Below are 109,371 nucleotides of genomic sequence, written 5' to 3'. Positions count from 1 at the left end.
AGGTTCGGAAACATCTCGTCGCCGAGGTTTTCCAGAATGAGCGCCTTGCGCCCGTCGCACACGATCAGCCAGTCACCCTTGTCTATTCTCATCTTGTCCATTGCACAGCTCCAGGCAATCTCGCGAGCCTGCTCTTCGAATTCCTCGAAGCGCTGGCTACGGCAAGACTAGGGATGAAGTCGTGCCGGCGAATTGCGCAGGATCAAAGATGAACGCAATGTCCTGCCAGGCAGCGCCAGTGCAAGCGCAGCATTGGTCACGCGCGCGAACCTGGGATAATCTTGCGGAGCGAAAGGTCAGGTCTGCGGCGAGCTTTGCTGAAGATTTGTTCATCAGCATTACATTTCGGTTCCGCCACAATTTGATCAGAACAACTTCGATATCCTGTTTTGCGTAAGCAGAGGAAGACATCATGAATCTCAAGACTGGCCTCGTCGCCGCATCCCTGTTCGGTGCCATCATGGCATCGCCGGCGGCGTCCGCCATGCCCATCGCGCCCGCACCTGCGACGCCGCAGGTCTCCGACGTCGAGCAGGTCCGCATGGTCTGCGACGCCTGGGGACGCTGTTTCTGGCGCCCGAACTATGATGGGTATTACGGCCCGCGGCCGTATTACGGGCCCCGATATTATGGGTATGGGCCACGCGCCTATGGGCCTCGCTATTACGGACCACGCTATCGCCGCTGGTGATCTCCAAAGGGGCCCTCTCGGGCCCCTTCGCTTTTGCGAGATCGCGCCTTGCGTCCATTCGCGTGCGCGCGGCTTGCGTGGAGCGATTCCAAAACTGATCTAGATCAAAGATGAAATTCGATGTGCCGTCATTCTGCGTCGATGGCGGATTTCATTGTTTTCCGATGCCCCCAGACGGGCATGAATGTGCAGACGCATCTCGAGAGGCAGCCAAGGCCTGACGAGCGGAGCCTTGACGAGCGGAGGCTTGAGGGGCGGAGGCTCGAGGGGCGGCGGCTCGAGGGGCGGAGCTTCGAGTCCTTCGCCTGTCCCGCCTGCACGCGTCTCCATTTCATCGACCTCGCCTCAGGCCAACCGATGAACCGGGACCGTTGACGGTGACATCGACCCGCCGCGCCGCGTGGCATGATGTCCGCAATACTACGGCCTGGAATCCGGTTTACTGAATCATCCTGTTTCGCCATTGATTGCGATGTATTGATTTTCATTTAATTGTCACATTGCAGCATCCGGCCAGAAGCATGTTCTTCGACGCTCTCGCCCCCTCCTCCGCCCTCCAGTTGATCCGGTTTGCCGATGTCGACGCGTTTCGACCGGCCGAGTCGATGGAAGACGCCCGCAGCATTCCGCTCGACGTCGCCAACTTCGCTGCGGCGCGTGCGATCGTGAACCTGCCGGGGTGCCGGATCATCGTGGCGAGGTCGTTTGCGCGGATTCTCGATACCGCCTATCGCGCACCGGGCGGCATGGTGATCCTGCCGATGACCGACGATCTGCGGGCCAGCTCGAGCGGGATCGAGCTCGACTCGCGCGTTTTCATCGCCTTGCGCGGCAATCATCATTGTCATTTCGTCGAGCATCAGACCAATTACCACGCGCTGATCATGTTCTCCCCCGGGCTCAGAGATCGCGGCTGGTTCGATCGCGCCGATGCATTGTGGGTTCGCATCGCGGACCCCGTGGCGCATCTCTACGCGCGTCAGCTTGTTCTCGACATCCTGCGGACCGCGTCCGTAGAGCCGCACATGTTCGAAACCACCGAGGTCGCCGCGCATCTCCAGGAGGGCCTCCTGCTCGCCTTCGACGATTTGTTTCAAATCGACCCGTCGTCTGATCGCACCGCCCCGAATGCCGGCGCGCGATCGGCCAGGCTCGTGCAGCAGATCGACGATTACGTCTCGGCCTATCCGACCGCTCCGATCTATACGGCCAATCTCGCCGGTGAGTTGGGCGTTTCGGTCCGAACGCTCGGCGGCGCGGTGAGCAAGGTGCGCGGCATGAGCCTGCATCAATACATCCGCCTGAAGCGGCTGTGGGCCACACGCTCGCGGCTGCTCAAGGGCGGCGGCGCGACGGTCGCCACATGCGCACGCGCCCAGGGATTTCATCACCTCGGCGAGTTTGCCGCGGCCTACCGCGCGACCTTCCACGAGGCGCCCTCCGACACGCTGGCACGGGCCCGCCACACCTGCCGTTCCGCAAGCTGACATCACAGGCGCGACGCCGATGGCTTGCCTTGACCACGCGTCGGGGTGCTATGGAACAGGTTCCCTCGAACGAGGTTGTCAGGTCCGAGCAGTGCGCCGCCAGCCAGCCCCGGGGGCGCGCTGAGAAACCCCGCGCGCCTACGCGCGGGGTTTTTCTCGCCGTCAATCAAGTGGTTCAGGGAAGAGAATGTCTATCAACCGCAACGTCCTGTTTCTGATCATCGGCGCTCTGGTCGTCACGGCAGCCGTGCTCGGCTACAACCTCTACCAGGCGAAGAAACAGCCCGACGGCCTGCAGATCAATGTCGGCCCCAATGGGCTGAAGATCCAGGGCAAGTAAGGGGACCCGCGGATTGAGCCGGCCGAGCCTCGAGGCTCCGGCCTGACAAGTGGCGCGCTCGGAAGGATTCGAACCTCCGACCCTCGGAATCGAAATCCTAAATTTATATAGCAATATCAATAACTTAATTGCAAACTGAACCCCTTTCGGGGTATTGATTTTGCTCAACTATTCGGCAGCCTGCAAACCAACAACTATAGATTGCAAATATATGACTTTGCATTAAGTCTGCAAACCAATTGCAAACCGCAAAAACCGGTCTGGCGCAAATGAGGTCTAAGTTGTTGATTGTGTTGGCGCGCTCGGAAGGATTCGAACCTCCGACCCTCGGAATCGAAATCCGATGCTCTATCCAGCTGAGCTACGAGCGCCCCGGCCCGGGTATGGGGCCGCAACCGAGAAGCGCCGGACCGCTGCTGGCAAGCCAGCGCACCGGACGGCGTTCGGATCGGTTCGAATTAGCAGAGAGATTGACCAATAAAAAGCCCTCCCCGTCTCGATTCGAGACGGGTCGGAGGCACCCTTACCAGGTCGTGTTGAAGAGACCGAAATGGGGCTGCTGCGCGAACAGCATCGGCCGGCCCTGTTGCGGCGCCGGGTGCGCCCTGGCGACCTTGCGCTTGGGCTGAGCCTGGATCTGAGGCGTCTGCCCCTGAGGAAGCTGAGCCTGCGCCTGAACTTGCGGCTTGGCCTCCGCCTTCCTGGCCGCAGTGGCGTTGGCCTTCGGGGCCGGCGTAAACTGGGCGAAGGTCTCGCGCACCCGCGCCTTGGCCGACATCTCGGCCAGCTCCGGCGAAGCAGCCTCCTGCGCCGGCGGCTGAGGCGCAACGACCGCGGCGGTCTTCACTGCGGGTGCGGCAATGGTCGGCTGGCTGGTGTCGAGCACGACGCGCTCAGGCAAATGGCGATCCGACCGGATCCGGATCAGCGGCTGATCGTTGCTTGCGGTGACGATAGCCCGTGCGACCGGTTGCGACGGCAGAACGTAATCCGCCACGAACAACAGTGCGAGCAAGGCTCCACCGACGAAAACGAAGTACCTGAAAATGGGCATCGGCCACGCTCCGCCCCCCGCATCCCCGCGTGGGCTCTTCGCCTTAAACCGGCGATACTTTAATTGGTTCCTGCACCCGGCCCTTGGTTCAAATGGCAACGCCAAGTTTTTCGGCCAAGGCCTGCGGACAGTAACTTTTCCGCTACCGGGAACTGCCGGGCGTTACGCGCGCCGTGCTGCAACCAGCGAACACTTCGCCTGATCGGCGTTAACGTTGATGAAGCCGACAGGGATACGCGCAAAGGTCTTGCGGCTCTTCATCGTTACCGTGTCGGCAAGCACGCGGCTGCGGTCGGTGAGATGACTGCCATCGCGCCGCGTGAACGCGCAGACGATCTCCAGATCCTTAACGGCATAGTCATTGTCGTTTCGCAGCGTGAACGTCACCAGCGCCTTCGAGCCGAGCCCGCCACGGCGCCAGGTTTGCGATGAGATTTTGAGGCGATCGAGTTCTGCCGCAGCTGGCGCCTGAGCTTCGACAATCGGCGAGACCGCCGCCGTACTGCCCGGAGGTGCCGGTTCGACCGTTGCCACGTCAGACTTCACCGGCTCGGTGCTGTTGCCCCTGGAGAGCGGCAGCAGCATCCACACCCCGCAGCCGACGATGATCGCCGCCAGTAGCCAGAGCAGGCTTCGCCCGAACGAGACGCTCGCGATCGTCACGGCTCGCGCCAGGCGCTCGCCGCTCCCGGCGAAACGTCCCCACCCGATCCGGTCAAACCTGGCGTTCATGGCTGTATCACCAACCGCGGCCGGAGTTCGTTCGATGACGGACTCGGCCACTGTTTACCTTAATCCGGGAGACGAACTAAGGTTCCCGCGCTCGTGGCGAGTCGGCAAGGACGGTGGCGATCACCAGCCGGGGCCGCTAACATGCGCTGCAACATCGAAGACCCCGTTGGGAGAACATGAAATGCCAGTCGTCGTCACTTGGGATCACGTCCATCTGCGCAGTCCCGATCCGGAGGCCACAGCGGCCTGGCTGCGGGACATCCTCGGCGGCGAGATCGTGCGCGCACCGGGACGGATCGACGTGAATCTCGGCGGCGCAAAAATCTTCATCGCATCGCTCGAGGGCGACAACGCCGTCAACCCGCCGCCGCCGCACCCGCATCAGGGCCTCGACCATCTCGGTCTCACCGTGAAGGACATCGACGCCGTCGCGGCCGAGATCAAGGCCAAGGGGGTCACCTTCACGCGCGAGCCGACCACGATCCGGCCCGGCGTGCGCATCTGCTTCATCCGCGGCCCGGAAGGCATCTCCATCGAGCTGCTCGAGCGCGACAAGAAATACACCTAACGCGGCGCCGCATCTGAGGTCGACGAGAGGCCGGGCGTGCTGTCGCCCGGCTAGCTCATGCTGCCGGGCATAAAGCAGCGGATGGCGACGCCCATGTAGCCGTAGATCGGCCACACCATGGTGCGCCCGACCCGGTTCGGCTCCGAGATGACGGCCTCTTCGGGCACATCAACCCAGACGAGCTCCTGCTGCTGGCCGTCGAGCACGTGGCCCAGGCGCGGGATGCGGACACGATAATGTCCGTCCTTGCTCTCCCAGTCAGTGTCCGAGAGCGCCGAGCCGTCGGCATCGGAACAGCAAGGCCCCTTGCCGCTGCGCAGGCCGTCGAACCACGCCTTCAATTCGGCATTGGTGTTGACGAACTGGCCGCGGTCGCGCGCATGCCCCGAGGGGGCTGCGAGCGCGATCAGAGCCAAGGCGCAAGTGAGGCTCACCATGCTTCGCCAGCGTGGCGCGCCGCCAGTCGGCCGTTGTGTTTCGCAAATCGTGGGACGCACACTGTACAGACGCGGCTCATCGCCGCCGGAATCGATCCAGTTGCTCACGTTTGTCTTGCTCCAGCACCCCGCGGCCAGTGCAACAATGGTTATGCATTTCGCGGGCCAACTTGATTCGCAACGACTGGCCTCGCGTCATGATCAGACCGTCATGGCGGTGTCATAGACAAGCCGGGACAACTACGGCTGGCGGCGGCAAGATCACACCGCCGCCCGGCAAACTGCCGCGTTGCGCGCGGGAACGCGCTTTGGCATAAAAGCTCTACCGGTTACGCCGTTGGGCGATGGCGGCCGGCCTGTGGGACGTGATGAAGAACGGCCTCTATTCGATTCACGTGAACCTGCTCGATGGTCGAGTCGGCAAGGGCAGCGGCGTGATTCTTTTTCGCGACGGCAAGATCCTTGGCGGCGATGCGTACCTCTATTACACCGGCAGCTACGTCGTGAAGGACGACCACACCTTCAAGGGCGAGGTGCTGGTGCAACGGCACACCTCGCCGCGGGGCGATGACAATCCGCTGTTCGGCGGCCCTGCCCCGGTCGGCATCGGCGTCAGCGGGACCTACACGGACACCCGCGCGGAGATGACGGGCACAGCGCTCGTCGGCAAGGCCAGCCTGATTTTCGGCGCCACGCTGCACAAGCTCGCGGAAGCTGATTAGGCGCGGAACTATTCCGCAGCCTGCTCGAGCGGCGCGGTACGCGGCAGGATGATCTGGATGCGCGTGCCCTCGCCCGGCTCGGAATCGAGATCGAGCCGCCCGCCGAGGCGGTTCGTCACGATGCTGTAGACGATGTGCAGTCCGAGGCCGGTGCCGCCCTGGTCGCGCCGCGTCGTGAAGAACGGATCGAAGGCGCGGCGGCGGACGTCGAGCGACATGCCGCAGCCATTGTCCGAGAAGATGATCTCGACATTGTCCTTGCCGGACTCGCGCACCTGGATGTCGATGATCCCCGGCCGGCCGTCCGGGAAGGCGTGCGCCACCGAATTGAGAAACAGATTGGTCAGCACCTGGCCATACGGGCCGGGATAGCTGTTCATGGTCAGGCTCGGCTGGCACTCGACGTTGAGCGTCAGATTGTGTTTGCGCAAGCCCGGCCGCAGGCTCATCACCACCTGCTCGGTGAGGTCGCCGAGATCGAAGCTGCGCTGGTCCGAGTAGTTGCGGTCGGCCGCAACCTGCTTGAACGACTGGATCAGCTCGGCCGCGCGGTTCAGGTTGGAGACGAGCTGCGAGGACGCATCGCGGCTGGTGTTGAGGAAGTCGTTGAGCGTGGAGCGACGGAGCTCGCCGCGCTCGACTTCGGAGGTGAACATCGCGGTCTTGCGCTCCAGCGCGGATGCGACCGTGAGGCTGATACCGACGGGATTGTTGACCTCGTGGGCGACGCCGGCGACGAGCCGTCCGAGCGCGGCGAGCTTCTCCGCCTCGATCAGCGAGGCCTGGGTCTCGCGCAGGTTTCGCAACGCGGTCTCAGCCGATTCCTTGGCTTTGCGCATCTCCTGCTCGCCGCGCTTGCGCTCGCCGATGTCGAGCGCCACGGTGACGATCCGCTCGATCTCGCCGTCGGCATCGAGCAGCGGCAGCTTGTTGACCAGCCATTGCCGCATATTGCCGGAGGCATCCTTGTACTCCTCCTCGTAGAAGCCGAGACCTTTTCGAAGCCTGAGCACCCGCTTGTCGTTCTCGTCGGTCTTGGCTGCGCCGTAGCGCGACATCAGATCCGCGGTGGTGCGGCCGAGCGCATCGGCGGGCTCGATGCCGAAGATGCCGGCCATATAGCGGTTCATCAGCACGTAGCGCAGCTCGCGGTCCTTGACGTTGATGACCGCGGGCACGGTGTCGATGACCTGCTGGAGCAGGCGCCGTCCTTCGGCGATGGCGTCTTCCGCCCGCTTCTGGTCGGTGATGTCGCGCAGCGTGCCCTCGTAGCGGACGATGTTGCCCGCCTCGTCCCGCACGCCCGTGGCGCTGTCGGAAAGCCACAGGATGTTGCCGCTGCGCTGGCGCACCTGGTACTCGAACTCGCGGACGATGCCGTCGCGCGCCATCAGCCGCTGGTATTCGGCGCGCGCCTCGGGGTGGACGTAGATGGTGTGGGCGATGTCGTTGATGCTGTCGATGAGCTGCTGCGGGCTGTCATAGCCCATCATCCGCGCCAGCGCCGGATTGGCGTTGAGGAGATCGCCGGCCGGCGTCGTGACGTAGATGCCGTCGACCGAGCCCTCGAACAGTTTGCGGTAGCTCTCTTCGGCAAGGCGCTGCTCGGTGAGCGCCCGCACCGCCGCCTCGCGCGCCGTGTCGGCCTCCTCCAGCGCGCGGCGGAACACTTCGGCCGCGCGCGCGATGTCGCCGATCTCGTTGTCGAGGTCGGCCGACGGGATCGAAGTGTCCTTCTCGCCCGCTGCGAGCGCGCGGATGGATCTCGCGATCTTCGCAAGCGGCCGGACGGTCCGCCGCACCACGAAGCCGGCCGCGAGAATGCCGATCAAGACGCCGATGGTGCCGAACACGATGCTCTGCCACCGCGCCTCCGTCAGCGTGCGGGCGAAATCGCGCGACAGCACGTGGCCGCGCCGGGCGCTGACCTCGCGCAGGAGTTCCGTGACGCGGCCGATCAGGCGGCCCTCGGTGCCCAGCACCTCGCGGTCGATATCGGCGATCTGCCGCTCCCGGACCGCCACCGCGATGATGGCCTCGGCATAGTCGTTCACGGCCGTCTTCAGCCTGGCGTCCGCGATGTCCATCGCCCGCATCCCCTGTGCGGCCTGCTCGGCGGCGGACGGGTTGCGCGCGAGCAGCCCGAGTGCGATCCGGCTCTGTGACTCCGACAGGCGGGAGGCGAGCTCGCGGTCCGCCGCGGCTCCGACGGCCACGTCGAACCGGTCGCGCAGCGGCGGCAGCCCGGCGAGCAGCTGGGCGCGGCGGTCGATCAGGGTCGAGATCCGCTCGAGGCCATTGCGATAGGTCGCGAGGCGCTCGGTGACCCCGTCGATCATGTCCTGCTGCTCGGGCGCGAGCTCGATGCGGGTCTTCCTCAGGATGTCATTCAGCGTCGAGGCCGCCTCGCCGACCTGCTTGAACTGGGTGCCGGCGCCAGGGTCGGTGACGAAATCGCGCGCCGCAAGCCGCAGCTCGTTCATGCGGCGGTCGATGTCCTCGGCGAGGTCGCCGACGCTCTGGAGCCGCTGCAACTCAGCGAAGGTCGTATCGATGTGCCGGATCGCGATCACGCTCGCGGTCGAGGTGACGATGATCACGGCCAGCACCAGGAGGAAGCTGCCGAAGGTGAGCTGGCCGATGGAGAGCGAGAATGTTCGCTTTTTCTCAGGGGTCGGCGTCAATTCGGCGGACATTGGGGCTTTTGAGGACCGGGCTATTGGAGGCCCAATATACGATGGTTTGCGGCCCCGGGGGAACATGCCTCGCGCTGCCGAATATCCTTAATATCGCGAGTCCGCCGCCCTTCTCCCCACCTGATTATGACGTTTTGACGCTGACCGGCCGCCGGGCCGGGATCGTCATGGCGGCGACGCCGAGGACGACGCAGGCAAGCCCGATCCAGGCGGTCCGGCTCAGGATTTCGCCGAGGAAGGCGACGCTGATGGCGACCCCGATGGGCACGCGCAGATAGGCCTGCGCGGTGGTGCCGACCGAGCCCAGCGTCTGGATCAGGCGGAAGTAGATCGCGAACGCCGCCGCGGTCGAGAAGGTCGCCAGCGCGAGCAGCGCCAGCACGGAACTCAGCGAGGGCGACAGCGTCCAGGGCTGTTCGACGATCAGCGAGGCCGGGATCAGCGCCGCCGCGCCCGCCAGCAGCGAGCCCGCGGCCGGTGCCATCGGATCGAGGCCTTTGAAACTGCGGCCGAAGATCGCGGCGCAGGCGTAGCAGATGGTGGCGGCGACGATGGCGGCCTCCGCGACGAGGCCACTGCCGACGTCGTGGAAAGCGTCGACGCCGACGATCAGCAGGATGCCCGCCATGCCGGCGACTACGCCGAACAGTTTTCGCGGCGTCGTCACCTCGTGGCGCGTTACGACGGCCGTGAGCAGGAAGGTGAAGATCGGCCCGGCCGAGTTGAGGATGGTCGCGAGCGACGCGTCGACATGACGCTCGCCCCAGGCGATCAGCGTCCAGGGGATGACGCTGTTGAGCACGGCCTGGAACGCGAAGCGCTGCCAGGTCGCGGCATCCGTGGGCATCCTGATGCCGCGCGCCCACATGACGACGAGCAGCAGCAGACCGGCGATCGTGGTGCGCGCCGCGATCAGCGTGATCGGCGGAATGGTGGCGACGCCGAGCTTGATGAAGGTGTAGGAGCCGCCCCAGAGCGTTGCGAGCGCGACCAGCAGCGCCAGCTCGACGGCGATGTTGGGGTCCCGTCCCTGATTCATTTTGCTCGTCCCGTCCATTCGCGATGGACGGAACCTAGCGCGTCCGCGGCCGTCAATACTTCGTTTAGTATCGAAGTATCCTAGCCGACCGCCCCGACCTCGAACACCTCGCCGTCATAGCCGGCTTCACGGGGAATGCGGAGCTGGCGGCCGCGTTCGGTCTTGGTCATGACAGGCATCACCGTGACGATCGACATGCCGCGGGCGTGCTCCAGCGCGGCGCCCACGCTGCCCTGCTTGGCGAGCCGGATCAGGTTGCGCGTGGTCGGGAACGGCAGCTTGAAGCGGCCGCTCTCGCCGCCCTCCACCGCTTCGCGCGGCGACACCCAGATCGAGTCGGTCGACTCCCGGCCGTCATGGGCGCCGAGCTGATCGGGCGGTGCGGCCGCGAGGAAGAACCAGGTGTCGAACCGCTTCGGCATGCCCTCCGGCGTGATCCAGTGCGCATAGGGCACGAGCGTGTCGAGCGCGAGCTGGAGGCCGTTGTCGGCCAAGATGCTCAGGAAGCTGATTTTGTGCTCGTTGAGGGCGACGCGATGCTTGTCGGCGATCTCGCCGGCGCGCTTGGCATCGATCGGCGTACCCGAGTCCTTCGCCCGTGCCAGCAGGATGCCGCTCTCCTCAAAGGTCTCGCGGATCGCGGCGATCCGAAAACCGCGATCCGATTCACTCAGGCCCTCGCCGCCCGAATAGAGGTCGGCACGGGCGACGATCTCGTTGTCGCCGGCATCGACACTGCCGCCGGGAAACACCAGCGCGCCCGAGTTGAACTCGATCTGATGATGGCGGACCATCATGAAGACTTCGATTTCGTCGCGGCTCTTGCCGTCGACCTTTGCGCCGTCACGGAGCAGAAGGATGGTCGAAGCCGGGCGTGATGCTGATGTCTCTGGCATTCAACTAACCTGCGGCGCTGGATTGCGGGCCAAGATTGGCGCGCTTGTCGACGCGGGCGACGCGCGACAGGAGGTAATCGACCTCCGCCTTCGCCGCCGGCGTGATGGTCGCGCCCGGCTTGCGCTGGGCGCTGGAGGCGATGATGCCGCGCTTCTGCAGTACGTGCTTGCGCACCGCCAGACCTGCGCCCGGCTGCTGCTCGTAGCGGATCAGCGGCAGATGCGCGTCGAACAGATCATGCGCAGCGTCGCGCTTGCCCTCCTTCGAGAGGCGCACGACATCGATCAGGAGCTCAGGGAATGCGTAGCCGGTCATGGCGCCGTCGGCGCCGCGCTCCATCTCGAAGTCCAAAAAGAGTCCGCCATTGCCGCAGAGGATCGAGAGCGGACGGAGCGAGCCGTCCTTCTGGAAGTTGCGCAGCGTCGAGATCTTTTCCAGACCCGGCCAGTCCTCGTGCTTGAGCATCACGCAATTCGGATTGTCAGTGACGATCTTGCGGATCACCGCAGGCGTGAAGATCACCGAGAGCGTCAGCGGATAGTCCTGCAATACCCAGGGCACATCGGGCCCGATCGCCTCCGCCGCCTGCTTATAGTAGCCGACGATCTGGTCGTCGGTCCGGAGCGACGGCGGCGGCGCGATCATCACGCCGGCCGCGCCGGCATCCATCGAGGCCTTCGCCAGCGAGCGCATCGTGGCAAAGCCCGGCGCGGAGACGCCGACGATCACCTGCATCTTCTTGGCGCGCTTGACGAAGCGCACCGCCACCTGCTCGGCCTCGGCGGCATCGAGCTTCGGCGCCTCACCGAGGATGCCCAGCACCGTGACGCCGTCGCAGCCGACCTCCTCGTAGAAATCGGTCAGGCGGTCGATCGAGCGCTCGTCGATCCGGCCGTCATCGTGGAACGGTGTCGGCGCGATTGCGAAGGTGCCCTTGGCGTCGGCGGTCAGTTTCATCGTCTTTCCTTGTCTCTCTCTATTCGTCATTCCGGGATGGCCCGAAGGGACAGGCCCGGAATCCATAACCACAAGCCGGGGGTATGGATTCCGGGCTCGCGACTTCGTCGTGCCCCGGAATGACAGTGTAGCTAAAACCGCCGCGCCCCCATCTTGATCTGCTCCTCGGAGAAGAAGATCTCCTTGGCGTGATCGGCGATGTCCTGGGCCTTCCAGCCCGTGTGCGGCGGCTTCCAGCCGTCCATTTCCATCATCCGCATTTCGCGCACACCGCGGGGCCCGGACACGCCCAGCACCTTGCCGGTCTGGTCGCCCGACAAGTCGCTGACCATGTATAGCACGGCCGGCGCGATGCCGTCCGGCCCCAGCGCCGCACCGGGGTTCTCCTTATAGCGGGGCAGGTCTGCGGTCATGCGGGTCAAAGCGCCCGGCGCCAGCGTCCAGATCCGGATGTTGTACTTCCGGCCCTCGATCGCCAGCACGTTGGACAGGCCCCAGATGCCGCCCTTGGCCGCGCCGTAATTGGTCTGACCGAAATTGCCGATCAGCCCTGATGTCGAGGAGGTGTTGACGATGACGCCGCCGCCGTTTTCCCGCATCCAGCGAAACACCGGCATGGTGCAACAAAAGGTGCCCTTCAGATGCACCTTGATCACCTTGTCCCAGTCGGATTCGGACGCCTTGGAAAAGGTCTGGTCACGCAGGATGCCGGCGTTGTTCACCAGGATATCGGCGCGGCCAAAGTGCTTGATGGCGTCGTCGAACACCGACTGGCCGCCTTCCATGGTGGAGATGTCGGCGCCGTTGGCGACCGCCTTGCCGCCCTCGGCCATGATCGCGTCCACCACGAGCTGCGCCATCGACTTGTCGGCGCCGGAGCCGTCACGGGGGCCGCCGAGATCGTTGACGACGACGGACGCCCCTTCCCGCGCGAACAGTTTTGCGTAGGCCTCACCGAGCCCTCCGCCCGCGCCGGTGATCAGCGCAACCTTGCCGTCGAGTAGTCCCATGGTGGCCTCTCCCTGTTTTTGTTTTTCGTGCCCCGGACGCGATGCAGCGTGAAACGCTGCGTCGCAGAGCCGGGACCCATTCTTCGTTCGACATTCTCTGGGCCCCGGCTCTGCAGCGCACCGCTAAGGAGCGCTGCGCTGCGTCCGGGGCACGAGACCGCCCTAACCCAGCACCGTCTTGCCGTTCTTGATCACCGTGACGCCGCGCGACTTCACCTTGGCCTCGAACGAGATCACGTTGCCGTCCTTCCAGAGATCCATCGTCACGGTCTCGCCGGGATAGACCGGCGATGAGAACCGCGCGACGTGCTGGCGGAAAGCAGAGGCGTCGTAATCGGCATAGGTTTGGAGCACGCCGCGGCAGGTGATGCCGTAGGTGCACATGCCGTGCAGGATCGGGCGCGGGAAGCCGGCCTTCTTGGCGAACTCGGGATCGCTGTGCAGCGGGTTGCGGTCGCCGCAGAGGCGATAGACCAGCGCCTGGTCGGGGCGCGTGACGATGTCGATGGTCCTGTCGGGGCTCCGCGTGGGTATCTTGTGCGGATCGGGCTGGGTCAGGTTCGGCCCGCCAAAGCCGCCGTCACCGCGGGCGAAGCGCGAGGCAACGAGAGTAGCAAGCTTCTCGCCCTTCTCGTTCTTGAGCACGGTCTGGTGGCTGATGACGACGCCCTTGTCCTTGCCCTTGTCGTAGACCTCGACCACGGAGGAATCGGCGGTGATGTTCGCGGCGACCGGCAGCGGCTGGTGGAAGGTGATGTCGCGCTCGCCATCGACCACCATGACACGGTTGAGATTCATTTCGCCCGGCCCAGAGCCCCACGCCGCGACGGACGCAAACGTCGGCACCACCTTGAGCGGCCGCGGCGTCAGCGTGCCCTCATTGACGAAGGCGAGCTCCTTCTCGTCCATCGGATCGGCGCCGAGGCCGATCCCGTAGGCGTAGAGCATGACTTCGCGATCGCCATAGGCGTATTTCTGGCCGAGATTTTTGAGGCCTTTGAGTTCTTCGTATCTGGCGGACATTTTTCTGGTTTCCTCCCGGTCTCTCCGCGAGCAGCGGCGCTCGTTAATGTGCCCTCTCCCCTTGTGGGAGAGGGCCGCGAGAGCCGTGCGGCAAACTCATTTGGGTGAGGGGTTGCTTCCGCACAGAGAGTCCCTCTGCGGAGCGATACCCCTCATCCGGCGCTTCGCGCCACCTTCCCCCACAAGGGGGGAAGGAAGAAATTACGCCGGCGTGAAGAACGGCAATGGTGCGCCATCGGTCGGCTTGAACACCACCTTCACCTTTTGGCCGATCTTGAGCTTCTCGAGATCGCAGTCGACGATGTTGGTCTGAAGCGACGGCCCTTCCTTCAGCGTGACATAGGCGATGGCATAGGGGCCGGTCGGCGATTTGCGCATCAGGCTCCAGGTGTAGATCGTGGCCTCACCCGAACTCTCCTCCCACACCGTCTTGTCCGAATAGCAGAACGGGCAGATCGAGCGCGGGAAGTAATGCGCTTCGCCGCACGCGGTGCAGCGCTTGATCATGAACTTGCCCTGCTTGGCCGCGTCCCAGAACGCAGCGGTCTCGGGGTTCGTGACCGGTGCCGGATACTTTTTCGCTTCGCTCATCACACGCGCTCCAGAATGGCCGTCGAGGCGGCGTGGCGAACGCCCAGAAGGCCGCCGGTGCCGTGGGCGATGGCGAGATCGCAATTCTTGACCTGCACCTTCGGATGCGCCTCGCCGCGCAGCTGCCTGACCGCCTCGATGATCTTGGTCATGCCGCCGCGATTGACGGGATGGTTGCTGCAGAGCCCGCCACCGTCGGTGTTGAACGGCAGCTTGCCGACGCCCGAGATCAGATTGCCGTCGGCAACGAACTTGCCGCCCTCGCCCTTCTTGCAGAAGCCGAGGTCCTCGAGCTGCATCAGCACGGTGATGGTGAAGCTGTCGTAGATCGAGGCGTATTTGATGTCCTTCGGCGTGATGCCGGCTTCCTCGAACGCGCGCGGGCCGGACCAGATGCCGGCGGAGTAAGTGAGATCGAGATCCTTGCCGCCGCGCGGGCCCTTCATCGCCTCGCCATGGCCGATCAGCTTGACCAGCGGCTTCTTCAGGCTCTTCGCAATCTCCGGCGTCGTCACGATCAGCGCGCCGCCGCCGTCGGAGACGACGCAGCAATCCATGCGGTGCAGCGGATCGGAGATCATCGGCGAGTTCAGGACGTCCTCGACGGTGACGACGTCCTTGAGCATCGCGTGCGGATTGTATTGCGCGTGATGCGAGGCCGCGACCTTGATCCAGGCGAGCTGCTCACTGGTGGTGCCATAGTCGTGCATGTGGCGCATGGCACACATGCCATAGGCATTGTGCGTGGTCGCACCGTAAGCGGACTCGAAATCGGCTTCCGCGCCGGCTGCGCGCGGCGGCATCACACCGGTGCGCGGTTTGCCCGCGAGCGTGATCAGCGCGATCGAGCACTTGCCGGCCGCGATGGCTTCAGCGGCATGGCCGAGATGGATGATGTAGGAACAGCCGCCGGTCTCGGTGGAATCGACGTGGCGGAGTTTTTTGGTGTTCAGGCCGAGATAATCGACCATCGGCCATGCGCCGCCGGGGGCGTCGCCCGCGCAGAAATAGCCGTCGACGTCGTCCTTGCTGATCCCGGCATCCTCGATCGCGCCCTTGGCGACCTCGGCATGGAGCTGGGCGGTGGATTTGTCCGGCGCATGCCGGGTCGGGTGTTCGTAGATCCCGGCAATGTAGGCCTTGCCCTTGATGGTCAAAACGTCAGGTCTCCGCGCTCGCGTTTCTTCTTGCTCCGTTTTTCTGAACCGCGGGGGCCAGCTTGGCAAGCGCGGAAATATTCCGTCGGGCGAGAGGGCAGCGCGTTGGCGCAACTCCCGGCTACCGCAATCTCGAAGTGCGGCGGGAAGGCCACTCCGCCACCGCGTCGTCATTGCGAGCGCAGCGAAGCAATCCAGAGTCTATCCGCGGAGGCATTTCTGGATTGCTTCGCTGCGCTCGCAATGACGGCCAGAGTCCTAAAGGTGTTTTGCCCGACGGCACAAGCGATTTTCTTTTTTGCGAAAACAACCCCATGCACAGTGGGACGGTGGTTGATTTCAAAGACGAAATCGTAGGGTGGGCAAAGCGACTTGTCCGCCGTAGCTCGAAGAGCGAAGGCGGAAGCGTGCCCACCTCTTGCGGCTCAATCGTGGTGAGATGGTGGGCACGGCGCTTTGCGCCTTTGCCCACCCTACGAGATCGTGGCTCGCCCCTACTCCGCCGCGATCTGCCTCGGCGCAGGCGGCGGGCTCGCGAGGTCGGCCGCGAGCTGGGCGTAGCGGGCTTTCGCGTCCGCGACGGCCTTCTCCTTGACCGGGCCGTAGCCGCGGATGCGGTCGGGCAGCGATAGCAGCTCGACCGCGGTGTCGACGGTGACCGGCGACAACAGGCCGAGCACGGTGGCGACGTCCTTCTCGTAGCCCACGATCAAATCGCGTTCGAGCTTGCGGTCGGCGCTGCGGCCGAAAATGTCGAGCGGCGTGCCGCGCAGGAATTTGAATTTCGCCAGCACGCGGAAGACCTTCAGCATCCACGGGCCGAAGGCGCGCTTCTTCGGGCGTCCGAGCGCGTCGACACCACTGCTGAGGATCGGCGGGGCCAGATTGAAGTTGAACTTGAAGTCGCCCTCGAACTGGTCGCGGAGCTGCTGCTCGAAAGCACCGTCGGTGAACAGGCGCGCAACCTCGTATTCGTCCTTGTAGGCCAGAAGCTTGGCGTAGTTCACCGCGACCGCGCGCGGCAGCGCATCGTCATAACCGCCCTGCTTGGCGGCTTCGCGAACCTGATCGACCAGCTTGCGATAGCGTTTTGCGAGGCGGCCGCTCTGGTACGCGGTCAGGTGCTTGGCGCGATGCGCGACGACCTCATCCAGCGTCATCGCGTCGAGCGTCTTCGGCGCAACCACCTCGTCCGTCCCCTTCAGCATGTCGGCGAGGCGCTGGGGATCGGCGACCGCGAGGCGGCCGAGGCGGAAGGCCTCCTTGTTCATCTTGATCGCGACGCCGTTGACCTCGATCGCCTGCTCGATCGATTCTGCCGACAGCGGGAACAGGCCTTTCTGATAGGCATATCCCATCATCATCATGTTGGTGGCGATGCTGTCGCCAAGCAGCTGCTCGGCCGGCTTGGTGAAGTCGAAGAACACCGAGTCCTTGTGCAGCGCCGTTTCCAGCAGCCCGTTCAACTTGCGGGTCTGGAAGTTGAAGTCGCGGTTGAGGACGAAGTCGGCGGTCGGAATGACGTGGCTGTTGATGATGCCGCGGGTGCGGCTGGTGTCGCAGAGCGAGATCGTGTCCTTGGCGACCGCGACCACCTCGTCGGCGGCGAGCACGAGATCTGCCGTACCAGTGACGATGCGCGAGCAGGTCACCTCGGCCGGATGATCCGACAGGCGGACGTGGCTGAGCACCGCCCCACCCTTCTGCGCCAGGCCCGACATGTCGAGGATCATCGACGCCTTGCCCTCGATATGCGCAGCCATGCCGAGCAGCGCACCGATCGTGAGCACACCGGTGCCGCCGACACCGCCGACTGCGATATTATAGGGCTTGTCCACCGTCGGCCGAGACGCGGGCTCCGGCAGCTCGCCGATGTCACCGAGATCGGCCGGCGCACGATGGCGCGGCTTGCCGCCGTCGACGGTGACGAAGGACGGGCAGAAGCCCTTCACGCAGGAATAGTCCTTGTTGCAGGACGACTGGTTGATGGCGCGCTTGCGGCCGAACTCGGTCTCCAGGGGCTCGACCGAGATGCAGTTCGACTGCACCGAGCAGTCGCCGCAGCCTTCGCAGACCGCCGGGTTGATCATGACGCGGCGTGCGGGATCCTCCATCAGGCCGCGCTTGCGGCGGCGGCGCTTTTCGGCGGCGCAGGTCTGCACGAAGACGATCGCCGAGGTGCCCTTGTACTCGCGGCACATCTTCATGACGTTGTCGAGTTCGTCGCGGTGATACAGCTTCACGCCGGGCGCGATGGTGTCGGCCGGGTAGGTATCGGGCGCCTCCGAGACCAGGTAGATCTCGCGGATGCCTTCGGCGTGGAGCTGGAACGTGATCTGCTGCGGCGAGAGATCGCCGTCATGGCGCTGGCCACCCGTCATCGCGACGGCGTCGTTGTAGAGGATCTTGTAGGTGATGTTGGTTTTGGAGGCGACCGCCTGCCGGATGGCGAGAAGGCCGGAGTGGAAGTAGGTGCCGTCGCCGAGATTGGCGAAGATGTGGTTCTCGTTGGTGAAGGGCGCGATGCCGACCCACGGCACGCCCTCGCCGCCCATATGCGTGAACGTCTCGGTCGAGCGATCCATCCACAGCGCCATGAAGTGGCAGCCGATGCCGGCGAGCGCGCGGCTGCCTTCGGGGACCTTGGTGGACGTGTTGTGGGGACAGCCGGAGCAGAAATACGGTACGCGAGAGACAGGCGCCGTCGCCTGCATTTGCGTGGCCTGGCGGCCGTTGAACCAGTCGGCCTTGGCGCGGAGCATCTCCGCGATCTCGGGGTTGAGATTGAGGCGGAGAAGCCGCTCCGTGAGCGAGGTCGCAAGCGAGGCAACGCTGAGCTCGGCGGCGAAGGTCAGGAAGCGCTTGTCGTGCTCGTCCATCTTGCCGACGATGCGCGGGCGGACGTCGTCGCGCCAGTTGAACAGCTCCTGCTTGACCTGGTTCTCGACGATCTCGCGCCGTTCCTCGATGATGAATATCTCTTCGAGCCCGACCGCGAACTGGCGTACGCCTTCGGGCTCCAGCGGCCAGGGCATGCCGATCTTGTAGAGGCGAAGCCCGATCTTGGCGGCGACCTCCTCGGTGATCCCGAGCTCGCGCAGCGCCTGGCGCACGTCCTCATAGCTCTTGCCCGACGCCATGATGCCGAAGCGGGCGTTCGGGGAATCCATGGTGACGCGGTTGACCTTGTTGGCGCGCGCAAAGGCGATCGCGGCAAAGCCCTTGTAGTCCTGGAGGCGGCGGTCCTGCTCGAAGCGGTCGTCAGGCCAGCGCAGATTGAGGCCACCGGGCGGCAGCTCGAAATCGGGCGGGATGATGAACGGCTTCATCTCGTCGGTGAGGTCGATCTCGGCGGTGGTCTCCACCGTCTCCGTGATCACCTTCATGCCGACCCAGCAGCCCGAATAGCGCGACATCGCGATGCCGAGCAGGCCCATCTCGATCATTTCGTGGATGCTGGAGGGATAGAGATACGGCATCAAAGCCGACATGAAGGCGTGGTCGGACTGATGCGGAACAGTGGAGGATTTTGCACCGTGGTCGTCGCCGGCCAGACACAGCACACCGCCGTTCTTGGCCGAGCCGGCGGCATTGCCGTGGCGGAACACGTCGCCGCAGCGATCGACGCCGGGGCCCTTGCCGTACCAGATGCCGACGACGCCATCGTATTTGGCGCCGGGCGAGAGGTTGAGCTGCTGCGAGCCCCACACCGCGGTCGCCGCCAGATCCTCGTTCACGCCGGGCTGGAACTTGATGTTGTACTGCTCGAGATGTTTTCGCGCCGCAAAGAGCTGCTGGTCGTAGCCACCGAGCGGCGAGCCGCGGTAGCCGGAGATGAAGCCCGCGGTGTTGAGGCCGTTGGCGCGGTCACGCCGGATCTGGGCCATCGGCAACCGGACCAGGGCCTGGATGCCCGTGGTGAAGACGTGTCCGGTTTCCTGGGTGTATTTCTGGTCGAGACTGATCGGACCCTGGTTGATACCCATTCTTGTCCTCTTCCGGCCTTTTGAGCGTTTGGCCACTTAAGCCGTTGCCTGCCCGTTGTTTTTAGCTAGGGCGCGCCGACCAACTCCGCCACTCTATGTCGGATATTTAACGCTCCGCATCACAAATCTGGACCAAAGGAAGCGCCGGGTAATAATCGCAATTTCGTGGCTGCAAAGGCATCGCGCATTTTCAATTTGTGTCACCATACCCCCACCGACGCGAAACGACGTGAGGCTCCTATCCGGGCGATTGGTCGCAGGGGAAGCTTTCGATGCGAATGATTCTGGCTGTTGTCGCATTGTGCAGTGCAGTTGCGAGCGCGGCCCGCGCCGCCGAGCCATCGCCGGAGCTGATCGCCTATGGCAAGGCGCTGGTCGAGGCCGGCGACTGCGCGGGCTGCCACACCGCCGATCCGGCAAAGCCATTCGCGGGCGGAAAGCGCATCGATACGCCCTTCGGCGCGATCTACGCGCCGAACCTGACGCCGGATCGTGACACCGGGATCGGCGCCTGGACCGACGCCGATTTCACCCGCGCGGTGCGCACCGGCATCGCGCCCGACGGCTCGAACTATTACCCGGCCTTCCCCTATCCCTATTTCACGAAGATGACCAAGGACGACACGCTGGCGATCCGGGCCTATCTCGGAACGCTGGCGCCCGTCGCAAGCCGCAACAAGCCGCCGGAGCTGCGCTGGCCGTTCGGCCATCGCGGCTTGATGCGGGTCTGGAACGCGATGTATTTCAAGCCCGCCCTGTTCGAGCCGGACCAGAGCCAGAGCGCGGCGTGGAACAGGGGCGGCTATCTCGTCACCGGGCTCGGCCATTGCGGCGCCTGCCACACGCCGAAGAACTATTTCGGCGCGGACAAAACTGCGCAGGCGCTGTCGGGCAACGAGGTCGGCGGCTGGTACGCACCAAGGCTCGATGGCGCCGCGCGCACCGGGCTGAAGTCATGGAGCGTCGAAGACATCACCGAGTATCTGCAAAGCGGGCGAAACGTCAAAAGCCATGCTGGCGGGCTAATGGCCGAGGTGGTCGTCGGCTCGACCTCGAAGATGAGCGATGCCGATGTGCGCGCCATCGCGGAATATCTGAAGAGCCTGCCGCCGTCGCGGCGCGAGACGATCGTGACGCCGCCCGACGATGCCGAGATGAAGGCCGGTCAGGCCGTCTACGCAAAACTCTGCATCGCGTGCCATGAAGCCGACGGCTCCGGCGCGCCGCGCATCTATCCGCCGCTGCCCGGTAACGCGCTTCTGCAATCGGTCAATCCGTCCTCCAGCTTGCGCATCATCCTCGACGGCGCCCACACCGTGACGACGCCACGCGCGCCCAACAGCGGCGAGATGCCGGGCTACGCCAAGCAATTGTCCGACGAAGAGATCGCCGCCGTGACGAACTACATCCGCAATTCCTGGGGCAACGCCGCGCCGCTGGTGACCACGGCGCAGGTGGCGAAGGCGCGGAAGGAGCAGTAGTTCACGCTCCTCAGTATTCACCAGAGGTCGTCATGCCCGGGCTTGTCCCGGGCATCCACGTTCTTTCGTGCCGTGGCAAAGGTCGTGGATGGCCGGGACAGGCCCGGCCATGACGCCGTGGATGCGATAGCGCTCAAACTCTACGAAAGGCGAAGTAAGCCCTACCGCTCCTCGCCTTCCGTGAACACGAATTTCGGCATCTCCCATTTGTAGTGCACCGCGAGCAGGCGGAAGCTGACGCCGAGGACAAACGTCAAGATGGTCCAGAGCTCCGCGTTGAGTTTCAAGCCGAACGCGGTGGCATAGAACAGGCCGGTCGCCACCGAAACGGTCGCGTAGAGCTCGGAGCGGAACAGCAGCGGCACGTCGTTGCAGAGCACATCGCGCAGCACCCCGCCCGCGCAGCCGGTCACCATGCCGGAGACGATGACGATCGGCAGCGTGGCACCCGTCTGCCAGGCGATGTCGCAGCCGGCCATGGTGAAGACCACGAGGCCGATGGCATCGAGCACGATGAAGGCCACCTTCAGCCGGTGCACGAGCCGCGCGATCAGGATGGTGAGGAAGGCGGCGCCGCCGGCCAGCGCGAGGTAGATGGGATGAGCGACCCAGGCCAGCGGATAATGCCCGAGGAAGAGATCGCGCAAGGTGCCGCCGCCGAGCGCGGTGATACAGCCGAGGAAGCAGACGCCGAGCCAGTCCATGCTCCGGCGGCCGGCCGCGAGCGCGGCGGTCATGCCTTGCGCTGCGACCGCGACCAGCGACAACAGATGCAGCACGCTATCGCTCGGCGGCACGCTCCACATCGCTTTGTTCCCTTCCCCTTCGATGGAACCGACGCGCAACTGTTCCAAAATGAACAGGTTCCCGATTCCTTGCACAAGGGCAACATGCGACGAAAGCACTAAGGAGGGCGGAACAGAATCTCGCATCTAGGGGTTGTCCAGCCGCAATAATCGAGGAGACAAAATCGATGGCTGACGACCGTTTTCCCAACGATCCGTATCGCCCGAATCTCGCCGATGATGAGTATGTCCGTGCGGCGCGACGGGATGCCGAGCTTCAGGTCGATCCCGAGCTTGGCGAAGGCCCCGCCTCCAGCGGCAAGGTAGCCTTGTTCGCAGTGGCGATCGCCTTGGTACTGGGTGCCGTGTTCTACGGACTGAACAACACGAGCACCGGCAACCAGGCCAGCAACACGCCGACAACGCAGACCGCCCAGCAGGCTCCGCCTGCGAATCCGGCCGCGCCTCCCGGCATGCGTGACGTGACGCCGCGCAACAACACCGGACCCGGCGTGACCACGGGTGCTGCCCCGAGCAAGCCGGCGGCGCCTGATCCGGCCGCCCCGTCTGAGGGCGCGAAGTAACGACAACAGCTGTCGTCGCCCGGCTTGACCGGGCGACCCAGTATTCCACCAGCGGCGGAGATTGAATCGAGAGGCCGCGGCGTACTGGATGCCCCGTTTGCGCGGGGCATGACACCGAGAGGATGAGAGAGCGGCGGGACCTTACATCCCGCCGCTTTTCGTTTAGCTGAACATCTTGTTGAGTTCGCCGCCGGAATAGCCGGTGCCGAGCTCCGTAAACGTCCCCTTCTCCGCCATCTCCTTCGCGGCGCGCATGAAGCCGCCCCAGGCGGCGCGGGCGAGCGAGCCGCCGACGCTGATGCGGCGCACGCCGAGGTCGGCGGCCTCCTGCAAGGACAGGCCGGACGCGCCGATCAGCAGGTTGAACGGCTTTGGTGCGACAGCCTTCACCACGGCGGCGATGTCCTCGCGCGTCTTCAGGCCCGGCGCATAGAGACAATCGGCGCCTGCGTCCGCATAGGCCGTGAGCCGGTCGATAACGAGCTTGAGGTCGGTGACGCCCCACAAATACGCCTCGCAGCGGCCGACCAGCAGCGTTCCGCTGTCGCCGATCGCCTTGCGCGAGGCCTTGATGCGCTCGACCGCCAGCGCGCGCTCGTAGAGCGGCTTGTCCTTGTCGCCGGTGGAATCCTCGATCGAGAGGCCGGCGACGCCGGTGCGCACACCGCGCTCGACATTGTCCGCGACCTTGTCCGGCTCGACGGCAAAGCCGCCCTCGAAATCCGCATTCACGGGGATGTCGACGGCCGAGCACAATGCTGCCAAATGCTGACAGACGTCGTCGACCGTGACGTGGTTGTCGGCCTTGCCGATGGTCCAGGCAAAGCCCGCGCTCGATGAGGCCAGTGCCTTGAACCCGAGATGCTGCAACGCCTTGGCGCTGCCGACGTCGACCGGATTGGGCAGGATGAAGCAGCCGCTCTCGTGCATCGTCTTGAACGTCGCGCGCTTGTCAGCGGTTGTCACATGCATGTTTCTCTCCCTTGTTGGCCGCGCAGACATAAGCGCGCGCACTGGGCAGCGCCAGTGCGCGCCCGCAAACGCTAGTGCGCGTCGTACACGGCGCGGCTGTCCTTCGGCGCCTGCTCGCGATCATTCATGCCGTAGTCTCGGATGACGCTGGCGATGCGCAGGTGATAATCGGCAAAGATCTTCGCCCTGCCCTTCGCCTGCGTGCGCCGGTGTTCCATCGTGTTGCGCCAGGCCTGAACCGCCGCCTCGTCGCGCCAGAACGACACCGACAGGATCTTGCCCTTCTCGGTCAGGCTTTCAAAGCGCTCGACCGAGATAAAGCCATCGATGGTTTGCAGGATCGGCTTCAGGTCGGCCGCGAGGTCGAAGTAGTCCTGGCGATGTTCCGGCTTGGGCCAGACTTCGAAAATCACGGCAATCATGGGCGTCTCCTTTGCGTTGGCGGTCTACAATACCACCTTGCGCAGGAAGGTGCGCTCTTCCGCGAGGATGAATTTGTTCTCCTCCGCGAAATGGAAGTTGGCCATGCCGTCTGCGTCCTGCCGCAGCCGGGCGCGATAGGCCTCATAGGCGGCAAGACTCTCGAAGGTGATCAGCGCAAACGCGATGTTGTTGGTGCCCTCATGCGGCATGAAATAGCCGATCAGGTCGCCGCCGCATTTCGGGATGATGGTGAGCCAGCGCTTCGAGTACTCCTCGAACTGCGCGCGCTTGAAGGGATCGAGCTGGTAGCGGATGAAGACGGTGACGGACATGGTGAGCTCCCTGATTTTTCATCGCGACAAGCGCGAGCAACACCGTCGCCGCTGAAGCAACTGGATTGCTTCGCTTCGCTCGCAATGACGTGTTCGCAGGGACAGACTACGTCCTTGCTCCACCGCAATGCTTCGGCTACCGTCGAAGCATGAAATCAGGTCCTGACATCGCCATGATTGCCTCGCTGGTCGGCGACCCCGCCCGCGCCAACATGCTCACCGCGCTGATGAACGGCCGCGCGCTGACGGCGAGCGAGCTCGCGCAGGAGGCCGGCATCACTCCGCAGACCGCGAGCTCGCATCTGGCCAAGCTCGAGGCCGGCGGGCTGATCGAGCCGGAGAAGCAGGGCCGCCACCGCTACTACCGCCTCACCGACGATGACGTGGCCGGCGTGCTCGAAGGCCTTGCGGGCCTTGCCGCGCGGACCGGCCACATGCGCGTGCGCACCGGGCCGAAGGATCCGGCGCTGCGGCGCGCGCGGATCTGCTACGACCACCTCGCCGGCGATCTCGGCGTGCAGATGCTCGACAGTCTACGCACACGAAACCTGGTCAGGCAGAAGAAGCAGGACATCGAGCTGACGGCCGAGGGCGAGCGCTTCCTCGCAAAGCATTTGCAGATCTTGCCCGACATGCTCACCCATCCGCGCCGTCCGGTGTGCAAGGCCTGCCTGGACTGGAGCGAGCGGCGCCATCATCTCGCCGGCACGCTGGGCGCCGCCATGATGCAGCGGTTCGCCGAGCTGAAATGGGCCGCGCGCGACGCCACGCCCGGCAGCCGCGTGGTGAATTTCACACGTACCGGCGAGAAGCAGTTTGCGACGCTGTTCGGGACCGGGAAGGATTGATCACGCCAGGTGCGTGAGATCGCACGTTTGCGTGTGAACCACGGCTTCCGTCATGGCCGGGCTTGACCGGGCCATCCATCGCTTTAAGCGCAGTATCGTTCCGAGGCGATGCGAAGCATCGAACCTGGAACTTCAAGATTCCGGGTTCGCGTGTTCGACGTGCCCCCGGAATGACGGCTCCAATTACGAGATCTTCATGAACCGCCTCCTCCCGGTCGCGCTTGCCGCCGCCCTCCTCACCGCCCCGCTCTCTTTCGCTTACGCCGCCGACACTACCCCGCGCGAGCCCTATGGCATCGCGCTCGAAGGCTTTGCCTATCCGTATCCCGTGCATCTGCTGCCTGTCATCAATGACGGCGAGCAGCTCAGCATGGCCTATATGGACGTCACGCCCGAGCGGCCGAACGGCCGCACCGTCGTGCTGCTGCACGGGCGCAATTTTCCGTCGAGCTACTGGGCGCCCGTCATCAAGATGCTGAGCGAGGCAGGCTTCCGCGTCGTGGTGCCGGACCAGATCGGCTTCGGCAAATCCTCCAAGCCGCAAGGCGAACTGCACTTCGACAATCTGGCGCGCAACACCATCGCCCTGCTCGATCATCTCAAGATCGACAAAGCCGAGGTCGTCGCGCATTCGCTCGGCGGCATGCTGGGCGTACGCATCGCCCGCGCCTATCCGGACCGCGTCGCCCATCTCGTGCTGACCGCGCCGATCGGGCTGGAAGACTACCGCCTCTACGTGCCGCCGACGCCGACCGAGAAGATCATCGAGACCGAGGACAAGCTCACACCCGACGGCTACCGCAAGCAGCTCCAGACCAATTACGCGATCAAGCTGCCGGACGACGCGATCACGCCGTTCGTCGACGCCCGCTTCAACATCAAAGGCAGTCCCGATTATCCGCGCTGGCTGCGCGCCTACGTCAGCTCCGGCCAGATGATCTATCGCGAGCCGGTCGCGCACGAGGTCGCGTTGATCACAGAGCCGACGCTGTTCATCATGGGCGCCGACGATCACAACGCGCCGGGCCGTCCGAACGCGCCGGAGGCATTGCGCGCGAAAATGGGCCAGAACGCGGAGCTCGCGAAAGCGCTTGCGGCCAAGATGCCGAACGCGCGGGCCGAAGTGATCCCGGACACCGGACACCTCGTCTTCCTGGAGGCGCCGGAGAAGTACAAGGAATTGGTGCTGGGCTTTCTCGGCCGCTAGAGCGTTTTCGAGCGACGTCGATACCGGTTCGCGTCAAAGAAACGCATCAGAACAAAGAACCTGGAGCTCCGTTCCGATTCCATCGGGACGGCGCGCCATCGCCATCGCTGTCGCCGGAAGCCGCATGCGGAGAATGTTCATGCCGCATTCAGGTCATGATTGGCAGGTTTGGATCGCGACGTGTCGGCACGTCCCCAAATTTAACGTGTCGAATCGTGTCTTTTGATTCATTGTGCGCCGCAAGCGCCCCAAAAACCTGCCCAAGGACAAGAGGAAGATCACATGAAATACCTGTTTGCCGCCGTCATGCTCGCCAGCGCGGTCGTCGGTTTCAGCGAAGCGGCCAGCGCCGCCGGTGGCTGCGGCCCCGGCTGGTACCGCGGCGCCTATGGCGGCTGCCGCCCGATGCGCGGTGCGGTCGTTGTGCGGCCCGGCCCGGTGGTGGTTGCCCCGCCGGTCGTCGTCGTGCCCCGCGCCCGCGTCTGCCCGTACGGCTTCCGTTGGTGGGGTGGCCGCTGCCGCCCGATCTGATCTGACCTTTTCGTATCGCGAGATGGCCGTGCGGCGAAAGCCTGCGCGGCCATTTTCGTTTTGAACGCCTGGCGTCGCATCCGCCGGCTCCGAATAAAAACGGGGACCGCAATCGCGATCCCCGTTCAAGGCCTGGCTTGTGCCGAGCTTACCAGTGGTGGCGGTGCCAGCGCCGGCGATGCCAACCCCAGTGGCGGCGGCGCCAGCCCCAATGGCGGTGGTGGCCATGCCAATGCACCTGCTCGGGCTTGAGCTGCGCGGTCTCCTCACTGGTGGTGACGGCGGGACGAGCGTCGGGATTGCCTTGCGGCGCGCGCGCGGGATCACCAAGCGGCTGCGGCGCCAACGGCGCAGCTTGTGCGGTCGCGGTCAACGTCGCGGCTCCAGCCGCGACGCCGAATGCAAGTTTCAAAAAGTTCCGACGCTCCATGACATGTCCTCTAGGCTATCGAGCAAGTGATGCAGAGGGAGTGTCGCGATCACGACATGAACGGAAGCTGAATCGCATCTTCAGGTTCATGACATGGGTGTCAGGGACGAACGAGCTGCGGGACTCGGTGCGAGCTACGCTCCGGCGTCCTGCTTCGCAAACTCCTGCGCCAGCACCAGCGTCTCGCGCGTGCGCTTCACGTCCGGCCAGTCGCGATTGAAATCGGCGACGAGCTGCTTCAACGCATCGCCCCTGAGCATCGCAGCCAGCCTGGCCTCGTCATCGAACTGATACATGGCCTGATGCAGCGAGGGATCGTCGAGGCTCCAGAACCGCCAGGCCTTGTTCACGCCGAACGCCTTCACCGCGTCCGGCACATGTTCCGTCTCGTACCATGTGTCGAAGGCGGCGCGCTTGCTGGCGTCGGTGACGGTGGCACGGACGACGGAGTAGGCAGCAGGCATGTGTTTCCTCCCGTTGTTTGGCCGCAGCATAGACGGTTATAGTCGCGGCAACAAAAAAGCCCGCGCGACGGAACATTCGGATCGCGCCGATGGGGGAAGGAATGGCCATGCGCAGGATCATCACGGGCCTCGTTGCGATCACGTGCCTGTGGCCCACGGTCTCGCTCGCCGAAATCGTCCGCTTCGACATCCTCGCGCGCGAGCCCGCCTTTGCCGGACGCAGCTTTGGCGATGTCGGCACCTATGAGCGCATCACCGCGCGCGCGACCTTCGCGCTCAACCCGTCGGACGATCGCAACGCTGTCATCACCGACCTCGCGCTCGCGCCGCGTAGCTCCGACGGCAAGGTGGCAGCCACCGCCGACGTCGTGATCCTGCGGCCCACCGATCCCACCCACGGCAACGGCACACTGCTGCTCGAGGTGCCCAATCGCGGCCGCAAGCTGGCACCGCAATTGTTCGACGATTCCGCCCAGCCCGGCGCCAACAATGCCGACAAGGCCGAGGACGCCGGCATCGGCTTCCTGCATCGCCAAGGCTTTACGATGGTCTGGGTCGGCTGGCAGGGCGACATCCCCTCCAAGCCCGGCCAGATGGCGATGACGGCGCCGGTGCTGAAGACCATCACCGGGCCCGCGCGCGAAGAGGTGGTCTTCGACAACACGACCAATCCCGCGCGTGCGACGCTGACCTGGCCGGCGACCGACGCCGCCGACCTCAAGGTCTCCGTGCGCGCCGCCTGGGCCGATCCGCGGCAGTCGCCTTCTGGCCTCCTCGCAAAGCTCGTCGATCCCGTGACGGTGGAGATCACCCGGCCCGACGGTTTTGATGCCGGCGCGCTCTACGAGATCACCTACACCGCGCGCGATCCTGTCCCGCTCGGCATGGGCTATGCCGCCGTGCGCGACGTCGTCAGCTTTCTCCGCCACGACGAGACGCAGGCGAACCCGCTGCTGAACGGCCTGCATCCCTCCGTCAGCCGCGCCATCGGCTTCGGCGTGTCGCAATCCGGCCGCTTCCTGCGCGACTTCCTCTATCTCGGCTTCAACGAGGATCTCCAGGGGCGCACGGTGTTCGACGGATTGATGCCGCATGTCGCGGGCACGCGGCGGATGGCGACAAACGTCCGCTTCGGCCAGCCCGGCCGCAACCCGCGCCATCCGCAGGATCCGGCGTGGCAGGCCGATCTCTTCCCCTTCACTTATGCGAGCCTCAGCGATCCCTATTCCGGCAAGACCGACGGCCTGCTCCGCCGTTGCGCGCTCTCGGCGACGTGTCCGAAGATGATGCAGACCGACAGCGAGCACGAATGGTGGGCCTCGCACGCCTCGTTGCTGGTCACCGACCTCGCCGGCAACCACCTCGACCTCCCCGACAACGTCCGCGCTTACATGATCGCAGGCACGCCGCATTTCGCAGAAGCCGCCGACGTGATGCGCAAGGGCGTGCCGGCGATGTCGCTGCCGCAGAACCCGATGCATGCGGGCGGGCCGATGCGCGCGCTGCTCACCGACCTCAACGCCTGGATCAGCGACGGCATCAAGCCGCCCGCAAGCCGCGTCCCCATGCGCGCCCACGGCACGCTGGTGCCGGCGCAAGGCGCGGTGCCGATGGATATCCCCGGCCTGCCCTATGCCGGCATCCACACGCTCGCCGCCTTCTCCGACCAGAGCGTGCTGCCGCCCAAGGAGATCGGCCGCTATCCCGTGTTCGTGCCGAAGGCGGACAATGACGGCATGGCCATCGCAGGTATCCGCCAGCTTGCGCTCGCGGTGCCACGCGCGACCTACACCGCATGGAATCCGCGCGCGCAAGGATTTGGCCCGACGGCGCTCTATCCGCTGCAAGGCGCGGTGGTGCCATTCGCACCGACCGAGGCCGCGCGGAAGGAAGTGCACGATCCCAGGCTGTCGATCGCGGAGCGATATGCAGATGATGGGGCGTATGTGGCGGCGGTCCGCCGCGAGGCGGCGCGGCAGGTGGCGGAGCGGACCCTGCTGCCGGAAGATGCAGAGCGCGCGGTCGACGCCGCGAAGCAAGGCAAGTTGGCGAAGCTTGGGCAGTGAGCGAAGCCCAGTGGCCCCGTAGGGTGGGCAAAGCGGAGCGCGCCCACCACTTCTGTCGTCGGCCAAAAGATGGTGGGCACGGCGCAAGTGCGCCTTTGCCCACCCTACGGTCCCTGCCCGCGGAGAAAAACCGTCCGCGCCTGTCGGAACGCGCGTCCTTCATCCGTCCTATGCCCAGACAGCACGGAGACACCGCATGGCCAACCTCACCCTCACCACCTTCGATTGGGTTCCCGAGATGCCGCGGGGTTTCGTGCGCGACCTTCGTGTGCGCTGGGCGCTGGAAGAAGCCGCGCTGCCCTACCGCGTCGCGAGCGTGCCGTTTGGCCCGCGGGACGCCGCGCATTTCGCGCACCAGCCGTTCGGCCAGGTGCCGTGGCTGACCGACGGCGACCTCTCGATCTTCGAGAGCGGCGCGATCCTGCTGCATCTGGGCGAACTCAGCGACAGGCTGATGCCCACCGATCCGCGCGGTCGCAGCGAGGCAAAGGAGTGGGTGTTCGCGGCGCTCAATTCGGTGGAGATGCCTGCCCTGCCCTGGACGATGTTCAAGTTCACCGGCAGCGACGATGGCTCACCTGCCGTGAAGTTCGTCGACGACTTCCTAAAACTCAGGCTCAAGCACATGGAGACGGTGCTGGCCGGCCGCGAATGGCTGGCGGGGTCTTTCTCCGTCGCCGACATCCTGATGTCGGACGTGCTGCGCGTCGTCGACAAGTTCGACGGCCTGGCGGACAGTCCTGCCTGCCGCGACTACGTCGCACGCGCCACGGGCCGTCCGGCGTTCGCAAAAGCCCACGCCGATCAGATGACGCATTTCGCTGCGGCGGATGCCAAACGTAGGGCGGATTAGCGCAAGCGCAATCCGCCAGCGCATGCTTCAACAAGGATGGTGGGTTACGCCGCGCGAACTGCGCTTCGCGCAGTCGCGGGGCTAACCCACCCTACGAATTTCGCCTCACACCAATTTCAGCGGCGTGTCCTCAACCACGCGAAGGTCGATCCTGCCGATCAGTTGCGCGCGAAGCGCCTCCGCAGCACCGATGGCGCTCTCGGTTTGCTGCAGCGTGCTGATGTTCGAACCGAGCGACACAATCCCACCCAGCACCAGGGCGATCGATCCGAGCGCCGCGGTCAGACCTGTCCCGAACAACCCAAGGATCGTGATCAACAACAGCGCGCCGCCGCCGCCAATCGCGATTTTGGATGCTAGAATGTACTTCCGGCATCGCTCGGCGATCTCGGCCAGCCGCTCGATCCGCGCCTCAATGTCTGAAATCTCGTCGGTCGGATCGTCTTCGGTCATCAGCGACATGCGGCACTTGGGTTAAAAACCCGGATTTCGCTACGCTCCATCCGGGCTACGAGGCCTCACAACGGCAAATTGTCGTGCTTCTTCGCCGGCGTCTCCACCTTCTTGTCCTTCAGCATCGCCAGCGCCCGGGCGATCCGCTTGCGCGTCGAGTGCGGCATGATGACGTCGTCGATGTAGCCACGCTCGGCGGCGATGAAGGGGGACAGGAAGCGGTCTTCGTATTCCTTGGTGCGCGCCGCGATCTTGTCGGGGTCGCCGATGTCAGCGCGGAAGATGATCTCGACCGCGCCCTTGGCGCCCATCACGGCGATCTGGGCGGTCGGCCAGGCGTAGTTCATGTCGGCGCCGATTTCCTTGGAGGCCATGACGTCGAAGGCGCCGCCATAGGCCTTGCGGGTGATGATGGTGACCAGCGGCACCGTGCACTGCGAATACGCGAACAGCAGTTTTGCGCCGTGCTTGATCAGGCCGCCATATTCCTGCGCGGTGCCCGGCAGGAAGCCCGGCACGTCGACGAAGGTGACGATCGGGATGTTGAAGGCGTCGCAGAAACGGACGAAGCGCGCGGCCTTGCGCGAGGCGTCGGAGTCGAGCACGCCGGCCAGCACCATCGGCTGGTTGGCGACGAAGCCGACGGTGCGGCCGGCGATGCGGCCAAAGCCGGTGACGATGTTCTTGGCGAAGGCATCTGCGATCTCGAAGAAATCGCCCTCGTCCACGACCTTCAGGATCAGCTCCTTCATGTCATATGGCTTGTTCGGATTGTCGGGGATCAGCGTGTCCAAGGACATGTCGACCCGGCCGATGTCGTCAAAGCTCGGCCATTCCGGCACGCCGTCGGTGTTGTTGGACGGCAGGAAGTCGATCAGGCGCCGCATCTGCAAGAGCGTCTCGACGTCGTTCTCGAAGGCGCCGTCGGCGATCGAGGAGCGCGTGGCGTGCACCGAGGCACCGCCGAGCTCTTCGGCCGTGACGACCTCGTTGGTGACGGTCTTCACCACGTCGGGGCCGGTGACGAACATGTAGCTGGTGTTCTTCACCATGAAGATGAAGTCGGTCATGGCAGGCGAATATACGTCGCCGCCGGCGCAGGGCCCCATGATGACGGAGATCTGCGGGATCACGCCCGAGGCGAGCACGTTGCGGCGGAACACATAGGAATAGCCGGCGAGCGCGGCGACGCCCTCCTGGATGCGGGCGCCGCCCGCGTCATAGAGGCCGATGATGGGCGCCCGCGCCTTCATCGCCATGTCCTGAAGTTTTGTGATCTTCAGCGCGTGCGTTTCGGAGAGCGAGCCGCCGAACACCGTGAAGTCTTTCGCGAAGACAAACGTCTTGCGGCCGTTGACAGTGCCCCAGCCGGTGACGACGCCATCGCCGGGGATCTTGTTCTTCTCCATGCCGAACTCGGTGGAGCGGTGCTCGACGAACATGTCGAACTCCTCGAACGATCCCTTGTCGAGCAGGAGCTCGATGCGCTCGCGCGCGGTCAGCTTGCCGCGGGCGTGCTGCGCCTCGATGCGCTTCTCCCCGCCGCCGAGCTTTGCGCCGGCGCGACGATCTTCAAGGGCGTCCAGGATATTCTTCATTTGCTCCCGCCAGTTCTTAGCCTAAATGCGATTGCCGGGGGTTCTAACACGGCATTTTGCGGGCCGGGAAGCCGCTTTCGGCGCCGCAGGGCTGCCTTGCCGCAGCGGGAAAGCGCAAGGAATTACAGAGTTTTGCCTGGGAGACGACAATGGATGAGGTAACGGCCGAGACGGGCGCGGCGACCGGCGGCGTCAAGATCCTGCTGCGGCTGGAAGGCCTGACCCTGTTCACGGGGATGGTGATGCTCTACGCCTCCTGGGGCGGCTCGTGGCTGGTGTTCGCCCTGCTCTTCTTCGTCCCCGATCTGAGCTTCCTGGCGTACCTCGCCGACGCCAGATTCGGGGCGCTGGTCTACAATGCCGCCCACAGCTACATGGCGCCGGTGGCGCTGCTGACGCTGGGCTTCGGCTTCGCCTCGCCGCTCACGCTGTCCATCGCCATGATCTGGCTCGCCCATATCGGCATCGACCGGGCGCTCGGCTACGGCCTGAAATATTCGGCCGGGTTCGGCTTCACCCATCTCGGGCGGATCGGCCGCCAGAAAGACGCCTGAGGGGATTGCCGTCGTTTTGTCGGCCCCCACCGGTTGACCGGGCCGGCCGATTCAGGCTTGCTCCCTTCACGATCAGGCGCCGAATGTTGCGTGAGCTCAGTCGGTACGGCGGCGGTCACCACGTCTGGCTGCAAGCATCACCCATGTCCGCCACGGTCGTCCCCCTGCCGCCGAACAGCCCGTCCGAAACCACCGACTTCCTGCGGCGGATGGCCAGCATGGTGTCGGGGCGCAACGGCGAGATGCTGCTGCGCGCGGCCGCGCTGATCGAATCGCTCAAGCAACGGGCGATGTCCGCCGAACGGCTGTTTCACGAGCAACAGGAAGAGACCAAGCGCCTTGTAGAGCTGCGCGAGACGACCGCGCTCGCCTCAAGCACCATGGTCAGCCAGATCGCGGCGCTGGGGACCCAGCTCGCCGAGGTGACCGCGGCCGCGGCAGCCGAGCGCGCCGCGTTCGACGCCGAACGCGGCAAGCTGCTCGGCCTGATGCAGGATGCGGAAAGCCATATCGGCAAGCTCACCACCGAGCTCGACGGCTTGCGCGCCTCCGTCGACAGCTTCAACGACACCGCGGTCTCGGTGCCGCTCGAGGTGCTGCGTCTGGCACGGGTGCAGTTCGATGTCCTCTCCGCCGGCTTTGCCCGCAAGGGCGACGTGATCTCGGAAGCGATGAGCGAGATCGGCGGCTTTGCGATCGACCAGGCGCTGATGGCGAAGAAGGCGGATAAGACCTGAGGTCGTCGCGCATCAAATTGACAGTGCGCAGGTCCGTTGTTCTACTCCATGAAAATCATGGGGGAGGATCACGATGCCGACGGCATTCCGCGTCGCTATGGCGCTCTGCATTTCAACACTGCTCGCCGGCATTGGCGCCAACGCGCAATCCCTGCCGAAGGAAGTCGCCACTCGCGCCGAGATCTATCCGATCCCCTCGCTCACCCTCTCCGACCAGCAATTCCTCAGCGGCGATGCGGCGGCCGGCAAGCCGGTGACGGTCGCCGGCGAATTCCGCGTCGCCCAGGGCACCGGCAAGCTTCCCGTCGTGGTGCTGATGCACGGCTCGAGCGGCGTCGGCGCCACGACCGAGGCCTGGGTGCACGCTTTCAACGCCATGGGCATCTCGACCTTCGTGATCGACGGTTTTACCGGCCGCGGGCTGACGGTGGTGGGGCCGAACCAGGCCCTGCTCGGCCGGCTCAACCTGATCGTCGACATCTACCGCTCACTGGAGATTCTTGCGAAGCATCCCCGCGTCGATCCTGACCGCATCGTGCTGATGGGCTTCTCGCGCGGCGGACAGGCGACGCTCTATGCGAGCCTCGATCGCTTCAACAAGCTCTGGAACAAGTCCGGCGTGCAGTTCGCGGCTTACATTCCCTTCTATCCGGATTGCTCGACGACGTATCAAAGCGACGGCGACGTCGCCGCACGCCCGATCCGCATCTTCCATGGCACGCCCGACGACTACAATCCCGTGACGAGCTGCAAGGCGTTCGTCGGACGGCTCAAGACGGCCGGGCGCGATGTGGTGCTGACCGAATACCCCGACAGCGCGCACGGCTTCGACAGCGGCCTGCTCGGCGTCAGCGCCGTTGCGGTGTCGGCCAACGCGCAGACCGTGCGCAACTGCCGTATCAAGGAAGGCGACGGCGGCGTGCTGATGAACGGCGATACCAACGCGCCGTTCACCTACAAGGATTCCTGCGTCGAGCTCAACCCACATGTCGGCGGCAACCCCACAACCGCCGCCGAGTCGCGCAAGGCGGTGGTGGAGTTTTTGCAGGCGCTGTTCAAGTTGGGGTGAGACTGTCCGCCCCGCACGCGCTGCCGTAGGGTGGGCAAAGCGAAAGCGTGCCCACCAACTAGATGATGGTGGGCACGGCGCTATGCGCCTTTGCCCACCCTACGGCATCGCAATTTTGTCGCGGGCTCCTCGCGCCTCCTACGGCTCGCCCGGCTTGAACGGCTCCTGCTTGTCCGGCGGCACCGTCTCTTCCGCCATGGCCAGCAGCATCGCGACCATCACGTAATTGCCGGCAACCGCGGTGAGATCGACGATCTGCTGATCGTTGAACACCTTCTTCGCCCGCGTGTAGGTCTCGTCAGAAACTTTCTTGGTCGTCGTGATCTCGGTGACGAAGTCGTAGACCACGGCCTCGTCATCGGCCATTTTCGACGGCCGCTTGTTGGCCTTCAGCTCCGCGATGATATCCGCCGACAGGCCGGCCTTGGCCGCCAGCGGCGCATGCGCGAACCATTCCACCTGCGAGCGCCACTGCCGCCCGATGATCAGGATCGCGAACTCATTCAGCTTGGTCGGGACCGAGGTCTCCCAGCGCAGATAGTAGAACAGGTCGAACAGTCGCTGGCCGAGCGCCGGGCTGCGGATCATCGGATTGTAGGGCCCGCCGATGCCGACGCTCGACACCTTCATGATCTGCTCGCCGAGCGGCTTCTGCTTGGCGTCGAGCTGGTCCATGGTGAGCTGCGGAAAGCGCGGCTCCTTGCTGGTGGCGGGTGCGGCAAACATCGTGGCTGCGAGCCAGCCGCCGGCGGCGGCCAACGTGAGCGACGACAGCCAGAGTGGCGTTGACTTCATTTTATCCTCCCGACCTTTTCTTTTGTTTGGTCGGAAGGATGCTAGCAGGTTCGTACGCGCCAGCTAGATCGCGCCGATCTCGGCAAGGCAGGCTTGCGTCAACGGCATGCGCTCGCCGACGAGACGCGGCTCCTTGCAGTCCATGTTGAGCGCGAACACGGTGTGCGCCTCGCCCTTCTCGGCCCAGCCGACCATCCAGCCAAGCGACGGCTCGCCGCGCTCGGCGCCGAGCAAGCCGGATTTGGCGCGGATGACGCTGTCGCCGACCTTGGTCACCGGCAGGATGTCGGCGACGAGGTCCTGGCTGCGCTTGCTGATCGGCAGCGCGCGGCGGCGCAGCCGATCGACGAAATCGATCTGCTCGACCGGGTCGATGCGCAAATTGCCGGTGAGCCAGAACTGGTCGATGCCGCCGCCGATATCGCGATTGCCGTAGTCGAACATGTCGACATACTTTTGCATCCGCTCTTGCCCGATCCGGCGCGCGATCTCCTGATAGACCGGCACGGCGCTGACCGCGATGGCGCTGCGCATCGTGTGGTCCTTGTTCCAGGCCTCGATCGGCCGCTTCACGCCGTCCCAGGGGAACACGTCCTTGTCGGGATCGGTGACCACGCCGGTCTCCAGCGCAATCAGCGAGTTCGGGATCTTGAAGGTCGAGGCCGGCAGCTTCGCTTCGCCCGAGCGCTCCTTGTCGCTGGCGACGATCAGATAGTCCTCGACCTTGTAGCCGACGAAGGTGCCCGCCGTGCCGAGATCGGTGAAGCGCTTTGCCAGGCTGTCGCGGATCTCGTTGCGCGGCGGCGCGACATGCGCGAACGCACGCTGCGGCATGGTGGCAGCTGCGGCGAGAAGGCCAAGCGTGGAGCGGCGGGTCAGCAAGAGCGGTATCCGTTGGGCAATGAAGATGGCCGCGACCATGCAGCTGCTATCGTGGTGAAACGATGACAGGTTATTTGTTGAGCATGATCTTGTCGGAAAACCGCTGCACACTTTTCCGGATCATGCTCTACCGCCCCCGGCCCGACAGCCGCAACACGAACACCAGCACTTCGGCGACGGCCTTGTAGAGGTCGGGCGGAATCTCCTCGCCGAGTTCGACCTTGGACAGCGCGCCGGCCAAGATCTCGTTCTCCTCGATCGGGATGTCGTTGGCTTTGGCGATCTCGACGATCTTTTCGCCGATCGTGCCCTTGCCCTTGGCGACGACGACGGGCGCGTTGCTGCCCTTCTCGTAGTGCAGCGCAATTGCGAGCTTGGATGGATCGCTCATGTGGCGCGATCCAGGAAGTGGCCGGCGCGGGCCGGCGCCGGCTGCGGCGGCGTGCCGTCGCGCACCAGGATGTCGCCGGGCTTGAGCTCGGCGCGCGTCAGGGCCTGATTGAGCTCGCCGATGCCGGCGCGGAGCTGCTGCGCGGTCGCGGGCCGCTCCGCCCACATCCGCACAAAGGTCTTGTCGCCGTTGAGCGTGATCAGCGCATGCACGGGGCCGGCCGGCTCGACATTGAGCGTGAAGCGCGCGCGCCAGGCGCGCTTGGCGGGATCAGAGGACTCATTGCCGCCATCGCGCGAGATCTCGAATTGCGCCATCGCGGTGCCCTGCGGCGTCGCAAAGGGAATCTCGAAATTCCATTGCGGCGCGGTCGGGTCGATGCGATGGCCGGAGGCATCGGTGCGATCAGGCAGCGAAGCGACCTGGAGCAGCGTTTGACGCGCGATCGCGGCATCGGTGTCGTCGAGTAGACGGTGCACCGTTGCGGAGAGCGGCGTATCCGGCGCGAGCGATGGAGAGGCGATCCCCTGCGGCGCCGGCAGCGCGCCGCGGAACGGCGGCGGTGTCGCGCGCGCCGCGGCCTCGAAGAGATGGCCGTCGGGCACGGCCTTGTTGGAGCCGGGCACGTTGCCGATCAGGCGCGGCAGGTTTTGCGTAACCTCCTGAAGGAGGGCCGCGGCAAGGCCGGCGGACATGGTTCGCGGCATCGCGGCCTGCGGAGCGCCGCCGGCGATGTCGGCGAGCACAGCGGCCGCGAGATGGGCGCTGCGCGGCATCTGCGGCTGTTGGGTCATATCGAGCTCGGTCGACGGCGACGCAGCCTGAGCCGGCACGGCGGCGACCTGCGATGTCCCCGCCGTAGCGATCGCGGCGCCTTGCGCCTGTGGCGCGGCGGTCTCGAGCGTGGCCAATGTCTGGCGCAGCACCAGCAGCGCGGCCTTCAGGTCCGGCATTGTGCCGGAGGACGGCGTTGCGCCTGCGGCCAATGACGCCTCGAGAAACAGGCCGGACTTCTGGAAGGCGGATTCGATATCACCGCCGTCGAGGGCGGTGTTGAGCGGCGTCTGCTGCGCCAGCACGTCCAGCACCGCCTGCTTCAGTCCGGCCGGCAGATCGCTGCCGGTGACGACGGAGGCGAGATTGGCGAACAGCGGCGCCTGACTGCCCTGTTTTGTCGCCGCCTCGGCCGAAGCCACGGTGACGGCGACCTGCTCCAACGGCGTCAGCGTGTTGCGTGCGGTGGTCGCAGATGGCGCCAGCGACGGGCTGTCCACGAGTGACACCGCCCGCGGCGTCAGCGTGATCTGATCGGCCGTCGCCTCGCCTGCCCCGTTCATGATGGCGAGCCTGATGTTGCCGTCGTTCTGCGACACTGCGAGCTGGAGATTTTGCCCCGGTGTCAGCGACACCTCGGACATCACATCCATCGACAGATTGGCGATCGCGATCCGCACCAGATTGTCGGCCATCACGCTGACGACCCTTGCGTCCACGACGCTGCCGGCCTGGAGCACAAGATCGGGCGTCGCCGCATCAGCCACAGGGCTGGCGGCACTGACGGGAACGATCGAGCTTATCGGCGTCGGCATCTGAAGGGGCCCTGGGAACGCTGGCCCCACCCTAAGGCCCCGTCGTAAACCTCTCGTTAAGGACCTTTGTCCGCTTGCGGCTTCACGGCCGCCAAAACCGCCACGGCGGCCTGAAAATCCTTCAGGCGGGCGGCGCGGCGGGCAGCCGCCTCCTCGTCCACGCCCCATTTCTCGGCGTTCCAGTCCTCGTCGACATGGGCGGCGGCCCAGACCTGGCCGGCATCGCGCACGCCATGGGCGAGCGCCAGCGCCAGCAGCGCAGAACCGGTCAGGGTCGTGACCACGTGGAGCGCCGCGATCGACCAGGGATCACCGGGCAGCGCGGCGCGGGCGGCCTGAACGGCCTCGTCCGGCTGCTTCACATGCATGATGCCCTCGGACAGGATGAAATGCGCGCCCAGCGTCTCCGCGGCCCAGAACAGCACGGGGTCCCAATGCGTGGCCTCGCGGGCGACCAGCCCTTCGGGGTGGCCGGCGCGATAGAACAGCAGATCGGTCTCGAAGTATTTTGCAAGGTCGTCGCTGACGAGCTCGACGCGATCGATGACACCCTCGACGACGCTGTTGGCGATCCGCGTCAGCGGCATCGTCACGGGATCGATCGTCTCGCCCTGAGCCGCCCATTCCGCGGCCACGGCATCGGCCAGCGCGCGCGACGGGATCACCACCTGGCGGGCCGATGGCGTCCGGATCGGCCTGCCGTCCAGCGTGATGGCGAAGCCGCCCTCGGCCTCGGCCACGCCCGCCTCCTTGTAGAAGCGCTTGCGCCGCGGCGTACGCGCGGCCTGGCGCACCGCCTCCTGCGGATCGAGCGGGGACCGCCCCGCAACCTCATCGAACAATTCGCGCATCTCGTTTCGGCCCCGGTCTCTGAATGCTAGGCTTGTAAGCCAAGACTGGCGGCTGATAAAGCGAGCGGCAAGACATGAGGGAACTTGCGGGCATTGTGGCCCTGCTCGCCGGGCTCTGGCTGGCCGCGGCGGACGCCGGTTTCCGCACCCCGGAATCGCTGGTCCGCAATGTCTACGCGCACTACGGCGAAGGCGCGCCGGAGCTGTCAAAAGGCCTGCCGCGCGATGCCGCCTCCGCCCGGCAATTGTTCGACCCCAGCCTGCGCAGGGCCTGGAGCGCGCCGAGGGTCGAGCCCTACGACTTCCTGGTGCAGAGCCCGAACTGGAAGCTCGGCCCGGTCGCGATCGCGGTCGTTCGCAGGCAATACGACAAGACTTATGTCGCGGCGAATTTCGACAATCGCGGGCGGAAGGTCACGCTGAACTTCGTCCTGGTCAACGGACCCGAAGGCTGGCTGATCACCGATGTCGAGAGCCCGCATGACAGTCTGCGGATGTTTCTGGAGCAGTTTCGGAAGTGAGGGGGCCAGTCGCCACTGCCTCAACACCGTCATTGCGAGCGCAGCAAAGCAATCCAGACTATATCCGCAGAAGCATTCTGGATTGCTTCGTCGCTTCGCTCCTCGCAATGACGGGGCTGGTAGCGAGGCCCCAATCCCTACTCTTCCGGCGCGTTCTCGATCGGATCAAACCGGCTCGCATCGAGCCCGAGCAGATTCCACGACTGCTGCATGTGCGGCGGCAATGGCGCGGTGGCGTCGATCACGCCGCCGCGGGGATGCGGAATGACGATGCGGCGCGCAAGCAGATGCAACCGGTTTTGCAGGCCGCCCGGCAGCTGCCAGTTCTCGATGTTGAAATATTTGGGATCGCCGACGATGGGGTGGCCGATATGCTCCATGTGGGCGCGCAGCTGATGGGTGCGGCCGGTCACGGGCTTGAGCGACACCCAGGTCAGCTTGTTGCCGGCGGTCTCTACCACCGCATAATACGTCACCGCGTGGCTGGCACCTTCGTCGCCATGCTGGGCGATGCGCATGATGGTGTCGTCCTCGCTCTCTTCCTTCGCGAGGAAGGTCGAGATGCGGCCCTGCTTCGGCTTCGGCAGACCCGGCACCAGCGCCCAATAGGTCTTTCGCGCGGACCGCGAGCGAAAGGCGCCGGTCAGATGCGAGGCGGCAAATCGCGTCTTGGCGATCAGCAGGCAGCCCGAGGTCTCCCGGTCGATGCGGTGCACGAGGCGCGGCTTCTGGCCCTTGGAATCACGCATCACCTCCAGCATCTGGTCGATGTGCCGTGTCATGCCCGAGCCGCCCTGCACGGCGAGGCCCAACGGCTTGTTCAGCACGAGAACGTCGTCGTCCTCGTAGATCGTCATCTCCTTCAGCGCGGCAAGCGTTTTTTGCGCAGCTTCCGACAGTGGGCTGGCCGCCTTCGGCGTGTCGAGCTTCAGCGGCGGAATGCGGACGCTCTGGCCCTCCTCCAGGCGGTCCTTGCTGTCGACGCGCTTGCCGTCGACCCGCAACTCGCCTTTGCGGACGACGCGCTGGATGTGGGAGAACGACAGGCCGGGAAAGCGCGCTTCCAGGAAACGATCGACGCGCATGTTGTTTTCATCAGCCGTCACCTTGACGGTCTGCACCTTCGTCGGCAGCAGCGCCTCGACGGGCTTTGCCGGCGCAGACGCTTCGGGCGCAGCCTTGGGCGGCCGCCGCTCGGCACGCTCCGCCGCAAAGCGCGGCGGCTTCGCACCCGGCTTGGCACCCGGACGCGGTCCCGCCTTCTTGGCGGTGCGCGCCTTGAACGGACGCGAATCGTCGCGCTCGTCACGCGAACGGGGCTTTGGGTTCATTCTCTTGATGCGGCGACTCATGGTTGCCTGCCTACCCTAAAAGCCGGCTGCCGTCACGGCGAAATGGCCGTTTCTAGCGAGAGCCTCCCCGCTCCTTCCGGAGCTTCGCCCAGTAATCCAGCCGTTTGCGGATCTCGCGCTCGAAGCCGCGCTCGGGCGGGTCGTAGAAGGTCTGGCGGCCCAGGAGTTCCGGGAAATAGTCCTGGCCGGAGAAGGCGTCGGGGGTGTCGTGGTCGTATTCGTAGGCCGCGCCGTAGCCTTCGGACTTCATCAGCTTGGTCGGGGAATTGAGGATGTGCTTTGGCGGTAGCAGAGAGCCGGCCTGTTTTGCGACCTGCATCGCGGCCTTGAAAGCCGTGTAGACGGCATTCGATTTCGGCGCGGTGGCGAGATAGACGACGGCTTGCGCGATCGCGAGCTCGCCCTCGGGATGGCCGAGGAAGTCGAAGGCGTCCTTGGCCGCGTTGGCAATGACGAGCGCCTGCGGATCGGCAAGGCCGATGTCCTCGACCGCCATGCGTACGACGCGGCGGGCCAGGAACAGCGGGTCCTCGCCGGCATCGAGCATGCGCGCGAGGTAATACAGCGCGGCGTCGGGGTCGGAGCCCCGCACCGACTTATGCAGCGCCGAGATCAGGTTGTAGTGACCGTCGGCCGACTTGTCGTAGATCGGTGCGCGGCGCTGCAGGATCTCCTGCACCTGCGCCGCGTTGAAAATCTCGTCCGCCCGCGCCGAACGCCAGACCTCCTCGACCAGCGTCAGCGATGCCCGGCCGTCGCCGTCGGCCATGCGCACCAGCACGGCGCGCGCCTCGTCATCGAGCGGCAGCTTGCGGCCTTCGACCTCTTCGGCATGCGCGAACAGTTTTTCGATCGCGGCGGCATCGAGCGAGCGAAACACCAGCACGCGCGCACGAGAGAGCAACGCCGCGTTGAGCTCGAAGGACGGGTTTTCGGTGGTCGCGCCGACCATCACGACGGTGCCGTCCTCCATCACCGGCAGAAACGAATCCTGCTGGGCGCGATTGAAGCGATGCACCTCGTCGACGAACAGCAGCGTGCCCTTGCCCATCTCACGGCGGGCGCGTGCGGCGTCAAACGCCTTCTTCAGATCGGCGACGCCGGAGAACACCGCGGAGATCTGCTCGAAATGCAGATCGGTCGCATCCGCCAGCAGCCGCGCCACCGTGGTCTTGCCGGTGCCGGGCGGGCCCCAGAACACCAGCGAGCCGAGCGTGCGCGTCTCCAGCATGCGCGTCAGCGCACCGTCGGGACCGAGGATATGGTCCTGGCCAACGACCTCCGACAGCGCACGCGGGCGCAGCCGATCCGGCAGCGGATGCGGAGCCTCGTGGTCGAGCCCCGCCGCGGCGAAGAGAGTTGGCGTCTCCTGTGGTCGCTTCGGGCTCATCCGCCCAGCGTGACGTTGATCTGCTGGCCGCCACGCACCAGCGTGATGCGCCAGATCCGCGGCCGTTCGCCCGCCGCCTTTTCGAGGTCGGCGGTCCTGCCGATCTTCTGGTTGTTGACGGCGAGGATGATGTCGCCCTTCTGGAAGCCGACACTCGCAGCCGCGCTGTCGCCGCCGAGATCGGTGATCACGACGCCTTCGGTGTCGGCGTCCAGATGCAGCTCGTCGGCAACCGCCGGCGTGATGGACGAGACCTTCGCGCCCTGGAACGGCGAGCGCGCGGTGACGACGAGTTCGTTGCGGCCGGAGTCCGGTGCGGTCTCGAGCGCGATCGTGACCTTGAGCGGCTTGCCGCCGCGCTGCACGTCGATCTGCGCCGTGCCGCCGAGCGGACGCGTGGCGAAACGGTAATCGAAGGCGTTGGGATCATCCACGGTCTGGCCGTCGATCCCGGTGATGAGGTCGGAGGATTTCAGGCCGGCCTTGGCCGCGGGGCCGGTCGAGACCACGCTTGCGACCAGCGCGCCGGTCGGCGAACGCAGGCCGAGGCTCTCGGCGATCTCGGGCGTCACCGCCTGCAATTTTGCCCCTAACCACGGCCGCTTCACCGCCTTGCCGCCGCTCTTGGCGGAGGCCACGACGACGCGCACCATGTTGGCGGGGATCGCAAAGCCGATGCCTTGCGAGCCGCCGGAGCGCGAATAGATCGCGGTATTGATGCCGGCGAGCTTTCCGCTCATGTCGACCAGCGCGCCGCCGGAATTGCCGGGATTGATGGCCGCATCGGTCTGGATGAAGAACTGGTAGTCGGTGATGCCGACCTGGGTGCGCGCGAGCGCCGAGATGATGCCGTGGGTCACGGTCTGGCCGACGCCGAAGGGATTGCCGATCGCGAGCACGACGTCGCCAACCAGCAGTTCGTCGGAATTGGTGAAGTCGAGGGTCGGAAACTTTTCCTTGGTGTCCTTCAGGCGCAGCACGGCGAGATCGGTGCGCGGATCCTTCAGCAGGATCTCGGCCTCGAATTCCCGCTTGTCCGACAGCGATACTTTCACCTGGTCCGCGCCCTCGATGACGTGGACGTTGGTGACGACGAGGCCGGAGGCATCGACGATGACACCGGAGCCGAGCGAGCGCTGCATCTGCTCGGGCTGCTGGCCCGGCACGCCGAAGAAGCGGCGGAAGATCGGGTCGTCCAGCAGCGGATTGCGGTTCTGCACCACCTTGGCGGCGTAGACGTTGACGACGGCTGGCTGCACCCGCTGCACGATCGGCGCATAGGACAGCCGCAGCTCGGCGGGCGAGGACGGTGCACGACGGTCCTGCGCGGCGGCCGGATTGAGGTGGGCTGAAAACGCTATGCACAATGCCGTGATGACGGCGGTCCGGGTCGATCGAAACATTCCTACCTCTCGGAAAAGACGCCGGAATATAGGCGCGTTCGCCCGCCAATAGAAGGGCGCCAGGGGGCATTATTCAGCCGCCTTTCCGGTGTGTCCGCCTTGCAAGTCCCGCATGCGAAATGACAATTTACCTGGGCGGTGGATTGGCATGATGCGCGTCATCCACCATTGTGGTGTCGAGCGGATTCGGTTGCGGCGAATTGGCATCAGTGGGAACCGCGCAACCGGGCGCAGCGTCGCGGGGCAGTCATCGATCATACCTAGGCTCTCCCGTTGCGACTTGGGGAAGTTCGTCAAACGATGGAGTCATGATGTGAGCAGGACAAGACTTGCAGCCACCGCGATTGGTCTCGCCGGTGCGCTGGCGGCCTCGCAGGCCCAGGCCCAAACGGCAAGCAGCAGCGATCAGGAGATCGCTCTGCTGAAGCAGCAATTGAAGATGCTGGAGCAGAAGCTCGACAAGCTCCAGAGCCAGACCGCCGCCAACACGGCGGCCACGGCGAAGGCCAAAGCCGAAGCAAAGGCGGAGGCCAAGGCCGAAGCGCGCTCGGAGGCGAAGGCGGTCGTGGCCAATGCCAGCGCGGCGATCCCGCTCAAGGGACCGGCGCCCGCGTCCGGCGCCGTCGTGACGATGCCGAACAACCGGCCGACCATCTGCACCGCCGACGGGGCGAACTGCGTCGCGATCACCGGTCGCGTGCACTACGATATGGGCGGCTATGACTATCGTCCCAACACGGCGGCAACTGTGCCGCAAAAACTGGACAGCGGCGAAAACGTGCGTCGCGCGCGCATCGGTGTCGTCGGGAAATTCCTCGAAGACTGGAATTTCGCGCTGATCTACGATTTCGGGGGCTCGTCCGACGGATTTGGCGGCACGGGCGCCGCCGGCGCGACCCCTGTCGGCTTCCTGCCGGGCGGAGGCACCTCCGGCATCGAGAATGCTTGGGTGAGCTACACGGGGCTGAAGCCGTTCGGCGGCAAGATGGCAATCGAAGCCGGCATCATGGACCTTGCCTGGACCCTGGATGAATCCACGAGTTCCAACGACATTGCGTTCATGGAACGCGCCTCGGTCGGCATCATCGCGCAAAATATCGCCGCCGGCGACTTCCGTTCCGCCGCCGGTGCCCGCTGGTACAATGACGTGTTCTGGGCCGGCGCTTACGTGACCGGCCCGACCTCGGGTGCCATTCACTCGGCCTCGAGCGTGTCACCTCCCGGGACCAGCGAGCAATACGGCGCGACCGCCCGCGTTGCGGGTCAGGTCGTGAGCGGCAACGACTACTCGGTGCATCTCGGCGCCGACGCGGAATGGCTGATCCAGCCGCCGCGCAATCTGCTCGCGAACACGCAAACGCTCACGCTCAGCGATCGTCCCGAGCTGCGCATCGATCCCACGACGCTGATCTCGACCGGAGCGATTGCAAATGTGTCGGGCGCGCAGGTCTATGGCGTGGAAGCCGCGGCCACCTATGGACCGCTCTGGGTCCAGGGCGAATACTACTGGTTCAACATCGATCGCGGTGCGAACACCGCGGTGGCGCCCATCGGTACGTCGAGCCTGAAATTCCAGGGGGGCTACGCACAGGCGGCCTATGTCCTGACCGGTGAATCGCGCAAGTACAATCCGAGCAACGCGGCCTATGGCGGCGTCAAGCCGAACAATCCGTTCTCGATCAACGGCGGCGGCTGGGGTGCCTGGGAGATCGCCGGTCGCTACTCGACCGTGGATCTGAACGATCAGTTGGCGACCGCCGCCGGCATCGCCGGCGGGCGGCAAACCGTCTACACGCTGGCGCTCAACTGGTACGTCAACGGCAATGTGCGCTTCATGCTCGACTATCTGCATGGCACGGTGTCGAAGCAGGCCTCGGCGGTGTCGGCGGCGGACACTGGCTCGAAGTTCGATGCGGTCGCGTTGCGCACGCAGTTTGCGTTCTGATGCAATCTCTTCCGGGAGCGGCACGGTCCGCTCCCGGAGAGTTACGCTGCGCGCTTCGGCTTCTTGACCGGCTCCGCTTCGGGCGGCGGCGCGCATGACAGCCGTTGCTGATGGCTTTCGCCCCAGGCCTTCAGGATGTCGATCACCGGCCGCAGGCTCTCGCCAAGCTCGGAGAGGCAATACTCCACGCGCGGCGGCACCTCGGCGTAGACCTTGCGGATGACGAGCTTGTCCTCCTCCAGCGCGCGAAGCTGCTTTGTCAGCATGCGCTGGGTGATGCCGGGCATCCGGCGGCGCAGTTCGCCGAAGCGCTGGGTGTCGTCCTGGAGGTGGTAGAGGATCACGCCCTTCCACTTGCCGTCGATCAGGTCCAGCGTCGCCTCGACCGAGCAGCCGGGACGCCGGGTAAAATCTCGCCGCTTCATGCGTGTTTTCCCAATAGTATCCAAACAGGGACTATATCCCCGAATTTACAGTACTTGCCAAATCGGGGCTAGCGGGACAGTTAGCGGGCCAGGCGCAGATCACAAGCTACGCGCCATTTGATGGAGACAAGCCATGAAGGCCGTCGGCTACAAAAAATCGCTTCCGATCGAGGATCAGGACGCGCTGATCGATTTCGAGACCGCAAAGCCCGAGCCCAAGGGGCGCGATATCCGCGTCGCCGTGAAGGCCATCTCGGCGAACCCGGTCGATTACAAGGTACGCAAGCGTGCCGCCCCGCCCGAGGGCGAGACGAAGATTCTTGGCTATGACGCGGCCGGAATCGTCGATGCCGTGGGTCCGGACGTCATGCTGTTCAAGCCGGGCGACGAGGTGTTTTACGCCGGCTCGATCCTGCGCCAGGGCACCAATTCCGAATTCCACCTGGTCGACGAGCGCATCGTCGGCAACAAGCCGAAGAGCCTGTCGTTCGCGCAAGGAGCAGCCCTTCCCCTCACCTCCATCACCGCCTGGGAACTGCTGTTCGACCGGCTCGGCGCGGTGCCGGGCAAGAGCGTCGATCCGCGCACGCTGCTGATCACGGGCGGCGCCGGCGGCGTCGGCTCGATCCTGATCCAGCTTGCGCGCCGCCTCACGGGCCTCACGGTGCTCGCCACGGCGACGCGGCCGGAATCGCAAAAATGGTGCCTCGATCTCGGCGCGCATGCGGTGATCGACCACGGCAAGCCGATGAAGGAGCAGATCGAGAGCTTGAGGCTGCCGCCGGTCGCGCTGGTAGCGAGCCTTACCTTCACCGACCAGCACTACAAGGCGATCGCCGAGTTCATGGCGCCGCAGGGTCGGTTCGGCCTGATCGACGATCCCCCGGAGTTCACCGTGAGCACCTTCAAGGGCAAGGCGATCTCGGTACACTGGGAATCGATGTTCACGCGCTCCTCTTTCCAGACGCCCGACATGATCGCGCAGCATCATCTGCTCAACGACGTCTCCGACCTCATCGACAAGGGCGTGCTGCGCACCACGCTCGACCAGACCTTTGGCACGATCAACGCAGCCAACCTCAAGCGCGCGCATGCGCTGCTCGAAAGCGGCAAGTCGCGCGGCAAGATCGTGCTCGAGGGGTGGTAGCAGTCACAACGTTGGGGCGTAGCTGCGTAGGGTGGGCAAAGGCGCGCTCGCGCCGTGCCCACCATCTCGCAACGGGTGTGACAAAAGTGGTGGGCACGCTTCCGCCTTCGCTCTTCGAGCTATGGCGGACAAGTCGCTTTGCCCACCCTACGGTGCCACGCTTGCGGTGCCACGCCTTCGCGCAGTCTCAGGCGATCGTGTTAACGATACCACCTTCCGCGCGCAGCGCCGCACCGTTGGTCGCGGACGCTTCCTTCGACGCGACATAGACCACCATGTTGGCGATTTCGTCGACGCTGGCGAAGCGCTGGATCAGCGAGCTCGGGCGGTGCTGCTTGACGAAATTGGCCGCGGCCTCATCCACCGACTGGCCATTCTGCTTGGCGAGATCCTTCACGAAGGTCTCGACGCCCTCCGACATGGTCGGACCCGGCAGCACGGAATTGACGGTGACGCCGGTGCCGCGGGTGAGCTGCGCGAGGCCGCGGGCGACCGAGAGCTGGGCCGTCTTGCTCATGCCGTAATGGATCATCTCGACGGGAATGTTGAGCCCGGACTCCGATGAGATGAAGACGATGCGGCCCCAGTTGCGCGTGAGCATGCCCTTCATGTAGGCGCGCGACAGCCGCACGCCGCTCATCACGTTGACCTCGAAGAAGCGGCTCCAGTCCTCGTCAGGGATCTCGAAGAAGTCTTTCGGCTCGAAGATGCCGGCATTGTTGATGAGGATGTCGACCTCCGGCAGCGCCGAGACGAGCGCCTTGCAGCCCGAAGCGGTCGAGACGTCGGCGGCGATGCCGCGGACCTTAAGGCCCGCCCCTTCCAGCTTGCGCACGGCGGCATCGACCTTGTCCTGGCCGCGACCGTTGATGACCACGCTCGCGCCGGACGCAGCGAGACCTTTTGCGATGGCGTGGCCGATGCCGGCGGTGGAGCCGGTCACGAGGGCGGTCTTTCCGGAAAGGTCGATCTTCATGAATCGTCTCCATTGTTGCTGAAGCGGATATCGTGTCCAGCGCACGCCGCTTCAATCGCCACAACTGCGAAATCGTAGGGTGGCACAAAGCGACTTGTCCGCTGCAGCTCGAAGATCGAAGGCGGAACCGTGCCCACCTTTTCGACACGAGTTGAAAGCGAAATGGTGGGCACGGCGCGCTGAGAGCGCACCTTTGCCCACCCTGCGGCACTATTGCCGCGGCGGTAGCGTCCTGAGAAACGCGACGATGGCATCGAGATCCTGGGCCGTCATGCTGGCGTAGGCAGCATAGGCCATCGGCGGCTTGAGCTTGTGGCCGTCGCGCGCGATGCCTTGCGTAATCGCACGTTTGATTTCGTCGTCGCTCCACTGCCCAATACCGACCGCGGGATCCGCGGTGATGTTGGGGGAGACGGATTCGCCCCACGGCCCCTTGAATGTCCGGCCACCCTTGCCGCTCGCACCCGCGAAATCATGCACGACGGACGGGCCCTCCGGCGTGTGGCATTCCAAACAATGGGCGATGGTCAGGAGATAGCGGCCGCGCGCGAGCTTGTCGGAGATCTCGGCCTCGGTCGCCTGCTTGCCGGCATAGGTCGGCGTTTCCGGCTTCAGCGCGATCCTGTATTCCGGCGCCGGGGTTTCGTGGCGCACTGCGGGTACTGAGCGCAGGTAAGCGGTAAGCGCATCGAGATCCCGGGCCGTGAGCACCGTGTAGAATGCGGTCGGCATGATTGGCGCGACCTTGGTCCCGTTCGGCCTGTGACCGCTGACCAGAAACCGCTTCATCTCGGCATCGCTCCAGTTGCCGATGCCGGTGTCCTTGTCCGGCGTGATGTTGGAGCCGGTGACCTTGAAGGCAGGCTCATCGAAGACCTGGCTGCCGCCCGCGAGCGCGCGCGAGAGATCGAGGCCCTGCGGCCCGCGCGGCGTGTGGCAGTTGTGGCAGACCATCACGCTGTTGACGAGATAGGCACCGCGTTCGACCAGCGGCTCGCCGGAGGCCGGCGACATCAACAGCGCCAGCGCGATCCCAAGCACAATCCTCATCTACAGCCCCCCGGCCGAATCGCGTTCACCAGACGATGCGCGGCATGAGATATCGCCGCGCCATACAAAAAAGCGGCGCCCCAGAGGGCGCCGCTTTCTGAAAACTGAGGTACCGGCCGGCTTACGCCGCCTCGGCTTCCTTCTCCTGCACCGGACCGGAGTCCTGGCCCTTGGCATCGACGTCGCGGTCGACGAACTCGATCACGGCCATCGCGGCGTTGTCGCCGTAGCGGAAGCCGGCCTTGATGATGCGGGTGTAGCCGCCCTGACGGTCCTTGTAGCGGGGCGCCAGCACGTCGAACAGCTTCTTGACCTGATCCTTGTCGCGCATCTCGGAGATGGCCTGGCGACGCATGGACAGGCCGCCCTTCTTGCCGAGGGTGACGAGCTTCTCGACGATCGGACGGAGCTCCTTGGCCTTGGGCAGCGTGGTGACGATCTGCTCGTGCTTGATCAGCGCGGCGCACATATTGGCGAACATCGCGCGGCGATGCTCGGCCGTGCGGTTGAGCTTCCGATGAACCTTGCCGTGACGCATTTTTGTATTCCTTGAATTCCATTCGTCGCGACGGTTCGTCGGACTTGTTGCTCAGGTGGGCTGCCTGCGTTCGCCCGCTAAAGCGCGATGAATTCGCGCCTTAGCTAGTTGTAATTCGGATCAGTAGTGATCCTCGAAGCGCTTGGCGAGCTCGTCGATGTTCTCCGGCGGCCAGCCCGGCACTTCCATGCCGAGGTGCAGACCCATCTGGGCCAGCACTTCCTTGATCTCGTTCAGCGACTTGCGGCCGAAGTTCGGGGTGCGGAGCATTTCCGCTTCGCTCTTCTGCACGAGGTCGCCGATGTAGACGATGTTGTCGTTCTTCAAGCAGTTGGCCGAACGCACCGACAGCTCGAGCTCGTCCACCTTCTTGAGGAAGGCCGGGTTGAAGGCGAGGTCCGGGATGATCTCCTGGGCGACTTCCTTGCGCGGCTCTTCGAAGTTGACGAACACGTTGAGCTGATCCTGCAGGATGCGGGCGGCATAAGCCACCGAGTCATCCGGCGTCAGCGCGCCGTTGGTCTCGATCGTCATGGTCAGCTTGTCGTAGTCGAGGATCTGGCCCTCACGGGTGTTCTCGACCTTGTAGGAGACCTTGCGGACCGGCGAGTACAGGCTGTCGACCGGGATCAGTCCGATCGGCGCGTCCTCGGGACGGTTGCGCTCGGCGGGCACGTAGCCCTTGCCGGTGGCGACCGTGAACTCCATGCGGATCTCGGCGCCCTCGTCGAGCGTGCAGATCTGGAGGTCCGGGTTGAGCACGACCACGTCGCCCACGGTCTGGATGTCGCCGGCGGTGACGACGCCCGGGCCCTGCTTCTTCACGACCATGCGCTTGGGGCCTTCGCCCTGCATCTTGATCGAGATGTCCTTGATGTTGAGCACGATGTCGGTGACGTCCTCACGGACGCCCGCGATCGAGGAGAACTCGTGCAGCACGCCATCGATGTGCACCGACTGCACCGCCGCGCCCTGGAGCGAGGAGAGCAGGATGCGGCGCAGCGCGTTGCCGAGCGTCTGGCCGAAGCCGCGCTCGAGCGGCTCGGCGACGATGGTCGCGAAACGGTTCGAATCGCTGCCGGGTTGGATCTGGAGCTTGTTCGGCCGAATCAGTTCTTGCCAATTTTTCTGGATCGTCACTGTTTCACCCATACAGGCCAGTCAAACTGCTAGTGCAGACACTGGCGTTGGAGAAAGGCCGCGGATCATTCGCGCGGCTTTGCAAAAAGTCATTGCGGGCGACCAATGCGCCCGCAACTTGGTATCAAACGCGCCGACGCTTGCGGGGACGGCAACCGTTGTGCGGGATCGTGGTCACGTCGCGGATCGAGGTGACGGTGAAGCCCGCGGCCTGAAGCGCACGGAGCGCCGACTCGCGGCCCGAACCGGGACCAGCGACTTCGACTTCGAGCGTGCGCATGCCGTGCTCCTGCGCCTTCTTCGACACGTCCTCGGCGGCAACCTGCGCGGCGTACGGCGTCGACTTGCGCGAACCCTTGAAGCCCATCGTGCCGGCGGAAGACCAGGCAATCGTGTTGCCCTGCGCGTCGGTGATGGTGATGGTCGTGTTGTTGAACGAAGAGTTCACGTGCGCGACGCCGGAGGCGATGTTCTTGCGCTCACGACGACGAACGCGGGTGGCTTCCTTGCCCATAGAGTACCTTTCCTGAAGATCTCAAACGCCGCCGTAATGCCAGCGGCTACACCTGTGGAACGAAAGGCGCGTGGCGAACGGGTCTCCCCTTTCGCCACACGCCGCGATTGGATTCGAAAACTTACTTCTTCTTGCCGGCGATGGCCTTGGCCGGACCCTTGCGCGTACGCGCATTGGTGTGGGTACGCTGACCGCGCACCGGCAGGCCGCGACGATGACGCAGGCCGCGATAGCAGCCAAGGTCCATCAGACGCTTGATGTTGATGCCGACCTCACGACGCAGGTCGCCCTCGACGAGATAGTCGCGGTCGATCACTTCGCGGATCTGGAGCACTTCGGCATCGCTGAGCTGGTTGACGCGACGATCCTCGGGGATCTTCACCTTCTCCAGGATCTCACCAGCGATCTTCTGGCCGATGCCATGGATGTACTGGAGCGCGATCAGCACGCGCTTGTTGGTCGGAATGTTCACGCCGGCAATACGGGCCACGGCCTTCTCTCCTGTTGCCGATCCCTCGTCAGGAATCAGGCTTTAAGTGCTTGGTTTCTCGGGCAGGTGTTCACAAACGCGAACACGACGCCCACCCCTGGTCTTCCTGGGGCCCGGCATCGTTTGAAACTATCCGACTTGGATGCGGGGCTTATTAGGGGATTCAGGGGGCTTTCGTCAACCGCTGCTAGCGCTTAGCTCGCTTTTTCGTGACCTTTTTTGCGGCCTTTTTGGCACCTTTTTTGACAGCCTTCTTGGCGGTCGTTTTGGCTGCCTTTTTGACCGTTTTCTTGGTCGTTTTCTTGGCCGCCTTCTTGGCGCCCTTCACGGCCTTCTTGGCGGCCTTTTTAGCGGATTTGGCAGCCTTTTTGGCGGTTTTCGCCGGTTTTTTGGCTACCTTGGCCTTCTTGGCACCTTTCTTGGCGGGCGCCGACTTGGCCGCGCTGCGCGCATGGGCCTTGCCATACGTCTTGGGTTCGACCGCCCCGAGGGCCAGGAGCTGACGATGAATCGCGCGGGTGACCTCGTCGATGGCCATCATGCCGTCGATGGTCGAGAGCTTCCGCCGCTCGGAATAGTAGTGAATCAGGGGTTCCGTCTGGCTGCGGTAGCTAGCGAGCCGCTTGGTCAGGACCTCCGGGGTGTCGTCGACCCGAACCTCCTCCCCACGCTCTCGCATCTGGGCGACGCGAGTCTCGACGCGGCTCAGGAGTGCGCTCTCGTTGACGCGGAGCTCGACCACGGCGTCGAGCTTGAGATGCTTGTGCTTGAGCAGCTCATCCAGCGCCTCGGCCTGCGGCACGGTACGCGGGAAGCCGTCGAGGATGAATCCGTTCTTGGCGTCCGGCTGGTCGATGCGGTCGGAGATGATTCCCACCACGATCTCGTCGGGCACGAGGCCGCCGCTGGCCATAATCTCCTTGGCCTTCAGCCCGACCGGCGTTCCCGCCGCAACGGCCGCGCGCAGCATCTCGCCGGTCGAGAGCTGGACGATGCCATAGCGCTGCACCAGCAGTTGCGCCTGGGTCCCCTTGCCCGACCCCGGCGGTCCCAGAAGTATAATTCTCATCGGCGTACGCCCCCCGATTGGTGAGCGATACGTCGCGCACCTGTGTTTGAAGTCCAATGACAGTGCAAATCATAATCGGCGTCGCACCGCTACCCATATCATAGGGGAGCAAATACCAGGACGCCAAGAAGGCCTTTGAAATCAGTGATTGCGTCGCAGGGAGAGCAGCTCTGCCGATGTCTTGGAATGGCTGACTGGTCGCCTCGGCGGGCGCCGCGCGTTGCTCGCGCGGCGAATCGGCGGCGCTGTCGCGCCGCCCTCGGAGAACCCCGCGCTTAGCGGCGGCGGCCGCGCAGCTTCGACTTCCGGATCAGGCCCTCATACTGATGCGCCAGCAGATAGCCCTGCACCTGCGCCACCGTGTCCATGGTGACGCTGACGACGATCAGCAGCGAGGTGCCGCCGAAGTAGAACGGCACCGAGGCGTAGGAGATCAGGATTTCCGGGATCAAACAGACGATCGCCAGATAAACAGCGCCGAGCACGGTGATGCGCGACAGCACGTAGTCGATATATTCCGCGGTGCGCTCGCCCGGGCGGATGCCCGGAATGAAGCCGCCATGCTTCTTCAGATTGTCCGCGGTCTCGGTCGGGTTGAACACGATCGCAGTGTAGAAGAACGCGAAGAACACGATCAGCGCGAGATACATGATCAGGAACAGCGGACGGCCGTGGCCGAGCTGGGTCGTGATCCACTGGAACCATTCCGGCCCGCTGCCGGCGTTGAAGTTGGCAACCGTGGTCGGCAGCAGCAGCAGCGAGGACGCGAAGATCGGCGGGATCACGCCCGAGGTGTTGAGCTTGAGCGGCAGATGCGAGGACTGGCCCTCGAACATCTTGTTGCCGACCTGGCGCTTCGGATACTGGATCAGCAGCCGGCGCTGCGCGCGCTCCATGAACACGATGAAGGCAATGACGGCGACCGCCATGATGATGACGACCAGGATCAGGCCGGTCGACATGGCGCCCTGACGGCCGAGCTCGAGCATGTTGGCGAGCGCCGCGGGCAGCTCGGCGACGATGCCGGCGAGAATGATCAGCGAGATGCCGTTGCCGATGCCGCGCGAGGTGATCTGCTCACCCAGCCACATCAGGAACATGGTGCCGCCGGTCAGCGTGATCGCCGTGGACAGGCGGAAGAACATGCCGGGGTCGCTGACGACGTTGCCGGCGCCCTCGAGGCCCACCGCGATGCCGTAGGACTGGAACGCGGCCAGGATCACCGTGAGATAGCGGGTGTACTGATTCAGCAGCTTGCGGCCGGACTCACCTTCCTTCTTCAGCGCCTCGAGCTGCGGCGAGACGGTGGTGAGGAGCTGGATGATGATCGAGGCCGAGATATACGGCATGATGTTCAGCGCGAAGATCGCCATGCGGTGGATACCGCCGCCGGCGAACATGTTGAACATGCCGAGGATGCCGCCCGCCTGGGAGCGGAACACCTGTTCCCAGATGTTGGGATCGATGCCGGGAAGCGGGATGTAGGTCCCGAGCCGATAAACGAGCAGCGCACCCAGGGTGAACCAGATGCGCTTCTTCAGTTCGTCAGCCTTGGCAAACGCACCGAAATTGAGATTGGCTGCCAGTTGTTCCGCTGCAGAGGCCATCTTGGACTTTCTCCCGCCGCCTATTGCGCCGTCATGCCCGCGGCCGGGCTACTCTAGCGGACGCCGGACATTATCTGGGGCTCGGCTTCGATAAGTCCACGTCCCACACGCGTAAAGGCCCGCGAGCCGCGGGCCAATGACGCAGTTGTTACGCCGCCTCGCCTTCTTCCTTGGCAGGGGCGAGGATCTTCACCGAGCCGCCGGCCTTCTCGACCGCGGCGATCGCGGTCTTCGTGGCGCCGTGCACTTCGATGTTGAGCTTGGACTTGAGCTCGCCGCGGCCGAGCAGCCGCACGCCGGCCTTGGCGCGGCGCAGCACGCCGCCCTTCACCAGGGCCTCGACGTTCACGACGCTGCCGGCGTCGATCTTCTTGGCATCGACCGCTTCCTGGAGCCGGTCGAGATTGATCTCGGCGAACTCGACGCGGAAGATGTTGTTGAAGCCGCGCTTCGGCAGACGGCGATGCATCGGCATCTGGCCGCCTTCGAAACCCTTGATGCGCACGCCCGAACGCGCGGTCTGGCCCTTGCCACCGCGGCCGGACTGCTTGCCTTTGCCCGAACCAATGCCACGGCCGACGCGCATACGCTTCTTGCGCGAGCCGGCGTTGTCGGCGATATCGCTGAGCTTCATCGCCCTGCTCCTTGTTTCTTGCGCATGATCTTCACCGAAAACGGGTGCCCGCTTTTCGGGATCCTGCGCCTTTGCTTACTTCTCGTCGACGATGCGAACGAGATGGTGAACCTTCTCGATCATGCCACGAACCGCCGGGGTGTCCGGCAGTTCGCTGGTGCGGCCGATCTTGTTGAGCTTGAGTCCGATCAGCGTCGAACGCTGCGAGTGATGGCGGCGGATCGCGCTGCCGGTCTGCTCGAGCTTGATCGTCTTTGCTGCCTTGGCCATGGGAGTCTACTCCGAAAAGCTTCCGTTAGTCGGCAGCCGCCTCGGCGTCACCGCCGATACGGCGGGACTGGAGGGTGGACACCTTGATATTGCGGCGGGCTGCGACCGAACGCGGCGAATCCTGATGCTTCAGCGCGTCGAAGGTTGCGCGAACCATGTTGTAGGGGTTCGACGAGCCGATCGACTTCGCGACCACGTCCTGGACGCCGAGCGTCTCGAACACGGCGCGCATCGGGCCGCCGGCGATGATGCCGGTACCGGCCGGAGCAGCACGCAGGTAGACACGGCCCGCGCCATGACGGCCGGCGATGTCGTGATGCAGCGTACGGCCCTCGCGCAGCGACACGCGGGTCAGGTTGCGCTTGGCGGATTCAGTCGCCTTGCGGATCGCCTCAGGCACTTCGCGCGCCTTGCCGTGACCGAAGCCGGCGCGGCCCTTCTGGTCGCCGATCACGACCAGCGCTGCGAAACCGAAGCGCTTGCCGCCCTTGACGACCTTTGCCACGCGATTGATGTGGACGAGCTTGTCGACGAACTCGCTGTCGCGCTCCTCCCGGCGTTCACGTCCGCCGCCGCCGCGTTGATCGCGTCCACCACGTTGTTCGCGTTCTGCCATTTTTCCAATCCTTCAGAGGCTTGCGCCTCAATCCTCAAATTCTGTTAGAAGCTCAGCCCGCTCTCACGCGCAGCGTCGGCCAGTGCCTTGACGCGCCCGTGGTAGAGGTAGCTGCCGCGATCGAACACGACTTCCTTGACGCCCTTCTCGGCGGCGCGCTCGGCCAGCAGCTTGCCGACCGCCTTCGCCGCATCGATGTCGGCGCCGGTCTTGCCGCCGTCGCGCATCGACTTCTCGAGCGACGAGGCAGAGGCCAGCGTCTCGCCCTTCAGGTCGTCGATGACCTGGGCGTAGATGTGCTTGGACGAGCGAAACACCGACAGACGCGGACGACCGCCACCGGAGCGGCGCAGCTTCAGCCGCACACTCCGCTTGCGCCGGGCATTGGTAACCTTGGCTTTGGACATGACCGGCTCCGTTACTTCTTCTTGCCTTCCTTGCGGAAGATGAATTCGCCAACATACTTCACGCCCTTGCCCTTGTAGGGCTCCGGCGGACGATAGGAGCGAATCTCGGCGGCGACCTGGCCGACACGCTGGATGTCGCTGCCGGTCACCGTGATCTCAGTCGGCTTCGGCACGGTGATCGTGATCCCTTCCGGGATCGCGTAGACCACGTCGTGGCTGTAACCGAGCGCGAGCTGCAGGTTCTTGCCCTGCATCGCGGCGCGGTAACCGACGCCGGTGATTTCGAGCTTCTTCTCGAAGCCCTTGGTGACGCCTTCGACCAGATTCGCGACCTGGGCGCGAGCAGTACCGTACAGCGCCCGCGCGCGGTTGGTCTCGACCCGCGGGTTCACCTTGACCTGGCCGTTCTCGAGCTTCACCTCGACGTCGTTATGGACGACGAACTGAAGCTGGCCCTTGGGCCCCTTCATCTTGACGGTCTGCCCGTCGACGGTCGCGGTCACACCCGACGGAACCGCCACAGGCCTTTTGCCAACACGTGACATGGATCAACAATCCTTCTCAGAACACCGTGAAGAGAACTTCGCCGCCCACATTCGCTTCGCGCGCGCTGTGGTCGGCCATGATCCCCTTCGGCGTCGACAACACCGAAATGCCGAGCCCGTTGTTGACCCGCGGCAGAGCCTTCACCGAGGCGTAAACACGACGCCCGGGCTTGGAGACTCGTTCGATCTCGCGGATGACGGGCTCGCCGTCGAAATACTTCAGCTCGATCTCGATCTCGCTGCGGCCCGAGGAATGCTCAAGCGTGGCGTAACCGCGGATGTAGCCTTCGGTCTTGAGGACCTCGAGCACGTTCTCGCGCATCTTCGAGCCAGGCGTGGAGACCTTGGACTTCGAACGCATCTGCGCGTTGCGGATACGGGTGATCAGATCGCTGATTGGATCGTGCGTAGACATCTAAACGACCCTCCTTACCAGCTGGACTTCACGAGGCCCGGGACCATGCCCTTGGAGCCAAGGTCGCGCATCGCGATGCGAGACAGTTTGGTCTTGCGGTAGTTCGAGCGCGAACGGCCCGACAGCTCGCAACGCAGACGGATGCGGGTCGCCGACGAGTTGCGCGGCATTTCCGCAAGCTTCAGGGTGGCGGCGAACCGCTCCTCCATCGGCAGCGTCTTGTCGGCGATGATCGCCTTCAACCGCTCGCGCTTCGGGGCGGCGTTCTTCGCCATCCGCTTGCGCCGGTTGTTCTTCTCGACTGAACTCTTCTTTGCCATGCTTGGCTCCTGGGTATCCGCGTTTGAGAGGCTTTAGGTCAGCGTCTCACTGCCGGAACGGGAAATTGAAAGCGGTCAACAAGGCCCTCGCCTCGTCGTCGGTCTTGGCCGTGGTGCAGACGGTGATGTCCATACCGCGGGCTTCCGTGACCTTGTCGAAGTCGATCTCGGGGAAAATGATGTGTTCCTTGAGGCCGAGCGAGTAGTTGCCGCGGCCGTCGAAGCTCTTCGGGTTCAGGCCGCGGAAGTCGCGGACGCGCGGCAGCGCGACCGTCACCAGGCGATCGATGAACTCGTACATGCGGGCCTTGCGCAGCGTGACCTTGCAGCCGATCGGCTGGTTCTCACGCAGCTTGAAGGTCGCGATCGCGATACGCGAATAGGTCACGATCGCCTTCTGGCCGGCGATCAGCGTCAATTCAGCGGCGGCGTTCTCGGCCTTCTTACGGTCGTTGACGGAGTCGCCAACGCCCATGTTCAGCACGACCTTGTCCAGACGCGGAACCTGCATGACGTTCTCATAACCGAACTTCTCGGTCATTTCCGTCCGGATCTTCGCGTCATATTCCGCGCGCAGGCGCGGCGTGTAAGCGACCTCAGCCATCGATCTCAGCTCCCGAGCTCTTGGCGATGCGGACCTTCTTGCCGTCCGCCAGAATCTTGAATCCGACGCGGGTCGGCTTTCCATCCTTGCCGACGAACGCGATGTTGGACAGTTGGATCGGCGACTCCTTCGAGATGATGCCGCCCTCCTGGGCCTGCGTCTGCTTCTGATGACGCTTGACCATGTTGATACCGCGCACCAGCGCCGTGCCGGCGTCCGGGCGAACCTCGAATACTTCGCCGGTGCGACCCTTGTCGCGACCGGTCAGCACGACGACCTTGTCGCCCTTGCGGATCTTCGCAGCCATCACAGCACCTCCGGCGCGAGCGAGATGATCTTCATGTGGTTCTTCGCGCGCAGCTCGCGCGGCACGGGCCCGAAGATACGGGTGCCGACCGGCTCGGACTGGTTGTTGATCAGAACGGCGGCGTTGCGGTCGAAGCGGATGACCGAACCGTCGGCGCGGCGGATGTCCTTGCGGACGCGCACCACGACGGCCTTCATCACGTCGCCCTTCTTCACCTTGCCACGCGGAATCGCTTCCTTGATCGAGACGACGATGATGTCGCCGATCGTGGCGTAGCGGCGCTTGGAGCCTCCGAGCACCTTGATACACATGACACGGCGTGCGCCAGAATTGTCGGCCACGTCGAGGTTGGTCTGCATCTGAATCATTGATGCACCTCGTCCTCTTCTCTCTTGCGCCAGCCCAGCCGGCGCTCAACATTTTCCTGAAGTCAGTCGGCTAAAGCCAACAGATCAGGCGCTTTTCTTGTGTTCGCCCCGGATCACGATCCAGCGCTTCAACTTCGAAATCGGCTTGGTTTCCTCGATCCACACCATGTCGCCCGGCTTGAACTGGTTGTCCTCGTCGTGCGCGTGGTAGTTCTTCGAACGGCGGATCGTCTTCTTGTAGATCGGGTGCGTGAAGCGGCGATCGACGCGCACCACAACGGTCTTGGCAGTCTTGTCGCTGACGACCACGCCTTGCAAAGTACGTTTCGGCATATTCGTAAGCCCCTTACTTCTCTTTCGCGCGCTTCTGCGCGGCGACGGTCTTGATGCGGGCGATGTCACGGCGAGCCTCGCGCAGGCGCGAGGTGTTCTCGAGCTGCCCGGTGGCGCGCTGGAAGCGCAGGTTGAAGCGCTCCTTCTTCAGATTCAGGATGGCGTCATCCTGCTGATCAGGGCTCAATGCACGGATGTCTTCGATCTTCATCTGGGCCATGGCCATTACTCCGCAATGCGCTCGACGAAGCGCGTCTTGATCGGCAGCTTGGCGGCCGCCAGGGTCAGCGCTTCACGCGCCGTCTGGGTGTTGACGCCGTCGATCTCGAACAGCACCCGGCCGGGCTTGACGCGCGCGACCCACAGTTCCGGAGCACCCTTGCCGGAGCCCATGCGGACTTCGGCCGGCTTCTTCGACACCGGAACGTCGGGGAACACGCGGATCCAGACGCGGCCGGCGCGCTTCATGTGGCGGGTCAGCGCGCGGCGAGCGGCTTCGATCTGGCGCGCGGTAACGCGCTCCGGCTCGGTCGCCTTCAGGCCGAACTGGCCAAAGGCCAACGTCGCACCCGAAGACGCAACGCCGTGGATACGGCCCTTATGCGCCTTCCGGAACTTCGTTTTCTTAGGTTGCATCATGGCTTCAAGCCCTCAAATTCTCTGTGCTGGCGTCAGGCCGCAGCGTTGTCACGGCGCCCACGGCCACCGCGATCACCACCGCCGCCGGTCTCGCCTTCGGCCATTCTCTTGTCCTGGGCCATCGGATCGTGCTCGAGGATCTCGCCTTTGAAGATCCAGACCTTGACACCGCAGGTGCCGAAGGTCGTGAACGCGGTCGCAACGCCGTAGTCGATGTCGGCGCGCAGCGTGTGCAGCGGCACGCGACCTTCGCGGTACCACTCCATGCGCGCGATTTCCGCGCCGCCCAGGCGACCCGAGCAGTTGATGCGGATGCCTTCCGCGCCGAGACGCATCGCCGACTGCACGGCGCGCTTCATGGCACGGCGGAACGCCACGCGGCGTTCGAGCTGCTGCGCGATCGACTCGGCCACCAGCGTCGCATCGAGCTCCGGCTTGCGGATCTCGACGATGTTGATGACGACGTCGGACGAGGTGATGTCCGCGACCTTCTTGCGCAGCTTGTCGATGTCGGCGCCCTTCTTGCCGATCACCACGCCCGGACGAGCCGAGTGGATGGTGACGCGGCACTTCTTGTGCGGACGCTCGATCACGATGCGGGCGACGGCCGCCTGCTTGAGCTCCTTGTGCAGGATCTCGCGGATCTTGACGTCCTCGTGCAGCAGCTTGCCGTATTCCTGCTTGCCGGCGAACCAGCGGGAATCCCAGGTCCGGTTGATGCCGAGACGCAGACCGATTGGATTGATCTTTTGACCCATCGTTTTCTCCTGCGACCCTTAAGCCGCTGCTGCTTCGGCTTCGACCTGACGAACAATGATCGTCAGCTGCGAAAATGGTTTGTAGACACGGCCCGAGCGGCCACGGCCGCGGGCGGCAAAGCGCTTCATCACGAGGCCGTTGCCGACGAAGGCCTGCGCCACGACGAGATCGTCGACGTCGAGGTCGTGGTTGTTCTCGGCGTTTGCGATAGCCGATTCCAGGCACTTCTTCACGTCGACCGCGATCCGCTTGCGCGAGAACTGCAGATCGGCGAGCGCAGCAGCTGCCTTCCGGCCGCGAATGAGCTGGGCGACCAGGTTGAGCTTCTGCGGGCTCACCCGCAGCATCCGGGCGACCGCCTTGGCCTCGTTCTCGGCGAGGCTCCGTTCGCGCTTAGGTTTGCTCATCGTTTAATCCTCAAGCCTTCTTGGCTTTCTTGTCCCCGGAGTGGCCATGGAAGGTCCGGGTCGGCGAGAACTCGCCGAACTTGTGACCGACCATTTCCTCGTTGACGGCCACCGGCACGTGCTTCTGACCGTTGTAGACACCGAAGGTCAGGCCGACGAACTGCGGCAGGATCGTCGAGCGACGGCTCCAGATCTTGATGACGTCGTGACGGCCGGACGCGCGGGCGGCATCTGCCTTCTTGAGCAGAGAACCCTCGACGAACGGGCCTTTCCAGACTGAACGAACCATGTCCGGCGTTCCTTACTTCTTCCGCTTGTGGCGGCTTAGGAGAATGAATTTGTTGGTCGACTTGTTGCTGCGGGTCTTCTTGCCCTTGGTCGGCTTGCCCCACGGGGTGACCGGGTGGCGACCGCCCGAGGTACGACCTTCACCACCGCCGTGCGGATGGTCGATCGGGTTCATCGAGACACCGCGGTTATGCGGCTTGCGGCCCAGCCAACGGTTGCGGCCGGCCTTGCCGATCGAGGTGTTCATGTGATCCGGGTTCGACACCGCGCCGATCGTGCCGCGGCAACGGCCGTGCACCAGGCGCTGCTCGCCCGAGTTCAGGCGGATGATCACGTAGTCGTGGTCGCGGCCGACGAGCTGGGCGTAGGTGCCGGCGGAACGAGCGAGCTGGCCGCCCTTCCCGATCTTGACCTCGATGTTGTGGATGATCGTGCCGACCGGCATGTTGCCGAGCGGCATGACGTTGCCCGGCTTCACGTCGACATAGTTGCCGGCAACCACGGAATCACCGACGGCAAGGCGCTGCGGCGCCAGGATATAGGCCTGGGTGCCGTCTTCGTACTTGACCAGCGCGATGAACGCGGTGCGGTTCGGATCGTATTCCAGCCGTTCGACCGTCGCGGGCGCATCGACCTTGTCGCGCTTGAAGTCGACGATGCGCAGCGTCTGCTTGTGACCGCCGCCGCGGAAGCGCACGGTGATGCGACCGGTGTTGTTGCGACCGCCCGAGGAGTGCTTGCCTTCGGTGAGCGCCTTGACCGGCTTGCCCTTGTAGAGGGCCGAACGATCGACCATGACCAGCTGGCGCTGGCCCGGCGTCGTGGGATTGAATTTTTTCAGTGCCATCGTCGTACGACCTTACAGACCGGTGGTCACGTCGATCCGGTGGCCCTCTTCGAGGGTCACGATCGCGCGCTTGCTGTTCGACTGCGAGCCGAGATTGCCGCGGAAGATCTTGGTCTTGCCCTTGCGGACCAGCGTGTTGACGCTCTTAACCTTGACGTCGAACAGCTTCTCGATCGCTTCCTTGATCTGCGGCTTGGTCGCCTTCGCGGCCACCTTGAACAGGACCTTGTTGTGCTCCGAGGCGATCGTCGCCTTTTCGGTCACGACCGGCGACAAGATCACGTCGTAGTGGCGAGGCTCGATGTTCTTCGTCATTTGAAGCGCGCCTCCAGCGCATCGATGGCGGCCTTGGTCAGAACGAGCTTCTGACGGCGCAGGATGTCATAGACGTTGATGCCCTGGATCGGCAGCACGTCCATGTTCGGGATGTTGCGGGCCGCAGCGGCAAAGCCGTTGTTGAGCTCGGCGCCGTCGATGATCAGCGCGTTGGTCAAACCGAGGCCCGAGAAATGGCCGAGCAGCGCCTTGGTCTTGGCGGCTTCCAGCGCGGCCTTGTCGATCACCAGCAGGTCGCCGTCCTTGGCCTTGGCCGACAGCGCATGCTTGAGGGCAAGCGCGCGGACCTTCTTCGGCAGGTCGGTGGCGTGCGAACGCACCACCGGACCGAAGGCACGGCCACCGCCGCGGAACTGCGGCACGCGGGCCGAGCCGTGACGAGCACCGCCGGTGCCCTTCTGCTTGTACATCTTCTTGCCGGTGCGCCAGATCTCGGCGCGGCCCTTGGCCTTGTGAGTGCCGGCCTGACGCTTGTTGAGCTGCCACTGCACGCAACGTGCAATGATGTCCTGGCGCGGCTCGAGGCCGAAAATGGCATCGGAAAGCTGGACCGAGCCGGCTTCCTTACCTTCGAGGGTCGTGACCTTCAATTCCATCTCACGCCTCCTGCGCAGCCGGAGCGGCGTCCGCTTCGCCAGCAACCTTGAACTTGCCGGGCTTCGGAGCTTCCTTCGGCAGCGGCTTCTTGACAGCGTCGCGCACGCGGATCCAGCCGCCCTTGGAGCCGGGAACGGCGCCTTCGACGAGGATCAGGCCGCGCTCGACATCGAGCTGAACGACTCGAAGGTTGAGCGTGGTGATGCGGTCGACACCCATGTGGCCGGGCATCTTCTTGTTCTTCCAGGTCTTGCCGGGGTCCTGACGGCCACCGGTCGAACCGATCGAGCGATGCGAGACCGACACGCCGTGGGTGGCGCGCAGACCGCCGAAGTTCCAGCGCTTCATGCCGCCGGCAAAGCCCTTACCGACGGAGGTGCCGGTGACGTCGACGAACTGGCCGACGACGAAATGATCGGCGAGAATCTCGGCGCCAACCGGGATCATCGCATCCGCGGAGACGCGGAATTCCTCGACCTGCCGCTTCGGCTCGACCTTGGCGACCGCGAACTGGCCGCGCTCTGCCTTGGGCAGATACACGGTCTTGCGGCTGCCAGACCCGAGCTGGAGCGCTACGTAGCCGTTCTTCTCTTCAGTGCGGTGGGCTACGACTTGGCAATTGCCGAGCTTCAGCACGGTCACGGGGATATGTTCGCCGGCCTCTGTAAAGACCCGCGTCATCCCGACCTTTTGTGCGATCACTCCGGAGCGCATCGGCGTGCTTCCTGTTCTTTCTGTCCGCTAGTCGCGAACGTGATCCAAAAATCTTAGAGCTTGATCTCGACGTCGACACCGGCGGCCAGGTCGAGCTTCATCAAAGCATCGACGGTCTGCGGGGTCGGATCGACGATGTCGAGCAGGCGCTTGTGAGTGCGCATCTCGAACTGCTCGCGGCTCTTCTTGTCGACGTGCGGCGAACGGTTGACGGTGAACTTCTCGATGCGGGTGGGCAGCGGAATGGGTCCGCGGACCTGCGCGCCGGTGCGCTTCGCCGTGTTCACGATCTCGCGGGTCGACGTATCGAGGATACGATGGTCGAACGCCTTGAGACGGATACGAATGTTTTGGCCGTTCATTGCCGTGGTCTCTCTTTAGTGGGGGGTGGCGAATAGCGAATAGCGAATGTCACACTCGCTACGCGCCAATCCCTATTCTCGTAATTACTCGATGATCGAGGCGACGACGCCGGCGCCAACGGTGCGGCCACCTTCGCGGATCGCGAAGCGGAGCTTCTCTTCCATCGCGATCGGCACGATCAGGTGCACTTCCATCGCGATGTTGTCGCCCGGCATCACCATCTCGGTGCCTTCCGGCAGATGCACGACACCGGTCACGTCGGTGGTGCGGAAGTAGAACTGCGGACGGTAGTTGGTGAAGAACGGGGTGTGGCGGCCGCCCTCTTCCTTGGTGAGGATGTAGGCCTCAGCCTTGAACTTGGTGTGCGGCTTGACCGAACCCGGCTTGCACAGCACCTGGCCGCGCTCGACGTCCTCGCGCTTGGTGCCGCGGAGCAGCGCACCGATGTTGTCGCCAGCCTGGCCCTGATCGAGCAGCTTGCGGAACATTTCGACGCCCGTGACCGTGGTCTTCTGCGTGGCGCGCAGACCGACGATCTCGATTTCCTCGCCGACCTTGACGATGCCGCGCTCGACACGGCCGGTCACGACGGTGCCGCGGCCCGAGATCGAGAACACGTCTTCAACCGGCATCAGGAAGGGCTGGTCGACCGGACGCTCCGGCTGCGGAATGTACTCGTCGACATTCTTCATCAGCTCGAGGATGGCGTCATGGCCGAGCTTCTTGTCGGAATCTTCGAGAGCGGCGAGCGCCGAACCCTTGATGATCGGGATCTTGTCGCCCGGGAAGTCGTACTTCGAGAGCAGCTCGCGGACTTCGAGCTCGACGAGTTCGAGGAGTTCCGGATCGTCGACCATGTCGCACTTGTTGAGGAACACGACGAGCGCGGGCACGCCAACCTGGCGGGCGAGCAGGATGTGCTCGCGGGTCTGCGGCATCGGGCCGTCAGCAGCCGACACGACCAGGATCGCACCGTCCATCTGGGCGGCGCCGGTGATCATGTTCTTCACGTAGTCGGCGTGGCCGGGGCAGTCGACGTGGGCATAGTGGCGGTTCTTGGTCTCGTACTCGACGTGCGCCGTCGAGATCGTGATGCCGCGCGCCTTCTCTTCCGGCGCCTTGTCGATCTGGTCGTACGCCGTGAACGTCGCACCGCCGGTCTCGGCGAGGATCTTGGTGATCGCAGCCGTCAACGACGTCTTGCCATGGTCGACGTGACCGATGGTGCCGATGTTGCAGTGCGGTTTGTTACGTTCAAACTTTGCTTTGGCCATTTGACTCTCCGTTCAATCGTCAGTTCGAGACCGACGACAATCAGGCAAACTTCTTCTGGACTTCTGCCGACACATTGGCCGGCGCTTCTGCGTAGTGGTCGAACTGCATGGTGAAGGTCGCGCGACCCTGGCTCATCGAGCGCAGGTTGTTCACGTACCCGAACATGTTCATGAGCGGCACCATCGCGTTGATGACGTTGGCGTTGCCGCGCATGTCCTGACCCTGGATCTGACCGCGCCGGGAATTCAGGTCGCCGATGACCGAGCCGGTGTAGTCTTCCGGGGTCACCACTTCGACCTTCATGATCGGCTCGAGCAGGACGGACTTGCCCTTCTGCAGCGCTTCGCGGAATGCCGCGCGCGATGCGATTTCGAAGGCGAGCGCCGACGAGTCGACGTCGTGGTACTTGCCGTCGACGAGCTGAACCTTGACGTCGACCACGGGGAAGCCCGCGACGACACCAGAGCCCATCACGCTGTTGAGGCCCTTTTCGACGCCCGGGATGTATTCCTTCGGAACCGCACCGCCGACGATCTTGGACTCGAACTCGTAGCCCTTGCCGGGCTCGTTCGGCTCGACCACGATCGACACTTCCGCGAACTGACCGGTACCGCCGGTCTGCTTCTTGTGGGTGTACTTGACCTCGGCCTTCTTGGTGACGCGCTCACGGAACGCAACCTGCGGCGCGCCGATGTTGGCGTCGACCTTGTAGGTACGCCTGAGGATGTCGACCTTGATGTCGAGATGGAGTTCGCCCATGCCCTTGAGGATGGTCTGGCCGGACTCCTGGTCGGTCGACACGCGGAAGGACGGATCCTCCGCGGCGAGCTTCGCCAGTGCCACGCCCAGCTTTTCCTGGTCGGCCTTGGACTTCGGCTCGATCGCGATCTCGATGACCGGCTCGGGGAATTCCATCTTCTCCAGGATCACCTGCTTGTCGGGATCGCACAGCGTGTCACCGGTGCGCGCTTCCTTCAGGCCGGCCAGCGCGACGATGTCGCCGGCATAGGCTTCCTTGATGTCCTCGCGGTTGTTCGCATGCATCAGCAGCATGCGCCCGATGCGCTCCTTCTTCTCGCGCGTCGAATTCACGACACCGGTGCCGCTCTGCAGGACGCCGGAGTAGATGCGGCAGAAGGTGATGGTGCCGACGAACGGGTCGTCCATGATCTTGAACGCGAGCAGCGCGAGCGGCTCCTTGTCGTCCGCCTTGCGCACGACCTCGTTGCCGCGGTCGTCGGTGCCCTTGATCGCGGGCACGTCGATCGGCGACGGCAGATAGTCGACGACGGCGTCGAGCAGCGGCTGCACACCCTTGTTCTTGAAGGCCGAGCCGCACAGCACGGGATAGAACGCGCCGGTCAGCACCGCTTTGCGGATCAACCGCTTCAGCGTCGCTTCGTCCGGCTCCTTGCCGTCGAGGAAGGCAGCCAATGCATCATCGTCGAGCTCGACGGCGGCTTCCACCATCTTCTCGCGGTATTCCTTGGCCTGCTCGACCATATCTTCCGGGATGTCGACATAGTCGAACTTCGCGCCGAGCGATTCATCGTTCCAGATGATGCCCTGCATCTTCACGAGGTCGACGAGACCCTTGAAGTTGTTCTCGGCACCGATCGGAAGCTGGATCGCGATCGGCTTGGCGCCGAGGCGGTCAACGATGTCGGCCAGGCACTTGAAGAAGTCGGCACCCGTCTTGTCCATCTTGTTGGCGAAGACGATGCGCGGAACCTTGTACTTGTCACCCTGGCGCCAGACGGTCTCGGTCTGGGGCTCGACGCCCTGGTTCGAGTCGAGCACGCAGACGGCGCCGTCGAGCACGCGCAGCGAACGCTCGACTTCAATGGTGAAGTCGACGTGGCCGGGGGTGTCGATGATGTTCAGGCGCTTGCCGGCCCAGAATGCGGTGGTGGCAGCCGAGGTGATCGTGATGCCACGCTCCTGCTCCTGCTCCATCCAATCCATCGTCGCGGCACCTTCGTGCACTTCGCCGATCTTGTGGCTCTTGCCGGTGTAATAGAGGATGCGCTCGGTGGTCGTGGTCTTGCCGGCATCGATATGCGCCATGATACCGAAATTGCGGTAGTTCTCTATGGCATGAACGCGAGGCATGGGTTGATCCTTAGATTCCGTGTTTCGCCGTTACCAGCGATAGTGCGAGAAGGCGCGGTTGGCTTCCGCCATCCGGTGCACGTCTTCGCGCTTCTTGACGGCGTTGCCGCGGTTGTTCGAGGCGTCGAGCAGCTCAGCCGAGAGCCGCTCGGTCATCGTCTTCTCGTTGCGATCGCGCGCGGCCGAGATCAGCCAGCGGATGCCCAGCGCCTGACGGCGCACCGAACGAACTTCGACCGGCACCTGGTAGGTCGCGCCGCCGACGCGGCGGGAGCGCACTTCGATCGTCGGCATGACGTTCTCGAGTGCCTGCTCGAACACGCCGAGGGGGCTCTGCTTGGTCTTGGCTTCGATGATACCGAACGCACCGTAGACGATGCCTTCGGCGACCGACTTCTTGCCGGCGTACATCACCGAGTTCATGAACTTCGTGACGATGATGTTCCCGAACTTCGGATCGGGAAGAACTTCGCGCTTTTCCGCTGAGTGGCGACGAGACATTGAGCTGGTTCCCGCTTACTTCGGACGCTTCGCGCCGTACTTCGAACGACGCTGCTTACGGTTCTTGACGCCCTGGGTATCCAGAACGCCGCGGAGGATGTGGTAGCGCACGCCGGGCAAGTCCTTGACGCGGCCGCCGCGGATCATGACCACCGAGTGCTCCTGAAGATTATGGCCTTCACCCGGGATGTAGCCGATCACCTCGAAGCCGTTGGTCAGGCGCACCTTGGCGACCTTACGAAGCGCCGAGTTCGGCTTCTTCGGGGTCGTGGTGTAGACGCGGGTGCAAACACCACGCTTCTGCGGCGACTGCTGCAGCGCCGGCACCTTCTTGCGCGACTTCTGCACTTCACGCGGTTGAGCGATCAGCTGGTTGATCGTCGGCATCCTGGCCTTACCCTTTGTTCTGCCGCGGTCCCTTCCGGGTCCGCTGTCTTGGCGCGGCCCGTTGCCGGATCCGCAATTCTTTTCGGGCCACCCGCCCGACGAGGTCGCCTCGCACGGAACAATCCGCACAAAGCGAAATTGCGCCAACCGCTCCATCACCGAGCGGAAAGCGTTACGACGCCACAGAGGACCGCAGTTTCAGGCCAATCAGCATAAAGCTGCGGCCCGCGCACCGAGGTCATGCATCCGAATTCGATCTCAAGAGAACGAGCTCAAGAGACCTAAAATCGCACTGGCATTGCCTAGCTATGATCGACAGCGTTTGAGCGGCATTCGTCGAGGTTGGTGCCCGTCTTAGCGATCCCTGAGGATCAGATCCCTGGAGATCAACGGGTGGCCCGTTCCGACGCTGGCGATGCTCACCGCCTGTCGTTAAGTGAGGCGCTTTCTATAAGTGAGAGTCGGCCAAGTCAAGGTGAAACGACAGTCAGAAAACGCTTCTGCCACCTGACGAAATCGCTGTTTGCCCGCACTCGCCGCGCCTGCTGGATATGGGGACCGGACATCTGTTCCGCCAGCCCAAAAGCAATTTATATCCGGGCAAAATGTACTTTTATAACCCTTGCTAAGGCTTTTTTTCCTGTTGATGCGTCAATCTGCCGCCTGCGGCAGAGATTTGCACCATGCGGTACACCGACATTGCCATTATCGGCGGGGGATTGTCCGGCTCGACCGCCGCCGCAATGCTCGGCCGCGTCGGCATTTCGACGGTACTGATCGACCCGCATGAGAGCTATCCGGCGGACTTTCGAGTCGAAAAACTCAGTGGTCACGTCCAGGTCGAGCGATTCCTGAAGACCGGAATCGGAGAATCGGTGCTGCGCCGCGCGACTTTTGCCGGCGAAAACCGGATCGCCCGATTCGGCCGGTTGCTCGACAGGGCGCCGAGTCGGCAGTTCAACATCCTCTACGATTCGCTCGTCAACGCCGTCCGCGACGAGATCCCTGCTGGCGTCGAGCGCATCTGTGCAAAGGCGGTCTCGCTCGAGACGAGCCCGGAGCGGCAAAAGATCACGCTCTCCAATGAGGAGACGATCTCGGCCCGACTCGTCGTGCTCGCCAACGGCCTGAACGTCGGCCTGCGCCACCAGCTCGGCATCGCGCGAAAAATCATCAGCGCCTGCCATTCGATCTCGATCGGGTTCGACGTGGTGCCGGCGGGGCGGAATTCGTTCGACTTCCCGGCGCTGACCTATTTCTCGGAACGGCCGAGCGACCGAATCCCCTACATCACGCTGTTTCCGACCGGTCCGCGGATGCGCGCCAATCTGTTCGTCTATCGCGGCGTCGACGACCCATGGCTGCGCGAATTGCGCCGCGCGCCAGCCGAGACGCTGAACGCCACCCTGCCCCGGCTCAAGCGGATCACCGGCGCCTTCGACATCGCCGGCGAGATCAAGATCCGTCCGGTCGACCTCTATGTGAACGACGCAAGCGGCCAGCCCGGCCTCGTGCTGGTGGGCGATGCGTTCTCGACCTCCTGCCCCGCCGCCGGCACCGGCTGTGACAAGGTCTTCACCGACGTCGAGCGGCTCTGCAACGTCCATATCCCGGAGTGGCTCGCCTCCGACGGGATGGACGGGGCCAAGATCGCCACCTTCTACGCCGATCCGGTCAAGCGGGCCTGCGACGAATGGTCGGCGGCGAAGGCGTTCGAGTTCCGCTCCGTCTCGACCGCGACGAGTCCCTACTGGACCGCGCAGCGCTGGGCGCGCTTCATCGCTTGGTCAGTTCAAGGCTTGCTGCGGCCGCTCGGAGGAGCAATTCATCTGGAGCCGAACTTCCTCGGTCACGCCTCCTCCTCGTCCTCGTCCTCATCATCCTCGTCGAGGTCGTCTTCATCCTCGTCGTCATCGTCGCTGTCGTCATCGGCCTGAGCCACGGCGCCATGCGGCTGGTGGATCTGGTCGTTCCACAGCTTACGATAGGTGCCGTTCCTGGCGAGCAGCTCGGCATGCGAGCCGCGCTCGATCGCCCTGCCCCCTGAGATCACGATGATCTCGTCCATCTCGACCACGGAGGTCAGGCGATGGGTCGACCAGATCATGGTGCGCCCCTTCGCGACCTTCAGCAGCGTACGGTTGATCGCGGCCTCGGTGGTCTGGTCGAGCGCCGAGGTGGCTTCGTCCAGCAGCAGCACGGAAGGGTTACGGATGACCGCGCGCGCGATCGCGATGCGCTGGCGCTGGCCGCCCGACAGCGTATCGCCGCGCTCGCCTACCGGCGTGTCGTAGCGCTGCGGCAGGCTCATGATGTAGCGGTGGATCTCGGCCTTCTTGGCGGCGTCCTCCACCTCCTCGTCGGTCGCGCCTTCCTTGCCGAGCCGGATGTTCTCGCGAATCGACATGTTGAACAGCATGTTCTCCTGGAACACCACCGCCATGCTCCGGCGCAGCGAATCCAGCGTCACCTTGCGGACGTCGACGCCGTCGATGGCGACGCGCCCCTCGTTGGGCACGTACAGCCGCAGGATCAAATTGAGCAGCGTGCTCTTGCCGGAACCCGAGGGGCCGACGATGGCGATGCGCTTGCCGGCGTTGAGCTTGAGGCTGAGATTGTCCAGCACCGGCGTCTGGCTGCCTTCGTACTGGAACGTCACGTGGTCGAAGGTGATGTCGTTGGTGATGCGCGGCAGATCGGGCGCGCCCGGACGATCGGCGCCGCGCGTCGGCTCGTCCAGCAGCTCCTGCATGTGGCGGATCGCGGCGGCCGAGGAGATCGACACCGGGATGAAGTGCATCACGTGGGCGATGTTGTAGGACACCTCCCAGAACGCGCTCTCGAAGGTGACGAAGGTGCCGATGGTGATCTGGCCCTTGGTCGCCAGATAGGCACCGATCGCGAGCACGACGAGGTGTAGCAGCAGCACCGAAATGGTGACCGTCCGCTCCACCATGGTCGACAGGAACGCAGCGGAAGCGATCTTGCGGCGGGTCTCGTCGTTGCGGAAGCTGAAGAAGCCGAACATCTTGCGTTGCAGGCTGAACGCCTTGATCACGGCCTGCGCGGCCACGTTCTCCTGCACCATGCCGAGCAGCGCGCTCTCGTTCTGCTTCTGCTCGTAATTGGCCTGCACCGCCTTCGGGGTGAGGATGCGCGGCCCGATCAGCGTGATCGGGAACACCAGCAGCGCGACCGCGGCGAGCTGCCAGTTCAGGAACAACATCAGGATGATGCCGGCGATCAATTCCAGGAACGGCAGCGCTGCACTGTTGGCGAAGGTCTTGACCGAGCCCTCGAAGGCCGAAAGGTCGACGGAAAAGCGCGACAGGATCTCGCCGCGCTTGGTGCGGCCGAAATAGGCCGCCGGCAGGTCCTGGACATGTTCGAACAGGCGCTTGCGGACGTCGGAGATGATGCAGGCAGCCAGCCTGGCGTCCCAGCGCTCGTACCAGACCGCCACGATCGAGGTGAAGATGCCGGCGACCGCGAGCACGCCGAGGATCTTGTAGAGCGCCTGGAAATCCTCCTCGCCGAGCGCGTCGTCGATCAGGTACTTCAGGCTGAGCGGCATGATGACGTTGAACAGCGTCTCGACGCAGACGCCGAACGCCACGAATGACAGCATCCGCTTGTAGTTGGACAGGAACGGCTTGACGAAACCCAGGATGGTCGCGAGCGCGCCTGCGGCCTCGCGCGCGGTAAAGACGACGAGTTCCTCGTCCTCATCGTCGTCGTCGAGCTCCAGCTCGTCTTCCTCCTCGTCTTCGTCGTCCTCGTCGTCTTCGTCGTCTTCGTCGTCTTCGAGGTCCGGCTTGACTGGGACAAGCTTGTCGTCGAGCTCGGCCGCCTCTTCCGTGGCGAGTTTCTGTTTGTCGGGCGGGAGGGGCTTGGACGCCATGAAACCAACCGATGCTGACGGCCGGCATGACCGCGGAGAAAGCAGGAAATAGCGGCAACCGCTATCGCACCGATTCTATGCGATCATGACGAATTCGGCAAAGCAATTGGCTACGCCGGTCCGATCCTGTCTCTAGTCGTCGTCCTCACCCTCGACCTTGTCGAAGAAGGAATAACGCAGGCTGTCGGCGTCGGCGTACCACTGGCCCGGGCCCTTGTTGGCGGCAAGCGTCGCCTCCCAGAGCGCATCGGTGCAGTCCTTGCGGTGCATCGACAGGTCGAAGCCGTTGCCGAAGAACAGCTCGGACCATTCCCACCAGGTGCCGAGCTTCTTGACGCCGCGCAGCAGGTCGTAGCGGTCGATCACCACCGAAGCCATGTCCGAGGTGATCGAGCCGAACACGAGGCCGGTCTTGACCACGCGGTTCAGTTCGCGGATCGCGCGGACCACCTGCTTCGGGGAAACATGGCAGAGGCTGGTCTCGAACACGAAGTCGAAGGCGCCATCCTTGAACGGCATGTCGGTGATCGAGCCGAGCTTGTTGTACTTCTTCAGCGCCTTCGGCGTCCTGGCGTGGATGGCGCGGTTGTTCTCGATGCCGAAGGCATCGATGCCGCGATCGCGCAGCGCGCCCACCAGTTCGCCGCTGGCCGAGCCCGCGACCAGCAGCTTGGCGCCCTTGGCCTTGCCCCAGACGATGCCGATCAGCTTGGTGAGATAATCGGGATCGGTGAAGTGGCGCCAAGCTTCGCTGTAGGGACCGAGGCCGCGATAGTTCTCGAAATAGTCGCGGTCGATCTTGTCCGAGACCGGCTCGCCCTCCTCCTGTCCGCGCTCGCGGCGCAGGCGCATCATCTCGGTCAGGATGATGTCGGTCGCCGCGTCCGAGGAGTCGAGCAGACCGTTCAGCGTGGAGTCGAACAGATAATCGCCGACCACCACGATGCCGGGATGCTCCTTCGGCTCCGGCCGGTGATTGGTCATGACGTCGCGCACGGGCAGACCGCCGGGGATGGCGTTCACCGACGACAGCCAGCGGTGGATCTTGCCTTCCACGAAATGCGAACGCGCATCGCCGAGCGAGGCGGGCAGCGATTTCAGTGCGGCGTCGATCAGCTCCTGATCCGACAAATTGGCGAAGGCCAGCGCGTCGGAGCCGGGAATCAGCCAGTTCAGCACGCCGTGCTTGCCGACGTCATGACGCGCGCCCTCGTTGTAGACGCAGCAGCCGCCGAAGGCTTCCGACATGAACCAGGCGCCGGAAATCTTCTCGCCCCAGAACGGTGTGTCGAACAGGATCGAGACGCGCAGATAGTGCGCGGGACGATCGAAATACGAGACGTGCTTGACCATCGACTTGCGGAGCTGCTCGCCTTCCCAGCCCATCGTCGCGAGCCACGAATGCGGCAGGCAGACCAGCACGAGGTCGAAGTCGCGCGTCTCCGGCCCCTTGCCGTTCATCATCTTGAGCTGGTAGCGGCCGGTCGGCGCCTTGCCGACGGTGAGCACGCGGTGATTGAGCTGGACGTCGGCGTTGACCTCCGACTGCAGGCACTCGATCAGCTGCTCGTTGCCGTTCTGGATGGAATAGAGGCCGATATAGCCGTCGACGTCCATCAGGTAGTTCTTGAGCGCGTTGAGCCCGTTGGTGTTGTGGCTTTCGGTCGCGATGTCGGAGCGCGCCATCACCTTGAAGAAACGCTTTGCGGTTTCGTCCTCGACCTCCTCGTCGAGCACCTGCTCGGCGGTCTTGTAGGCCCAGGGATTCTCGTTGTCGTGCGCGCCGACGCCCTCGTAATATTCGATCGGCGTCATCGCCTCGGCGCAGCGGTTCCGGAACGCCTCGATCGCAGCCGCAGTCTTGGCGCCGTATTTGCGGCGCATGCCTGCGACGTCGTTGAGGAGCTCGCCGCCGAACTGCACCTGCTCGGCGTCCATCGGAATGGTCTGAAGTCCGAAATGCTGGATCAGCTCGCGCAGCGGATCGGGACCGGTCATCGAGTAGTCGTAGATCTCGGCAACGCCGGCCTCGTACATCGCCGGCGCGGAATCGAATTTGCGCGTGACGATCTTGCCGCCGAGCCGGTCGGAGGCCTCGTAGATGGTGATGCGGCAGAGGTCGCCGAGCTTACGCTTCAAGTACCAGGCGCTCATCAGCCCGCCGGGGCCGCCGCCTACGATTGCGAGATCAAGCATATGAGTTCCGTGGTCTCCGGCCCTGCCCCCGTCACGGGACCACCGGTCTAACTTCCCTTAGCAGAAGCGCTTTTGCGCCTGAAGGAAAGATGAACAAAGGTTGATCCTGCACCGCAACAGGCAAACAAAGCAGCAAAAAGGCCGGCTTGCGCCGGCCTTTTCATTGTCCTCGGTATTCCTACGGATGAACGATTATTCCGCAGGAGGCAGCGCAGGAAGCTCCGCTTCCGGCGCGGGCGACACGACGGCCGCCTGCTTCTCGCGCTCGTCCAGGATCAGCTTGTCGCGCTTCATCGCGACTTCGCGGATCTTGGCCATGGAGGCGCCGGTGCCCGCCGGGATCAGCCGGCCGACGATGACGTTCTCCTTGAGGCCCTCGAGCGGATCGACCTTGCCGTTGACCGCCGCTTCCGTGAGGACGCGGGTGGTCTCCTGGAACGAGGCCGCCGAGAAGAAGGAGCGGGTCTGAAGGCTCGCCTTGGTGATGCCGAGCAGAACCGGCGTTCCCGTAGCGATCTTCTTGCCCTCTTCCTTCGCCTTCTCGTTGAGCGCGTCGAACTCGATCTTGTCGACCTGCTCGCCGGAGATCATGTCCGTGTCGCCCTGGTCGGTGACTTCCACCTTCTGGAGCATCTGACGGACGATCACCTCGATGTGCTTGTCGTTGATGAGCACGCCCTGGAGCCGGTAGACCTCCTGGATCTCGTTGACCAGATAGGCCGCGAGTTCCTCGATGCCCTTGACCGCCAGGATGTCGTGCGGCGCCGGGTTGCCTTCGACGATGAAGTCGCCCTTTTCGACGACGTCGCCGTCCTGAAGGTGGATGTGCTTGCCCTTCGGGATCAGGTACTCGCGTGCCTCGTCGGTCTTGTCCATCGGCTCGATCGAGATGCGACGCTTGTTCTTGTAGTCGCGTCCGAACCGGATGGTGCCCGAGATTTCGGCGATGATCGCCGCATCCTTCGGACGCCGTGCCTCGAACAGTTCCGCCACCCGCGGCAGACCGCCGGTGATGTCACGCGTCTTGGCGCTTTCGGTCGAGACACGGGCGAGGATGTCGCCCGTATTGACCTTGGCTCCGACGTCGACCGAGAGAATGGCATCGACCGACAGCATGTAGCGGGCATCGCCGCCACGGGCGAGCTTGAGCACCTTGCCGTCCTTGCCCTTGACCACGATGGCCGGACGGAGGTCCGCGCCGCCGCGGGTCGAGCGCCAGTCGATGACCACGCGCTTGGCGATGCCGGTGGCCTCGTCGAGCGTTTCCGAGATCGACTGCCCCTCGACCAGATCCTCGAAGCCGATGGTACCTTCGACTTCGGTGAGCAGCGGACGAGTGTAGGGATCCCACTCGACGATGCGCTGGCCGCGCTTGACGGTGTCGCCCTCGTCGACGTGCAGGCGCGAACCGTACTGGATACGGTGCGTCGCACGCTCGGTGCCGTCGGCATCGACGATCGCGATCACCATGTTGCGGACCATCGCGACCAGGTGACCTTCGCTGTTGCGGGCGATGGCCTTGTTCCGGATCACGATCTTGCCGTCGAAGTTGGATTCGACGAACGACTGCTCGTTGAGCTGCGCCGCACCACCGATGTGGAAGGTGCGCATGGTCAGCTGGGTGCCGGGCTCGCCGATCGACTGCGCCGCGATGACGCCGACGGCTTCACCGTGGTTGACCGGCGTGCCGCGGGCGAGGTCGCGGCCGTAGCACATGCCGCAGATGCCGTTGACGAGCTCGCAGGTCAGTGCCGAGCGGATCTTCACCTCCTGCACGCCACCCTGGTGGATGGCATCCAGATGGCTTTCTTCCATCAGCGTACCGCGCTTGATGATCACCTTGCCCGAGCTGTCACGCACGTCTTCGCAGGCCGTACGGCCGAGGATGCGCGAGCCGAGCGAGGCAACCACGGTGCCGGCATCGACGATGGCGCGCATCTTGATGCCGAGCTTGGTGCCGCAGTCGTTCTGCGTGATGATGCAGTCCTGCGCCACGTCGACGAGACGACGGGTCAGGTAGCCCGAGTTCGCGGTCTTCAACGCGGTGTCCGCGAGGCCCTTACGGGCGCCGTGGGTCGAGTTGAAGTACTCGAGCACCGAGAGACCTTCCTTGAAGTTCGAGATGATCGGCGTCTCGATGATCTCACCCGACGGCTTGGCCATCAGGCCGCGCATGCCGGCGAGCTGGCGCATCTGGGCCGGCGAACCGCGGGCACCGGAGTGAGCCATCATGTAGATCGAGTTGATGTCGGCATCCGCCCCGCTCGCCGTCTTCTTGGTCGAGGAGATCTCCTTCATCATCGCCTTGGCGATTTCTTCCGTGGCCTTCGACCAGGCGTCGACGACCTTGTTGTACTTCTCGCCATGGGTGATCAGACCGTCGTTGTACTGCTGCTCGAAATCCTTCGCCAGCGTACGGGTGGTGTCGACGATCTTCCACTTGGAGTGCGGCACGACCATGTCGTCCTTGCCGAACGAGATGCCGGCCTTGAACGCGTTGTAGAAGCCGAGCGCCATGATGCGGTCGCAGAAGATCACAGTCTCCTTCTGGCCGCAGTGACGGTAGACCTGGTCGATCACGCCCGAGATTTCGCGCTTGGTCATCAGCTTGTTGATGATCTCGTACGAAATCCGCGGGTTCTTCGGCAGCAGATTGCCGAGCATGACGCGGCCCGCGGTGGTCTCGATCCAGCGCGTCGAGACCTTGCCGGTCTCGTCCATGCCCTGCCACCGATACTTGATCTTGGTGTGGAGGTGGATGACCTTCGCGTGCAGCGCGTGCTCGAGCTCGGCCATGTCGCCGAAGATCTTGCCCTCGCCGGGCAGGCCTTCACGCATGATCGAGACGTAGTAGAGACCGAGCACGATGTCCTGCGACGGCACGATGATCGGCTGGCCGTTCGCCGGATGCAGGATGTTGTTGGTCGACATCATCAGGACGCGCGCTTCCAGCTGCGCCTCGAGCGACAGCGGAACGTGCACGGCCATCTGGTCGCCGTCGAAGTCGGCGTTGAACGCGGCGCAGACCAGCGGATGCAGCTGGATCGCCTTGCCCTCGATCAGCACGGGCTCGAACGCCTGAATGCCGAGACGATGCAGCGTCGGTGCGCGGTTGAGCAGCACCGGATGCTCGCGGATGACCTCGTCCAGGATGTCCCAGACCTCGGGCCGCTCCTTCTCGACCAGCTTCTTCGCCTGCTTCACGGTGGTGGACAGGCCCTTGGCGTCAAGCCGCGAGTAGATGAACGGCTTGAACAGCTCGAGCGCCATCTTCTTCGGCAGGCCGCACTGATGCAGGCGCAGTTCGGGACCGACCACGATCACCGAACGGCCCGAATAGTCGACGCGCTTGCCGAGCAGGTTCTGACGGAAGCGGCCCTGCTTGCCCTTGAGCATGTCGGCGAGCGACTTCAGCGGGCGCTTGTTGGCACCCGTGATGACGCGGCCGCGGCGGCCGTTGTCGAACAGCGCATCGACCGCTTCCTGAAGCATGCGCTTCTCGTTGCGGATGATGATGTCCGGCGCACGCAGCTCCATCAGCCGCTTCAAGCGGTTGTTGCGGTTGATGACGCGGCGGTAGAGGTCGTTGAGGTCCGAGGTCGCGAAGCGGCCGCCGTCGAGCGGCACCAGCGGACGCAGGTCCGGCGGAATCACCGGAACCACGGTCATGATCATCCATTCCGGCTTGTTGCCGGAGTGGCGGAACGCTTCCACGATCTTCAGGCGCTTGGCGAGCTTCTTGTGCTTGATGTCGGAGTCGGTCTCCTGCATCTCGAGGCGCAAGGTGGCTTCGAGCTTCTCGAGGTCCATGCCCTTGAGCAGCTCGCGGATCGCTTCCGCGCCGATCATGGCGGTGAAGGAATCCTGGCCGTACTCGTCCTGCGCCTTCAGATACTCGTCTTCCGACAAGAGCTGACGGTCCTTGAGCGCGGTGAGGCCCGGCTCGAGCACGACGTAATATTCGAAGTAGAGGATCCGCTCGAGATCCTTCAGCGTCATGTCCAGCAGAAGGCCGATGCGCGAGGGCAGCGACTTCAGGAACCAGATGTGGGCGACGGGGGCTGCGAGCTCGATATGGCCCATGCGCTCGCGCCGGACGCGCGACAGCGTGACCTCGACCGAGCACTTCTCGCAGATGATGCCCTTGTACTTCATGCGCTTGTACTTGCCGCACAAGCACTCGTAGTCCTTGATCGGCCCGAAGATGCGGGCGCAGAACAGGCCGTCGCGCTCGGGCTTGAAGGTACGGTAGTTGATGGTCTCCGGCTTCTTGATCTCGCCGTAGGACCAGGACAGAATCTTCTCAGGAGACGCGATCGAAATCCGGATCTGGTCGAAGACCTGAGCCGGAGTCGTCGGGTTGAAGAGATTCATAATTTCTTGGTTCATCGTCTTCTCCTCGCGTGCCGGTCGCCTACGGCCGCAAATTCGAAAATCACTCAATCGGGGCGCCCTGCCCTCAAGGCCTCGGGAGGGGCGCCGATGCCCGGCCGTGAAGGCCGGGCATGAAAGGTCGTATTACTCGGCTGCTTCCGACGTCGGCGCCGGTCCCACCTTGGAGTTGTGCAGGTCGACGTTGAGGCCGAGCGAGCGCATTTCCTTGACCAGCACGTTGAACGATTCCGGAATACCGGCCTCGAACGTGTCGTCGCCGCGGACGATCGCCTCGTACACCTTGGTACGGCCGGCGACGTCGTCCGACTTCACCGTCAGCATCTCCTGGAGCGTGTACGCCGCGCCGTAAGCCTCGAGCGCCCACACCTCCATTTCGCCGAAGCGCTGGCCACCGAACTGCGCCTTGCCGCCCAGCGGCTGCTGGGTAACGAGCGAGTACGGACCGATCGAACGCGCGTGGATCTTGTCGTCCACGAGATGGTGCAGCTTGAGCATGTAGATGTAGCCCACCGTCACCTTGCGATCGAAGGCATCGCCGGTACGGCCGTCATAGACGGTCGACTGACCCGAAGCGTCGAGACCGGCAAGCTTCAGCATCTCCTCGATGTCGGCTTCCTTGGCGCCGTCGAACACCGGCGTCGCGATCGGCACGCCGCGGCTCAGATTGTGGCCGAGCTCGATCAACTCGTTGTCGTTGAGCGACTTGATCGTCTCGTCCTCGCCGTAGACCTTCTTCAAGGTTTCCTTCAGCGGCTTGATGTCCTGCTTCGACAGATAGGCATCGACCGTCTGGCCGATACGCTTGCCGAGGCCGGCGCAAGCCCAGCCGAGATGGGTCTCGAGGATCTGTCCGACGTTCATGCGCGAGGGCACGCCGAGCGGATTGAGCACGATGTCGGCATGCGTACCGTCTTCGAGGAACGGCATGTCCTCGATCGGCACGATCTTCGACACCACGCCCTTGTTGCCGTGGCGGCCGGCCATCTTGTCGCCGGGCTGGATCTTGCGCTTCACCGCGACGAAGACCTTGACCATCTTCATCACGCCGGGCGGCAATTCGTCACCGCGCTGAAGCTTCTCGACCTTGTCGAGGAAGCGCTGTTCCAGCCCCTTCTTCGACTCGTCGTACTGCTTCCGCATGGCCTCGATCTCGGCCATCAGCTTGTCGTTCGGCGACGCGAACAGCCACCACTGCGACTTCGGGTACTCCTCGAGCACCGCACGGGTGATCTTGGTGTCCTTCTTGAAGCCCTTCGGGCCCGCAATGCCCTGCCGTCCCTCGAGGAGCTCGGCAAGACGGTTGTAGACGTTGCGGTCCAGGATCGCCTGCTCGTCGTCACGGTCCTTGGCCAGACGCTCGATCTCTTCCCGCTCGATCGCCAGCGCACGCTCGTCCTTGTCGACGCCGTGACGGTTGAACACGCGCACTTCCACGATCGTGCCCTGCACGCCCGGAGGAACGCGCAGCGAGGTGTCGCGAACGTCGGAGGCCTTTTCGCCGAAGATGGCGCGCAGAAGCTTTTCTTCCGGCGTCATCGGGCTTTCGCCCTTCGGCGTGATCTTGCCGACCAGGATGTCGCCGGCGCGCACTTCCGCGCCGATGTAGACGATACCGGCTTCGTCGAGGTTCTTCAGCGCTTCTTCCGAGACGTTCGGAATGTCGCGGGTGATTTCCTCAGGCCCGAGCTTGGTGTCGCGGGCCATCACCTCGAACTCCTCGATGTGGATCGAGGTGAAGACGTCTTCCTTCACGATCCGCTCGGAGAGCAGGATCGAGTCTTCGAAGTTGTAGCCGTTCCACGGCATGAACGCGACCAGCACGTTGCGGCCAAGCGCGAGCTCACCGAGATCGGTCGACGGACCGTCGGCGATGATGTCGCCCTTCTTGACGATGTCGCCGACCTTCACCAGCGGACGCTGGTTGATGCAGGTCGACTGGTTGGAGCGCTGGTACTTCATCAGACGGTAGATATCGACGCCCGACTTGGTCGGATCGAGATCTTCCGTGGCGCGGATGACGACGCGGGTCGCGTCGATCTGGTCGATCACGCCCGAACGGCGCGCCGCGATCGCGGCACCCGAGTCACGCGCAACCACGCCTTCCATGCCAGTGCCGACGAACGGCGCCTCGGCGCGAACCAGCGGCACCGCCTGGCGCTGCATGTTCGAGCCCATCAGCGCGCGGTTGGCGTCGTCGTTCTCGAGGAACGGGATCAGCGCCGCGGCGACCGAAACGAGCTGCTTCGGCGACACGTCCATGTAGTCGACCTTGTCCGGCGTCACCGGCAAGACTTCGCCGGCGTGACGGCAGACCACGAGATCCTCGGTGAAGCGGCCCTTCGGGTCGAGCGGCACGTTGGCCTGCGCGACCGTGTAGCGGCCCTCTTCCATCGCCGAGAGGTACACGACCTCGTCGGTGACGCGACCGTCCTTGACCTTGCGGTACGGCGTCTCGACGAAGCCGTACTTGTTCACGCGCGCGAAGGTCGCGAGCGAGTTGATCAGGCCGATGTTCGGACCTTCCGGCGTCTCGATCGGGCAGATGCGGCCGTAATGCGTCGGATGCACGTCGCGCACCTCGAAGCCGGCGCGCTCGCGGGTCAGACCGCCCGGTCCAAGCGCCGAGAGGCGGCGCTTGTGGGTGATCTCCGACAGCGGGTTGGTCTGGTCCATGAACTGCGAGAGCTGCGAGGAGCCGAAGAACTCGCGCACGGCGGCAGCCGCCGGCTTCGCGTTGATCAGGTCCTGCGGCATGACCGTGTCGATGTCGACCGAGGACATGCGCTCCTTGATCGCGCGCTCCATGCGCAGCAGGCCGATGCGGTACTGGTTCTCCATGAGCTCGCCGACCGAGCGCACGCGGCGGTTGCCGAGATGGTCGATGTCGTCGATCTCGCCCTTGCCGTCGCGCAAATCCACCAGCGTCTTGATGACGGAGAGGATGTCTTCCTTACGCAGCGTACGCTGGGTGTCGGGCGCATCGAGGTCGAGGCGCATGTTCATCTTGACGCGGCCGACCGCGGACAGGTCGTAGCGCTCGGCGTCGAAGAACAGCGACTGGAACATCGCCTGCGCCGAATCCAGCGTCGGCGGCTCGCCCGGACGCATCACGCGGTAGATGTCGAACAGCGCGTCCTCACGCGTCATGTTCTTGTCGGCCGAGAGCGTGTTGCGGATGTAGGCGCCGACATTGACGTGGTCGATGTCGAGCAGCGGCAGTTCCTTGTAGCCCTGCTCGTTGAGGGCCTTCATCGACTTGTCGGTGATCTCTTCACCGGCTTCCGCGTGGATCTCGCCCGTCTTCGGGTTGACGAGGTCCTCGGCGAGATAGTTGCCGACGAGCTCCTCATCGGACAGCCGCAGCGCCTTCAGGCCCTTCTCCTGCATCTGACGCGCACCGCGCACCGTGAGCTTCTTGCCGGCCTCGAGCACGACCTTGCCGGTGTCGGCGTCGATCAGGTCGTTGATGGTCGAGTAGCCGCGGAAACGGTTGGCGTCGAACGGAACGCGCCAGCCTTCCTTGGTCCGCTTGTAGAGAATCTTCTTGTAGAACGTGGACAGGATCGCCTCGCCGTCGAGGCCAAGCGCGAACATCAGCGACGTCACCGGAATCTTGCGGCGACGGTCGATACGCGCATAGACGATGTCCTTGGCGTCGAACTCGATGTCGAGCCAGGAGCCGCGATACGGGATGACGCGGGCGGCGAACAGCAGCTTGCCCGACGAATGGGTCTTGCCCTTGTCGTGGTCGAAGAACACGCCGGGCGAACGGTGCATCTGCGAGACGATGACGCGCTCGGTGCCGTTGACGATGAAGGTGCCGTTCATCGTCATGAGCGGGATGTCGCCCATGTAGACGTCCTGCTCCTTGATGTCCTTCACCGACTTCGCGCCGGTTTCCTCGTCGATATCGAACACGATGAGGCGCAGCGTCACCTTGAGGGGGGCCGCGAAGGTCATGCCGCGCTGGCGGCACTCGTCGACGTCGTATTTCGGCTGCTCGAACTCGTAGCGGACGAATTCCAGCATCGAGGTGCCCGAGAAGTCGGAGATCGGGAACACCGAGCGGAACACCGCCTGCAGGCCCTCGTCGAGACGCCCGCCCACGGGTTCGTCGACCATCAGGAACTGGTCATAGGACGCCTTCTGAACCTCGATGAGGTTCGGCATCTCGGCGACTTCCTTGATGTGTCCGAAGAACTTGCGAACGCGTTTGCGACCGGTGAATGTCTGCTGCGCCATCGTGGCCTCTCATTTCGTCGCCCGCTCCGGGCGCGCCGTCCAGGACGCGGTTGCCACCGCTCCCCGGGTTGAATTTTTCGAACCCGCTTTGGGGACCAAAAATCCAGATTCAGACCGTCATGTCCTGAATCTGTTCTTCAGACCTTCAAAACGCAAAACGACGCGCGGGGCGCATAGGCACGCCCGCCCGTCACAACGATTGTCTTCACGGACTGCAAAAGCCCGAAATAGCCTGCTCTCCCAACGGCTTACAGGGAATCCGGCATCCCTGCCCACCGCGCTTTCGTGCTGTCGAACCGATATGGGACGACAATAGTCGAGATTCGAGGGGTTAACCTTCAAATCCCAACACTTTTTCGTGTTCGGCCTGCGTCGGGATGTTCCGTCGCACGCCTTTTGCATATTGCCCACCCCTTAGATGGGTGGTCCGAGACCCCGGGCTTCGCTGATGCTCGCCCGGGATCTCGCGCCAGTAAGCGTTGCTTACTTGAGCTCGACCTTCGCGCCAGCCTTCTCGAGCTGGACCTTGAGCTTCTCGGCCTCGTCCTTGTTCACGCCTTCCTTGACAGGCTTCGGCGCGCCCTCGACGAGATCCTTTGCTTCCTTCAGGCCCAGGCCGGTGATGGCGCGGACTTCCTTGATGACCTCGATCTTCTTCTCGCCGGCGGCGGCGAGAACGACCGTGAACTCGGTCTTCTCTTCGGCCGGAGCGGCGGCAGCGCCACCACCAGCCGGGCCGGCCACGGCGACAGCCGCGGCAGCCGAAACGCCCCACTTCTCTTCGAGGAGCTTCGCGAGTTCGGCAGCTTCGAGCACGGTGAGGCTCGAGAGGTCGTCAACGATCTTCTGCAAGTCAGCCATTGTTCAGTTTCCTTGAGTGTAAGTCTGGTTCGGGTTTGAGTTTTGCGAAGGGCGTCAGGCCGCTTCGCCCTTTGAGGCATGAGCCTGGATGACGCGCGCGAGCTTGCCCGCGGGCGCATTGGCGAGCTGAGCGATCTTGGTCGCCGGGGCCACAAGAAGGCCGACGATCTTGGCGCGCAGTTCATCAAGCGACGGCAGCGAGGCAAGTGCCTTCACGCTGTCGACATTCAGGACGGTCTTTCCCATCGAGCCGCCAATGATGACGAACTTTTCGTTCGTCTTGGCGAATTCGACGGCGACCTTCGGCGCCGCTACCGGATCGTTCGAAGTGGCGATCACGGTCGGTCCCTTCAGCATGGGGCCGATGGCAACGACGTCAGTGCCTTCAAGAGCAATTTTGGCGAGACGGTTCTTCGAGACCTTCACCGAGGCGCCAGCCTGCTTCATCTGCATACGCAGCTTCTGCATCTGGGCAACGGTCAGGCCGGAATATTGAGCAACGACCGCGACGCTCGTGGTCTTGAAGACCCCATTGAGCTGTTCGACCGCTTCCTTTTTTGCCGCTCGTTCCACAGCAAGCTCTTTCCGGTTGGCGGTCATCGCGAGAAGCGGGACCGCCGGGTTGCACCCATCGCCCCACCCAAAACCTGAACCTCGGGGCCAAAACCCCTAGGACACGCGCCGGGCGAGACGACAATTCAAAGCCTGCCCTCCGGGAGCCCTTAAGGCCCACGGCGTGTCGAGGTCCGAACCAGACCCGTTTCGCAAGCCAGCCGTTAAAGCTGGGCGCGAAGTGAAATCCGGTCTTCACCCGTCTATGCAGGCCATGCGATTAAGCCGTTGAGAAATCGAAATTTCCCGCGGGCGCCTGCAGTCTTGGACAGGACGAGGTCAGCCGGCGAACCGCCCGACCCCTGCCCGCACTCCACCAACCGACGGGTTTTCCTTCCTTTTCGGGCAAATCCTCACGGACGTCCTGAAAAGGAATGATCTCCTGTCTTGTCGGGTTTTCGGAATGCGTGCACGAACGCGCCAGCCGAGGCCGGCACGTCCGGAAGCGGTTCTTTAACCGCTCGGAGCCCGCTTGCCAAGAGCAAAATTCACACCAGTTCCAATCCGTTGCCGGCCGGGCTTGAGGCGGCCCGACAAGGGCCGATTCAGGCCGATTTGACCCCATATGGCAGCGGTTTGCCCGCGAAGAACTCCGTCAGGTTCGCTAGCACGCAGTTCTGCATGGCGACGTGCGATTCGAGGGTGTGGCCGCCGATATGCGGGGCGAACACGACGTTGGGGAGCGCCGTCAGCGCGTCGGGGGCGTGCGGTTCCTTCTCGAAGACGTCGAGGCCGGCGCCGGCGATCGTCCTGTCGGTCAGGGCCGCAACCAGGGCCTTCTCGTCGATCACTGAGCCGCGGGAGATGTTGACGACATAGCCGTGCTCCCCGAGTCGCCCGAGGATATCGGCGTTGACGACGTGCTGGGTCTCGGCCCCTGCCCGGACCGCGATCATCAGCACGCTGCACCAGTCGGCCAGCGCCTCCAGCGTCGGGAAATATTGATAGGGCAGATCGTATTTGCTGCGGCTGAAATAGCCGACCTCGCTCTCGAAGGCGGCGCAGCGCGCCGCGATCTTGCGGCCGATCTCGCCCATGCCGTAGACGCCGATACGGCGGCCGGGCATGCCGGCCTGCGGGCGCATCATCGGCGACTGCTTTGACGACGCCCAATCGCCGCTGCGGACATATTGGTCGGCAACCAGGATCCGCCGCGTCGTTGCCAGCATCAGGGTCATCGCGATGTCGGCAACCGAGGCGGCATTGGCGCCGGGGCTGTGGCCGACCGCGATGTTGCGGGCGGCAGCCGCCTTGAGGTCGACGCCGTCATAGCCGGTTCCGTAGCAGACGATGGCGCCGAGTTTTGGAAACAGGTCCATCGCCTCTGCGCCGAGCGGCGAGCCGCCGGCCGTCAGCATCGCGCGGATGCCGCTGAGCTCCGCCACCGGAAACACATCACGAGCTGGCTTGCCGCCGGTGTCGAGCAGCTCGAACCGCTCGGCGAAGCGCGCCATCATCGTCTTGGGGAAGCGCGAATAGATCAGGACCTTGTCAGCCATTGTTCTTGTTTCCAGTAAACGCCGCCACAAACGACGAAGGGCGGAATCGGTTGCCCAATTCCGCCCCTCGCCTCATGCAATTTCCAAACCTCAGCCGAGGCAAGCCTTAACCGAGAATGGTGCCCGGCTCGACCTTCACGCCGGGGCCCATCGTCGAGGACACCGCAACGCGCTGGATGTAGGTGCCCTTGGAGCCAGCCGGCTTCGCCTTCGAGACAGCATCGGCCAGGGCCTTGATGTTCTCGACCAGCTTCTCCTCGGAGAACGAGGCCTTGCCGACGCCGGCCTGCAAAATGCCGGCCTTCTCGACGCGGAACTCGACCGAGCCGCCCTTGGCCCCCTTCACCGCACCGGTGACGTCCATGGTCACGGTGCCGATCTTCGGGTTCGGCATCAGGCCGCGCGGGCCGAGCACCTTACCGAGACGGCCGACCAGCGGCATCATGTCGGGGGTGGCGATGCAGCGGTCGAAATCGATCGAGCCGTTCTGCACCTTCTCGACCAGGTCTTCTGCGCCGACGACGTCGGCGCCAGCAGCCTTGGCTTCGTCAGCCTTGGCACCGCGGGCGAACACGCCGACGCGGAGCGTACGGCCGGTGCCGTTCGGCAGGGTAACCACGCCGCGGACCATCTGGTCGGCGTGACGCGGATCAACGCCGAGATTGATCGCGACCTCGATGGTCTCGTCGAACTTCGCCTTGGCGCGTTCCTTGACCATCTTGATGGCGTCCGCGAGCGGGTAAAGCTTTTCGCGGTCAACACCTTCGCGGGCTTTGTTCAAACGCTTTCCGATTGCCATGACCGCTTACCCCGCCACTTCCAGACCCATCGAACGGGCAGAGCCCTCGACCATCTTCATGGCCGACTCGATGGAATCGCAATTGAGATCCTTCATCTTCTTCTCGGCGATCTCGCGCACCTGCGCCTTGGTCACCTTGCCGGCCTTGTCGCGGCCCGGCGCCTTCGAGCCGGACTGGATCTTGGCGGCCTGCTTGAGGAAGAAGGACATCGGGGGCGTCTTCATCTCGAACGTGAACGAACGATCGGCGTAGATCGTGATCACGACGGGAATCGGGGTGTTCTTCTCTTCCTTCTGGGTCTGGGCGTTGAACGCCTTGCAGAACTCCATGATGTTGAGACCGCGCTGACCAAGCGCGGGACCGATCGGGGGCGAAGGATTCGCCGCACCGGCCGGGACCTGAAGCTTCAGGTATCCGGTCACTTTCTTTGCCATGTATCACTCCTGTTGTGCCGGCAGGGCCAGCGGTTTCAGGTTCGTGGTCTGGGTCGGATGCGGCTGGCAACCGCCCTCTCCCTCCCACGGCCTCTTGCTAGCGTGAGACCGAAGCCTCACGCCTCAATCGATCAGACCTTCTCGACCTGACCGAATTCCAGTTCGACCGGCGTGGCGCGGCCGAAGATCGACACCGCGACCTTCACGCGCGAGCGCGCCTCGTCGATTTCCTCGACCACACCCGAGAACGAGGCGAACGGGCCATCGGCCACGCGCACGTTCTCGCCAATCTCGAACGACACCGACGCCTTCGGCCGTTCCACGCCCTCCTGCACCTGGTGCAGGATGCGCATGGCCTCGGCTTCCGAGATCGGCATCGGCTTGTTCTCGGCGCCGAGGAAGCCCGTGACCTTCGGGGTGTTCTTGATCAGATGAAACGCCTCGTCGGTCAGCTTCATCTTCACCAGCACGTAGCCCGGGAAGAACTTGCGCTCGGCGTCGATCTTGCGGCCGCGGCGCACTTCCGTGACCTTCTCGGTCGGAACCAGCACCAGCTCGAACAGCTCTTCGAGCCCGCGCTGCTTGGCCTGCTCGCGGATCGATTCGGCGACCTTCTTCTCGAAGTTCGAGTAGGCGTGGACGATGTACCAGCGCTTGTCGGTCGATTGGGTTGCAGCGGCTGTTGCCATCAGTGAATGCCCAAAAGGAAGGTGATGAGGTAACGGATGATCTGGTCGGCGGCGAAGAAGAATATCGAGGCCACGGCGACCATCACGAACACCATGATGGTGGTGATCGTGGTCTCACGACGGGTCGGCCAGGTGACCTTGGCGGTCTCCGAGCGCACTTCCTGCAAAAACTTGAACGGGCTGACTGCCATCGTTTGATGTCCAACGTCCGTCGACAGACGCGAATGAATTTCAGGGATCCGAACAGCCGCCGTTGGCCCAGCCCTCTGTCTCGAAGGATGAGCCGGGAAACCGGGCTCGATTGTTCGGGGATTTCAAAGCCGCGCCGGAAATCCGCGTTTAACGGGCCGGCTGCGAGTGCGGGGTAGATACTGCGGATGAGGCCAAAGGTCAAGGTGTGGGCTGGCCGGGACACGCGCGGCCGAGGCCAGCGGACCCGATCCGGATCAAGGGCTTACCCGGTCCGCATGATCCACGGTCCGAGCTTGTCGGCCCGTCGCCGTCCTGCCTGTCGATTCTGATTGTCTGGGATTAGCTGGCAGGAGTGGCAGGGCTCGAACCTGCGACCCCCGGTTTTGGAGACCGGTGCTCTACCAATTGAGCTACACTCCTACGGACCCTCGCGTCGCCACGCGGATCAGGGGCGCTTTCAAGCACAGGGGACGGCTCGTTTGCAAGGGTGAAGCGCGCTGGCTTCGCTTGTTTGTGCCGCGCCTTCTGGGCCACAGTTCATTCCCGATAATAATGTGCCCCCGGGAGTGAACATGACTGCCACAGCCGCCGCCCAAGCCGCCACCACGCCGAAAACCCCGCCTTTGCCCGAGGCCAGGCCGGAAACGCTGGGTCTGTCGCGCCCTCGCCTCCAGGCGATGTCGGACGCCTTCAAACGCGAGATCGACAAGGGAACCATTCCCGGGGTGACCGTGCTGGTCGCCCGGCGCGGCCAGGTCGGCTGGTTCGAGGCGCTCGGCAAGCAGAGCCCGGTGGGGGCCGCGCCGATGGCGCTTGATTCGATCTTCCGGATCTTCTCGATGACCAAGCCGATCGTGTCGGTCGGCATCATGGCGCTGGTCGAGGATGGCCACCTCCTGCTCGCCGATCCCGTCGCCAAGTTCATTCCGGAGTTCGCGGACCAGAAGGTCGGCGTGGTCAGCGGCGGCAAGCTGGAACTGGTTCCGCCCCGGCGGCCGATGACGGTGCAGGACCTGCTCCGCCACACCTCTGGTCTCACTTATGAGCACCAGGGCGACGGCCCCGTGCACAAGCTCTACCAGGAGTCCCGCGTCCGCAGCCGCAAGATCACCAATGCCGAGCATGCCGCGCTGGTGGCAAGCTTCCCGCTGGTCTGCCATCCCGGCGACCAGTTCAACTACAGCCGCTCCACCGACATCCTCGGCCACATCATCGAGGTCGTCAGCGGCAAATCGCTCGGCGCCCTCCTCACTGAGCGCATCCTCGCGCCGTTGCAGATGACTGAAACCGCCTTCTCCACCAGCGAAGCCAATGCCGGCCGGCTCGCTCAGCCGTTCGAAGCCGATCCCTGGACCGGCGACAAGGTCGCGCTGTTCAACATGCTCGAGCAGCCGGTGATGGAGTCCGGCGGCGGCGGCCTGGTCTCGACCACGATGGACTATGCCCGCTTCGCGCTGATGCTGCGCAACGGCGGCACGCTCGACGGCAACAGGATCATCGGCCGCAAGACGCTGGAGCTGATGGCATCCGATCACCTTGGGCCGCACGTTGTGACCAACGGCACGCTGCTGTCGCCGGGCCACGGCTTCGGCCTCGGCTTCGCCGTGCGCCGCGAGGCCGGCATCGCGCCGTTCCCCGGCAGCGTCGGCCAGTATTTCTGGAGCGGCATTGCAGGGACGTTCTTCTGGATCGACTCGAAGGAGGATCTGTTCACGGTGTTCATGAGCCAGGGCCCGGGGCAGCGCGACCACACGCGGACGTTGGTGCGGGATCTGGTTTACGCGGCGGTGGACTGACGCGGCGACGGTTAGATGCGGCGCTGCATCTCCGCACTCACCGTCATGCCCCGCGACCCGGCTACGCCAAGGCTTCGCCGGGGCTCAGGTCCAGGGCCGCCGAAGCTTTAGCGTAGGCGGCAAGCGGGGCATCCAGTACGCCGCGGCGGATGTGGTGAAAGCGAGCTCTCTAACGCCGGCCTCTGGGATACTGGGTCGCCCGCCCCAGTGCGCAATTGCGCACAAGGCGGGCGATGACAGCTGTGTGTGGGCGGGCTGGGTGCCCCTTCCCTCCCACGCAACGGCTCAACTAATCGTCGCGCCGCCGTCGATCACCATGGTCTGGCCGGTCATGAAGTCGCCGGCCTTCGATCCCAGGAACACGGCGGCGCCGGCGATCTCGTCGGGGATGCCGATGCGGAGCAGCGGCGAGCGCGAGGTCGAGGCCTTCAAATTCTCCGGATTGTCCCACAGTGCCTTGGCAAAATCGGTCTTGATCAGACCGGGCGCGATGCAGTTCACGCGGATGTTGTGCTTGCCGTATTCGCAGGCGAGGTTGCGCGCGAGCTGCATGTCGGCGGCCTTGGAGATCGCGTAGGCGCCGAGGATGGTCGAGCCCTTCAGGCCGCCAATCGAGGACACGATGATGACCGAGCCGTCCTTGCGCTCGATCATCTGCGGCACCACCATCGAGATCAGCCAGTTGTTGGCGACGATGTTGTTGTCGAGAATCTTCCTGAACTGATCGTCGGAGATGCCGGCGAGCGGACCGTAGTACGGGTTCGACGCGGCGTTGCAGACCAGCACGTCGATCTTGCCGAAGGCGCGGTTGCTCTCGTCGATGAGGTTTTGCAGATTCTCCTTCGACGAGATGTTGGCAGCGATCGCAACCGCCGTGCCGTTGCCGAACTTGTCGTTGATGCCCTTCGCGACCTGGTCGCAGACGTCGGCCTTGCGCGAGGAGATCACGACCTTGGCGCCGTGCTCGGCCATGCGCTCGGCGATCGCAAGCCCGATGCCGCGCGTCGAGCCGGTGATGACGGCGACTTTCCCCTTCATGTCGAACAAGGTCATGGTTTCCTCCCAGAGTGCGTTTTGATTGGCTTGAAGCTTACGCCGCGTCCGCACGAGCGGACAATGGCGTCAGGCGAGCTTCTTGACTTCCGGCCCCGCCAGCTGATGCATCTCGGCGTGCGCGTCATCAGCGATCCACGGCTGCTGGTTGACCATCGGCAGTCGCCAGACCGAGCGTTCGGGGCTTGAGAAATAATCGAGCCGCGTGATCGAGCAGTTGTCGATGTCGAACGAGAGTGCCCGCTCTACCTGGCCGTCGAGTGCGAGGCCGATCGCCGCCTTGATGGTGCCGCCATGCGCAACCGCAATCACGTCCTGCCCGGCCGCCTCGTTGTTGATCCGCTCGACGGTGCGGCGCGTGCGGTTGTAGAGATCCATGAAGCTTTCACCGCCGGGCGCGGGCTCGTTGATATCGGCGAACCAGCTCGCGCCGACGGGGCGGCTGGCGATGAACTGGGCGCGGTTCATGCCCTGCCAGCGGCCGAGATTCTGTTCGGCCAGGTCTGCTTCCCATTTCATCGATGCGGGCCTTGGGAAGCCGGCCGCCCAGATCGCTTCCGCGGTCTGGTGGGTGCGCATCAGATTGCTCGAATACCAGACCGCCTTGCGTGGCAGCACCTTGGCAACAGCGTTGAACACGTAGGTATCGCTGGTATCGCAGGCGAGATCGCTCTGGCCGTAAATGTTGCCGCCGTCATTGCGCACCGGCGCATGACGGACCCACCACCACCGCGTCGTGACCACTTTGGGCTTGTCTGTGCCTGTCATCGAAACTCTTCCATCCCGTGTGATGTCGCTGTACGTCAGGTGTGAACGTGTCTCAAGACACTTTACCGTTTGAAATCTTGTTTGAAATTCCGTTGCGCGGCAAGCGTCGCGCAGCATACCAAAGGGAGAAACGCATGGGCCGTCTGCAAGGCAAATCCGTCATCATCACCGGCGCCGGCAGCGGCATCGGCCGCGCCGCCGCACTCCTCTTCACCAGGGAAGGCGCCAAGCTGATCGCGGTCGATCGCACCGAGGCGGTGAAGGAGACCGTCGACGAGGTGAAGAAGGCCGGCGGTGTCGCGGAAGCCATGGTGGCGGATGCGGGCTCCGAAAAGGACGTCATGGCCGTCATCGACAAGGCGGTGAAGACGCACGGCCGGCTCGACGTGATCTGGGCCAATGCCGGCGTTTCCGGCGGGCTCGTGCCGCTCGGCGAGCAGACCGTGGAACAGTGGCAGGAGGTGCTGCGCGTCAACCTGATCGGCCCGTTCCTCGCGGTGAAGCATGCGATGCCGCACATGGTGAAGCAGCAATCCGGCGCGATCGTGCTCACGGCGTCCGTCGCGGGCCTCAAGGCCGGCGCCAGCGGACATCCCTATGCGGCGAGCAAGGCCGGCGTGATCAGCCTGGTGCAGACCACAGCGTATTCGCTCACCGGCACCGGCGTGCGCATCAACGCGGTGTGTCCGGGCCTGATCGAGACCGGCATGACCAAACCGATCTTCGACCGCGCCAAGGAGCGCGGCACCCAAGACAAAATCGGCCAGCTCAATCCGTTGAAGCGCCCCGGCCAGCCGCACGAGCTCGCGGCGATGGGGCTGTTCCTGGCCAGCGACGAAGCATCGTATGTCAACGGCCAGGCGTTCCCGGTTGACGGTGGTTTGACGGCGTCGATGCCGTATACGGGCAAGCCGGTTTAGCACGCGCTCTCTCGTGTCCCGGACGCGCTGCAACGCCTCTTGGCGTTGCAGCGCAGAGCCGGGACCCAGAAAGCCGCGGCAACCGCTGTTGCATGGGCCCCGGCTCTGCAGCGCATCACTTCGTGCTGCGCTGCGTCCGGGGCACGAGATCGTTGTTGAATGACCGGCATGGGCTCGCATCCTCGCGGCTTGTTTCGCCCGAGCTTTGCTTGGTCGCCTCACCCCCAATTGAAAGAGGGCGCAGGGAAGGCCGGGAGCCGGTTGGCTCCCATTGTCCGCTATGCCATGAGTAGTTTGCGCTACAATGCACAGCGGGTAACAGGGCAACCGGAGCATCCCGGCCTTCCCTGCGCAGTGGTTGGAACGGCTTATGTCGTGCTCTCCCCGGGGAGCGTTGCACTATTGCCCCCGTCGCCGTTGCGGATGGCTGATGCGCATGCCCGGTCGGGCTGCCACATCACCGCAAGACTTGGCGCACAGACCCCGGGCGCCAGGACGACACGATTTGGCCGTACGCCGATCACATCTGTCGTTGGCGCGAGGTCTTCGCTCACGGTCGCCCGCCCTGCGAAGCTTTTCGCACCGATGTGGCCCACGTCCACCGCCGCCCGGCCCGCGTTCGTGACGATCGCGATACGCCCCTCTTCCTTGGGCCGGGTTGCGGCGACAGATACGCCGTTTCCGAATTTCGGTAAAGTGGAATATTTTCGCGAGTACACATTGACCGAGAGTTTGAGTGTTTTGCCCGACGGGCAACGCAAGGTCTTGTAGACTGGAGATATTGTAGCCCGGCTGGAGCGAAGCGTAATCCGGGGTTTGCGCCCCCGGACATAGTGGCCCCGGATTTCGCTTCGCTCCATCCGGGCTACGATGCCGATTTGGCCTACGAAGCCAGCGCTGCGACAAACAACCCGCTCGCGACCACCGACGCAACCGTCCGCACGTGGTTCCAGAACGTCCAGTCCTTCAGATACGCCGCCCACACCGCGCCAGCCTCCGGCGCGGACGGCTGCAACGCGGCGAGCGCGTTGTTGAGCGGGACGTTGAACACCATCGTCACCACGAACATGCCGATGACGTAGAGGCCGCCGCCGGCGATCATGCTCACTGCCCCCGGCTCGCTGACGCGCAACGTCCCCATCACCACCAGCGCCGCACCCACCACCGTCGTGCCGAGAAACAGCGGCATGAACAGCGAGCGCACGATGTCGACATTGATCGCGTTCATCACGGCGATGCCGGCGGCCTGATCGAGCCGGCCGAGCGCGGCCATGATGAAGGTCGAGAAGGCGAAATAGATTCCGGCCATGAGGCCGCAGCCGATCGCCGAAAACCAGAGCAGTCCGGTCGTAAAACCCTGCCACATGCCGCAGCTCCCTATAATACGATAAACTCTCGTATTTGATAAATGCGATAAACTCTCTTATTTTTGACGTCAAGCGCGGATGGCGGGAATCAGGATGCCGGAACGGAAAAGCAGGACGGACAAGACGACGCACGCGGCCGCGCGACGCACGCCGCTGGTGCCGACGCAGGAGCGAAGCCGCGAACGCTTCGACCGCATCCTGACCGCTGCGGCCGAGATCCTCACCGAGAAAGGCAGCGACGCCTTCCGGATGAGCGACATCGTCGAGCGCACCGGCATCGCGTTCGGCTCGCTCTATCAATATTTTCCGGACAAGAGCACGGTGATCGGGACGCTCGCCGAGCGGTGCAATGTCATCGGCCGCGAATGCGTCCAGCGCGACCTCGCCGAGATGAAGAAGCTGTCCGACCTGCACGCTGCGCTATGCCGCATCACCGACGGCTATGACCAGATGTTCCGCGAACATCCCGTGATGCATCGCATCTGGCAGGCGACGCAGGCCGACCGAAGCTTGCAGAAGATCGACGAGGAGGATGTGGCTTTTCTCGCCGGCCTCCTACGCGAGGCGCTCAAGCGTGTCGCGCCGAAACAGCCCGCCACCGCCCTCACCTCCTTCTCGCAACTGGCGATGATCCAGATCGCGGCCGCGGTTCGTCACGCCATCGCCTTGCCGCCGGCGGAGGCGCGGCGTACGCTTGAGCTGTTCAAGCGAATGCTGCCGAAAGATCTCTCCGCACTCGGCTAAAGCACCCCTCGCGACCGGATTTGCCCGAACCGCCACTCCATTGGTATGTTTCGTGCAAGCCGCGAAGCCATCCTCCATCTCATGAACGAGACAATGCCCAACCCGATTTTCCCGAGTTCACGACCCGATCGCATTCGCAACCTCCTCGCCGACCTCGTCGGCTTCGACACCGTCAGCGACCGCACCAATCTGCCCTTGATTGCCCATATCGAGAGCTATCTCGCTTTCCTCGGTGTCAAGGGCGAGCGCATCGTCGACGACACCGGCCAGAAGGCCTCGCTCTGGGTCACGATCGGACCGGAGGACCGTCCAGGCCTCGTGCTGTCGGGACACACAGACGTCGTGCCGGTCGTGGGCCAGGACTGGAGCCACGATCCGTTCAAGCTGGTCGAGCGCGACGGCAAGCTCTACGGCCGCGGCACCACCGACATGAAGGGTTTTGTCGCGGTGTGCCTCGCCATGGTGCCGGAGATGCTGGAAGCGAAGCTGACGACGCCGATCCATCTCGCCATCTCCTATGACGAGGAGATCGGCTGCGTCGGCGTGCGGCCGATGCTGCGCGAGGTCGCGAAGAAGAAGATCAAGCCGCTCGGCGCCTTCATCGGGGAGCCGACCGAGATGAAGGTCATCATCGGCCACAAGGGCAAGCACGGCGTGCGCGCGACATTCCGTGGTCTCGCCCGCCACTCCTCGATCGCGCCTGACGGCGTCAACGCGATCGAATACGCGGCCGAGTTGATCACCGAAATCCGTCGCCGTGCCGTGAAGCTTGCGGCCGCGCGATCGAATGACAGCCTCTACGACGTTCCGCATTCGACGCTGCTCACCAGCATCGTGCATGGCGGCGCCGCGCTGAACATCGTGCCCGATACCTGCACGGTGGATTTCGAATGCCGCGGCATCGGCATCACCGAGTCGCGCGAGGTGACGGATGCGATCGTCGCCTGGGCCAAGGCCGAGCTCGAGCCGGAGATGAAGAAGCAACATCCCGAGTGCGGCATCGATTTCGAGGAGATCCTCGATTATCCCGCGCTCGACACCGATGCCGATGCCGCGATCGTCACGCTGGCAAAAAGCCTCGCCGGGCGCAACGACCACGCCAAGGTCGCCTTCGGCACCGAGGCGAGCCTGTTCGCCAGCATGGCGGATATCCCGTCGGTGGTGATCGGCCCCGGCGCGATCGCGCAAGCGCATACGCCCGACGAGTTCGTGGCGATGGCGGAGCTGGAGAAATGCGCAGGCTTCGTGGAAAGGCTGATCGCGCATTGTGTGAAGGGCTGACCCGTAGGGTGGGTTAGCTTAGCGCAGCGTAACCCGCCACTTCTGTTGCCCGTGCGAATGGCGGACAATGATGCGCCTTTGCCCACCCTGCGGGAGCTGATTTGCCCGACAGGCAAGGCTCCCTTCTGCTAGGCTCCAGACTCTCGCCTAACTGAAGGGAGAACTCCATGAAGGCCATCGCACTGGGCGCACTCGGGGCCACGCTGGTTGCGGCCGCCGCTCCCGCCGCGCCGCTCAACGCAACGACGATCGGCTCTGCCGAAATCTCCGACGTCGACCAAGTCGGTCTGATCTGCAACGAGTATTATGGACGCTGCTGGCGGACCCGGGGACGCTATGTCCTGCGCTACTTTGACGACCCCAGCTACTTCCCCGGCAGGGGCTACAACTACTACGCCGGTCCCGGCTATTACGATCGCGGATACGGCGGCTACTACGTCGGACCGAGGTTCACCATTCGCGCCCGGTAGCAGGCCAATCACCATCAGAGCGGCGCTCGACGCCGTCGCGTCGAAGAAGAAGGGCATGAACAGCGAGCGCAGGATGTCGACATCGATGGCGTTCATCGCCGCAACCGTTCAGAGCGTAGCCCGCATGAGCGTTAGCAACATGCGGGACCGCCGTCCCGGGTGTCGCTGCGCTCACCCGGGCTACGGGAGCACGCGTTCCTCATCGCTCCTGCAACGCCAGCCGCACGCCGACAGCGCAGTAGATGGTCCCGACCACCTTGCCCTGCCATTTCACCACGGCCGGATGGCGGCGCAGGAGATTGCCCAGACGACCGGCGCCGACGGCGAACACCACGGTGCTGACGAGACCCAGCAGCACGAAGACGATGCCGAGGATCGCAAGCTGAAGTGCGATCGAACCGTGCTCCGGCCTCACGAATTGCGGCAGGAACGCAAGGAAGAACAGCGCGGTCTTGGGATTGAGCACTTCGGTCAGCACGGCCTGCCGGAAGGCCCGGCCCGCGCCGATCGCGGGCGCGCCGCCGTTCAGCTCGACCGGCGCCTTGTCGAGCATCGCGCGAATGCCGAGATAGATCAGGAACGCAGCGCCCGCATATTTAACGATGCTGAACAGCAGCGCAGAGGTCGCGATGATCGCCGAAAGACCGACGATCGCCATCGAAGTGTGGATCAAGTCACCGGCCGCAATCCCCGCGCCGGTCGCGATGCCGACCTTCGTTCCCGAGCTAACCGCGCGCGCCATGGTGAGCAGCGTCGCAGGCCCGGGAATGAAGACAAAACCGAGTACGATGAGGATGTAGGTGATGAGGGTGGCGTGATCGATCATGTGGCTGGCCGTTCTTTCACTGATGTCGCTACGACAGCGGTGTCATGCCCCGGCTTGACCGGCGCATCCAGTACGCCGCGGCTCCTCTGCGTCCACGCGCTGTCTCTGGGATACTGGATTGCCCGCTTTCGCGGGCAATGACACCGAAAGTGTGGAGACGGCGAACCACAAAGCGAAAAGGCGCGGCCATCAGCCGCGCCTTTGTGTGTCTAAACCGCGCCCGCCTTCTGCGCGTACTCCCACGACGCCTTCGACAGCGGCACGGTGCGCTTGGCTGACTCCAGCGCCTTGGCATTGGCGGCGGTGCCGTCGCGAACGCGGCCGGCGATGCCCTGGGTGATGCCGGCGAGGCGGAACAGGTTGTAAGCAAAATACCAGTTGAGATCAGGCACCGTCATCTTGGTGACGTTGCAATAGATCTGCGCGGCCTCTTCCACGCTTGGGATGTTGAGCGCCTTGAGGTCGGCGCCCTCCAGGCCCGGCATGATCCACTGCATCAACAGATAGGTGAAGTCGGCCATGGGATCGCCAAGCGTCGACAGCTCCCAGTCGAGCACGGCCTGCACGCGCGGTTCCGTCGCGTGGAAAATCATGTTGTCGAGGCGATAGTCGCCGTGGACGATCGAGACGCGCGCCTGCTCCGGCACGGTTTTGGGCAGCCATTCGGCGACCTTCTCGAACTCCGGAATGTGCTGCGTCTCGGACGCCCGGTACTGTTTGGTCCAGCGGTCGATCTGCCGCGCAAAGTAGTTGCCGGGCTTGCCGAACTCGCCGAGGCCGATCGCTACGGGATCGTACATGTGGAGTTTTGCCAGCGTCTCGATCTTGCTGGTGAATATCTTGCGGCGGTCCTCCGGCGTCTGGCTCGGCAGCGTCGGATCCCAGAACACCCGGCCGTCCTCCATCGACATGATGTAGAAGGCGGCGCCGATGATGCTGTCGTCCTGGCACAGCGCGTAGGCGCGCGCGACCGGAAAACCCTGCTTTCCAAGGGCTGCGATGACGCGATATTCGCGATCGACCGCGTGCGCCGACGGCAGCAATTTGCCGAACGGCTTTCGGCGCATCACATATGAGCGGTTCGGCGTGTTGAGCCGGTAGGTCGGATTGGACTGGCCGCCCTTGAACTGGAGGACGACCAGCGGGCCCTCATAGCCTTCGACGTTGTCGCGCATCCAGGCTTCGAGCCGCATCTCGTCGAAGCGATGACGCTCCTCGACCGGCTTGGTGCCCGAGAATTCTTCGTCTTTCCTGACGCCGTCAGCCACGATGACGCTCCCTCTTCAGTCCGAACATGATCCTAATCGGTAACCGCTGACGCACTTGCGTCAAGCGGTCACCGAATGCGGATCAGCCCTGTCGTCTTTTTCAAGTCGGGAGCGCCGCAGGGCTCTCCCTCTTAATGCTTGGGAGAATTGGCATACTTCCGAACTTCGAGCCTTGCAATGGCGCGATTGTGCACCTCGTCCGGACCGTCGGCGAGCCGCAGCGTGCGGATGCCGGCGTAGTCCTTGGCAAGACCCGCTTCGTCCGAAACGCCTGCGCCACCAAAGGCCTGGATCGCCTCGTCGATGATCTTCAGCGCCATGTTGGGGGCTGCGACCTTGATCATCGCGATCTCGGCCTGCGCGGTCTTGTTGCCGACCTTGTCCATCATGTCGGCAGCCTTGAGGCAGAGAAGACGCGTCATCTCGATGTTGGTGCGGGCCTCGCCGATGCGCTGCTCCCACACGCTGTGCTCGACGATCTTCTTGCCGAAGGCGGTGCGCGACATCAGCCGCTTCACCATCTTCTCCAGCGCTTCCTCTGCCTTGCCGATGGTGCGCATGCAGTGATGGATGCGGCCGGGACCGAGGCGGCCCTGCGCGATCTCGAAGCCGCGGCCTTCACCGAGCAGGATGTTCTCCTTCGGCACGCGCACGTTCTCGAGCAGCACCTGGGCGTGGCCGTGCGGCGCATCGTCGAAGCCGAACACCGGCAGCATTTTCTCGACCTTGATGCCGGGGGTGTCGAGCGGAACCAGGATCTGCGACTGCTGCTGATGCTTGGCCGCCTTGAAATCGGTCTTGCCCATCAGGATCGCGATCTTGCAGCGGGGATCGCCGACGCCGGACGACCACCATTTGCGGCCGTTGATGACGTAGTGATCGCCATCCTTCTCGATGCTGGTCTCGATGTTGGTGGCGTCGGACGAGGCGACCGCCGGTTCCGTCATCAGGAACGCCGATCGGATCTCGCCGTCCATCAGCGGACGCAGCCATTTGCGCTTCTGCTCCTTGGAGCCGTAGCGCATGAACACTTCCATGTTGCCGGTGTCGGGCGCCGAACAGTTGAACACTTCCGAAGCCCAGGAGATGTGGCCCATCTGCTCCGACAGCAGCGCGTATTCGAGATTGGTCAATCCCGCGCCGCGGAATTCGTCGTCCTCATGCTCGTTCGGCGGCATGAACATGTTCCAGAGGCCTTCGGCCTTCGCCTTCTTCTTGAGGTCCTCCAGAACCGGGATCACCTTCCAGCGCTCGCCGCTGTGATCCTGCTCGTTATAGATCGGCACCGCCGGACGCACGTGCTTGGTCATGAACGACTGCACGCGGTCGAGCCATTCCTTCTGCTTGGGGGACAGATCGAAATCCATGGGACGCTCCTCGGTCTCTCTTTGCAAAGCTGTTTTGCGCCGGACTGTCCTCCCGCCGCACGCGCCCCGCAAGCGCGAATGCTTGCGGACGCCTCGGAACCGGCTCGCGCGTTGCGAACGAGTCTCGATTGCGGATTGACTTTCTCCGGCCTTCAAACGATAGTTTCATACAAGTGTTTGAATTGCAACTCCCTCCCCGAGGGGCATCCATGGCCAGCGATCATACGAGGTCTGCCATTCTCGCCGCCGCCGAACGGCTTTATGCCGATCGCGGCTTTGGCGACGTGACGCTGCGCGACATCGTCGCGGAGGCCAACGTCAACCTCGCGGCGGTGAATTATCATTTCGGCTCGAAGGACGAATTGATCGCGGAGCTGTTCGTCTCGCGCTCGATCGCCACCAACCGCGAACGCCTGCGCGAATTGAAGGCCGCGGAAGAACAAGGCGGCGGTCGTGCGCCGATCGAGGTGATCTTGCGCGCCCTGGTCGGCCCGACCTTGCGCGGCTGCCTTGGTCCGGAAAACCAGCGATCCACCGCGGCGCGCTTCATGATCCGCGCCTCGATCGAATCCGTGCCGCCGATCCGCCGCATCAAGAACCGCGAGATCGACCATTTGCGGAAATTCGCGGGCGCCATGCGACGGTCCCTGCCCGACCGCAGCGACGTCGATATCTATTGGGGCCTGAACTTCGCGCTCGCCATGGCGCACCACACCATCCGCGAGAGCGAGCGGTTGACGAAGCTGTCGGAAGGCAAATGCGATCTCGACGACGTCGAGGACGTCGTCGCGCGCGTCGTCAGCGTCGCGACGATGGCGCTGACGGCGGGGCGGACCGAGACGAAGGCGCCCGCGCGCCTACTCGCGCGAGACGCGCGCTGACGAATGAGCTCGATCGATTTCTCGTGCACGCCTCGTCCTTCGAGACGACCGCTTTGCGGTCTCCTCAGGATGAGGCTAATCGGCATTGTTGCCCGTTGAATCTAAGCCGCGCGCTCCGTCCTCATCCTGAGGCGCCCGCCTCAAGCGGGCGCCTCGAAGGATGGGCCGCGGAAATCCCCCTCACATCATCGCGATGCAGTCGATCTCGACGTCGAAGGGGCCGAACCATTCCGGGGTGCAGACGAAGATGCGCGCCGGCGGATCGATCGGGAAATAGCGCGCATAGATCGCGTTGAAGACGGCGAAGTGTTTGGTCGAGGTGCAGTAGACGTTGCACTTCATGACATTGTCGAGCGAGGCGCCTGCCGTCTGAAGGCAGAGCTTCATCTGCTCCATGATGATCTCGCTCTGCCGCGCGATTGGCATCCCCCCGATCTCGCCCGTCTCGGGGTCGAACGGCGGCAGGCCGGCGACGAAGATCATGTTGCCGGCGCGCGTGACCGGCGAGGTCGGCGCCTTGACGCGGTCGAGAAAGGACGAGATCGGTTCGACGCGGAGCGCTTCGCGTTTCATCGGCAGCCACCTTCGGTTCGAGCGAGACTGGCGCCTTGCTACATTATTTTGCAGCCGGCATGCTTCGCTTAAGCTCGAAGTGTGGCTGCGAGCCTAAAGCGCGATGAGATCGCGCTCTAGTTTTTGTTTGAGCATGATCTCCGCGCAAACCCGTTCCGCGTTTGTCGCGAGGGAAAACCGCTGCGCAGTTTTCCGGATCGTGCCTTACACCCGCTGCGGCATCTCCTCGGCCTCTTCCTTGGCGAGCAGCAGCAGCATCTCGATGCCCATCTCGCCTTCCTGGGGCGAACGGATGAACTTTATCTCGTCGGCGCTTTGCCGCAGCGCTGCAATGATGGCGACGGCCTGATTGGCCGTTGCTGCCTCGGTCGCCAGAATTGCCTTCTGGTCCTTGGCCTGAAACCCGATCGTGTAGGACATGCGTTCCCTCCCGGACTTGCGTCAGGAGGATCGCATCAGAGTCGCGCGCAAAGCGGAAGCCTGTGCGGGTACGGACCGGGTTTATCTGGGGATTGCGCGCAAGCCTCAGGCAAGGCCGAACATGGCGCGCGCGTCGTCCGTGGTCGCAACCGTCGCTCCCAGGCTGGTCAGGATCGCTGTCGCATGCGCGACCAACTCCGCATTGGTCTTCGCCGGCACGCCCTGGGAGGATCAGGAAGCGAAGCTAGATAATCCCCTGCTGCTTCAGCTGCTCGATTTTGCCGGCATCATAGCCGAGCTTGCCGCCGAGCACCTCCTGGGTGTGCTCGCCCAGCAGCGGCGGAGCACGATAAGTCTCGATCGGGGTCTCCGAGAGGGTCAGCGCGTTGCGGATCAGCGACAGATCGGGCTCGAACGGATGGTCGACCTTCACCCGCATGCCGCGCGACTGGACGTGCGGATCGGAAAACACCTGCTCGAAATTGTTGATCGGCCCCGACGGCACGCCGGCCTCCTCCAGCTTGTCCAGCCAGTAGGCCACCGGCTGCTTCAGGAACAGGCCGGCAAAGATCGCCATGATTTCCTTGCCGTGCACGACGCGGTCGTTGTTCTTGACGAAGCGCTTGTCATTGGCGAGCTCGGGCTCGCCGAGCACGGCGCAGGTGCGCTGGAACTGGCCGTCATTGCCGACCACCAGCATCAGCTCGCCGTCGGTGCAGCGGAACACGCCGGCCGGCATGCCGCCATTGCCCCAGGTGCCGCGGCGCGGCGGCATCTTGCCGTTGACGAGGTAGATCTGCAGCCAGTGCGACAGCGATGCGATGACGGTGTCGAACAGGCAGACGTCGATGTGCTGCCCCTGCCCGTCATTGGCGTCGCGATGGTACAGCGCCGAGAGAATTCCGATCGAGGTGTTCATGCCGGTCATGTAATCGACGATCGACGGGCCGACCTTCATCGGACCCTCGCCGGGCTCGCCGTCGATATGGCCGGTGACGCTCATCAGGCCGCCCATCGCCTGCAGGATCGCGTCATAGCCGGCGCGCGGGGCGTAGGGGCCGGTCTGGCCGAAGCCGGTCACCGAGCAATAGATGATGCCGGGGTTGATCGCCTTGATCGTCTCGTAGTCGAGGCCGTAGCGCTTGAGGTCGCCGACCTTGTAGTTCTCCATGAAGACGTCGACGTCCTTGGCGAGCGCGCGGATGATCGCCTGCCCCTCGGGCTTGGCGATGTTGACGGTGACCGACTTCTTGTTGCGGTTAGCGCAGAGATAGAAGGAGTTGTTGTTGTTCGCCTTGCCCTCGGGGTCGGTCAGATAAGGCGGGCCGAAGGCGCGCGCGTCGTCGCCGGTGCCCGGCCGCTCGATCTTGATCACCTCCGCGCCGAGATCACCCAGCATCTGGGCCGACAGGGGCCCGGCCAGCACGCGGGTGAGGTCAAGGATCTTGATGCCTGAGAGCGGCAAGGCCGACATGTCGATTTCCTCCGGGAACTGATATTGGCGCGGCGGCCTTAAGCCCTGGCCGCGCTCCCTGCGGATACACCATTTTGGAGTTCTGAGCACTGCGTTCGGGGCATACGGCTATCCATCGCCCGGCAGCAGGAGCGGCCCTGCGGCGGGCGAATTTCCGCGCCACGGCTATCACGCCTGCGCCGGCGCTCCGCCACGGCGATCCGCGCCGCTGATGACGGCTAGAACCTGACGCTGATTCCACCGCGCACGGACTGGAAGCGAGGATGCTGCTCGTAGCTCCCGACGTCGGGCCAGTCGAAACGGGACGTGCCGAAATCGCTATAGCGATATTCCAGGCGCGCCGTAACCCGATAGGTCAGCGCCGCTTCTCCGCCGACGCCTGCGGTCCATCCGGTCTTCGAAATGTCGGCATCCACCGTGGGAACTGCCAATGTCGACGTCCACCGGTACTTCAGCTCGGTGAACGCCAAGCCACCCGTCACATAGAGCAGCAGGCGCTCAGTCGGTGTAAAGCCGAGCCGTCCGCGAACGGAGGCCTCCCACTCCTTGCGCGCGTCGTATCGGAAAAACGGGATGTTAAATCCGCCGTTCACCGGGCCCACGTCTACATCGGCCTCAAGGCCAACAACGAGCCTGTCCAATTGATGGTTGTAGCCCACATGGACACCGCCGAAGCCGCCGGCCGCGCGGAACCCATGCGTGAAGCCGGTCGGAGGCCCGCCCAAGAAGAATTCGACAGTGCGATCCTGGCTCCACGCGTAACCACCTTGGACACCTGCATAGAAGCCAGTCCATGCGAAGGGCGACACGGCGACAGAGCGCGCTGCCTTAACGGGCAAGTCGGCAGCATCCGCAGCGACGGCGGAGCAGGCCAGCGCGGCGAGGCAGATCAGCGTGCGTTTCATTGCATATTCCAGCCCATGGGATTGACGATTCCAACTCTAGCGGGTTCCCCCCGCTTTTGCTGTGGCGGCCGGGCGACACTCGGTGAAAACGAATAGGAAGCGACCGGCAACTCGCGGCAACCGACGTGCCGCCGACCTCACACCACACCGGCCGCGGCCACCTGCGGTCGGCGGCGGCCGAGCAGAACCAGGATCAGCACCGCTGCGCAGGAGCAGACGAAGGTGAGACCGAGCGCGCCGCGGCTGCCGTACTGGGTGAGCAGGCCGGCAAGAACGGGCGGCGAGATCGCGGAGGCCAGATTGAGCGGCAGCGCGATCATCGACGACGCCTTGGCGAACTCGGCCTGGTCGTAGAACACCAGCGGTATCGTCGCCCGCGCCACCGCCATGGCGCCGCTGCCGGCGCCGTAGAGCAGGATGAAGACCGCGACCGCCCAGGTCGCCCCCTCGCTCAGCATCAAGAGCAGCATGGCCACGGGCAGCGCCGTGCCAGCGACAAGCCCCGTCGTGATGCCGTCCCAGCGCCCGCCGCCGAGGAAGTCGAGCCCGCGGGCGCTGACCTGGATCACGCCGAGCATCGAGCCGAAGGCGATCGCCTGCGCCGGCGCCAGCCCCTCGGCCCGCAGCAATTCGATGAAAACGGCGCTCAGGCCGAAAGTGACGAAGGCATTGACGGTGATCGCGGCGACGACGAGGCCGAACGTGCTCCGCGGAATCGACAGCGCGTTGGCTTGTTTTGCGGGAACGGTGCCTCCCTCCTTCGCGACGGCCCGGCGCGGAGTTGCGAAAGCATAAAGCGGAAGCGAAACGAGAAACAGCATGGCGGCGTAGACGAGGCAGGTGCCGCGCCAGCCGAAATGGCCGCTCAGGAACGAGGTGGTCGGCCAGAAGATGCTGCCGGACAGTCCCGTCACCAGCATGAGCGCGCCAATCGCGCTCTTGGCCTGTCGCCCGGCGACCTCGTTGAGCATGATATAGGCGCCGGTCGACAGCGTGGCGCTGCCGCCCATGCCGAGGATGACCCAGGCCACGAAATAGAGCATCGGCTCGTGCGCAAAATACAGAAGGACATAGCCCGGCACGGCCACGACGGTGCCCACCATCATCACCTTGCGTGCGCCGTGCCGCGCAAAAGCCTTGGCGAGCCAAGGCGCGCACAGGCCCATGGTGACATAGAGCGTCGAGGTGCCCGCAAACACCATCGGGAGGCTCATGCCGAGATCGGCCGCGAGGTCACGGCCGACGATCGGCGGAAGGCCGATCGTGCCCCATCCAATGAGCTGGGTGATTGCAAGCACCAGCAGGACCCCGATGAGCCTGCCGTCAGATTTCAAGAACCGCATTCCGATCGTCGCCTGCCCCAGCTGCATGCGTGCGCACAGACACGTCATAGCGGGAGTCTTGATAACGGAAGTCCTGGCGCAGCGGAACGCCGGCCGCTGAATGGCAGAAGGCGGCCGGGAGCATGTCAGCAGGAGGCAGTAGCCCCTACCCCGCGAGCCCGAGCAAGGATCGCGCCTCGGCCGCGGTCGCGACGCGCCGGCCGTGGCGCGCGACAGCCTCGCCGGCGATGGTCACGAGCTCAGCATTGCTGGCGGCCAGGCGGGTCTTGTCGATCCTGATATTGTCCTCGAGCCCGGTGCGCACCGCGTCGGCGCCGCGCGCAAGCGCCCAGCCCATGACCTCGGCCTGATGGCGTCCGATCCCGGCCGCCGTCCACGTCGCTGTCGGGATCAGCCGCTTCAGCTCTCCCAGGAGGATGTCGAGGACATGCTCGTCGGCCGGCATCGCATTCTTGACGCCCATGACGAATTGCACGTGCGGGCGCGAGTCCATCAGCCCCGCCTCGATCAGACGCCGCGCACCGTGTAGATGCGACAGATCGAAGATCTCGATTTCCGGACGGATGCCATTTGTCTTCATGCCGGTCGCGAGAGTCTCGACCAGGGCGGCGCCGTTCTCGTAGACGATCGTCGGAAAGTTCACCGATCCTGTCGACAGCGAGGCCATGTCCGGCTTCAGATAAAGCGATGATCCCCGCGCCGAGGGATCGCGGCCCCGCCCGCCGGTCGAGAACTGAACGATCATCCCCGGACAATGCTTTTTGATCCCCTCCTGCACCTGCGCGAAGCGCGCGGGGTCGGAGGACGGCGTCTCGTCATCGTTGCGAACATGGATATGGGCAAGCGTGGCGCCGGCCTCGAAGGCCTCCTGCGTCGACTCGATCTGCTCGGAGGGCAAGATCGGCACCGCGGGATTGTCCTTCTTGCGCGGAACGGAGCCGGTGATGGCGACAGCAACAACAACGGGGTTCATCCCTTGACCTCATGATGATCGCGCTCGCGCGCACGGAGTTCGAATAGGACTCAAGTAACGCATCGAGCCCTGCCGCTGCAAACATCATCGATCGCAGCGGCAGGCTCCTTGCGTGCCCTTCAGGTCGGAATTGCGGCCGCACCGCTCGCCGCCTCCGCACGCTGCCGCTCATAGTCGGCCCGCGGCATCGGAACGGCCTTGGGATTGCCGAGATCGTCGATACTGACCCGATAGGTCTCCCGGGCCGTCACGGCCGCCAGCGCCGCGATGACAGTGATACCGAAGGCGATCGCTCCCACCGTCAAGGGGATATTGTCCGAGCCGGGAGGCGCCACGGTCGCAAACAGGGCCGGAAGCAACGCGGTGATGGTCGTTCCGATGTTCTGCGAGATCGCCATCGCCGACACCCGCGTGCGGGTCGGAAACAGCTCCGGGTAGAAGCTCGGGAAGATGGCGTTGTAGCCCTGATAGACGACGCCCCACATCAGCAGCGACACCAGGATCGCCAGCGGCACATTCCTGATGCTGATGGCATAGAGATAGACGAAGGCAAGCAAGCCTGAGAGCAGCGCGCCCACGATGATCGGAGGCTTGCGACCGACCTTGTCGGAGAGATTGCCGACGAAGGGAATGACGAATATGGCCAGCATATTTCCGAGGACCGGGATCCACAGATAGACGTCCTTGGCAAAACCGATGCCATAGGCCGGCTGCACTGCGTAGGCCGCACCGAAGATGGTCGCAACGACCGGGATGACGTTCATCAGAGCCATGCAGATGACCCTGAGCATGTCGCGCCAGCTCAGCTTGATGGCCTGAACAATGGGCGACCGCGGCGTTTCTCCCCGTGCGCCCTCTTGCGCAAAGGCAGGGGTTTCGTCGACTTCGCGACGAATGATGTAGCCTGCGACAATGACGAAGAAGCTGAGCAGGAACGGAATCCGCCATCCCCAGCTATTGAATGCGTCGGTCGGCATATAGGCCGCCAGCGGCAGGAACACGGCTGCCGCGAGGATTTGTCCGGCCTGCACGCCCTGAAGGGCGAAACTGGCATAGAAGCCGCGCCGGCCGAACGGCGCATGCTCCAGGATCATCGAGCTCGCGCCGGAGATTTCACCGGCCACCGCAAATCCCTGCACAAGGCGCAGGATGACGAGCAGGATCGGCGCCAGGATGCCGACCTGCTGATAGGTCGGCAGAAAACCCACCGCCATCGTCGAGATGCCCATCAGGAACATGCAGACGATGAGAACGGTCTTGCGGCCATGGGTGTCGCCCCAATGTCCGAGGACGAAGGCCCCGATCGGCCGGGCCACATATCCCACACCATAGGTCGCCAGCGATGCGACGATGGCGACGGTGGGATTTTCCGACGGGAAGAAGATTTGCGGGAAGATCAGCGACGCGGCGGTCGCGTAGATGAAGAAGTCATAATATTCGAGAGCCGAACCGATCCAGCCGCTGGCAGCGGCCTTCCTGGACTGACTCATGTGACGGATCGTGCGAGTCGTGGTCATCGCAGAAAATTCCTCCACTGGGTTTGCTGACGTCCCGTTGTCGGGCTTCGCTAGAAATTGGGCAGCATTCTCCGGGCGCTCTGCCGACTTCCGCGAGCGCTTGTCACTGCCGATGGGTATCCGATTGGTCGCGACAATAGGCTTTCGCCGGGCTAACACAATTACCCAGTTATGCGATAAACCTAACATGATGTTATTTTCGCCGGACTTGAACACAGTTGGCGATTGTGCGCCGATCAGCAGCGCTCCGGCGGAGACGCGTCGTCGACATCCGACGCAGAGACGACCAGATATTTTCAGACCGTCAGTTCAAAACACGCTTTTCGCCACAAGCGCACGCTGGGCTCGCTTCTCCCGTGCCAGCAAGATTGCCCGCATCAGACAGCGCGACTGTGTGTGGGAGACCGGCCGCCGCCGTCTGCCACGAGAAGAGCTCCCGTGACGACTACACCTTGTTTGGCGTGGGCATCAAAAATCAGGCGGCCCTCTTCAAGCGCTTGAAGCGCTCCATCCGGAAGGGTGCGGGATCTACGCAAGGCGTCGAACCGGTCACGAGATCGGCCATCAGGGCGCCGGCGCCAGGACCGATACCGAAGCCGTGGCCCGAGAAGCCGGTCGCGAGATAGAAGCCTGGAACGGAGCCGACCGGCGCGATAACTGGAACGGCATCCGGCGTGACATCCATCAGGCCAGCCCACATTTGCATGATCC

General features: G+C 64.1%; 115 protein-coding genes and 2 tRNA genes (2 of these 117 only partly in view). 26 read left to right on the top strand and 91 right to left on the bottom strand.

Annotated features, from left to right (window positions below; all coding sequences use genetic code 11):
• Positions 1–101 carry the beginning of a host attachment protein gene (locus AB7290_RS17205; protein WP_071912919.1) on the bottom strand. It extends 361 nt beyond the left edge of the window, so only the first 101 of its 462 coding nucleotides appear in the window; the start codon lies at positions 99–101; its stop codon lies off the left edge, out of view.
• 311 nt (positions 102–412) lie between these two features.
• Between AB7290_RS17205 and AB7290_RS17200 the strand changes: the two genes are divergently transcribed.
• The 4 genes from AB7290_RS17200 (at position 413) to AB7290_RS17185 (ending at position 2,518) form a co-directional block, all read left to right on the top strand.
• Complete coding sequence (locus AB7290_RS17200) at positions 413–691, top strand: hypothetical protein (RefSeq protein ID WP_071912916.1); 279 nt, start codon at positions 413–415, stop codon at positions 689–691.
• 141 nt (positions 692–832) lie between these two features.
• Positions 833–1,066: a hypothetical protein gene (locus AB7290_RS17195; RefSeq protein ID WP_085405493.1), complete on the top strand. Its 234-nt coding sequence runs from the start codon at positions 833–835 to the stop codon at positions 1,064–1,066.
• 146 nt (positions 1,067–1,212) lie between these two features.
• Entirely contained in the window at positions 1,213–2,178 is a 966-nt protein-coding gene (locus tag AB7290_RS17190; protein ID WP_085405492.1) for an AraC family transcriptional regulator, read from the top strand.
• Between the two features lie 187 nt (positions 2,179–2,365).
• A complete protein-coding gene (locus tag AB7290_RS17185) occupies positions 2,366–2,518 on the top strand; it encodes a hypothetical protein (protein WP_014494567.1) in 153 nt (50 codons plus the stop codon).
• 294 nt (positions 2,519–2,812) lie between these two features.
• On the opposite strand, the gene AB7290_RS17180 is transcribed toward AB7290_RS17185, so the two are convergent.
• From AB7290_RS17180 to AB7290_RS17170, 3 genes are all read right to left on the bottom strand, one after another.
• Positions 2,813–2,889 (bottom strand) — tRNA-Arg (locus AB7290_RS17180).
• 152 nt (positions 2,890–3,041) lie between these two features.
• Entirely contained in the window at positions 3,042–3,572 is a 531-nt protein-coding gene (locus AB7290_RS17175; RefSeq protein ID WP_085405491.1) for a hypothetical protein, read from the bottom strand.
• A gap of 162 nt (positions 3,573–3,734) precedes the next feature.
• Entirely contained in the window at positions 3,735–4,304 is a 570-nt protein-coding gene (locus AB7290_RS17170; RefSeq protein ID WP_441254532.1) for a hypothetical protein, read from the bottom strand.
• 181 nt (positions 4,305–4,485) lie between these two features.
• Between AB7290_RS17170 and AB7290_RS17165 the strand changes: the two genes are divergently transcribed.
• Complete coding sequence (locus tag AB7290_RS17165) at positions 4,486–4,872, top strand: VOC family protein (RefSeq protein WP_085405489.1); 387 nt, start codon at positions 4,486–4,488, stop codon at positions 4,870–4,872.
• 50 nt (positions 4,873–4,922) lie between these two features.
• Here the strand turns inward: AB7290_RS17165 and AB7290_RS17160 are convergent, their stop codons facing one another.
• Positions 4,923–5,417, bottom strand: coding sequence for a hypothetical protein (locus AB7290_RS17160; RefSeq protein WP_085405488.1), 495 nt, complete (start codon positions 5,415–5,417; stop codon positions 4,923–4,925).
• Positions 5,418–5,677: 260 nt separating this feature from the next.
• On the opposite strand from AB7290_RS17160, the gene AB7290_RS17155 reads away from it, so the two are divergent.
• Entirely contained in the window at positions 5,678–6,031 is a 354-nt protein-coding gene (locus AB7290_RS17155; protein ID WP_063986297.1) for a GrlR family regulatory protein, read from the top strand.
• Between the two features lie 8 nt (positions 6,032–6,039).
• Here AB7290_RS17155 and AB7290_RS17150 read toward each other — a convergent pair whose 3' ends face one another.
• The 9 genes from AB7290_RS17150 to AB7290_RS17110 form a co-directional block, all read right to left on the bottom strand.
• Entirely contained in the window at positions 6,040–8,727 is a 2,688-nt protein-coding gene (locus AB7290_RS17150; protein WP_085405487.1) for a PAS domain S-box protein, read from the bottom strand.
• A gap of 124 nt (positions 8,728–8,851) precedes the next feature.
• On the bottom strand, positions 8,852–9,766 hold the full coding sequence (locus tag AB7290_RS17145; protein WP_441253482.1) for a DMT family transporter: 915 nt from the start codon (positions 9,764–9,766) through the stop codon (positions 8,852–8,854).
• 80 nt (positions 9,767–9,846) lie between these two features.
• Positions 9,847–10,662: an NUDIX hydrolase gene (locus AB7290_RS17140; protein ID WP_085405485.1), complete on the bottom strand. Its 816-nt coding sequence runs from the start codon at positions 10,660–10,662 to the stop codon at positions 9,847–9,849.
• Positions 10,663–10,666: 4 nt separating this feature from the next.
• Positions 10,667–11,620, bottom strand: a complete 954-nt coding sequence (locus AB7290_RS17135; RefSeq protein ID WP_085405484.1) for a dihydrodipicolinate synthase family protein — start codon at positions 11,618–11,620, stop codon at positions 10,667–10,669.
• A 131-nt stretch (positions 11,621–11,751) separates the two neighbouring features.
• Entirely contained in the window at positions 11,752–12,630 is an 879-nt protein-coding gene (locus AB7290_RS17130) for an SDR family oxidoreductase (protein ID WP_085405483.1), read from the bottom strand.
• A gap of 162 nt (positions 12,631–12,792) precedes the next feature.
• Positions 12,793–13,653: a MaoC family dehydratase gene (locus AB7290_RS17125; protein ID WP_085405482.1), complete on the bottom strand. Its 861-nt coding sequence runs from the start codon at positions 13,651–13,653 to the stop codon at positions 12,793–12,795.
• Between the two features lie 201 nt (positions 13,654–13,854).
• Positions 13,855–14,244: a Zn-ribbon domain-containing OB-fold protein gene (locus AB7290_RS17120; RefSeq protein WP_085405481.1), complete on the bottom strand. Its 390-nt coding sequence runs from the start codon at positions 14,242–14,244 to the stop codon at positions 13,855–13,857.
• A complete protein-coding gene (locus AB7290_RS17115; RefSeq protein ID WP_039147548.1) occupies positions 14,244–15,401 on the bottom strand; it encodes a thiolase domain-containing protein in 1,158 nt (385 codons plus the stop codon). The genes AB7290_RS17120 and AB7290_RS17115 overlap by 1 nt, the downstream gene beginning before the upstream one ends.
• 494 nt (positions 15,402–15,895) lie before the next feature.
• Positions 15,896–19,387 (bottom strand): indolepyruvate ferredoxin oxidoreductase family protein, encoded by a 3,492-nt coding sequence (locus AB7290_RS17110; protein ID WP_085405480.1) that lies wholly within the window; start codon positions 19,385–19,387, stop codon positions 15,896–15,898.
• A gap of 272 nt (positions 19,388–19,659) precedes the next feature.
• Here AB7290_RS17110 and AB7290_RS17105 point away from each other — a divergent pair, with 272 nt between their 5' ends.
• The gene (locus AB7290_RS17105) at positions 19,660–20,868 is read left to right on the top strand and encodes a c-type cytochrome (protein WP_085405479.1); all 1,209 of its coding nucleotides are present in this window, start codon (positions 19,660–19,662) and stop codon (positions 20,866–20,868) included.
• A gap of 161 nt (positions 20,869–21,029) precedes the next feature.
• Here the strand turns inward: AB7290_RS17105 and AB7290_RS17100 are convergent, their stop codons facing one another.
• Complete coding sequence (locus AB7290_RS17100) at positions 21,030–21,674, bottom strand: trimeric intracellular cation channel family protein (RefSeq protein ID WP_354115487.1); 645 nt, start codon at positions 21,672–21,674, stop codon at positions 21,030–21,032.
• A gap of 167 nt (positions 21,675–21,841) precedes the next feature.
• On the opposite strand from AB7290_RS17100, the gene AB7290_RS17095 reads away from it, so the two are divergent.
• The gene (locus AB7290_RS17095) at positions 21,842–22,237 is read left to right on the top strand and encodes a hypothetical protein (RefSeq protein ID WP_085405478.1); all 396 of its coding nucleotides are present in this window, start codon (positions 21,842–21,844) and stop codon (positions 22,235–22,237) included.
• A 162-nt stretch (positions 22,238–22,399) separates the two neighbouring features.
• Here AB7290_RS17095 and AB7290_RS17090 read toward each other — a convergent pair whose 3' ends face one another.
• The 3 genes from AB7290_RS17090 to AB7290_RS17080 form a co-directional block, all read right to left on the bottom strand.
• Positions 22,400–23,209, bottom strand: coding sequence for an isocitrate lyase/PEP mutase family protein (locus tag AB7290_RS17090; protein WP_063982628.1), 810 nt, complete (start codon positions 23,207–23,209; stop codon positions 22,400–22,402).
• 71 nt (positions 23,210–23,280) lie between these two features.
• On the bottom strand, positions 23,281–23,631 hold the full coding sequence (locus tag AB7290_RS17085) for an antibiotic biosynthesis monooxygenase family protein (RefSeq protein ID WP_085405477.1): 351 nt from the start codon (positions 23,629–23,631) through the stop codon (positions 23,281–23,283).
• Positions 23,632–23,655: 24 nt separating this feature from the next.
• A complete protein-coding gene (locus tag AB7290_RS17080; RefSeq protein WP_028151164.1) occupies positions 23,656–23,964 on the bottom strand; it encodes an NIPSNAP family protein in 309 nt (102 codons plus the stop codon).
• 149 nt (positions 23,965–24,113) lie between these two features.
• Between AB7290_RS17080 and AB7290_RS17075 the strand changes: the two genes are divergently transcribed.
• The 3 genes from AB7290_RS17075 (at position 24,114) to AB7290_RS17065 (ending at position 26,550) form a co-directional block, all read left to right on the top strand.
• Positions 24,114–24,812: an ArsR/SmtB family transcription factor gene (locus AB7290_RS17075; RefSeq protein WP_085405476.1), complete on the top strand. Its 699-nt coding sequence runs from the start codon at positions 24,114–24,116 to the stop codon at positions 24,810–24,812.
• A 196-nt stretch (positions 24,813–25,008) separates the two neighbouring features.
• Positions 25,009–26,019 carry an alpha/beta fold hydrolase gene (locus AB7290_RS17070; RefSeq protein WP_085405475.1) on the top strand — a complete coding sequence of 337 codons (1,011 nt, stop codon included), beginning with the start codon at positions 25,009–25,011 and terminating at the stop codon, positions 26,017–26,019.
• Between the two features lie 282 nt (positions 26,020–26,301).
• Complete coding sequence (locus AB7290_RS17065) at positions 26,302–26,550, top strand: GCG_CRPN prefix-to-repeats domain-containing protein (protein ID WP_063982626.1); 249 nt, start codon at positions 26,302–26,304, stop codon at positions 26,548–26,550.
• A gap of 148 nt (positions 26,551–26,698) precedes the next feature.
• Here the strand turns inward: AB7290_RS17065 and AB7290_RS17060 are convergent, their stop codons facing one another.
• Both AB7290_RS17060 and AB7290_RS17055 read right to left on the bottom strand, forming a co-directional pair.
• On the bottom strand, positions 26,699–26,980 hold the full coding sequence (locus tag AB7290_RS17060; protein WP_028154910.1) for a hypothetical protein: 282 nt from the start codon (positions 26,978–26,980) through the stop codon (positions 26,699–26,701).
• Between the two features lie 134 nt (positions 26,981–27,114).
• On the bottom strand, positions 27,115–27,444 hold the full coding sequence (locus AB7290_RS17055; protein WP_085405474.1) for a hypothetical protein: 330 nt from the start codon (positions 27,442–27,444) through the stop codon (positions 27,115–27,117).
• Between the two features lie 101 nt (positions 27,445–27,545).
• On the opposite strand from AB7290_RS17055, the gene AB7290_RS17050 reads away from it, so the two are divergent.
• Positions 27,546–29,510 carry an alpha/beta hydrolase domain-containing protein gene (locus AB7290_RS17050; protein WP_354115488.1) on the top strand — a complete coding sequence of 655 codons (1,965 nt, stop codon included), beginning with the start codon at positions 27,546–27,548 and terminating at the stop codon, positions 29,508–29,510.
• A 196-nt stretch (positions 29,511–29,706) separates the two neighbouring features.
• On the top strand, positions 29,707–30,363 hold the full coding sequence (locus AB7290_RS17045) for a glutathione S-transferase family protein (RefSeq protein ID WP_354115489.1): 657 nt from the start codon (positions 29,707–29,709) through the stop codon (positions 30,361–30,363).
• Positions 30,364–30,468: 105 nt separating this feature from the next.
• Here AB7290_RS17045 and AB7290_RS17040 read toward each other — a convergent pair whose 3' ends face one another.
• Complete coding sequence (locus tag AB7290_RS17040) at positions 30,469–30,816, bottom strand: hypothetical protein (RefSeq protein WP_085405578.1); 348 nt, start codon at positions 30,814–30,816, stop codon at positions 30,469–30,471.
• A 65-nt stretch (positions 30,817–30,881) separates the two neighbouring features.
• The gene (locus AB7290_RS17035; RefSeq protein WP_038943754.1) at positions 30,882–32,414 is read right to left on the bottom strand and encodes an acyl-CoA carboxylase subunit beta; all 1,533 of its coding nucleotides are present in this window, start codon (positions 32,412–32,414) and stop codon (positions 30,882–30,884) included.
• 149 nt (positions 32,415–32,563) lie between these two features.
• Here AB7290_RS17035 and AB7290_RS17030 point away from each other — a divergent pair, with 149 nt between their 5' ends.
• The 3 genes from AB7290_RS17030 to AB7290_RS17020 all read left to right on the top strand — a co-directional run bounded on the left by AB7290_RS17030 (position 32,564) and on the right by AB7290_RS17020 (position 34,774).
• Complete coding sequence (locus tag AB7290_RS17030) at positions 32,564–32,968, top strand: DUF4260 domain-containing protein (protein ID WP_085405473.1); 405 nt, start codon at positions 32,564–32,566, stop codon at positions 32,966–32,968.
• Positions 32,969–33,111: 143 nt separating this feature from the next.
• Complete coding sequence (locus AB7290_RS17025; RefSeq protein ID WP_085405577.1) at positions 33,112–33,705, top strand: hypothetical protein; 594 nt, start codon at positions 33,112–33,114, stop codon at positions 33,703–33,705.
• A 73-nt stretch (positions 33,706–33,778) separates the two neighbouring features.
• Positions 33,779–34,774, top strand: a complete 996-nt coding sequence (locus tag AB7290_RS17020) for a dienelactone hydrolase family protein (RefSeq protein ID WP_085405472.1) — start codon at positions 33,779–33,781, stop codon at positions 34,772–34,774.
• Between the two features lie 138 nt (positions 34,775–34,912).
• Here AB7290_RS17020 and AB7290_RS17015 read toward each other — a convergent pair whose 3' ends face one another.
• The 5 genes from AB7290_RS17015 to AB7290_RS16995 all read right to left on the bottom strand — a co-directional run bounded on the left by AB7290_RS17015 (position 34,913) and on the right by AB7290_RS16995 (position 39,282).
• Positions 34,913–35,569: a carboxymuconolactone decarboxylase family protein gene (locus AB7290_RS17015; RefSeq protein ID WP_085405471.1), complete on the bottom strand. Its 657-nt coding sequence runs from the start codon at positions 35,567–35,569 to the stop codon at positions 34,913–34,915.
• A 63-nt stretch (positions 35,570–35,632) separates the two neighbouring features.
• Positions 35,633–36,490, bottom strand: a complete 858-nt coding sequence (gene blaOXA, locus AB7290_RS17010; RefSeq protein ID WP_434057414.1) for a class D beta-lactamase — start codon at positions 36,488–36,490, stop codon at positions 35,633–35,635.
• An 88-nt stretch (positions 36,491–36,578) separates the two neighbouring features.
• Positions 36,579–36,842, bottom strand: a complete 264-nt coding sequence (locus AB7290_RS17005) for an EscU/YscU/HrcU family type III secretion system export apparatus switch protein (protein WP_028151179.1) — start codon at positions 36,840–36,842, stop codon at positions 36,579–36,581.
• Complete coding sequence (gene fliK, locus AB7290_RS17000) at positions 36,839–38,431, bottom strand: flagellar hook-length control protein FliK (protein ID WP_085405470.1); 1,593 nt, start codon at positions 38,429–38,431, stop codon at positions 36,839–36,841. The genes AB7290_RS17005 and fliK overlap by 4 nt, the downstream gene beginning before the upstream one ends.
• Positions 38,432–38,487: 56 nt before the next feature.
• The gene (locus tag AB7290_RS16995) at positions 38,488–39,282 is read right to left on the bottom strand and encodes an ATP12 family chaperone protein (RefSeq protein ID WP_085405469.1); all 795 of its coding nucleotides are present in this window, start codon (positions 39,280–39,282) and stop codon (positions 38,488–38,490) included.
• 74 nt (positions 39,283–39,356) lie between these two features.
• Here AB7290_RS16995 and AB7290_RS16990 point away from each other — a divergent pair, with 74 nt between their 5' ends.
• On the top strand, positions 39,357–39,803 hold the full coding sequence (locus AB7290_RS16990; RefSeq protein WP_085405468.1) for a hypothetical protein: 447 nt from the start codon (positions 39,357–39,359) through the stop codon (positions 39,801–39,803).
• A gap of 137 nt (positions 39,804–39,940) precedes the next feature.
• Here AB7290_RS16990 and AB7290_RS16985 read toward each other — a convergent pair whose 3' ends face one another.
• Genes AB7290_RS16985 through AB7290_RS16975 form a run of 3 tightly spaced genes read right to left on the bottom strand, consistent with a single transcriptional unit; the run spans position 39,941 to position 43,948 of the window.
• Entirely contained in the window at positions 39,941–41,155 is a 1,215-nt protein-coding gene (locus tag AB7290_RS16985) for an RluA family pseudouridine synthase (protein WP_085405467.1), read from the bottom strand.
• 52 nt (positions 41,156–41,207) lie between these two features.
• Complete coding sequence (locus AB7290_RS16980; protein WP_085405466.1) at positions 41,208–42,545, bottom strand: replication-associated recombination protein A; 1,338 nt, start codon at positions 42,543–42,545, stop codon at positions 41,208–41,210.
• Complete coding sequence (locus AB7290_RS16975) at positions 42,542–43,948, bottom strand: DegQ family serine endoprotease (protein WP_085405465.1); 1,407 nt, start codon at positions 43,946–43,948, stop codon at positions 42,542–42,544. Before AB7290_RS16975 ends, AB7290_RS16980 begins: the two co-directional genes overlap by 4 nt.
• Before the next feature lie 313 nt (positions 43,949–44,261).
• On the opposite strand from AB7290_RS16975, the gene AB7290_RS16970 reads away from it, so the two are divergent.
• Entirely contained in the window at positions 44,262–45,893 is a 1,632-nt protein-coding gene (locus AB7290_RS16970; protein WP_085405464.1) for an OprO/OprP family phosphate-selective porin, read from the top strand.
• 41 nt (positions 45,894–45,934) lie between these two features.
• Here the strand turns inward: AB7290_RS16970 and AB7290_RS16965 are convergent, their stop codons facing one another.
• The gene (locus AB7290_RS16965) at positions 45,935–46,318 is read right to left on the bottom strand and encodes a winged helix-turn-helix transcriptional regulator (RefSeq protein ID WP_085405463.1); all 384 of its coding nucleotides are present in this window, start codon (positions 46,316–46,318) and stop codon (positions 45,935–45,937) included.
• A gap of 133 nt (positions 46,319–46,451) precedes the next feature.
• Between AB7290_RS16965 and AB7290_RS16960 the strand changes: the two genes are divergently transcribed.
• Positions 46,452–47,465, top strand: a complete 1,014-nt coding sequence (locus AB7290_RS16960) for a zinc-binding alcohol dehydrogenase family protein (RefSeq protein WP_085405462.1) — start codon at positions 46,452–46,454, stop codon at positions 47,463–47,465.
• A gap of 187 nt (positions 47,466–47,652) precedes the next feature.
• On the opposite strand, the gene AB7290_RS16955 is transcribed toward AB7290_RS16960, so the two are convergent.
• The 33 genes from AB7290_RS16955 to rpsL all read right to left on the bottom strand — a co-directional run bounded on the left by AB7290_RS16955 (position 47,653) and on the right by rpsL (position 68,893).
• Positions 47,653–48,441, bottom strand: a complete 789-nt coding sequence (locus AB7290_RS16955; protein ID WP_085405461.1) for an SDR family NAD(P)-dependent oxidoreductase — start codon at positions 48,439–48,441, stop codon at positions 47,653–47,655.
• A 210-nt stretch (positions 48,442–48,651) separates the two neighbouring features.
• Positions 48,652–49,491, bottom strand: coding sequence for a c-type cytochrome (locus AB7290_RS16950; protein WP_085405460.1), 840 nt, complete (start codon positions 49,489–49,491; stop codon positions 48,652–48,654).
• 121 nt (positions 49,492–49,612) lie between these two features.
• Positions 49,613–50,029, bottom strand: coding sequence for a 50S ribosomal protein L17 (gene rplQ / locus AB7290_RS16945; RefSeq protein WP_014494513.1), 417 nt, complete (start codon positions 50,027–50,029; stop codon positions 49,613–49,615).
• A gap of 120 nt (positions 50,030–50,149) precedes the next feature.
• A complete protein-coding gene (locus AB7290_RS16940) occupies positions 50,150–51,181 on the bottom strand; it encodes a DNA-directed RNA polymerase subunit alpha (RefSeq protein WP_085405459.1) in 1,032 nt (343 codons plus the stop codon).
• 112 nt (positions 51,182–51,293) lie between these two features.
• On the bottom strand, positions 51,294–51,683 hold the full coding sequence (rpsK, locus tag AB7290_RS16935) for a 30S ribosomal protein S11 (protein WP_007603045.1): 390 nt from the start codon (positions 51,681–51,683) through the stop codon (positions 51,294–51,296).
• Positions 51,684–51,804: 121 nt separating this feature from the next.
• A complete protein-coding gene (gene rpsM, locus AB7290_RS16930; protein WP_014494511.1) occupies positions 51,805–52,173 on the bottom strand; it encodes a 30S ribosomal protein S13 in 369 nt (122 codons plus the stop codon).
• Between the two features lie 187 nt (positions 52,174–52,360).
• Complete coding sequence (locus tag AB7290_RS16925; protein ID WP_085405458.1) at positions 52,361–53,242, bottom strand: adenylate kinase; 882 nt, start codon at positions 53,240–53,242, stop codon at positions 52,361–52,363.
• Positions 53,243–53,517: 275 nt separating this feature from the next.
• A complete protein-coding gene (gene secY, locus AB7290_RS16920) occupies positions 53,518–54,849 on the bottom strand; it encodes a preprotein translocase subunit SecY (protein ID WP_071912844.1) in 1,332 nt (443 codons plus the stop codon).
• Positions 54,850–54,997: 148 nt separating this feature from the next.
• A complete protein-coding gene (gene rplO, locus AB7290_RS16915; protein WP_014494508.1) occupies positions 54,998–55,483 on the bottom strand; it encodes a 50S ribosomal protein L15 in 486 nt (161 codons plus the stop codon).
• 75 nt (positions 55,484–55,558) lie between these two features.
• Positions 55,559–55,753 carry a 50S ribosomal protein L30 gene (rpmD, locus tag AB7290_RS16910; protein ID WP_011088137.1) on the bottom strand — a complete coding sequence of 65 codons (195 nt, stop codon included), beginning with the start codon at positions 55,751–55,753 and terminating at the stop codon, positions 55,559–55,561.
• Positions 55,754–55,778: 25 nt separating this feature from the next.
• Positions 55,779–56,369, bottom strand: coding sequence for a 30S ribosomal protein S5 (gene rpsE, locus AB7290_RS16905; protein ID WP_028152981.1), 591 nt, complete (start codon positions 56,367–56,369; stop codon positions 55,779–55,781).
• A 44-nt stretch (positions 56,370–56,413) separates the two neighbouring features.
• Entirely contained in the window at positions 56,414–56,776 is a 363-nt protein-coding gene (gene rplR, locus AB7290_RS16900) for a 50S ribosomal protein L18 (RefSeq protein ID WP_007603036.1), read from the bottom strand.
• An 11-nt stretch (positions 56,777–56,787) separates the two neighbouring features.
• Positions 56,788–57,321: a 50S ribosomal protein L6 gene (rplF, locus tag AB7290_RS16895; RefSeq protein WP_063982587.1), complete on the bottom strand. Its 534-nt coding sequence runs from the start codon at positions 57,319–57,321 to the stop codon at positions 56,788–56,790.
• A gap of 16 nt (positions 57,322–57,337) precedes the next feature.
• On the bottom strand, positions 57,338–57,736 hold the full coding sequence (gene rpsH, locus AB7290_RS16890; protein ID WP_008136338.1) for a 30S ribosomal protein S8: 399 nt from the start codon (positions 57,734–57,736) through the stop codon (positions 57,338–57,340).
• A gap of 14 nt (positions 57,737–57,750) precedes the next feature.
• Entirely contained in the window at positions 57,751–58,056 is a 306-nt protein-coding gene (rpsN, locus tag AB7290_RS16885; RefSeq protein WP_063982585.1) for a 30S ribosomal protein S14, read from the bottom strand.
• Between the two features lie 46 nt (positions 58,057–58,102).
• Positions 58,103–58,660, bottom strand: coding sequence for a 50S ribosomal protein L5 (gene rplE, locus AB7290_RS16880; RefSeq protein ID WP_063982584.1), 558 nt, complete (start codon positions 58,658–58,660; stop codon positions 58,103–58,105).
• Positions 58,653–58,967, bottom strand: a complete 315-nt coding sequence (rplX, locus tag AB7290_RS16875; RefSeq protein ID WP_063982583.1) for a 50S ribosomal protein L24 — start codon at positions 58,965–58,967, stop codon at positions 58,653–58,655. The genes rplE and rplX overlap by 8 nt, the downstream gene beginning before the upstream one ends.
• Positions 58,967–59,335 (bottom strand): 50S ribosomal protein L14, encoded by a 369-nt coding sequence (rplN, locus tag AB7290_RS16870; protein ID WP_007603030.1) that lies wholly within the window; start codon positions 59,333–59,335, stop codon positions 58,967–58,969. Before rplN ends, rplX begins: the two co-directional genes overlap by 1 nt.
• An 84-nt stretch (positions 59,336–59,419) precedes the next feature.
• Positions 59,420–59,668 (bottom strand): 30S ribosomal protein S17, encoded by a 249-nt coding sequence (gene rpsQ / locus AB7290_RS16865; protein WP_063982582.1) that lies wholly within the window; start codon positions 59,666–59,668, stop codon positions 59,420–59,422.
• Between the two features lie 13 nt (positions 59,669–59,681).
• Positions 59,682–59,888, bottom strand: a complete 207-nt coding sequence (gene rpmC, locus AB7290_RS16860; RefSeq protein ID WP_063986292.1) for a 50S ribosomal protein L29 — start codon at positions 59,886–59,888, stop codon at positions 59,682–59,684.
• 5 nt (positions 59,889–59,893) lie between these two features.
• Entirely contained in the window at positions 59,894–60,307 is a 414-nt protein-coding gene (gene rplP / locus AB7290_RS16855; protein ID WP_063982581.1) for a 50S ribosomal protein L16, read from the bottom strand.
• Between the two features lie 32 nt (positions 60,308–60,339).
• Positions 60,340–61,065, bottom strand: coding sequence for a 30S ribosomal protein S3 (gene rpsC / locus AB7290_RS16850; protein WP_063982580.1), 726 nt, complete (start codon positions 61,063–61,065; stop codon positions 60,340–60,342).
• A gap of 18 nt (positions 61,066–61,083) precedes the next feature.
• Positions 61,084–61,473, bottom strand: coding sequence for a 50S ribosomal protein L22 (gene rplV / locus AB7290_RS16845; protein ID WP_011088147.1), 390 nt, complete (start codon positions 61,471–61,473; stop codon positions 61,084–61,086).
• 10 nt (positions 61,474–61,483) lie between these two features.
• The gene (rpsS, locus tag AB7290_RS16840; protein ID WP_008136357.1) at positions 61,484–61,762 is read right to left on the bottom strand and encodes a 30S ribosomal protein S19; all 279 of its coding nucleotides are present in this window, start codon (positions 61,760–61,762) and stop codon (positions 61,484–61,486) included.
• Positions 61,763–61,774: 12 nt separating this feature from the next.
• Positions 61,775–62,608 carry a 50S ribosomal protein L2 gene (gene rplB / locus AB7290_RS16835; RefSeq protein WP_028152985.1) on the bottom strand — a complete coding sequence of 278 codons (834 nt, stop codon included), beginning with the start codon at positions 62,606–62,608 and terminating at the stop codon, positions 61,775–61,777.
• A gap of 12 nt (positions 62,609–62,620) precedes the next feature.
• Complete coding sequence (locus AB7290_RS16830; RefSeq protein WP_007603019.1) at positions 62,621–62,923, bottom strand: 50S ribosomal protein L23; 303 nt, start codon at positions 62,921–62,923, stop codon at positions 62,621–62,623.
• Positions 62,920–63,540 (bottom strand): 50S ribosomal protein L4, encoded by a 621-nt coding sequence (gene rplD / locus AB7290_RS16825; protein WP_011088150.1) that lies wholly within the window; start codon positions 63,538–63,540, stop codon positions 62,920–62,922. Before rplD ends, AB7290_RS16830 begins: the two co-directional genes overlap by 4 nt.
• A gap of 1 nt (position 63,541) precedes the next feature.
• Positions 63,542–64,255: a 50S ribosomal protein L3 gene (rplC, locus tag AB7290_RS16820; protein ID WP_085405457.1), complete on the bottom strand. Its 714-nt coding sequence runs from the start codon at positions 64,253–64,255 to the stop codon at positions 63,542–63,544.
• A gap of 53 nt (positions 64,256–64,308) precedes the next feature.
• Complete coding sequence (rpsJ, locus tag AB7290_RS16815) at positions 64,309–64,617, bottom strand: 30S ribosomal protein S10 (RefSeq protein WP_002712302.1); 309 nt, start codon at positions 64,615–64,617, stop codon at positions 64,309–64,311.
• An 84-nt stretch (positions 64,618–64,701) separates the two neighbouring features.
• On the bottom strand, positions 64,702–65,892 hold the full coding sequence (tuf, locus tag AB7290_RS16810; RefSeq protein ID WP_063982577.1) for an elongation factor Tu: 1,191 nt from the start codon (positions 65,890–65,892) through the stop codon (positions 64,702–64,704).
• Between the two features lie 40 nt (positions 65,893–65,932).
• The gene (fusA, locus tag AB7290_RS16805; protein ID WP_063982576.1) at positions 65,933–68,005 is read right to left on the bottom strand and encodes an elongation factor G; all 2,073 of its coding nucleotides are present in this window, start codon (positions 68,003–68,005) and stop codon (positions 65,933–65,935) included.
• 30 nt (positions 68,006–68,035) lie between these two features.
• Positions 68,036–68,506 (bottom strand): 30S ribosomal protein S7, encoded by a 471-nt coding sequence (rpsG, locus tag AB7290_RS16800; protein WP_063982575.1) that lies wholly within the window; start codon positions 68,504–68,506, stop codon positions 68,036–68,038.
• A gap of 15 nt (positions 68,507–68,521) precedes the next feature.
• Positions 68,522–68,893, bottom strand: coding sequence for a 30S ribosomal protein S12 (gene rpsL, locus AB7290_RS16795; RefSeq protein WP_007603006.1), 372 nt, complete (start codon positions 68,891–68,893; stop codon positions 68,522–68,524).
• A 683-nt stretch (positions 68,894–69,576) separates the two neighbouring features.
• On the opposite strand from rpsL, the gene AB7290_RS16790 reads away from it, so the two are divergent.
• The gene (locus AB7290_RS16790) at positions 69,577–70,830 is read left to right on the top strand and encodes an FAD-dependent oxidoreductase (RefSeq protein WP_085405456.1); all 1,254 of its coding nucleotides are present in this window, start codon (positions 69,577–69,579) and stop codon (positions 70,828–70,830) included.
• Here AB7290_RS16790 and AB7290_RS16785 read toward each other — a convergent pair.
• The 12 genes from AB7290_RS16785 to AB7290_RS16730 form a co-directional block, all read right to left on the bottom strand.
• Positions 70,743–72,794 carry an ABC transporter ATP-binding protein gene (locus AB7290_RS16785; RefSeq protein WP_441253481.1) on the bottom strand — a complete coding sequence of 684 codons (2,052 nt, stop codon included), beginning with the start codon at positions 72,792–72,794 and terminating at the stop codon, positions 70,743–70,745. The genes AB7290_RS16790 and AB7290_RS16785 overlap by 88 nt on opposite strands.
• A gap of 132 nt (positions 72,795–72,926) precedes the next feature.
• Positions 72,927–74,990 (bottom strand): FAD-dependent oxidoreductase, encoded by a 2,064-nt coding sequence (locus AB7290_RS16780; RefSeq protein ID WP_085405454.1) that lies wholly within the window; start codon positions 74,988–74,990, stop codon positions 72,927–72,929.
• A gap of 192 nt (positions 74,991–75,182) precedes the next feature.
• Positions 75,183–79,379 carry a DNA-directed RNA polymerase subunit beta' gene (gene rpoC / locus AB7290_RS16775; RefSeq protein ID WP_071912831.1) on the bottom strand — a complete coding sequence of 1,399 codons (4,197 nt, stop codon included), beginning with the start codon at positions 79,377–79,379 and terminating at the stop codon, positions 75,183–75,185.
• 129 nt (positions 79,380–79,508) lie between these two features.
• Entirely contained in the window at positions 79,509–83,627 is a 4,119-nt protein-coding gene (gene rpoB, locus AB7290_RS16770; protein WP_085405453.1) for a DNA-directed RNA polymerase subunit beta, read from the bottom strand.
• 483 nt (positions 83,628–84,110) lie between these two features.
• On the bottom strand, positions 84,111–84,488 hold the full coding sequence (gene rplL, locus AB7290_RS16765) for a 50S ribosomal protein L7/L12 (RefSeq protein ID WP_063982571.1): 378 nt from the start codon (positions 84,486–84,488) through the stop codon (positions 84,111–84,113).
• Positions 84,489–84,542: 54 nt separating this feature from the next.
• Positions 84,543–85,061 carry a 50S ribosomal protein L10 gene (rplJ, locus tag AB7290_RS16760; RefSeq protein ID WP_063986291.1) on the bottom strand — a complete coding sequence of 173 codons (519 nt, stop codon included), beginning with the start codon at positions 85,059–85,061 and terminating at the stop codon, positions 84,543–84,545.
• 584 nt (positions 85,062–85,645) lie between these two features.
• Positions 85,646–86,599 (bottom strand): 2-hydroxyacid dehydrogenase, encoded by a 954-nt coding sequence (locus AB7290_RS16755; protein ID WP_085405451.1) that lies wholly within the window; start codon positions 86,597–86,599, stop codon positions 85,646–85,648.
• Between the two features lie 106 nt (positions 86,600–86,705).
• Positions 86,706–87,398: a 50S ribosomal protein L1 gene (gene rplA / locus AB7290_RS16750; protein ID WP_014494487.1), complete on the bottom strand. Its 693-nt coding sequence runs from the start codon at positions 87,396–87,398 to the stop codon at positions 86,706–86,708.
• 6 nt (positions 87,399–87,404) lie between these two features.
• Positions 87,405–87,833: a 50S ribosomal protein L11 gene (gene rplK / locus AB7290_RS16745; protein WP_006611824.1), complete on the bottom strand. Its 429-nt coding sequence runs from the start codon at positions 87,831–87,833 to the stop codon at positions 87,405–87,407.
• Between the two features lie 131 nt (positions 87,834–87,964).
• Positions 87,965–88,522 carry a transcription termination/antitermination protein NusG gene (gene nusG, locus AB7290_RS16740; protein ID WP_063982569.1) on the bottom strand — a complete coding sequence of 186 codons (558 nt, stop codon included), beginning with the start codon at positions 88,520–88,522 and terminating at the stop codon, positions 87,965–87,967.
• A complete protein-coding gene (gene secE / locus AB7290_RS16735; protein WP_007611620.1) occupies positions 88,522–88,713 on the bottom strand; it encodes a preprotein translocase subunit SecE in 192 nt (63 codons plus the stop codon). Before secE ends, nusG begins: the two co-directional genes overlap by 1 nt.
• Positions 88,714–89,058: 345 nt before the next feature.
• A tRNA-Trp gene (locus tag AB7290_RS16730) sits at positions 89,059–89,134 on the bottom strand.
• A gap of 152 nt (positions 89,135–89,286) precedes the next feature.
• Between AB7290_RS16730 and AB7290_RS16725 the strand changes: the two genes are divergently transcribed.
• Positions 89,287–90,510, top strand: a complete 1,224-nt coding sequence (locus AB7290_RS16725) for a serine hydrolase domain-containing protein (protein WP_085405406.1) — start codon at positions 89,287–89,289, stop codon at positions 90,508–90,510.
• Positions 90,511–90,795: 285 nt separating this feature from the next.
• Here AB7290_RS16725 and AB7290_RS16720 read toward each other — a convergent pair whose 3' ends face one another.
• Complete coding sequence (locus AB7290_RS16720; RefSeq protein ID WP_063982568.1) at positions 90,796–91,563, bottom strand: SDR family NAD(P)-dependent oxidoreductase; 768 nt, start codon at positions 91,561–91,563, stop codon at positions 90,796–90,798.
• A gap of 69 nt (positions 91,564–91,632) precedes the next feature.
• The gene (locus AB7290_RS16715; RefSeq protein WP_085405405.1) at positions 91,633–92,331 is read right to left on the bottom strand and encodes a histidine phosphatase family protein; all 699 of its coding nucleotides are present in this window, start codon (positions 92,329–92,331) and stop codon (positions 91,633–91,635) included.
• A 134-nt stretch (positions 92,332–92,465) separates the two neighbouring features.
• On the opposite strand from AB7290_RS16715, the gene AB7290_RS16710 reads away from it, so the two are divergent.
• On the top strand, positions 92,466–93,251 hold the full coding sequence (locus AB7290_RS16710; RefSeq protein WP_028152877.1) for an SDR family NAD(P)-dependent oxidoreductase: 786 nt from the start codon (positions 92,466–92,468) through the stop codon (positions 93,249–93,251).
• Between the two features lie 883 nt (positions 93,252–94,134).
• Here AB7290_RS16710 and AB7290_RS16705 read toward each other — a convergent pair.
• Positions 94,135–94,617: an anthrone oxygenase family protein gene (locus AB7290_RS16705; protein ID WP_085405404.1), complete on the bottom strand. Its 483-nt coding sequence runs from the start codon at positions 94,615–94,617 to the stop codon at positions 94,135–94,137.
• Positions 94,618–94,711: 94 nt separating this feature from the next.
• On the opposite strand from AB7290_RS16705, the gene AB7290_RS16700 reads away from it, so the two are divergent.
• The 3 genes from AB7290_RS16700 to AB7290_RS16690 all read left to right on the top strand — a co-directional run bounded on the left by AB7290_RS16700 (position 94,712) and on the right by AB7290_RS16690 (position 97,113).
• Positions 94,712–95,362 carry a TetR/AcrR family transcriptional regulator gene (locus AB7290_RS16700; RefSeq protein ID WP_085405574.1) on the top strand — a complete coding sequence of 217 codons (651 nt, stop codon included), beginning with the start codon at positions 94,712–94,714 and terminating at the stop codon, positions 95,360–95,362.
• A gap of 93 nt (positions 95,363–95,455) precedes the next feature.
• Positions 95,456–96,643, top strand: a complete 1,188-nt coding sequence (gene argE, locus AB7290_RS16695) for an acetylornithine deacetylase (protein ID WP_085405573.1) — start codon at positions 95,456–95,458, stop codon at positions 96,641–96,643.
• A gap of 167 nt (positions 96,644–96,810) precedes the next feature.
• Positions 96,811–97,113, top strand: coding sequence for a hypothetical protein (locus AB7290_RS16690; protein WP_085405403.1), 303 nt, complete (start codon positions 96,811–96,813; stop codon positions 97,111–97,113).
• 199 nt (positions 97,114–97,312) lie between these two features.
• On the opposite strand, the gene AB7290_RS16685 is transcribed toward AB7290_RS16690, so the two are convergent.
• The 3 genes from AB7290_RS16685 to AB7290_RS16675 form a co-directional block, all read right to left on the bottom strand.
• Positions 97,313–97,939, bottom strand: coding sequence for a LysE family translocator (locus tag AB7290_RS16685; RefSeq protein ID WP_063982563.1), 627 nt, complete (start codon positions 97,937–97,939; stop codon positions 97,313–97,315).
• A gap of 209 nt (positions 97,940–98,148) precedes the next feature.
• Positions 98,149–99,207, bottom strand: a complete 1,059-nt coding sequence (locus tag AB7290_RS16680) for a phosphotransferase family protein (protein WP_063982562.1) — start codon at positions 99,205–99,207, stop codon at positions 98,149–98,151.
• Positions 99,208–99,338: 131 nt separating this feature from the next.
• A complete protein-coding gene (locus tag AB7290_RS16675) occupies positions 99,339–100,574 on the bottom strand; it encodes an acyl-CoA dehydrogenase family protein (protein WP_063982561.1) in 1,236 nt (411 codons plus the stop codon).
• A 209-nt stretch (positions 100,575–100,783) separates the two neighbouring features.
• On the opposite strand from AB7290_RS16675, the gene AB7290_RS16670 reads away from it, so the two are divergent.
• Complete coding sequence (locus AB7290_RS16670) at positions 100,784–101,455, top strand: TetR/AcrR family transcriptional regulator (RefSeq protein ID WP_085405402.1); 672 nt, start codon at positions 100,784–100,786, stop codon at positions 101,453–101,455.
• 180 nt (positions 101,456–101,635) lie between these two features.
• Here AB7290_RS16670 and AB7290_RS16665 read toward each other — a convergent pair whose 3' ends face one another.
• The 9 genes from AB7290_RS16665 to AB7290_RS16625 all read right to left on the bottom strand — a co-directional run.
• A complete protein-coding gene (locus AB7290_RS16665; protein ID WP_085405401.1) occupies positions 101,636–102,028 on the bottom strand; it encodes a RidA family protein in 393 nt (130 codons plus the stop codon).
• Between the two features lie 204 nt (positions 102,029–102,232).
• Entirely contained in the window at positions 102,233–102,448 is a 216-nt protein-coding gene (locus AB7290_RS16660; RefSeq protein WP_014494475.1) for a hypothetical protein, read from the bottom strand.
• Between the two features lie 105 nt (positions 102,449–102,553).
• A complete protein-coding gene (locus tag AB7290_RS16655; RefSeq protein ID WP_085405400.1) occupies positions 102,554–102,667 on the bottom strand; it encodes a 3-keto-5-aminohexanoate cleavage protein in 114 nt (37 codons plus the stop codon).
• A 25-nt stretch (positions 102,668–102,692) separates the two neighbouring features.
• Positions 102,693–103,922, bottom strand: coding sequence for a CaiB/BaiF CoA transferase family protein (locus tag AB7290_RS16650; protein WP_085405399.1), 1,230 nt, complete (start codon positions 103,920–103,922; stop codon positions 102,693–102,695).
• Between the two features lie 218 nt (positions 103,923–104,140).
• Positions 104,141–104,827, bottom strand: coding sequence for an outer membrane protein (locus AB7290_RS16645; RefSeq protein ID WP_085405398.1), 687 nt, complete (start codon positions 104,825–104,827; stop codon positions 104,141–104,143).
• Between the two features lie 137 nt (positions 104,828–104,964).
• On the bottom strand, positions 104,965–106,170 hold the full coding sequence (locus AB7290_RS16640; protein WP_085405572.1) for an MFS transporter: 1,206 nt from the start codon (positions 106,168–106,170) through the stop codon (positions 104,965–104,967).
• Positions 106,171–106,315: 145 nt separating this feature from the next.
• A complete protein-coding gene (locus AB7290_RS16635; protein WP_085405397.1) occupies positions 106,316–107,143 on the bottom strand; it encodes a 3-keto-5-aminohexanoate cleavage protein in 828 nt (275 codons plus the stop codon).
• 119 nt (positions 107,144–107,262) lie between these two features.
• On the bottom strand, positions 107,263–108,660 hold the full coding sequence (locus tag AB7290_RS16630) for an MFS transporter (RefSeq protein WP_085405396.1): 1,398 nt from the start codon (positions 108,658–108,660) through the stop codon (positions 107,263–107,265).
• A gap of 475 nt (positions 108,661–109,135) precedes the next feature.
• On the bottom strand, positions 109,136–109,371 hold the final stretch of the coding sequence (locus tag AB7290_RS16625) for an NAD(P)/FAD-dependent oxidoreductase (RefSeq protein ID WP_085405395.1). It continues 1,081 nt past the right edge of the window; 236 of the gene's 1,317 nt are visible here — the last part of the coding sequence; its start codon lies beyond the right edge, outside the window; its stop codon occupies positions 109,136–109,138.

Origin of the sequence: Bradyrhizobium sp. 613_E4_N2_2 (genome assembly GCF_052075995.1) — a bacterium.
Lineage (GTDB): Bacteria > Pseudomonadota > Alphaproteobacteria > Rhizobiales > Xanthobacteraceae > Bradyrhizobium > Bradyrhizobium barranii.
Note: the sequence above shows the minus strand (reverse complement) of the source record. Positions and strands in the feature narration are given on the sequence as shown.

What these genes read in the sequence shown, in the direction of transcription:
- AB7290_RS16780 (WP_085405454.1), bottom strand. Translation starts at nt 74,990, where the DNA reads ATGCTTGATCTCGCAATCGTAGGCGGCGGCCCCGGCGGGCTGATGAGC.
- AB7290_RS16630 (WP_085405396.1), bottom strand. Translation starts at nt 108,660, where the DNA reads ATGACCACGACTCGCACGATCCGTCACATGAGTCAGTCCAGGAAGGCC.
- AB7290_RS16950 (WP_085405460.1), bottom strand. Translation starts at nt 49,491, where the DNA reads ATGAGGATTGTGCTTGGGATCGCGCTGGCGCTGTTGATGTCGCCGGCC.
- AB7290_RS17140 (WP_085405485.1), bottom strand. Translation starts at nt 10,662, where the DNA reads ATGCCAGAGACATCAGCATCACGCCCGGCTTCGACCATCCTTCTGCTC.
- AB7290_RS17120 (WP_085405481.1), bottom strand. Translation starts at nt 14,244, where the DNA reads ATGAGCGAAGCGAAAAAGTATCCGGCACCGGTCACGAACCCCGAGACC.
- AB7290_RS17170 (WP_441254532.1), bottom strand. Translation starts at nt 4,304, where the DNA reads ATGAACGCCAGGTTTGACCGGATCGGGTGGGGACGTTTCGCCGGGAGC.
- AB7290_RS17015 (WP_085405471.1), bottom strand. Translation starts at nt 35,569, where the DNA reads ATGAAGTCAACGCCACTCTGGCTGTCGTCGCTCACGTTGGCCGCCGCC.
- rplC (WP_085405457.1), bottom strand. Translation starts at nt 64,255, where the DNA reads ATGCGCTCCGGAGTGATCGCACAAAAGGTCGGGATGACGCGGGTCTTT.
- AB7290_RS17025 (WP_085405577.1), top strand. Translation starts at nt 33,112, where the DNA reads ATGTCCGCCACGGTCGTCCCCCTGCCGCCGAACAGCCCGTCCGAAACC.
- AB7290_RS16790 (WP_085405456.1), top strand. Translation starts at nt 69,577, where the DNA reads ATGCGGTACACCGACATTGCCATTATCGGCGGGGGATTGTCCGGCTCG.
- AB7290_RS16985 (WP_085405467.1), bottom strand. Translation starts at nt 41,155, where the DNA reads ATGAGTCGCCGCATCAAGAGAATGAACCCAAAGCCCCGTTCGCGTGAC.
- secE (WP_007611620.1), bottom strand. Translation starts at nt 88,713, where the DNA reads ATGGCAGTCAGCCCGTTCAAGTTTTTGCAGGAAGTGCGCTCGGAGACC.
- rpoB (WP_085405453.1), bottom strand. Translation starts at nt 83,627, where the DNA reads ATGGCGCAGCAGACATTCACCGGTCGCAAACGCGTTCGCAAGTTCTTC.
- AB7290_RS16685 (WP_063982563.1), bottom strand. Translation starts at nt 97,939, where the DNA reads ATGATCGATCACGCCACCCTCATCACCTACATCCTCATCGTACTCGGT.
- rpsG (WP_063982575.1), bottom strand. Translation starts at nt 68,506, where the DNA reads ATGTCTCGTCGCCACTCAGCGGAAAAGCGCGAAGTTCTTCCCGATCCG.
- AB7290_RS16980 (WP_085405466.1), bottom strand. Translation starts at nt 42,545, where the DNA reads ATGAGCCCGAAGCGACCACAGGAGACGCCAACTCTCTTCGCCGCGGCG.
- AB7290_RS16755 (WP_085405451.1), bottom strand. Translation starts at nt 86,599, where the DNA reads ATGGCTGACAAGGTCCTGATCTATTCGCGCTTCCCCAAGACGATGATG.
- rplQ (WP_014494513.1), bottom strand. Translation starts at nt 50,029, where the DNA reads ATGCGTCACGGCAAGGTTCATCGGAAGCTCAACCGCACGGCCGAGCAT.
- AB7290_RS16830 (WP_007603019.1), bottom strand. Translation starts at nt 62,923, where the DNA reads ATGACGAAGAACATCGAGCCTCGCCACTACGACGTGATCTTGTCGCCG.
- AB7290_RS17065 (WP_063982626.1), top strand. Translation starts at nt 26,302, where the DNA reads ATGAAATACCTGTTTGCCGCCGTCATGCTCGCCAGCGCGGTCGTCGGT.
- rplP (WP_063982581.1), bottom strand. Translation starts at nt 60,307, where the DNA reads ATGATGCAACCTAAGAAAACGAAGTTCCGGAAGGCGCATAAGGGCCGT.
- rpsH (WP_008136338.1), bottom strand. Translation starts at nt 57,736, where the DNA reads ATGTCTACGCACGATCCAATCAGCGATCTGATCACCCGTATCCGCAAC.
- rplA (WP_014494487.1), bottom strand. Translation starts at nt 87,398, where the DNA reads ATGGCAATCGGAAAGCGTTTGAACAAAGCCCGCGAAGGTGTTGACCGC.
- tuf (WP_063982577.1), bottom strand. Translation starts at nt 65,892, where the DNA reads ATGGCCAAAGCAAAGTTTGAACGTAACAAACCGCACTGCAACATCGGC.
- AB7290_RS17175 (WP_085405491.1), bottom strand. Translation starts at nt 3,572, where the DNA reads ATGCCCATTTTCAGGTACTTCGTTTTCGTCGGTGGAGCCTTGCTCGCA.
- AB7290_RS17035 (WP_038943754.1), bottom strand. Translation starts at nt 32,414, where the DNA reads ATGAAGAATATCCTGGACGCCCTTGAAGATCGTCGCGCCGGCGCAAAG.
- AB7290_RS17070 (WP_085405475.1), top strand. Translation starts at nt 25,009, where the DNA reads ATGAACCGCCTCCTCCCGGTCGCGCTTGCCGCCGCCCTCCTCACCGCC.
- AB7290_RS17020 (WP_085405472.1), top strand. Translation starts at nt 33,779, where the DNA reads ATGCCGACGGCATTCCGCGTCGCTATGGCGCTCTGCATTTCAACACTG.
- rpsL (WP_007603006.1), bottom strand. Translation starts at nt 68,893, where the DNA reads ATGCCGACGATCAACCAGCTGATCGCTCAACCGCGTGAAGTGCAGAAG.
- AB7290_RS16660 (WP_014494475.1), bottom strand. Translation starts at nt 102,448, where the DNA reads ATGTCCTACACGATCGGGTTTCAGGCCAAGGACCAGAAGGCAATTCTG.
- AB7290_RS17200 (WP_071912916.1), top strand. Translation starts at nt 413, where the DNA reads ATGAATCTCAAGACTGGCCTCGTCGCCGCATCCCTGTTCGGTGCCATC.
- AB7290_RS17130 (WP_085405483.1), bottom strand. Translation starts at nt 12,630, where the DNA reads ATGGGACTACTCGACGGCAAGGTTGCGCTGATCACCGGCGCGGGCGGA.
- AB7290_RS17105 (WP_085405479.1), top strand. Translation starts at nt 19,660, where the DNA reads ATGCGAATGATTCTGGCTGTTGTCGCATTGTGCAGTGCAGTTGCGAGC.
- AB7290_RS16700 (WP_085405574.1), top strand. Translation starts at nt 94,712, where the DNA reads ATGCCGGAACGGAAAAGCAGGACGGACAAGACGACGCACGCGGCCGCG.
- blaOXA (WP_434057414.1), bottom strand. Translation starts at nt 36,490, where the DNA reads ATGGTCGCGGCCATCTTCATTGCCCAACGGATACCGCTCTTGCTGACC.
- AB7290_RS16705 (WP_085405404.1), bottom strand. Translation starts at nt 94,617, where the DNA reads ATGTGGCAGGGTTTTACGACCGGACTGCTCTGGTTTTCGGCGATCGGC.
- AB7290_RS17135 (WP_085405484.1), bottom strand. Translation starts at nt 11,620, where the DNA reads ATGAAACTGACCGCCGACGCCAAGGGCACCTTCGCAATCGCGCCGACA.
- AB7290_RS17100 (WP_354115487.1), bottom strand. Translation starts at nt 21,674, where the DNA reads ATGTGGAGCGTGCCGCCGAGCGATAGCGTGCTGCATCTGTTGTCGCTG.
- AB7290_RS16710 (WP_028152877.1), top strand. Translation starts at nt 92,466, where the DNA reads ATGGGCCGTCTGCAAGGCAAATCCGTCATCATCACCGGCGCCGGCAGC.
- AB7290_RS17055 (WP_085405474.1), bottom strand. Translation starts at nt 27,444, where the DNA reads ATGCCTGCTGCCTACTCCGTCGTCCGTGCCACCGTCACCGACGCCAGC.
- AB7290_RS16940 (WP_085405459.1), bottom strand. Translation starts at nt 51,181, where the DNA reads ATGGGTGAAACAGTGACGATCCAGAAAAATTGGCAAGAACTGATTCGG.
- AB7290_RS16965 (WP_085405463.1), bottom strand. Translation starts at nt 46,318, where the DNA reads ATGAAGCGGCGAGATTTTACCCGGCGTCCCGGCTGCTCGGTCGAGGCG.
- AB7290_RS16720 (WP_063982568.1), bottom strand. Translation starts at nt 91,563, where the DNA reads ATGACCTTGTTCGACATGAAGGGGAAAGTCGCCGTCATCACCGGCTCG.
- AB7290_RS17190 (WP_085405492.1), top strand. Translation starts at nt 1,213, where the DNA reads ATGTTCTTCGACGCTCTCGCCCCCTCCTCCGCCCTCCAGTTGATCCGG.
- AB7290_RS16690 (WP_085405403.1), top strand. Translation starts at nt 96,811, where the DNA reads ATGAAGGCCATCGCACTGGGCGCACTCGGGGCCACGCTGGTTGCGGCC.
- AB7290_RS16785 (WP_441253481.1), bottom strand. Translation starts at nt 72,794, where the DNA reads ATGGCGTCCAAGCCCCTCCCGCCCGACAAACAGAAACTCGCCACGGAA.
- argE (WP_085405573.1), top strand. Translation starts at nt 95,456, where the DNA reads ATGCCCAACCCGATTTTCCCGAGTTCACGACCCGATCGCATTCGCAAC.
- AB7290_RS17045 (WP_354115489.1), top strand. Translation starts at nt 29,707, where the DNA reads ATGGCCAACCTCACCCTCACCACCTTCGATTGGGTTCCCGAGATGCCG.
- AB7290_RS17005 (WP_028151179.1), bottom strand. Translation starts at nt 36,842, where the DNA reads ATGAGCGATCCATCCAAGCTCGCAATTGCGCTGCACTACGAGAAGGGC.
- rpsS (WP_008136357.1), bottom strand. Translation starts at nt 61,762, where the DNA reads ATGGTTCGTTCAGTCTGGAAAGGCCCGTTCGTCGAGGGTTCTCTGCTC.
- AB7290_RS17195 (WP_085405493.1), top strand. Translation starts at nt 833, where the DNA reads ATGGCGGATTTCATTGTTTTCCGATGCCCCCAGACGGGCATGAATGTG.
- rplE (WP_063982584.1), bottom strand. Translation starts at nt 58,660, where the DNA reads ATGGCTGAGGTCGCTTACACGCCGCGCCTGCGCGCGGAATATGACGCG.
- AB7290_RS17110 (WP_085405480.1), bottom strand. Translation starts at nt 19,387, where the DNA reads ATGGGTATCAACCAGGGTCCGATCAGTCTCGACCAGAAATACACCCAG.
- AB7290_RS17060 (WP_028154910.1), bottom strand. Translation starts at nt 26,980, where the DNA reads ATGGAGCGTCGGAACTTTTTGAAACTTGCATTCGGCGTCGCGGCTGGA.
- fliK (WP_085405470.1), bottom strand. Translation starts at nt 38,431, where the DNA reads ATGCCGACGCCGATAAGCTCGATCGTTCCCGTCAGTGCCGCCAGCCCT.
- AB7290_RS16670 (WP_085405402.1), top strand. Translation starts at nt 100,784, where the DNA reads ATGGCCAGCGATCATACGAGGTCTGCCATTCTCGCCGCCGCCGAACGG.
- rplL (WP_063982571.1), bottom strand. Translation starts at nt 84,488, where the DNA reads ATGGCTGACTTGCAGAAGATCGTTGACGACCTCTCGAGCCTCACCGTG.
- AB7290_RS16635 (WP_085405397.1), bottom strand. Translation starts at nt 107,143, where the DNA reads ATGAACCCCGTTGTTGTTGCTGTCGCCATCACCGGCTCCGTTCCGCGC.
- rplB (WP_028152985.1), bottom strand. Translation starts at nt 62,608, where the DNA reads ATGGCACTGAAAAAATTCAATCCCACGACGCCGGGCCAGCGCCAGCTG.
- secY (WP_071912844.1), bottom strand. Translation starts at nt 54,849, where the DNA reads ATGGCCTCTGCAGCGGAACAACTGGCAGCCAATCTCAATTTCGGTGCG.
- AB7290_RS16640 (WP_085405572.1), bottom strand. Translation starts at nt 106,170, where the DNA reads ATGCGGTTCTTGAAATCTGACGGCAGGCTCATCGGGGTCCTGCTGGTG.
- AB7290_RS16995 (WP_085405469.1), bottom strand. Translation starts at nt 39,282, where the DNA reads ATGCGCGAATTGTTCGATGAGGTTGCGGGGCGGTCCCCGCTCGATCCG.
- rpsJ (WP_002712302.1), bottom strand. Translation starts at nt 64,617, where the DNA reads ATGAACGGCCAAAACATTCGTATCCGTCTCAAGGCGTTCGACCATCGT.
- AB7290_RS17040 (WP_085405578.1), bottom strand. Translation starts at nt 30,816, where the DNA reads ATGACCGAAGACGATCCGACCGACGAGATTTCAGACATTGAGGCGCGG.
- AB7290_RS17090 (WP_063982628.1), bottom strand. Translation starts at nt 23,209, where the DNA reads ATGCATGTGACAACCGCTGACAAGCGCGCGACGTTCAAGACGATGCAC.
- AB7290_RS17125 (WP_085405482.1), bottom strand. Translation starts at nt 13,653, where the DNA reads ATGTCCGCCAGATACGAAGAACTCAAAGGCCTCAAAAATCTCGGCCAG.
- rpoC (WP_071912831.1), bottom strand. Translation starts at nt 79,379, where the DNA reads ATGAACCAAGAAATTATGAATCTCTTCAACCCGACGACTCCGGCTCAG.
- rplX (WP_063982583.1), bottom strand. Translation starts at nt 58,967, where the DNA reads ATGGCTGCGAAGATCCGCAAGGGCGACAAGGTCGTCGTGCTGACCGGT.
- AB7290_RS16725 (WP_085405406.1), top strand. Translation starts at nt 89,287, where the DNA reads ATGACTGCCACAGCCGCCGCCCAAGCCGCCACCACGCCGAAAACCCCG.
- rpmD (WP_011088137.1), bottom strand. Translation starts at nt 55,753, where the DNA reads ATGGCCAAGGCAGCAAAGACGATCAAGCTCGAGCAGACCGGCAGCGCG.
- rplD (WP_011088150.1), bottom strand. Translation starts at nt 63,540, where the DNA reads ATGGAATTGAAGGTCACGACCCTCGAAGGTAAGGAAGCCGGCTCGGTC.
- AB7290_RS17150 (WP_085405487.1), bottom strand. Translation starts at nt 8,727, where the DNA reads ATGTCCGCCGAATTGACGCCGACCCCTGAGAAAAAGCGAACATTCTCG.
- AB7290_RS16990 (WP_085405468.1), top strand. Translation starts at nt 39,357, where the DNA reads ATGAGGGAACTTGCGGGCATTGTGGCCCTGCTCGCCGGGCTCTGGCTG.
- rpmC (WP_063986292.1), bottom strand. Translation starts at nt 59,888, where the DNA reads ATGGCCCAGATGAAGATCGAAGACATCCGTGCATTGAGCCCTGATCAG.
- AB7290_RS17155 (WP_063986297.1), top strand. Translation starts at nt 5,678, where the DNA reads ATGAAGAACGGCCTCTATTCGATTCACGTGAACCTGCTCGATGGTCGA.
- AB7290_RS17030 (WP_085405473.1), top strand. Translation starts at nt 32,564, where the DNA reads ATGGATGAGGTAACGGCCGAGACGGGCGCGGCGACCGGCGGCGTCAAG.
- AB7290_RS16975 (WP_085405465.1), bottom strand. Translation starts at nt 43,948, where the DNA reads ATGTTTCGATCGACCCGGACCGCCGTCATCACGGCATTGTGCATAGCG.
- rpsE (WP_028152981.1), bottom strand. Translation starts at nt 56,369, where the DNA reads ATGGCAGAACGCGAACAACGTGGTGGACGCGATCAACGCGGCGGCGGC.
- AB7290_RS16665 (WP_085405401.1), bottom strand. Translation starts at nt 102,028, where the DNA reads ATGAAACGCGAAGCGCTCCGCGTCGAACCGATCTCGTCCTTTCTCGAC.
- AB7290_RS16645 (WP_085405398.1), bottom strand. Translation starts at nt 104,827, where the DNA reads ATGAAACGCACGCTGATCTGCCTCGCCGCGCTGGCCTGCTCCGCCGTC.
- rpsK (WP_007603045.1), bottom strand. Translation starts at nt 51,683, where the DNA reads ATGGGCAAGGAAGCCACCCGCGTTCGTCGTCGTGAGCGCAAGAACATC.
- AB7290_RS17080 (WP_028151164.1), bottom strand. Translation starts at nt 23,964, where the DNA reads ATGTCCGTCACCGTCTTCATCCGCTACCAGCTCGATCCCTTCAAGCGC.
- rplO (WP_014494508.1), bottom strand. Translation starts at nt 55,483, where the DNA reads ATGAAGCTCAGCGATATCGCCGACAACGCCGGCTCGCGCAAGAAGCGT.
- rplR (WP_007603036.1), bottom strand. Translation starts at nt 56,776, where the DNA reads ATGTCCAAAGCCAAGGTTACCAATGCCCGGCGCAAGCGGAGTGTGCGG.
- AB7290_RS17050 (WP_354115488.1), top strand. Translation starts at nt 27,546, where the DNA reads ATGGCCATGCGCAGGATCATCACGGGCCTCGTTGCGATCACGTGCCTG.
- AB7290_RS16960 (WP_085405462.1), top strand. Translation starts at nt 46,452, where the DNA reads ATGAAGGCCGTCGGCTACAAAAAATCGCTTCCGATCGAGGATCAGGAC.
- rpsQ (WP_063982582.1), bottom strand. Translation starts at nt 59,668, where the DNA reads ATGCCGAAACGTACTTTGCAAGGCGTGGTCGTCAGCGACAAGACTGCC.
- nusG (WP_063982569.1), bottom strand. Translation starts at nt 88,522, where the DNA reads ATGGCAACAGCCGCTGCAACCCAATCGACCGACAAGCGCTGGTACATC.
- AB7290_RS16955 (WP_085405461.1), bottom strand. Translation starts at nt 48,441, where the DNA reads ATGAAGATCGACCTTTCCGGAAAGACCGCCCTCGTGACCGGCTCCACC.
- rplN (WP_007603030.1), bottom strand. Translation starts at nt 59,335, where the DNA reads ATGATTCAGATGCAGACCAACCTCGACGTGGCCGACAATTCTGGCGCA.
- AB7290_RS16650 (WP_085405399.1), bottom strand. Translation starts at nt 103,922, where the DNA reads ATGTCGGCCTTGCCGCTCTCAGGCATCAAGATCCTTGACCTCACCCGC.
- AB7290_RS17085 (WP_085405477.1), bottom strand. Translation starts at nt 23,631, where the DNA reads ATGATTGCCGTGATTTTCGAAGTCTGGCCCAAGCCGGAACATCGCCAG.
- AB7290_RS17185 (WP_014494567.1), top strand. Translation starts at nt 2,366, where the DNA reads ATGTCTATCAACCGCAACGTCCTGTTTCTGATCATCGGCGCTCTGGTC.
- AB7290_RS16715 (WP_085405405.1), bottom strand. Translation starts at nt 92,331, where the DNA reads ATGACAGGCACAGACAAGCCCAAAGTGGTCACGACGCGGTGGTGGTGG.
- fusA (WP_063982576.1), bottom strand. Translation starts at nt 68,005, where the DNA reads ATGCCTCGCGTTCATGCCATAGAGAACTACCGCAATTTCGGTATCATG.
- AB7290_RS16925 (WP_085405458.1), bottom strand. Translation starts at nt 53,242, where the DNA reads ATGAGAATTATACTTCTGGGACCGCCGGGGTCGGGCAAGGGGACCCAG.
- rpsC (WP_063982580.1), bottom strand. Translation starts at nt 61,065, where the DNA reads ATGGGTCAAAAGATCAATCCAATCGGTCTGCGTCTCGGCATCAACCGG.
- AB7290_RS17145 (WP_441253482.1), bottom strand. Translation starts at nt 9,766, where the DNA reads ATGAATCAGGGACGGGACCCCAACATCGCCGTCGAGCTGGCGCTGCTG.
- rplK (WP_006611824.1), bottom strand. Translation starts at nt 87,833, where the DNA reads ATGGCAAAGAAAGTGACCGGATACCTGAAGCTTCAGGTCCCGGCCGGT.
- AB7290_RS16675 (WP_063982561.1), bottom strand. Translation starts at nt 100,574, where the DNA reads ATGGATTTCGATCTGTCCCCCAAGCAGAAGGAATGGCTCGACCGCGTG.
- AB7290_RS17075 (WP_085405476.1), top strand. Translation starts at nt 24,114, where the DNA reads ATGAAATCAGGTCCTGACATCGCCATGATTGCCTCGCTGGTCGGCGAC.
- rplF (WP_063982587.1), bottom strand. Translation starts at nt 57,321, where the DNA reads ATGTCACGTGTTGGCAAAAGGCCTGTGGCGGTTCCGTCGGGTGTGACC.
- AB7290_RS17165 (WP_085405489.1), top strand. Translation starts at nt 4,486, where the DNA reads ATGCCAGTCGTCGTCACTTGGGATCACGTCCATCTGCGCAGTCCCGAT.
- rplV (WP_011088147.1), bottom strand. Translation starts at nt 61,473, where the DNA reads ATGAGCAAACCTAAGCGCGAACGGAGCCTCGCCGAGAACGAGGCCAAG.
- AB7290_RS17095 (WP_085405478.1), top strand. Translation starts at nt 21,842, where the DNA reads ATGGCTGACGACCGTTTTCCCAACGATCCGTATCGCCCGAATCTCGCC.
- rpsN (WP_063982585.1), bottom strand. Translation starts at nt 58,056, where the DNA reads ATGGCAAAGAAGAGTTCAGTCGAGAAGAACAACCGGCGCAAGCGGATG.